The organism is Streptomyces sp. PL-25, from assembly GCF_058344915.1.
Genome location: NZ_CP136997.1, coordinates 3,929,128 through 4,042,338, shown reverse-complemented (window position 1 = coordinate 4,042,338; position 113,211 = coordinate 3,929,128). Strand labels below are relative to the sequence as shown.

Here is a 113,211-nt window from a genome sequence, read left to right as displayed (position 1 = left end):
CGCGGTGGCGGGCGCCGCGGTCGGTCAGCTCCTTCAGGATCGCCACGTAGTCGACGAAGGCGAACGCGGTGAAGTCCGGGTGCAGTCCCGGGTTCTGCGGCAGGTAGCCGAGCAGGCGGCGCAGAGCCAGACGGCCGGCCGTGGTGCCCGGGTCGTGGCCGAGCACGGTGAACGCGCCCCGGTCGGCGGGCACGGCCGTGGCCAGCACCCGCAACAGGGTCGTCTTCCCGGCGCCGTTGGGCCCGAGCAGCCCGGTGATGCCCTCCTCCAGCCGCAGCGACACGTCGTCGAGCGCGGCGACGCCGCCGTAGCGGAGGGTGAGCCCGGAGGCGGAGACGGTGACGGTCACGAGGCACTCCCGTGCAGAGGATCGAAGCGGGTCGCGGTCATGGGGGCGGGGCCGGGGCCGGGGGCGGGATCCGGGGTGGCGACGGCGCCCGGGGTGGCGGGGGTCAGAGCTTGCGGCGCGGGCGTCACGGCCGGTGGTTCCCGTACGGCAGGTCCCCGTGCGGGGGGCGGGCCGTGGCCATGTCGAAGCGGTCGCGCAGCCGGTAGAGGAGGGCGGCGGCGAGGGCGGCGACCGCGGCGGCCGTGCCCTGGCCGGCGGCCGTGAACGGCGGCAGGGGCGCGTCCCCGTGCCGGGTCGCCTCCGCCGCCAGCAGGAGGGCGGTCCAGGCGCCGCCGGTCAGGGCGGGGGCGAGGACCGGGCCGAGGCGGGGGGTGAGGGCGAGGCCGGTCGAGGTGAGGGCGAGCGCGGGCAGCAGCCAGGCCAGGGCGCGCGGCCCGTAGCCGGGCAGGGCGAGGGTGGCGAGGCCGTTGACGCCGAGCGCGGCGACCAGCACCGCGACCGCGCGCGTCAGCACCAGCCGGAACCCGTGCATCGGGGCGACCACGGCCATCTCGTACGCCGGGTCGAACGCGGGCCCGTAGGCGAGGGCGACGCCCGCCAGCGGGAGGAGCGGGGCGAGCGCGAGGAACAGGGTGGGCGAGTCCGGGCCGCGCAGGGTGTCGGAGACCGCCGCCGTCATCACCAGGACCGCGGTGACCGCGATCAGCCACGACCGGCGCAGCACCGGCGTGGCGGCCAGCAGCCGCGCGGTGTGGCCGGCGACGCCGCAGCGCACCAGCAGCGCCTCCAGCGGGCCGGGGCGGGGCGCGTCCAGTTCGGCGTCCAGCCGGGCCCAGCCCTCGTCCAGCGCGGCCTGGTCGGCGAGCGCGGCGAGCCGGGCCCGGCACCCGGCGCAGCCGGCGAGGTGGGTGTCGGCGGACCACAGCAGGGGTGCGGTGAGTTCGCCGCGGTCGTAGGCGCGCAGGTCCTCGTCGGCGAGGTGCCAGGTCTTCCGGGGTGTCGTTCCGCCGCTCATGCCAGCGCCTCCCGCAGTTGCTTGCGGGCGCGCAGGGCCCGCGTCTTGACCGTGCCGGGCGGGATGCCGAGCAGGACGGCCGCCTCCCGGGTGGTGAGTCCGTCGACGACCGTGGCCTGGAGTACGGCCCGCAGTTCCGGCGAGAGCCGGGTGAGGGCGCCCGCGAGGTCCCCGTGCTCGACGCCCGCGAGGACGCGTTCCTCGGCGGACGCCTCGTCGCGGTGGCGCAGCCGGGTCAGGGCCTGGCGCAGCCTGCCGCGCGCGCCGTCGCCGCGCAGGGCGTCGATCAGCCGGCGCGAGCCGATCCGCCACAGCCAGCCGGCCGCGTCCTGGGCGGCGGCCTCCTCCCGGTAGCGCGCCGTGCCGCGCCACACCGCGAGGAAGGTCTCCTGGACGACGTCGTCGACCATCGCCGGGTCGGCGCAGCGTCCGCGCAGCCGGGCGGCCAGCCACGGCGCGTACCGCCGGTACAGCTCCTCGAAGGCGCGCCGGTCGCGGTCCGCCGCGATGGCCCGCAGCAGTTCCCCGTCGCTTCTCGTTCCGCTCACATCTCCTCTTCGGACGGACCCCGCGTACCGGTTCACGGCACACGCGACCCGAATCCGGGCCGGCCGGGAGGCCCGCCGGTCACCCGGTGGGCTTCTGGCCGGCCGGGGACGGTCCCTGCCAGGTTCCCCCACGGCCGGGACCGGCCCCCGGTGGGCCCCCGGCCGGGGACCCACCGGCAGATCCCACGAGGCTTCGGGCAGCCCGGGACGGCCCCAGGCCCCTGGCCGTCCGGCACACCGACCGCCACCGCCGCCACCCCGACCCGGCACACCGACCGCCACCGCCGCCACCCCGACCCGGCACACCGACCACGACCGCCCCCCGCCCCGGCAAAAGCACCGTCCCACCCCCGGAGGGCCCCGCCCCCGCAGGCCGCCCCCCGATATCCCGCACGTCATGTCTCCGTAACCGTTGATTCAGACGGGCTTGCGACGCTCGGCCAATGAGACCCGCCGTGCCTGAGCCTGCGCCGCCCCCGGAGGGGACCGCAGCCGTGCTCCCGCCCGCGCCTTCCGACGCGCCTGTCCCCCTCCCCGCGCGGAAGAATGGATTTATGAGCCAGCCAGACGCCCAGGCAGCAGCGCAGCAGGTCCCGCACCCCCAGCCCTCCGTGGGCGCCCTCGCGGCCCACCGCCCGCACACCGTGGCCGCGGCCGTCTCCGATCTGGAACCCGACATCGACGCCGATCTGGACGTCTACGAGGAGCCCGGGGAGGGCGGGGACGGCGAGGAGCGGCTGCCGCAGGGCCGCTTCCTCGACCGGGAGCGCAGCTGGCTCGCCTTCAACGAACGCGTGCTGGAGCTGGCCGAGGACCCGGACACCCCGCTGCTGGAGCGGGCCAACTTCCTCGCGATCTTCGCCAGCAACCTGGACGAGTTCTTCATGGTCCGGGTGGCCGGCCTCAAGCGCCGTATCGCCACCGGGGTGGCCACCCGCTCCGCCTCCGGGCTCCAGCCGCGCGAGGTGCTGGAGATGATCTGGGCCCGCTCGCGCGAACTCATGGCCCGGCACGCCGCCTGCTACCACGAGGACGTCGCCCCGGCGCTCGCCGAGGAGGGCATCCACCTGGTCCGCTGGGGCGAGCTGGCCGAGAAGGAGCAGGCCCGCCTGTTCACGCTGTTCCGGCAGCGCATCTTCCCGGTGCTGACCCCGCTGGCCGTGGACCCCGCGCACCCCTTCCCGTACATCTCCGGCCTCTCCCTGAACCTGGCCGTCGTGGTGCGCAACCCGGTCACCGGGCACCGCCACTTCGCCCGCGTCAAGGTGCCGCCGCTGCTCAACCGCTTCCTGGAGAGCTCACCGGGCCGCTACGTCCCCCTGGAGGACGTGATCGCCGCCCATCTGGAGGAGCTGTTCCCGGGCATGGAGGTCCTGGAGCACCACACCTTCCGCCTCACCCGCAACGAGGACCTGGAGGTGGAGGAGGACGACACCGAGAACCTGCTCCAGGCCCTGGAGAAGGAGCTGATGCGGCGCCGCTTCGGGCCGCCGGTGCGCCTGGAGGTGGAGGAGTCCATCGACCGGGAGGTGCTCGACCTGCTGGTGCGCGAGCTGAAGATCAGCGAGGCCGAGGTCTACCCGCTGCCCGGCCCGCTCGACCTCACCGGCCTGTTCCGCATCCACAGCCTGGACCGGCCCGAGCTGAAGTACCCCAAGTTCGTCGCCGGGACCCACCGTGACCTCGCCGAGGTCGAGTCGTCGACCCCGCCGGACATCTTCGCCGCGCTGCGCAGCCGCGACGTGCTGCTGCACCACCCCTACGACTCGTTCTCCACGTCCGTGCAGGCGTTCCTGGAGCAGGCCGCCGCCGACCCGGACGTGCTGGCCATCAAGCAGACCCTGTACCGGACCTCGGGCGACTCCCCCATAGTCGACGCGCTCATCGACGCCGCCGAGTCCGGCAAGCAGGTCCTCGTGCTGGTCGAGATCAAGGCCCGCTTCGACGAGCACGCCAACATCAAGTGGGCGCGCAAGCTGGAGGAGGCCGGCTGCCATGTCGTCTACGGGCTCGTCGGCCTGAAGACGCACTGCAAGCTGTCCCTGGTGGTCCGCCAGGAGGGCGACGACACGCTGCGCCGCTACAGCCACGTCGGCACCGGCAACTACCACCCCAAGACCGCCCGCCTGTACGAGGACCTCGGGCTGCTCACCGCCGACCCGCAGGTCGGCGCGGACCTCTCCGACCTGTTCAACCGGCTCTCCGGCTACTCCCGCCGCGAGACCTACCGCCGGCTGCTGGTCGCCCCCAAGTCCCTGCGCGACGGCCTGATCTCCCGCATCAACAAGGAGATACAGCACCACCGGGCGGGCCGCCCCGCCTTCATCCGTATCAAGGTCAACTCGATGGTCGACGAGGCCGTCGTGGACGCGCTGTACGGCGCCTCCCAGGCGGGCGTGCCCGTCGACGTGTGGGTGCGCGGCATCTGCGCCCTGCGCCCCGGCGTGCCGGGCCTGTCGGAGAACATCCGCGTCCGCTCGATCCTCGGCCGCTTCCTGGAGCACTCCCGGGTCTTCGCGTTCGGCGGGGGCGGCGAGCCGGAGGTGTGGATCGGCAGCGCCGACATGATGCACCGCAACCTCGACCGCCGTATCGAGGCGCTGGTCCGGGTCACCGACCCGGGTCACCGGGCGGCCCTGAACCGGCTGCTGGAGACCGGCATGGCCGACACCACGTCCTCCTGGCACCTCGGCCCGGACGGCGACTGGACCCGGCACGCGAGTGACGCGGACGGCCAGCCCCTGCGCAACATCCAGGAGACGCTCATAGACGCCCGGAGGCGCCGGCGTGGCACAGCAACACCTTGACCCGACGGAGAACCCCACCGCCGCCGGGCCGCCGGGCGGGCCCGCCGAGCCGGGCGGCGGCACGGGCGCGGACGCCCTGGCGGCCTATCTGCGGGCCCAGGCCACGGAGTTCCTGAGGGCGCTGCGCCTGCACCGCGAGGCGGGGCCCGCGGCGGGCGCCGGCGAGGAGGCCGCCGAAGCGGCGCGCGCCCTGCGCCGCTCGGCCCGCCGCATCAGCGGCAGCCTGCACACCTTCCGCGGCGCCCTGGACGAGACCTGGGCGGAGGAGCTGCGTCCCGAACTGGCCTGGCTGTCGGGCACCCTGGCCCGCGAGCACGCCTGCCAGGCCCGGCTGGACCGGCTGCTGGCCGCGCTGCACCGGCTCTCCGGTCCGGCCGGACCAGCCGGACCGGCTGGCTTCCCCGGCGCCGCGGCCGCGGGCGGCGGCCGCGCCGACCTGGCCGCAGCCAGCCGGAGCGCCGCCGTGCCGGGCGGCCGCACCGCCCCGGCGGCCGGCGGCGCCGTGGGGCTCCGGGCGCCGGCGCCCGCGGCGGACCGCGGCAGCCTCACCGTGGGCGCCGCCAAGGCGGGCGCGCTGCTGGACCGCCAGCTCACCCTGGCCCGCACCCGCGCCCACTCCACCGCGCTCCAGGCGCTGGGCTCCAGCCGCTTCCACGCCGTCGCCGACAAGGTCGCCGTCCTCGCCAGCGACGTGCCCCTCACCCCCGCCGCGCACACCACGGACCTGCGCGCCCTGGCCGCGGCCGCCGAGGAGCGCCTGGCCGACGCGGTCGCCGCCCTGCCGCTGGTCACCGCGGGCAGCCCCTACAACGCGGAGGCGCTGATCCACGGCCTGTCCCCGGACCCGGCCCCGCACCCGCAGGACGCCCCCTGGCACCAGGTCCGGCTGCTGCTGCGGCTGCACCGCTACGCCCAGGAGGCCCTGCGCGGCGGGCCCCCGGCCGGCGGGACGGCCGGCCCGGACAGCCCAGGCAGCCCGGACGGCCCGCACACGGGCGCGGACGGGGCCGGTGCGCGGCTGCCCGCCGCCGGCCGCGCCCTGGACCGGCACCGCGACGCCTCGGAGGCCGCCGCGGCGGCGGCCTCGGCGGCCCGCACCCCGCGCATCGCCCCGGCGACGGCGTACGCGCTCGGGGTGCTCCACGCCGACCAGCGGCACGAGGTGGAGGCGGCCCGGTTCGTCTTCCAGCAGTCCTGGCCGGTCCGGGCCGTGGGCGCGGGCTGAGGGGCGGAGGACCGGGTGGCATCCGCGAAGGACACCGTGGTGGCGGCGGCCGGCTGTGTGCTGTGGCGCCGCTCGCCGGTGGACGGCACGCTCGAACTCTGCGTGATCCACCGGCCGAAGTACGACGACTGGTCCTGGCCCAAGGGCAAGCTGAAGCGCGGCGAGGACCCGCTCGCGGGGGCGCTGCGCGAGGTCCTGGAGGAGACCGGGCACCCCGCCGTGCCCGGCCCGGAGCTGAGCACCGTGGCCTATCTGGCCGACGGGCGCCCCAAGCGGGTGCGCTACTGGGCCGCCGAGGCCGGGCCCGGCCGCTTCGTGCCGGGCCGGGAGGTGGACCGGCTGCGCTGGCTCGCTCCGGCCGCCGCCCGCGACCGGCTCACCCGGGCCCGCGACCGCGAGTTGGTCGGCGAACTGCTGCGCGCGCTGGAGGGGAGCGTCCCGCGGCCGCCCACCACGTGACCCTCAGCCACCCGCCACTCGCCACTCGCCATCCACCGCCCGCCGCCCGCCGCCCGCCGCCCGCCGCCCGAGCCTCAGCCGCCCGCCGCGTGCGCCTCCGCGTCCGCGCGGGCCAGGCTGCGCGCCCTGCGGGCGGGCCCGCGCCAGCCGCAGTCGCACCGGGCCAGACAGAAACGGCCCTGTTCGACGGTGGTCGTGCGGTGTTCCCGCTGCCGTGCTTCCTCCTGCGCCACGGCGTCCACGCTACCCATCCCGGGTGAACGCCCGGTGCCGCCTTGCCGCCGTCCGCCCCCGCGCGTGACGGGGCTCCCTACCCGTCGTTAACCGGACGACAGGGGCCCGGTACGGACGCGGCAGCTGGGGGTAGGCAGGCGATGACCAAGCGGCGGCAGGCGAGCGGGGCGGTGGTGCTCGCGGCGGGGCTGCTGCTCTGCGCGGGCGCCTCGGGATGCTCCGGCAGGGGCATGGCGGCCGAGGACGCGCGGGCCGCCGACGATCCGGTGCACACCCTGCGCCAGGCCCCCGACGCGCTGCTGCGGGCGGGCAGCTCCCAGGCGCGTACGTCGATGGAGATGGCCGCCGGCGGCACCCGGGTGACGATCCGCGGCGAGGGCGCCTACGACTTCCGCACCCAGCACGGGCAGCTGACGGTGATCCTGCCGCAGGACCCGGCCGGGGCCACCGGGCACCCGCCGATCGTCGAACTGCTCGCGCCGGGCGCGCTGTACATGAAGAACCGGGGCGCGGGCGTGCCCGCCGACAAGTGGGTGCGGGTGGCGACGGCCACGCTCTCCGACGGCAATCTGGTCACCGGCGGCGCCACCGACCCGTTCGCCGCCGCCGAGGTGCTGCGCGGGACGCGGACGGCGCGGTACGTGGGCCGGACCCAGGTCGCGGGGGTGGCGGTACGGCACTTCCGGGGCACCGCCGATCTCGCCCTGGCGGCGGACGGCGCCTCGGCGGCCGGCCGGGGCGCGCTGCGGGCGGCGGCGAAAGGGTTCGCCACGGCCGAGGTGCCGTTCGACGCCTATCTCGACGACCAGGGCCGCGTGCGCAAGCTCCGGCAGAGCTACGCATTTGTGAACGCCCGGCGGAAGGGCACGGTGGAGGTGTTCTCCACCACACTGCTGTACGCCTTCGGGACCAAGGTGACCGTGACCCTGCCGCGCGAGAAGGACATCTTCACCGGTCGGGTGGCCGAGGAGTGACCCGGTGCGCCGGGGGCGCACCCGGCGCGGGGCCGGAATCGACCGGTGGACTAGCCCTTCCGTGCCATGCGCGGGGTGTGCGCCGCTCCCTACTCTGGGTCTGCGGTCGCCGCGCCCGGTGACGCAGGGAAGAGGTGATGCGCGTGGCCCCGGTCGGCGGTACGGCGGTGCAGGACCACGTGGCCCTCGCCGAGATCGAGCTGTGCGGCGAGCTGATCATCGCCGCCTCGGCCGCCCGGGAGCGGCTGAGCCTGGAGTACATCGACGAGGTGCTACGGGTGACGGAGGAGCGCCGCGGTCCCGGCCGGTGATCCGCGCCGGGGCGTGCGCCCCCGCGTGCGGCCGGGCGCCCGCCGGCCGGTGCGCGCGGCGGCCGGGGCTCAGGTGCGCAGCAGCCGGCCGATGGCCTTGGTGGCCTCCTCGACCTTGGCGTCGATCTCCGCGCCGCCCTTGACGGCCGCGTCGGCGACGCAGTGCCGCAGGTGCTCCTCCAGCAGTTGCAGGGCGAAGGACTGGAGGGCCTTGGTGGAGGCGGACACCTGGGTGAGTATGTCGATGCAGTACGTGTCCTCGTCGACCATCCGCTGGAGCCCGCGGATCTGGCCCTCGATCCGGCGCAGCCGTTTGAGATGTTCGTCCTTCTGTTTGTGGTAGCCGTACGTGGCGTGTTCGTGGCCCTCGGCCTCGCACGGCGCGGTGTGCTCCGCTCCGGTGGCCCCCAGGGGCGCCGTGGCACCCGCCTCGGTGGTCGTCATCGCGTCCTCCCGCTCGGAACGGAAAACAAACGGAAACTCAAGGAGCACACCCCGGGCACACCGCGGGCCCACTCCGGGCATACCCCTACCGGGTATATTCTAACGAATTTTTCCGGGTAAAGGGCCCTTCGCCCGCCCCCGTGCCGACCACTGTGCCTGATGGGCGACACTGGGGGACGGCCCCTTAGCCGTGGCCGGATGATGCGCTTAGCATCACCCTGACCGAAACCGAAGCACCCCGAGGACCCCACGTGCGCTTTCGTCTGACCCCCAGGGAGACGAGCTTCTACGACATGTTCGCCGCGTCCGCGGACAACATCGTCACGGGCTCCAAGCTCCTGATGGAACTGCTCGGGGCGGACGCGTCCGCCCGAGCCGAGATCGCAGAGCGTATGCGGGCCGCCGAACACGCCGGTGACGACGCCACGCACGCGATCTTCCACCAGCTGAACTCCTCGTTCATCACGCCCTTCGACCGCGAGGACATCTACTCCCTCGCGTCGTCCCTGGACGACATCATGGACTTCATGGAGGAGGCCGTCGACCTGGTCGTCCTCTACAACGTCGAGGAACTGCCCAAGGGCGTCGAGCAGCAGATCGAGGTCCTGGCGCGGGCCGCGGAGCTGACCGCCGAGGCCATGCCGCACCTGCGGACCATGGACAACCTCACCGAGTACTGGATCGAGGTGAACCGCCTGGAGAACCAGGCGGACCAGATCCACCGCAAGCTGCTCGCCCACCTGTTCAACGGCAAGTACGACGCGATCGAGGTGCTGAAGCTCAAGCAGATCGTGGACGTGCTGGAAGAGGCGGCCGACGCCTTCGAGCACGTGGCGAACACGGTGGAGACCATCGCGGTCAAGGAGTCCTGAGGCGTCCATGGACACCTTCGCTCTGGTTCTGACCATCCTGGTCGCGCTCGGTTTCGCGTACACCAACGGCTTCCACGACTCCGCCAACGCCATCGCCACCTCCGTCTCCACCCGCGCGCTCACCCCGCGCGCCGCGCTGGCGATGGCCGCGGTGATGAACCTCGCCGGTGCCTTCCTCGGCAGCGGCATCGCCAAGACGGTCAGCGAGGGGCTGATCGACACGCCCACCGGCGGCAAGGGGATGGGGATCCTCTTCTCGGCCCTGCTGGGCGCCATCGTCTGGAACCTGACCACCTGGTACTTCGGCCTGCCCTCGTCCTCCTCGCACGCGCTGTTCGGCGGCCTGGTCGGCGCCGCGCTCGCGGGCGGTACGACCGTGTACTGGTCCGGGGTGGTGGACAAGGTCGTCACCCCGATGTTCCTGTCCCCGGTGGTCGGTCTGATCGTCGGCTATCTGGTCATGACGGCCATCATGTGGATCTTCCGCCGGACCAACCCGCACAAGGCCAAGCGGGGCTTCCGCATAGCGCAGACGGTGTCGGCGGCCGGCATGGCGCTCGGCCACGGCCTCCAGGACGCGCAGAAGACCATGGGCGTCGTCGTGATGGCGCTGGTCATCGGCGGAGTCGAGACCTACGGCGACCCGATCCCGGTGTGGGTGAAGCTGGTCTCCGCGCTGATGCTGTCGCTGGGCACCTACGCGGGCGGCTGGCGCATCATGCGCACCCTGGGCCGCAAGATCATCGAGCTGGACCCGCCGCAGGGCTTCGCCGCCGAGGCGACCGGCGCCTCGATCATGTTCGGCACGGCCTTCCTCTTCAAGGCCCCGATCTCCACCACCCATGTGATCACCTCGGCGATCATGGGCGTGGGCGCCACCAAGCGGGTCAACGCGGTCCGCTGGGGCGTGGCCAAGAACATCGTCCTCGGCTGGTTCATCACCATGCCGGCCGCGGCCGTCGTCTCGGCCGTCGCGTTCTGGCTGATCGACCTCGCGTTCCTGTAGGAACCGCGCCACCGCGCCGTACACACGCACAGGGCCCGCCCCCGGAGACCGGGGGCGGGCCCTTCCGCGTCCTCGCGGTGGCACCGCCATGCAGCACCGCGAGGGGCCTGGGGGATCAGCCGAAGCGGCCGGAGATGTAGTCCTCCGTGGCCTGCACCGACGGGTTGGAGAAGATCCGCTCGGTGTCGTCGATCTCGATCAGCCGGCCCGGCTGGCCCACGCCCGCCAGGTTGAAGAACGCCGTACGGTCCGAGACACGGGCCGCCTGCTGCATGTTGTGCGTCACGATGACGATCGTGAAGCGCTCCTTCAGCTCGCCGATCAGATCCTCGATGGCGAGGGTGGAGATCGGGTCGAGCGCCGAGCAGGGCTCGTCCATCAGCAGCACCTTCGGCTCGACCGCGATGGCGCGGGCGATGCACAGCCGCTGCTGCTGACCGCCGGACAGCCCCGAGCCCGGCTTGTTCAGACGGTCCTTGACCTCGTTCCAGAGGTTGGCGCCCTTGAGCGACTTCTCGACGATGTCGCCCAGCTCGCTCTTCTTGTGGCCGCCGTTCAGCCGCAGCCCGGCCGCCACGTTGTCGAAGATCGACATGGTGGGGAACGGGTTCGGCCGCTGGAAGACCATGCCGACCTCGCGGCGGACCGAGACCGGGTCTATCCCGGTGCCGTACAGGTCCTCGGAGTCCAGCATCACCTTGCCCTCGACCCGGCCGCCGGGGGTGACCTCGTGCATCCGGTTGAGGGTCCGCAGGAACGTCGACTTGCCGCAGCCGGACGGCCCGATGAACGCCGTCACCGAACGCGGCTCGACCGTCATCGAGATGTCCTCGATCGCCTTGTGGGAGCCGTAGTACGCGGTGAGCCCGCTCACGTCGATTCGCTTGGCCATGACTACTTCTTCACTTCCGTCTCAGTCGCCGAGGGGGTCGCTTGGCGACCGGCCACGCGGCGGTAGCCGCACAGGGTTAACGAGGGGCCTTCCAGCGGGCGATGCCGCGGGCCACCAGGTTGAGGATCATCACCGCGGCGATCAGGGTGAGCGAGGCCGCCCACGCCCGGTCGTACGCCGCGCCGGAGCCCGCGCTGTTCGCGTACTGCTGGTAGATGTACAGCGGCAGCGAGGCCTGCGCCCCTTCGAAGGGATCGGTGTTGATGAAGGGGTTGCCGAACACCAGCAGCAGCACGGGTGCGGTCTCGCCGGCGATACGGGCGATGGCCAGCACGATGCCGGTGGTGATGCCGCCGATCGAGGTCGGCAGGACCACCTTGAGAATCGTCCGCCACTTGGGCACGCCCAGGGCGAGCGAGGCCTCGCGCAGCTCGTTCGGTACGAGCTTGAGCATCTCCTCGGTGGAGCGGACCACGACCGGCATCATCAGGATGGCCAGGGCCAGCGAACCGGCGAAGCCGAACGGCTCCATGTCGAAGATCAGCATCAGGCTGAGGATGAACAGGCCCGCGACGATGGACGGGATGCCCGTCATGACGTCGACGAAGAAGGTCACCGCGCGGGCGAGGTTGCCCCGCCCGTACTCGACCAGGTAGATCGCGGTGAGCACACCGATCGGGGCACCGATCGCGGTGGCGAGGCCGACCTGTTCGAGGCTGCCGATGATCGCGTGGTAGATGCCGCCGCCCGGCTCGGTGTCGGCGACGACGCCCATGGAGTGCGACAGGAAGTAGAAGTCCAGGACCTTCACCCCGCGCCGCACCGTCGTCCACACCAGGGAGATCAGCGGCACCAGGGCGATCAGGAAGGAGACCCAGACCAGGCTGGTGACGACCCGGTCCTTGGCCTGGCGGCGGCCCTCGACCCGGGCGGTGACACCGTAGGTGCCCAGGATGAACAGCAGGGCGGCGATCAGCCCCCACTGGACGCGGCTGTGCAGGTCGCCGACGACGCCGATGACGACGGCCACGACGACGGATCCGGCGGCGGTCGCCCACGGGGTCCACTTGGGCAGGCGGGCGCCGCGCAGGCTGCTCGGACGCCGGTCGGCGATGGTCGCGGTGCTCATGCGTTGGCCCCCGAGTACTCCTTGCGGCGGGCGATGATCAGCCGGGCCGCGCCGTTGACCAGCAGGGTGATGACGAACAGGACCAGACCGGAGGCGATCAGCGCGTCCCGGCCGAACTCGGTCGCCTCGCTGAACTTGCTGGCGATGTTCTGGGCGAAGGTGCCGCCGCCCGGGTCGAGCAGGCTGGCCTTGATGTCGAAGGTCGGGGAGAGCACGGTGGCGACGGCGATCGTCTCGCCGAGCGCGCGGCCGAGGCCGAGCATCGAGGCGGAGATCACGCCCGAGCGGCCGAAGGGCAGCACCGCCATGCGGATGACCTCCCAGCGGGTGGCACCGAGGGCCAGCGCGGCCTCCTCGTGCATCCGCGGCGCCTGCCGGAACACCTCACGGCTGACGTTGGTCACGATCGGCAGGATCATGATGGAGAGCAGGATGCCCACGGTGAGCATCGACCGGGGGGCGCCGCCCTCCCAGGAGAAGATGCCGGTCCAGCCGAGGTAGTCGTTCAGCCAGCTGAAGAGGCCGTCCAGGTGCGGCACCAGGACCAGGGCGCCCCACAGGCCGTACACGATGGACGGCACGGCGGCGAGCAGGTCGATCACGTACGAGATCGGACCGCTCAGCCGGCGCGGGGCGTAGTGGGTGAGGAAGAGCGCGATGGCGACCGCGATCGGGACCGCGACGACCATGGCGACCACCGAGGACACCACGGTGCCGAAGGCCAGCACGGCGATGCCGAAGACCGGCGGCTGCACACCGGTGTTCCATTCGAAGGTGGTCAGGAAGTTGCCGTCGTCCTTGCTGATGGCCAGGCACGCGCGGTAGGTCAGGAAGGCCGCGATGGCGGCCATGATCACGAGCAGCAGGATGCCCGAGCCGCGGGAGAGACCGAGGAAGATCCGGTCTCCGGGGCGGGTGACGCCGCGGCCGGTGCGCTGGTCGGCCGGGCCGGGGCTGGGCGGGAGCGGGGGTGCGTCGGCGTCTGTCTTCTGTGTCGATATGTCCATCGGGTTCTCCGGTCTGCGGAGCCGTGCGCGGGGCGCGGCTCCTGGCGGCGGTGCACCGGACGGTGCGGTCCGGCCCCGGTACCGGGGCCGGACCGCACGCGGATCAGCTCAGGCCCTCGATGGTGGTGCGGACCTTGCCGATGATGGCGTCGGGGATCGGCGCGTAGTCGTTGGCGGTGAGGATCTTCTGGCCGTCCTCACTGGCGATGTAGCGCAGGAACGCCTTGGTGGCGGGCAGGGTGTCGGACTTGTTGCCCTTGTCGCAGACGATCTCGTAGGTGACCAGGACCATCGGGTACGCGCCCTCGGCCTTGGTGTTGTAGTTCAGCTTGAGCGCCAGGTCGCTGCCGGTGCCGACGACCTGGGCGTCCGCGATGGCCTTGCTGGCGTTCTCGACGGTGGCCTTGACCGGGGCGGCGGCACCGGTGCTGATGGCGACCGTGCTCAGGCCCTTGGCGTAGGAGAGCTCGAAGTAGCCGATCGCGCCGTCGGTCTGCTTGACCTGCTGCGCCACGCCGGAGGACTGCGGGGCGGCCTGGCCGTCCTTCGCCTGCCAGGCCTTGCCCCCCGAGTACTTCCAGTCGTTCGGCGCGGCGGCCTTGAGGTACTTGGTGAAGTTGTCCGTGGTGCCGGACTCGTCCGAGCGGTGGAACGCCTGGATCTTGAGGCTGGGCAGCTTCGCCTTCGGGTTCAGCTGCTTGATCTCCGGGGCGTCCCAGGTCTTGATCTTGCCGTCGAAGATCTTGGCCAGGGTCGGCGCGTCCAGGACCAGGTCGTCGACGCCGGAGACGTTGTAACCGACGGCGATCGGGCCGCCCACCATCGGCAGGTCGATGCCCTGACCGCCGGTGCAGACCTTCTTCGAGGCCTCGATCTCCTCGGGCTTCAGCGCGGAGTCGGAGCCCGCGAAGGCGACCTGGCCCTGGCTGAACGCGGTGACACCGGCGCCGGAGCCGCCGCCCTTGTAGTTGATCTGCGTGCCACAGGCCTGGCTGAACTGCTTGACCCAGGCGTCGATCGCGTTCTTCTGCGCGGAAGAGCCGTCAGCCCGCAGCTGCCCCTTCGCGCCGTCGCACTTGACGGAGCTGTTCGAGGCGGCGGTGCTGCCGCTGCCGGAGGCGTCGCTCTTACCGCCGGTGTCGTCCGAACCGCACGCCGTGAGGGCCAGGGCGCCGGAGACGGCGAGGACGCCGAGAGCGAGTGCCCGCCGGTTCTTGCGCTGAAGCTTCACTTGAGGGAGTTCCTTCCAGGAGCCGCCGTCCTGATCGGCGGCGTGCGAAGAGTGACTGACACCGATGCGACGAGATGCGCATCAGCACCGGGTAAGGCCGAAATTAGGCAGAACAGATGAAGCGGCCGATGGCCGGAAGTGAACGCGGGGTGAACCCCTGCCGTCGGTGCGGTGAGGTCACGGAACGCTCACGGGGAGAACACGCGTAGATCCCGATGGGGTCCCTCCGGGGGCGCGGGCTGCCTCCGATGAGGCCCCTCCGGGAGTGCGGAGGGACGCGGGGGCGGGGAGGCGAAGGGCGGGGAGGCAAGGGGGCGGGGAGGCGGGGAGGCGGGGAGATGTGCGAGTGGAGGGCGGCAGACGGCGGACGACGGAGCGGCGCGGCGGCGCGGCGGCGGCAGGCGATGGGCCACAAGGGCATCCGCCCGAGAGGCGCCCGAGCGTCCGCGTCCCCGCCACGCTCGCCGACAGGCGTTCACCGGCGGGCGATGGCCTGCGCGCGGTGGCCGACGCGCGGCGGGGCAGGGCCGCCGGTCCGCACGCCGGCCCGCACCGAGCCCACGGGCCAGCGGGGCAGCCGGGCGGCCGGACAGCAGGGCAGCAGGACGGCCGGGCAGCCGCCCGTGAGACCGCCGGAGCGTGGCCGACGGCCCGGCGGTCGGCAGGTCGCGGGCCGCGGGCCGCGAGCCGGGACCCACCACCACCGGCCGCGGTGGTGGTGGCGGCGACGGTCCGGCCGGTGACGGACCGTCCCCCACCGGCCACCGGCTGAACACGCCCCCGCGCCCCCGCGCCCCCACAGGCTCCTGTGCACGCCCCCGCGAGGGAACCCTCCGGCCCCTCGCGCTCGTCTCGGTTCCGGGGGGCTGACGAGAGGCGCGGAGCATGGAACGACGTGGGTTCATGGCGGGCGGCGCGGCGGTGGTCGCGGCCTTCGCCACGGCCTCGTGCAGCGGCGGCGGTGGCGACGGAGCGGCGCCCCGGGCGCCCGGCGGCACCGGCACCGGCACCGGCACCGGGCGGGGCACGGCGGCCCCGGCCCCCGCGACCGGCACCCGGACGACCGGCACCCCCGCCCCCGCCGACTGGTCCGCGCTCGCCCGGTCCCTCGACGGCACCCTGGTCCGCCCCGGCGACACCGGCTGGACCACGGCCCACCGGCTCTACAACACCCGCTTCGACAGCCTGCGGCCCGCCGCCGTCGCCTACGTGGCACACCCCGACGACATCCGTACGGCCCTCTCCTACGCCCGCGCCCACCGGCTGCGCGTGGCGATCCGCAACGGCGGCCACTCCTACGCGGGCTGGTCCTCCGGCGACGGCCGCCTGATCGTCGACGTGTCGCAGCTCGCCGCGGTCCGGGCGAGCGGCACCTCGGCGGTGGTCGGCGCCGGCGCCAAGCTCATCGACGTCTACCGGGCACTCGCCGCGAAGGGCGTGACCATACCGGCCGGCTCCTGCCCGACCGTGGGCGTCTCCGGCCTCGTCCTGGGCGGCGGCCACGGCGTCGTCTCCCGCGCCTACGGCCTGACCTGCGACAGCCTGACCCAGGCCACCCTGGTCACGGCCGACGGCCGGCAGCTCACCGCGGACGCCGCCGAGAACCCGGACCTGTTCTGGGCGCTGCGCGGCGCGGGCAACGGCAACTTCGGCGTCGTCACCGAGCTGCGCTTCCGCACCCACCCCGCGCCCCAGGCGGTCTCCGCGTATCTGAGCTGGCCGTGGGCGCGGGCGGCCGGCGTGGTGCGGGCCTGGCAGGAGTGGGGTCCGGACCAGCCGGACGAGATCTGGTCCTCGCTGCATCTGGAGAACACCCCGGGCGGCGCCCCGAAGGTGTCCGTGGCCGCCTTCTCGCTGGGCACCTACGGCGAGCTGCAGAACGCGGTGGACCGCCTGGCCGACCGCTGCGGCGCGGCGTCGGGCGTCTCGCTCAACCGCCACTCCTACGAGGGCGCCATGGAGTCCTACGCGGGCTGCTCGTCCTTCGCCGCCGAACCCCAGTGCCATCTGCCCGGCGCCGCCCCGGGCCGCTCCCCGCAGGGCGCACTCGGCCGGGAGACCTACGCGGCCCGCTCGGACTTCTTCGACCGCTCGCTCTCCCCGGCCGCCGTCCAGACCCTGCTGGCCCAGGTGGAGGCGGTCACCGGCGGCCCCGGCAGCGTCGCGTTCACCGCGCTCGGCGGCGCCGTCAACCGGGTCTCCCCCACCGCGACCGCCTTCGTGCACCGGCGTTCCCGCATGCTCGCCCAGTACATCGCGTCCTGGACCCCCGGGACCCCGGGCACGGCGGCCCGGTCATGGCTCACCGCCGCGCACGGCGCGATGCGCCCCCACGCCTCCGGAGCCGCGTACCAGAACTACACCGACCCGTCCCTGACGGACTGGCGCACGGCCTACTACGGCGACGCGGCGGACCGCCTGGTGAAGGTGAAGCAGCAGTACGACCCGGACCGCTTCTTCTCGTCCCCGCAGAGCCTGTAGCGGTGGCGACGGCCACCGGCCCGGCCGCAGCCGCGGCCGCGGCCGGACAGGTCCTACGCCGCGAGGTCCCGTTCCTGCGCCGAGGCGTGCTCCTCGCCGCGCGCCCCGGGCAGCACCGGGTTCACCCCGGTGTCCCGGCGCCCGCGCACCAGCCAGCCGCCCCAGCGCGTCCCCTCGACCGCCCGCAGCACCGGAGTGAGCAGCGCCGTCGCGACCGGGGACAGCAGCAGCGCGACCGCCGTACCGAGCGCGAACCCGCCGACCACGTCGGTCGGGTAGTGCACGCCCATGTACACCCGGCAGAACCCCTCCAGCAGCGCGAGCCCGATCCCGGCCAGACCGAACCGCCGGTCGGCCACGAACAGCGCGGCGCCCATCGCCATGGTGAGCGTCGCGTGGTCGCTCACGAAGGAGAAGTCGGTCTTGCCCGGCACGAGCACATCGAGGCCCTGGTGGTCCAGGAAGGGCCGGCGCCGCTCCACGAAGCCCCGGATCGGCACGTTCACCAGGACCGCGAGGCCGGCCGCGAGCGGCGCCCACACCAGCGCGGCCACGGTCGGTGCGGCGTCCGGCCCGCCCCGCCGCCGCACCGACCACCAGCACCAGACCACCAGCAGCACCATGGCCAGCAGCAGCCCGTACTCCCCGACGAACTCCATGGTCCGGTCGAACCAGTGCGGCGCGTCCTTGGCGAGGCCGTTGATGTCGTAGAGCAGGTCGACGTCGGGGTTCGACCCGGATTCGGCGAGTCCAGCCATCGTGCTGCGGCCCCTTCGTCGTGTCCCTCCGGCCGCACCCTGCGTGCGCCGCTCCTGCCACCCCCGTGGTCGTAGGTCCGCCTCCGCCGCCGGCACGCGTGCGTGACGCGTGCTCCGTCAGACATCCGCCGGGCTACGTCAACAGGAACGCACGACCTCGATTCATACGTTCCACACTCCACCGAAAGATCACGCAGACGTTACCGAAGAGAGACTCATCACCGCAGCTCAGGGGGCAGGTTCACGCTGGGTTCACGCCGTGACGGGGAGTGCTTTCGCGCCATCTTCGGTGACCCGGGTGGCGCCGAAGTAGTCGGGGGTGTCGATCGGGTCGAAGCGGATCACGGCGCCGGTCCGCGGCGCGTCGATCATGTAGCCGCCGCCGACGTAGATGCCCACGTGCCGGATGGCCCGCGAGTTGGTCAGATCGTCGGAGAAGAAGACCAGATCGCCCGGGAGCAGTTCCTCCCGCGTCGGGTGCGGCCCGGCGTTGTACTGGTCGTTGGCGACGCGCGGCAGCGTGATCCCCACGCTGTGGTACGCGGCCTGCGTCAGCCCCGAGCAGTCGAACCGCCCGCCCTGCGCCGCGGTCCCCTCGCCGCCCCACAGATACGGCGTGCCCAGCTTGCTCTGCGCGTAGGAGATGGCTCCCGCCGCCTGCTCGGAGGGATCGATTCGCGCCACCGGCGCCGCGAAGCTCTGCGCCAGCGTCGTGATCGTCTTCACATAGTTCCGCGTCTCGGAGTACGGCGGTACGCCCCCGTACCTGATGACCGCGTCCGCGCCCGCGTTGTAGGCGGCGAGCATGTTGTGCGTGGCGTCACCGGGCACGCTCTTCACGTAACCGGCGAGTTCGCAGTCGTAGGACGCGGCCGAGGGGATCGCGTCGTCCGGGTCCCAGACGTCCCGCTTGCCGTCGCCGTCGCCGTCCACGCCGTGGGTGGCCCAGGTGCCGGGGATGAACTGCGCTATGCCCTCGGCCGCCGCCGCGCTCCGGGCGTTCGGGTTGAAGCCGCTCTCCTGGTACAACTGGGCCGCCAGCAGCGCCGGGTTGATGGCGGGACAGAGGTTGCCCCACTTCTGCACGAGGCTGCTGTAGGCGGCCGGGACGGCGCCCTTGGCGAGCCCGACGGCCCCGCGGCCGATGCCGCCCGCCAGGTTCCCGGCGGTGAGGTACACCCCGACGACGAGTGCCAGCACGAAGGCGAGCACGGAACTGACGGCGGCGATCCCCACGACCCATGCCCTACGCACCGTCAACCACCCCTCGCCGCCCAGGAGTCCGCTGGGGACATATTAGAGGCGCGGCGCCCGTTTCCGGGGTGATCACACACGCCGAAAACAGGCCGAAAACCGCCTGTACCCCACTCCCGCCCCGGCTTCCCCGGCTGCCCCCCTCAGCTGCCCCGGACGACTCCGGCCCGCTCCCGCCGGGCATCTGCTCCGGTCCGCTCCCGCCGGGCGTCTACCTGGGCCGGCCCAGCGGCCAGGGGCCGCGGCGCGTCCTTCAGGGATCGCCCGCGGCGTCCCGGTAGAGTTCGGCGGCCTCGGTGCCGAAGGCGACGCTGTAGGACGTGTCCGCCGTGGACCCGCCCATCTCATGACCGCCGAGCACCCCGACGACCTCACGGCGCCGGTTGACCCACGGGCTGCCGCTGGTGCCGCTGGTGAACTCGGGGCAGTCGATGCGCTGCTGGGTACTGCTGTGCTCGCTGGGCCGGTTGAGGCAGCTGATGGGCTCCTCGGCGGAGTCGGGGTAGCCGGTGACGGTCACGGCGGTGGCACCGGTCGCCGTACCGGCGGCGAAACGATTGCCCCCGACCCGGTCCTCGATCTCCTGCCCGTCCAGCGGGGCCAGTACGGCGAAGGCCAGGTCGCTGTCCTCGTCCTCGCCCTTGGTCCAGCCGCCGGGCAGGAAGCGCTTCTCGACCTTCCACTTCCCGTAGGGCGCCTCCCCGTCCCGGTAGCCGGGCACGAAGACGAGGTCGGTGTCGTCGGCCAGGCAGTGGGCGGCGGTGAGGATGAGGTCGCGGTCCGGGCTGTGCACCACCGAGGCGGTGCAGAAGTGCCGGCCGCGCAGCGCGCCCGCGTCACCGGCGTCGAACAGCGCGCCGACGCGCGCGCTCAACGGGGTCACCGAGGCGACGGCGGTCACCCCCAACGGCCCCTGGCCGTCGTCCGCCGCCGCCACGGAGGCGGACGTCACGGCGATCAGCATCAGGCCCACGAACAGCGCCTGGTTGCGGGCGCGGGCACGCGGGCGTCCGTGATGTACGGGGCTCGGGATACCTGAGGTGCGCTTCATCGGTCACCACTGTGTCTCAAGAAGGTGAGAAAGGGATCCCGACTTCGCTGAGATTTTCCTGTGAAACCCCCGTTCACCGCACACTCTGCCCCGCATCGCCCGGCTTGTCCCACCGCCCGCTCTTACCGCGCACACGTACGCCCGCGCAGCGCGCACGCGGGAGTACCGCACCCCGGCCGGCCCGGACCGTGAGACCATCGGAACGTCCGCTTCACCCGACCGGCCGTCAGAAACCGTGCCGGGACGCAAAAGTGACGAAAAGTGACAACGACGGAACCACACCACAGGTTCCGGTACGACCTCATTGCCCGGCGTTACCTGCCGTGATACACAGAGTGACCATACGTACGAAACTCGCCAGCCGATGGCGCCAAGTCGACATCCGCGGGCGGCATTGTCAGGGACAATGAGGCCTGACCTCTGCGTGCCCGCAGAGGCCGTGGAACTACCCACCAGGGGCGGTGACTTACATGCTCTTTGCGGCCGACAAGGGAGACATCAACACCATCATCGGCGGGATCGCTCCGGACTGGGGGCCCTTCGGCAGCCTGGGCAACGAGGCGAAGGTGATGATCGAGGTCGTGATGGCGGTGGCCATCCTGCTCTGCCTCGGCATCGCCGTCTGGGGCGCCGCCAAGCAGCGGATCGGCGCGACCGCCCTGCGCGACACCTTCAGCGCGGAGCAGGGCAAGGGCCTGATCATCGCCGGTCTCACCGGGGTCTTCATCATCGGTTCCCTCGGCACCCTGTTCACCATCGTGTACGGCATGGCGGTGTAGACCGTGCGACCCATCTGACGGCGCACACCCGCGCACACCGCGCACGGTGCGCCGTTCCAGCCGCCGGCCGTCCCGTCCGGGCGCGTCCGGTGCCCCCGTTGCCCCCACCCACCCACCGTGCCGACCGGCCGAGGTTGCGTTTCCCTGATGTCGAGTCACCACACCGCGCCTGCGCGGGAACCAGCGCGACTACCGTCGTACTTCCACGCGTTCCGCCACGAGGCCGAGGTCAAGGACGAGGGGGCGTACCGGGCATGAGTCTCGGAGACGAGCACGGACACGGCGACTCCGCACGCGCCGACAGCGACCCGTACGGCGGCGGCCAGACCCGCACCAGACTCCCCGACCGGGCGGGCGACCCCTACGGCGGCGCCCGCCGCGGCGCCCGCTCCTCCTCGCGCGGAGTGGTCACGGTGGTCGCCGTGGTCGTCCTCCTCATCGCCGCGATCGCCTTCGCGAACCGCGGCAGCGGATCCTCCGGCAGCGCCTCCCGCGGCGGCTCCGGCGCCCACGCCGAGGCCGCGGCCACCGCCCCCACCGGCACCCGCCCCGTCACCACCAGAACCGCCGGCCTCCCCTCCGGCTTCGCCCACGACCAGCAGGGGGCACAGAGCGCGGCGGCCAACTACGCGGTGGCCCTGGGCTCGGCGGAGATGTTCGACACCACGGCACGGCACCGGATCGTGAACTCGGTCTACGCCCCCGACGCCGCCGCCCGCCGCCAGGCCGACCTGGACAGCGCGTACGCGAACGAGAAGTTCCTCAGCAGCATCGGCCTCGGCAAGAACGGCTCCGCACCCGCCGGGCAGACCTTCGTCTCCCGCGTGGTCCCGGTCGGCACCAAGGTCACCTCGCTGAACGGCACCGGCGCCACCGTCGAGGTCTGGTACACCTCGCTCTTCGGCCTGTCCGGACAGGCGTCGACCAACCCCGTGACCGAGAGCTGGTACACCACCACCTACCAGCTGACCTGGGTCGACAACGACTGGAAGGTCACCGACTTCCAGCAGAAGGACGGCCCCGTGCCCGTCGGGCGCGACCAGAGGGCCTCCACCGCCGACGACATGACGAAGGCCGTCGAGGAGTTCGGAGGCTTCACCTATGCGCGCTGACCACCGCTTCCTGAAGGTGACGGCGGCCGCCGCCGCCGTCCAGACCGGCCTGGTCCTGCTGGCCACGAGGGCGTTCGCCGAGCCACCGTCACCGAGCGCACCCGCGTCGCCGTCGTCGTCTCCGTCGCCCTCGGGCAAGGGCATCTGCGACCTCATCGGCGAGGGCGCCGCCAAGGAGCACTGCCTCCAGGGCAACGGCTCTGCCAAGTCCAACGGGATCTCCACCGACCCCACCTCCACCCTCGACCCCCTCTCCTCCCTCGCCAAAGGCTGCGCCGACGCCGCCTCCTGGACCGTCAAGCAGCTCAGCAAGGCGGTGCAGGAGACCGCCGCGGTCGACTTCACCAACCAGAAGTTCCTCCAGCAGTACGCCATCGTCTTCGCCGCCTCGGCCATCCTCACGCTCCTGCTGTGGCTGCTGGCCGTCGCCAAGCGGGCCGTGCGCGGCGTACCGCTGTCCACCGCGCTCTCGGAAGCCGTCGGCTTCCTCTGGCTGACGGTGCTCGCCTCCGCCTTCACCCCGCTGATCCTCTACACGGTCGTCTCCGCGACCGACAGCGTCAGCGACGTCCTCGCCAAGGCCACGGGCGACCAGACCGGCACGTTCTTCGGCACGTTCGCCGGCGCCCTGGACAAGGGCACCGACATCGGCGGCGGCCCGATCATGCTGATCCTGGTCTCGATCATCTCGATCCTGGCCGCGGGCGTGCTCTACCTGGAGCTGTTCCTGCGGGCGATCCTGCTCTACGTCGGCGCCCTGCTCGGCGTCGTCGTCTACTCCGGGCTCGTCGACAAGAACCTGTGGGGCCACGTCCGCCGCTGGGCGGGCATCATGATCTCCGTCATCCTGGTCAAGCCGGTGATCGTCATCGTGCTCGGCCTCGCCAGCGCGCTCTCCACCGACGACGGCCCCGACGCGCTCGCCGCCGTCGTCTCCGGCCTCGCCATCATCCTGCTCGCCATCTTCGCCAGCGCCATGATCTACCGCTTCGTGCCCGGCTTCGGTGACGAGATCGCCGCCGGCCGCAACAACCGCATCATGCAGGGCGCCGAAGGCAAGGCCGCGGCCGTCATCAGCTCCCCGGCGAGCCTCGTCGCCCAGGGCATCAAGACCCACAGCACCCGGGCCGACAGCGGCGGCGCGGCCGGTGGCGGCGCCTCGGCGCCCCGCCCCGCCAACCAGACCGCCGGCGGCTTCGCCGCGCACGGCTCGCGCGCCGGCGACAGCGGCGGCTCCGTCCCCTCCGCCGCCCCCGCTCCCCGCGCCCCCAGCCCGGTGAACACCCCCCACGCCAGCAGCACCCGCAACAGCAACACCCATCGCACGGGAGGTGAAGGGCGTTGACGACCGAGTCCCACGTGTCCCCAGCGGTCACGCCCCGCCGTACATATCTGATCGGCCGCGCCCGGCCGAACGCCATCGTCGGACGCAACCGCGAGACCGGCGAGATCTCACTGATCATCGCCGGCGCCGCCCTCGGCATGCTCTGCGGACTCCTCGTCCCCGTGCTGTCCCTGCGCATCGTCCTGCTGGCCGGCTTCCCGCTGCTGGCCCTGGCCGCCGTCTACGTGCCCTACAAACACCGGACCTTCTACAAGTGGTTCGAGATCAACCGCAGCTTCAAGCGCACCGTCAAGCGCGGCGCCGTCTACCGCTCCGGTGTGATGGAGGCCGGCACCCGCAGCGACGGCCGGGAGATCGAGATCGGCCCGCCGCCCGGCATCGGCCGGATCACCTGGCTCGCCGCGCCGTTCGGCCCGGACGAGATCGCCGTCCTGCTGCACGCCGACCGCAAGACGGTCACCGCCGCCATCGAGATCGAGGGCCCCGGCGTCGGACTGCGCGACTCCGAGGACCAGGAGGCCCTCGTCGACCGGTTCGGCACCCTGCTCAAGCACGTGGCCAACGGCGACGGCTTCGTCACCCGCCTCCAGATGCTCGCCCGCACCCTGCCCGCCGACCCCGACGCGCACGCCAAGGACGTCTCCCAGCGCGGCGACGAACGCGCCCCGCAGTGGCTCCAGGGATCGTACGAGCAGCTCCAGTCCATGGTGTCCACCAGCAGCGAGCAGCACCGCGCCTACCTCGTCGCCTGCATGCACTTCAGCCGCGAACTGGCCGCCGAGGCGCACGCGATGGCCCGCGCCGCCCGCCCCGGCTCGGGCCGCAGGCTCGACCGCGACGCCGGGCTCGCCGTCGTCATGGCCCGCGAGCTGACCGACATCTGCTCCCGCCTCCAGGAGGCCGACATCCGGGTGCGCCAGCCGCTCGGCCAGGGCCGCCTCGCCTCGCTGATCCACTCCATGTACGACCCGGACCACCCGATCGACCACATCCAGGCGATGACCCAGCGCAACGCCTGGCCGGCCGAGCTGGACGCCATGGAGCCGACGTTCCTCCAGGCCAAGACCCGCGAGTCCGCGACCCGCGAGCCCTGGTGCCACGCCACCGCATGGGTCAAGGAGTGGCCGATGACCCCGGTCGGCGTCAACTTCCTGGCGCCGCTGCTGGTCCACACCCCGGACGTGATCCGCACGGTCGCCGTCACCATGGACCTGGAACCCACCGAGGTCGCCATCGAGCGCATGCTGACCGAGAAGACCAACGACGTCGCCGAGGCCAGCCGCGCCGCCAAGATGAACCGCACCGTGGACCCCCGCGACGTCCAGGCCCACCACCGCCTCGACCAGCGCGGCGACGACCTCGCCAGCGGCGCGGCCGGCGTCAACCTCGTCGGCTACATCACCGTCTCCTCCCGCACCCCCGAGGCCCTGGCCCGCGACAAGCGGACCATCCGCGCCTCCGCCGGAAAGTCGTACCTGAAGCTGGAGTGGTGCGACCGCGAGCACCACCGCGCCTTCGTGAACACGCTCCCGTTCGCCACCGGAATCCGACGGTAGGGGCTGATGCTCTGATGCGGGACCCGCTGACCGCACTCACGGACGCCTTCACGTCCTTCCTGTTCGGGAAGGTCGAGACGACCCGGCTGCCGGTGCGCACCTCCACGGGCCAGGCCCAGGCGGTCTACCTGCCCACGGCCGCGCCCGGCCTCGGCGACTCGGGCGTCATCATCGGCCGCGAGGTGTACTCCGGGAAGGGCTACATCTACGACCCCTTCCAGCTGTACGGCCAGCAGCTCCCCGCCCCGCACTGGCTGGTCCTCGGCGAGTCCGGCAACGGCAAGTCGGCCCTGGAGAAGACGTACGTCCTGCGCCAGCTGCGCTTCCGCGACCGCCAGGTCGTCGTCCTGGACGCCCAGGGCGAGGACGGCGTCGGCGAGTGGAACCTCATCGCCGAGGAGCTGGGCATAACTCCCATCCGCCTCGACCCGACCGCCGCCCTCAACCACGGCATCCGCCTCAACCCGCTCGACCCGTCGATCACCACCACCGGGCAGCTCGCCCTGCTGCGGACGATCGTCGAGGTCGCGATGGGCCATGGCCTGGACGAGCGCTCCGGCTTCGCCCTCAAGGTCGCGCACGCCTACGTCAACGAGACGATCGTGCAGCGCCAGCCGGTCCTGTCCGACATCGTCGAGCAACTGCGCCACCCCGAACCGGAGTCGGCGGAGGCGATGAACGTCGCCACAGACGACGTCCGGGCCTGGGGCCTGGACGTCGCCCTGGTCCTGGACCGCCTGGTCGACGGCGACCTGCGCGGCATGTTCGACGGCCCGACCACGGTCGGCATCGACCTGGACGCGCCGCTGATCGTGTTCGACCTGTCCCACATCGACCGCAACTCCATCGCCATGCCCATTCTCATGGCGATCGTCGGCGTGTGGCTGGAGCACACCTGGATCCGCCCCGACCGCAAGAAGCGCATCTTCCTGGTCGAAGAGGCCTGGCACATCATCAACAGCCCGTTCGTGGCGCAGCTGTTCCAGCGGCTGCTGAAGTTCGGACGCCGGCTCGGCCTGTCCTTCGTCGCCGTCGTCCACCATCTGTCCGACGTGGTCGACGGCGCCGCGGCGAAGGAGGCCGCCGCCATCCTGAAGATGGCCTCCACCAGGACGATCTACGCCCAGAAGGCCGACGAGGCGAGAGCCACCGGCCGGGTCCTCGGCCTGCCCCGGTGGGCGGTGGAGATCATCCCCACCCTCACCCCGGGCATCGCCGTGTGGGACGTCAACGGCAACGTCCAGGTCGTCAAACACCTGATCACCGAGACCGAACGGCCGCTGGTCTTCACCGACCGCGCCATGACCGAGTCCTCGCACGACCGCCTCGCCTCCGACGACGCCCTGCGCGCCGCCGAGCTGGAGGCCGAGCAGCGGGCGGCGGCCTTCGTGGAACAGCACGTCCCCGACCTGGGCGGCTCCTCCGAGTCGACGGTGGCATAGGGGACGGTGGCACAGGAGAGGCAGGCAGGTGAGACCCGACGACCGCGCCCCGGGCAGGGGCCGGAGCCAGGGCGGCATCCCGGACGGCCTGCTGGTCGGCCTGCTCGCCTTCCTGCTCGGCATGACCGTGCTGGTGTGGACGGCGACGGGTCTGGCCGGGCTGTTCACGCACGGCTCCTGGCCGTCCGGCGTCAGCTTCCCCCGTACGCCCCTGGCCATGCGCCACCTCGCCACCGACCCGCACGACATCCCCGGCGCCTGGCCCGACACCCCGCCCGGCAGCCTCTCGGGATACGGGCTGTTCTGGGGCCTGCTCATCGGCCAGCTGATGGTGCTGTTCGTGCTGACCGTCTTCGCCATCGGCACGACCGCGCGCTGGCGCGCGGGCCGGGCCCGGCGGCGCGCCGAGGCCGGGGCCGCCCGCACCCGCCCGGCGACGGCTCCCGCCCCGTCCGGGACGGCCGCTCCCTGGCAGGAAGCCGCACCCGCGCCGGCATCCCACGAGGTCCCCGGCGCACCGGTCCCGCCGCAGCACCACCCCGCGCCGCCGGACGCCGTGCGACCGCCCGCACCGGCCCAGACCGCGTCTGCGCCGGCCACGGCGGCATCCCGCCCGGCACCGGTACCGGTACCGGCAGCCTCCGAGCCAGCGCCGCAGCCGACCGTAGAGACCGCCGTAGAAGCCGCCGTGGAGACCGTCGCACGGCCCACGCTCGTCGTGGCGCCGAAGGAGAGCCGCCGGGCGACGGCCGCGCAGGCGGTCCTCGACGCCGCCGGACCCGCCCTGGTCGTCACGTCCGACCCCGCGCTGTGGCAGGACACCAAGGACGCCAGGGCCAAACTGGGCCCGGTCCTCCTCTACGATCCCGCCCACCTGTGCGACACCCCGGCCAGGCTGCACTGGTCGCCCCTGTCGGGCTGCGCGGACAAGGACACGGCGGTGGCACGCTCCGGCGCCCTGCTCGCCCCGGTCCACTCCACCGCGAAGATCGACCAGACGCTGAACGACACCGCCCGCACACTCCTGCGCTGCTATCTGCACGCCGCCGCCGTCGACGGCCGTACGGTCCGTCATGTGCACCGCTGGTCGCAGGGCACCCAACTCCAGGAAGCCGTACGGATCCTGCGGACCAACCCGAAGGCCGCGACCGGCTCGGCGGGCGAACTGGAGGCCGCGCTCACCGCGCACCCCGACCGCCGCGACCAGGCCCAGGAGCTGACCGGCCGCGCCCTCGCCGCCCTCTCCACGGTGAACATCCGCGAGGCGTGCACACCGCACCGAAATGATGCGGTCGCCTTGGATTCCTTCGTCAATGAAGGGGGAACGCTTTACGTGGTGGGGGAATCCATCGAGGATCCCCGTACCAACCCGGGTGCCATGCCCCTCCTCACGGCACTCGCCGCAAGCGTGGTCGAGCGCGGCCGGCGCATGGCCGAACGGTCATCCTCCGGTCGGCTCGACCCACCACTCACGCTCGTCCTCGACGACGTGGCGGCCGTCGCCCCGCTGCCCCAGCTCCCCGAGCTGCTGGCCCACGGCGCCGACCGCGGCCTGCCGACGCTGGCCCTCATCCGCTCCCGCGAACAGGCCCGCGCCCGCTGGCCGCACGACGAACTCTCGGCCTGACCTCACGGCCGTTCAGGGGCGTTCGAGGACGTACTCCAGCTCGTTCGCGTCGGGGGCGGAGGCCAGCGGGACCGTCCGGCCGGTCGGCAGGAAGCCGACCCTGCGGTAGAAGCGCTGGGCCCGGCCGTTCTCCTCGTGGACGATCAGCCGCACCCGCTCCGCACCGATCTCCCAGGCCCAGCGCAGCGCCTCGTCGAACAGCACCTCCGTGAGCCCGCACCCCCGGTGCTCGGGCCGTACGTACACGCCCACGAGATGTCCCTGGCGCCGCTCGATCGGGAACCCGGCCCAGTCGGTCGTACCGGCCTCCTCCATGAGCAGGGTGACCGATCCGACCCAGGTCCCGTCCGGTGCCTCGGCGATGAACTGCCGTACCTCGGTGGACCCTTCGGCGGCCCCGGCCGCCCGCTCCCGCCAGAACGAGTCGGGCCGCTCCACGGCCTCCTCGTACGTCTCCAGGAAGGCGAGGTGCGCCACCGGGTCCTGGAGCGCCTCCAGCCGCAGTGCCTTCACGGCCGGCCACTCGTCGGCGCGTATGGCGCGGACCAGGTACTTCTCGTCGTGCTTGTCGACCCTGTCGGAGGTGCTCATGGGGCCTACGGTAATGCAGACAAAAGAAAAGGCCCACACCGTGAGGTGTGGGCCTTTTCTGAATGATTGTTCGGCGGTGTCCTACTCTCCCACAGGGTCCCCCCTGCAGTACCATCGGCGCTGTAAGGCTTAGCTTCCGGGTTCGGAATGTAACCGGGCGTTTCCCTCACGCTATGACCACCGAAACACTATGAAACAATCAACCGCACCACGCCGTGACCTGGCATGGGGTTGTTCGTGGTTTCAGAACCAACACAGTGGACGCGAGCAACTGAGGACAAGCCCTCGGCCTATTAGTACCGGTCACCTCCACACGTTACCGTGCTTCCAGATCCGGCCTATCAACCCAGTCGTCTACTGGGAGCCTTACCCCATCAAGTGGGTGGGAGCCCTCATCTCGAAGCAGGCTTCCCGCTTAGATGCTTTCAGCGGTTATCCCTCCCGAACGTAGCCAACCAGCCATGCCCTTGGCAGAACAACTGGCACACCAGAGGTTCGTCCGTCCCGGTCCTCTCGTACTAGGGACAGCCCTTCTCAAGACTCCTACGCGCACAGCGGATAGGGACCGAACTGTCTCACGACGTTCTAAACCCAGCTCGCGTACCGCTTTAATGGGCGAACAGCCCAACCCTTGGGACCGACTCCAGCCCCAGGATGCGACGAGCCGACATCGAGGTGCCAAACCATCCCGTCGATATGGACTCTTGGGGAAGATCAGCCTGTTATCCCCGGGGTACCTTTTATCCGTTGAGCGACGGCGCTTCCACAAGCCACCGCCGGATCACTAGTCCCGACTTTCGTCCCTGCTCGACCCGTCGGTCTCACAGTCAAGCTCCCTTGTGCACTTACACTCAACACCTGATTACCAACCAGGCTGAGGGAACCTTTGGGCGCCTCCGTTACCCTTTAGGAGGCAACCGCCCCAGTTAAACTACCCATCAGACACTGTCCCTGATCCGGATCACGGACCCAGGTTAGACATCCAGCACGACCAGACTGGTATTTCAACGACGACTCCACACACACTGGCGTGCACGCTTCAAAGTCTCCCAGCTATCCTACACAAGCCGAACCGAACACCAATATCAAACTGTAGTAAAGGTCCCGGGGTCTTTCCGTCCTGCTGCGCGAAACGAGCATCTTTACTCGTAGTGCAATTTCACCGGGCCTATGGTTGAGACAGTCGAGAAGTCGTTACGCCATTCGTGCAGGTCGGAACTTACCCGACAAGGAATTTCGCTACCTTAGGATGGTTATAGTTACCACCGCCGTTTACTGGCGCTTAAGTTCTCAGCTTCGCCCCACCGAAATGGAGCTAACCGGTCCCCTTAACGTTCCAGCACCGGGCAGGCGTCAGTCCGTATACATCGCCTTACGGCTTCGCACGGACCTGTGTTTTTAGTAAACAGTCGCTTCTCGCTGGTCTCTGCGGCCACACCCAGCTCACGGAGAAAATCCGATCACCAGACATGGCCCCCCTTCTCCCGAAGTTACGGGGGCATTTTGCCGAGTTCCTTAACCATAGTTCACCCGAACGCCTCGGTATTCTCTACCTGACCACCTGAGTCGGTTTAGGGTACGGGCCGCCATGAAACTCGCTAGAGGCTTTTCTCGACAGCATAGGATCATCCACTTCACCACAATCGGCTCGGCATCAGGTCTCAGACACATGGCATGCGGATTTACCTACACACCGTCCTACACCCTTACCCCGGGACAACCACCGCCCGGGATGGACTACCTTCCTGCGTCACCCCATCACTCACCTACTAACCGCTCGGTTCAGCGGCTCCACCACTCCCCTCAACTCCGAAGAGATCAGGGCGGCTTCACGGCCTTAGCATCACGATGCTCGATGTTTGACGCTTCACAGCGGGTACCGGAATATCAACCGGTTATCCATCGACTACGCCTGTCGGCCTCGCCTTAGGTCCCGACTTACCCTGGGCAGATCAGCTTGACCCAGGAACCCTTAGTCAATCGGCGCACACGTTTCTCACGTGTGAATCGCTACTCATGCCTGCATTCTCACTCGTCAACCGTCCACGACTACCTTCCAGTGCCGCTTCACCCGGCAGACGACGCTCCCCTACCCATCACAGCCGCCGTTGGGCGTACATGCTGCAATGACACGACTTCGGCGGTACGCTTGAGCCCCGCTACATTGTCGGCGCGGAATCACTAGACCAGTGAGCTATTACGCACTCTTTCAAGGGTGGCTGCTTCTAAGCCAACCTCCTGGTTGTCTCTGCGACTCCACATCCTTTCCCACTTAGCGTACGCTTAGGGGCCTTAGTCGATGCTCTGGGCTGTTTCCCTCTCGACCATGGAGCTTATCCCCCACAGTCTCACTGCCGCGCTCTCACTTACCGGCATTCGGAGTTTGGCTAAGGTCAGTAACCCGGTAGGGCCCATCGCCTATCCAGTGCTCTACCTCCGGCAAGAAACACACGACGCTGCACCTAAATGCATTTCGGGGAGAACCAGCTATCACGGAGTTTGATTGGCCTTTCACCCCTAACCACAGGTCATCCCCCAGGTTTTCAACCCTGGTGGGTTCGGTCCTCCACGAAGTCTTACCTCCGCTTCAACCTGCCCATGGCTAGATCACTCCGCTTCGGGTCTTGAGCGTGCTACTCCACCGCCCTGTTCGGACTCGCTTTCGCTACGGCTACCCCACAACGGGTTAACCTCGCAACACACCGCAAACTCGCAGGCTCATTCTTCAAAAGGCACGCAGTCACGAGATACAGCAAGCTGCATCCGACGCTCCCACGGCTTGTAGGCACACGGTTTCAGGTACTATTTCACTCCCCTCCCGGGGTACTTTTCACCATTCCCTCACGGTACTATCCGCTATCGGTCACCAGGGAATATTTAGGCTTAGCGGGTGGTCCCGCCAGATTCACACGGGATTTCTCGGGCCCCGTGCTACTTGGGTGTCTCTCAAACGAGCCGCTAATGTTTCGACTACGGGGGTCTTACCCTCTACGCCGGACCTTTCGCATGTCCTTCGCCTACATCAACGGTTTCTCACTCGTCCCACGGCCGGCAGACCGTAGAAGAGAGATCCCACAACCCCGCATACGCAACCCCTGCCGGGTCTCACACGCATACGGTTTGGCCTCATCCGGTTTCGCTCGCCACTACTCCCGGAATCACGGTTGTTTTCTCTTCCTGCGGGTACTGAGATGTTTCACTTCCCCGCGTTCCCTCCACACTGCCTATGTGTTCAGCAGCGGGTGACAGCCCATGACGACTGCCGGGTTTCCCCATTCGGAAACCCCCGGATCAAAGCCTGGTTGACGACTCCCCGGGGACTATCGTGGCCTCCCACGTCCTTCATCGGTTCCTGGTGCCAAGGCATCCACCGTGCGCCCTTAAAAACTTGGCCACAGATGCTCGCGTCCACTGTGCAGTTCTCAAACAACGACCAACCACCCATCACCCCGGGACAACATCCCGAGTGCACTGGGGCCGGCAACCCGAAGGACGAGCACGCTCGCACCCTCAGACACCCAACAGCGTGCCCGACACAGACTCACCCTCGAACCCACGTTCCACGCCGAAGCAGTACTAGTGATCCTCAGAACCATCCGTGCCGAGTAGTCAACGTTCCACCCATGAGCAACCAGCATCGGACATTCGCCGATGTACTGGCCTCTGACCAGCCGAAACCGGTGAGAAGTGCTCCTTAGAAAGGAGGTGATCCAGCCGCACCTTCCGGTACGGCTACCTTGTTACGACTTCGTCCCAATCGCCAGTCCCACCTTCGACAGCTCCCTCCCACAAGGGGTTGGGCCACCGGCTTCGGGTGTTACCGACTTTCGTGACGTGACGGGCGGTGTGTACAAGGCCCGGGAACGTATTCACCGCAGCAATGCTGATCTGCGATTACTAGCGACTCCGACTTCATGGGGTCGAGTTGCAGACCCCAATCCGAACTGAGACCGGCTTTTTGAGATTCGCTCCACCTCACGGTATCGCAGCTCATTGTACCGGCCATTGTAGCACGTGTGCAGCCCAAGACATAAGGGGCATGATGACTTGACGTCGTCCCCACCTTCCTCCGAGTTGACCCCGGCGGTCTCCCGTGAGTCCCCAGCACCACAAGGGCCTGCTGGCAACACGGGACAAGGGTTGCGCTCGTTGCGGGACTTAACCCAACATCTCACGACACGAGCTGACGACAGCCATGCACCACCTGTACACCGACCACAAGGGGGACCCTGTCTCCAGAGTTTTCCGGTGTATGTCAAGCCTTGGTAAGGTTCTTCGCGTTGCGTCGAATTAAGCCACATGCTCCGCCGCTTGTGCGGGCCCCCGTCAATTCCTTTGAGTTTTAGCCTTGCGGCCGTACTCCCCAGGCGGGGCACTTAATGCGTTAGCTGCGGCACGGACGACGTGGAATGTCGCCCACACCTAGTGCCCACCGTTTACGGCGTGGACTACCAGGGTATCTAATCCTGTTCGCTCCCCACGCTTTCGCTCCTCAGCGTCAGTATCGGCCCAGAGATCCGCCTTCGCCACCGGTGTTCCTCCTGATATCTGCGCATTTCACCGCTACACCAGGAATTCCGATCTCCCCTACCGAACTCTAGCCTGCCCGTATCGACTGCAGACCCGGGGTTAAGCCCCGGGCTTTCACAACCGACGTGACAAGCCGCCTACGAGCTCTTTACGCCCAATAATTCCGGACAACGCTTGCGCCCTACGTATTACCGCGGCTGCTGGCACGTAGTTAGCCGGCGCTTCTTCTGCAGGTACCGTCACTCTCGCTTCTTCCCTGCTGAAAGAGGTTTACAACCCGAAGGCCGTCATCCCTCACGCGGCGTCGCTGCATCAGGCTTTCGCCCATTGTGCAATATTCCCCACTGCTGCCTCCCGTAGGAGTCTGGGCCGTGTCTCAGTCCCAGTGTGGCCGGTCGCCCTCTCAGGCCGGCTACCCGTCGTCGCCTTGGTGAGCCACTACCTCACCAACAAGCTGATAGGCCGCGGGCTCATCCTGCACCGCCGGAGCTTTACAGTCTCCAAGATGCCTTGGAGACTCGTATCCGGTATTAGACCCCGTTTCCAGGGCTTGTCCCAGAGTGCAGGGCAGATTGCCCACGTGTTACTCACCCGTTCGCCACTAATCCCCACCGAAGTGGTTCATCGTTCGACTTGCATGTGTTAAGCACGCCGCCAGCGTTCGTCCTGAGCCAGGATCAAACTCTCCGTGAATGCTTCCCCGTAATCGGGGCGACACCACGAGAGCGGAACCAAGGGGAAGGAATGTTCCCCCGGTTCACAGCGTCCTCGCTGTGTTTTCTTCAAAGGAACCTCGTCCCGGCCATGACGGCCGGAGACGGGGTATCAACATATCTGGCGTTGACTTTTGGCACGCTGTTGAGTTCTCAAGGAACGGACGCTTCCTTTGTACTCACCCTCTCGGGCTTTCCTCCGGGCGCTTCCCTTCGGTCTTGCGTTTCCGACTCTATCAGATCCTTTTCCGATCCGATTTCCTCGGTGCTTTCCAGGTTCCCGCTTCCGCGTTTCCCTTTCCGGCGGTTCCGACTCTATCAGATCTTTTCTCGACCTGACCCCCAGTCAGCGGGGTCCGTCTTCCCGGCCGTTGGGCCGTTCCGACGTCCCAAACCTTAGCCGATCCGCTCGCTGATTCCCAATCGGGCCCTTGGCGGATCCGTTCGGCATCGACGAGTTCCATTCGAATTGAATTCGGGCACGCCGAAATCAACCCGGCTGGGAGATCGTGCTGATGGTGTGGGTGCCGCAGTGCGGCGGGAGGTGTTGTCGAGGAACCGTTACGGCTCCGCGGCAACCCGAAGAACTCTACGGATCGGGCAGAGGCGTGTCAAGGAGCCCCTGTCAAGATCTTTTAGTCGAGGTCGCTGAGGCGTCCGCCGGCGTCCGGCTGGGCGTGCTCCACCCGGCGCAGGAGCCGGGTCAGCACCTCGCCGAGCACGGCGCGCTCCGCCGGGGAGAGGTCCTGGAGGAGGTCGCCCTCGAAGACCGTGGCGAGGCGCATGGCCTCCATCCACTTCTCCCGGCCCTCCGGGGTCAGCTCGACGATGACGCGGACGCGGTTGTTCTCGTCGCGCTCGCGGGTGACCAGGCCCTCGCCGACCAGGCGGTCGATGCGGTGGGTCATCGCGGCCGGGGTGAGGCCGAGGCGCTTGGCGAGGTCGCTCGGGCCGAGGCGGTAGGGCGCCCCGGAGAGGACGAGCGCCTTGAGCACTTCCCACTCGGCGTTGCTGATGCCCAGCTCGGAGGTCTGGCGGCCGTAGGCGACGTTCATCCGGCGGTTCAGGCGGGACAGCGCCGAGACGATCTTCTCGACCTGGGGGTCGAGGTCCTGGAACTCGCGCTGGTAGGCGGCGATCTGCTCTTCGAGTGTCGGCTCGCTGCCGAGACCGGGGGTGTCACCCATGTCCGCAGTATGGCACGGACCGGCTTGGCGTTGAAGTCCTTCCAGGTGTACTCTTTAGCTTCGAACTTTAGTCTTGAAGTCTTCAGGGTTAACTCCTGATCACTTCAATGACCGACGACCGTACGACCAGAGCTTCGGCTTGAGAGATGAGAGAGGTGAACGTGACCAGGGCGATGGGCGCAGCGATGCGCCGGATCCACGTGGGCAACGCACTCAGCGCGTTCGGGCTCGGCTTCACCGTCCCCTACCTGTACGTCTATGTGGCGCAGGTGCGGGGACTGGGGGCCATGACGGCGGGGCTCGTGCTCGCCGTCTTCGCCGTGGCCGCGCTGATAGTGCTGCCGTTCGCCGGCCGGGCGATCGTGCGCCGCGGCCCGCTGCCGGTCCTGCTCGCCGCCCTGGTCACCGCCGCGCTGGGAGCGCTGAGCCTGGGGCTCGCGGGCGGGGCGACGGCCGTCCTGCTGTCGGCGGCGGCCCTGGGCGCCGGGCAGGCCGTGATGCAGCCCGCGCTGGCCACGATGATCGTGGACTGCTCGGAGTCGGAGACCCGCTCGCGGGCGTTCGCGATGCAGTTCTTCCTGCAGAACCTGGGTCTCGGTGTCGGCGGCCTCATCGGCGGGCACCTCGTGGACACCTCCCGGGTCTCCTCCTTCACCCTGCTGTTCGCGATCGAGGCGGCGGTGTTCCTGCTGCTGGTCGCGGTGATGGCGACGGTGCGCGTGCCGCGCGCGCCGCGCGTCGAGGCGGCCGCGGACGCCGGACCGGGTGCGGGCCGCACCGGCTGGCGCGCGCTGCTGGGGAACCGGGCCATGGTGCAGCTGTGCGTGCTGGGCTTCGTGCTGTTCTTCGCCTGCTACGGGCAGTTCGAGTCGGGTCTGAGCGCGTACGGCGTGGAGGCCGCGGGGATCTCGACGTCGGCGCTGGGCACCGCGCTGGCGGCGAACACGCTGATGATCGTGGTGGCGCAGTTCGCCGTGCTGAGGTTCGTGGAGCGGCGGCGGCGCTCGCGGGTGATCGCCGCGGTCGGCGTGATCTGGGCGGTGGCCTGGGCCACGGCGGCGTACGCGGGTCTGGGGCACGGCAGCCAGACGATGGCGACGGCCGCCTTCGTGTCGACGTACGCGCTGTTCGGGCTGGGTGAGGCGATGCTGTCGCCGACGCTCGCCCCGCTGGTGGCGGACCTTGCCCCGGAGGGTCTGGCCGGTCAGTACAACTCGGCGTTCGCCCTGGTGAAGCAGCTCGCGCTGGCCGTCGGTCCGGCGGTGGGCGGTCCGCTGGCGGCGTCGCTGCCGGGGCCGTACGTGGTGACCTTCCTGCTGTTCTCGCTGGGGATCAGTGCGCTGGCGCTACGGCTGGGCCGGGGGCTGAGCTCCGTGCAGGATCATCCGTGGGCCGCGCGGACCCGGGTGGTGGCGCGCGGTGGGGCCGCGGCGGAGCCGGTGGCCGCGGAGGTCTGAGCGTGAGCGCGGGCAAGGCGGCCGTCGTCCTCGGGCGACGGCCGCCTTGCCGTGTCCCCGGCCGGGTGCGGGCGGCTGACCTCGCCGCGGGGATCAGGGCCGTCGGCCCGGCAGGGTGAACTCGCACCAGACGGCCTTTCCGCCGCCCGGGGTGCGGCGGGCGCCCCAGTGGTCGGCGATGGTGGCGACGATGGCGATGCCCCGGCCGGACTCGTCCGCGGGTTCGGCGCGGCGGCGCCGGGGCAGGTGGTCGTCGCCGTCGGTGACCTCGACGATCAGTCGGCGGTCGGTGCGGCGCAGCCGCAGCCGCATGGGCGGTGTGCCGTGCTGGAGGGAGTTGGCGACGAGTTCGCTGGCCGCGAGGACGCCCGCGTCGCGGAGTTCCGGCGGGAAGCGCCAGCTGGCCAGGACGCCGGAGGCGAAGGCACGCGCGCGGGGCGCGGCTTCCACTCCGCCGAGGAGTTCCAGCGCGGCGTTGCGGAAGAGCTCGCGGTCCGGGCCGGTGCGGGCGGGATGCTGGAGGACGAGGACGGCGACGTCGTCGTCGTGGTCGGCCTGGACCCCGGCGGAGCGGACCAGGCGGTCGCAGACGACCTGGGGGGTGCCGGTGGCGCCGGCCAGGGCGCGTTCCAGGGCGGCGATGCCCTCGTCGAGGTCCGCGTCGCGGCGTTCCACCAGGCCGTCGGTGTAGAGCACGGCCGTGGAGCCGGGGGCGAGCGGGACCGAGCCGGAGGCGTGCATCCAGCCGCCGGTGCCCAGGGGCGGGCCGGTGGGTTCGTCGGCGCGTACGACGGTGCCGGTCTCGTCGCGGACGAGGATCGGCAGGTGCCCCGCGGAGGAGTAGACCAGCCGGCCCTCGTTGGGGTCGTGGACGGCGTAGACGCAGGTGGCGATCTGGTTGGCGTCGATCTCGGCGGCGAGGCCGTCCAGGAGCTGGAGGATCTCGTGCGGCGGGAGGTCCATGCGGGCGTAGGCGCGCACGGCGGTGCGCAGCTGGCCCATGACCGCGGCGGCGCGCACCCCGCGGCCCATGACGTCGCCGATGACGAGGGCGGTGCGTCCGCCGCCGAGGGTGATGACGTCGTACCAGTCGCCGCCGACGGCGGCTTCGGTGCCGCCGGGGTGGTAGGTGGCGGCGACGCGCAGGTCGTCGGGCTGTTCCAGCACCTGGGGCAGCAGGGAGCGCTGGAGGGTGACGGCGGTCTCGCGCTGGCGGCGTTCGCTGGCGCGCAGGCGGTCGGCGGCCTCGGCGTGGTCGGTGACGTCGGTGGCGAAGACGAGCACGCCCGCGCCGCCCTGGGCGGTGGCGCGCTCGCCGGGTCCGGGGCCGCGGACCGGGGTGCAGGTGAAGGTGTAGGAGCGGCCGTCGGGTGCTCTGCGGGACTTGAGGGTGCGGGGTCTGCCGCTGCGCAGGACCTGGTCGAGGAGCGGGAGCAGGCCCAGTTCGCGCAGTTCGGGCAGGGCGTCGCGGGCGGGTTCGCCGAGCGGGCGCGCGCCGAAGGCCGTGGTGTACGCGTCGTTGAGGTAGGCGAGGCGGTGGTCGGCGCCGTGGACGAGGGCGACGAGGGCGGGGACGCGGTCGAGGACCTCACGGGCGGGGAGCCCGTCGACGCCGGGCGGGGGCGGGCTCCCGTCGGACTGCCGCTCGCCGCGGGCGGCGGGCACGGAGCCGTCGGAGCGCCGGTCCGGGTCGGGCGCGGAGCCGTCGGAGCGCCGGTCCGGTGCGAGACCGGTCCGCGCCGCGGCACGGCGCTGTGTTCCGGGGATCGGGGGGAGCCGGGCGCTCCAGCGCGTGAAGTTCACGAATCCTTGCCTCGTGTCGGTGGTGTCGGTCCGGCTCCGGGCCCGGCCGGGGTGCGGGGCCGCGCGGGGCGGCCGGCCTTCTCCGGCCCCGGGTGCGGCACGGTGTCCGTGCGGATACGGCGGCCGGGACGGGCGGCTTCCGCCTCCGGTCGTGGACCAGTCTGGCAGTGCGGGCGCCGCGCGACGGCATCCGTGGGACGCCGTGGCGCCCGGCGGAGTTCCGCGGTCCGGTCAGGACGACCCTTTCGGGTCGGTGTCCGGGTCGAGGGGGTGTTTTCCCCCGGCCGCGAGTTCGAATTCGGCGCGGGGGTGTTCCAGGGACCCGAGGGAGACGATCTCCCGTTTGAAGAGGCCGGCGAGCAGCCATTCGGCGAGGACGCGGGCCTTGCGGTTGACGGTGGGGACCCGGCTGAGGTGGTAGGCGCGGTGCATGAACCAGGCCGGGTAGCCCTTCAGCCTGCGGCCGTAGACCTGGGCGACGCCCTGGTGCAGTCCGAGGGAGGCGACCGAGCCGACGTAGCGGTGCGCGTACGTCTCCAGGGGTTCGCCGCGCAGCGCGTGGGCGATGTTGTCGCCGAGGACCTTCGCCTGGCGGACCGCGTGCTGGGCGTTGGGCGCGGTCTCCTTGCCGGGTTCGGCGGCGGTGACGTCGGGGACGGCGGCGGCGTCGCCCGCGGCCCAGGCGTGCTCGGTGCCCTGGACGGTCAGCTCGGCGGTGCACCGGACGCGGCCCCGGGCGTCGAGCGGCAGGTCGGTGGCGGCCAGCAGGGGGTGCGGCTTGACCCCGGCGGTCCATACGACGGTGCGGGTGGGGAAGCGCTGCCCGTCGCTGAGCACGGCGACACGGTCGGCGCACGACTCCAGGCGGGTCCGCAGGAGCACCTGGATGTTGCGGCGGCGCAGTTCGGTGACCGTGTAGCGGCCCATCTCCTCACCGACCTCGGGCAGGATGCGGTCCGAGGCCTCGACGAGGATCCATTTCATGTCCTCGGGCCGGATGTTGTGGTAGTAGCGGGCGGCGTAGCGGGCCATGTCCTCCAGTTCGCCGAGCGCTTCCACGCCCGCGTAGCCGCCGCCGACGAAGACGAAGGTGAGGGCGGCGTCGCGGATGGCGGGGTCGCGGGTGGAGGAGGCGATGTCCATCTGCTCGATGACGTGGTTGCGCAGGCCGATGGCCTCCTCGACGGTCTTGAAGCCGATGCCGTGGTCGGCGAGACCGGGGACGGGCAGGGTGCGCGCGACGGAGCCGGGGGCGAGCACGAGTTCGTCGTACGCCAGGTGCTCGGTGCCGCCCTTCTCCTCGGTGGCGAGGGTGGCGAGGACGGCGGTGCGGTGCGCGTGGTCGACGGACTTCACCTCGCCCGCGACGACCCGGCAGCCGCCGAGGACGCGGCGCAGCGGTACGACGACGTGCCGCGGCGAGATCGCGCCGGCCGCCGCCTCGGGCAGGAACGGCTGATACGTCATATAGGGGTCGGGCGTGACGACGGTGATCTCGGCATCGCCCCGCAGCAGCTCCCGTTTCAGCCGCCGCTGGAGGCGCAGAGCCGTGTACATCCCGACGTAGCCGCCGCCGACAACGAGAATGCGCGCACGTTCCTTCACCATCCCATGACGCACCCGTGACTCTCGTTTGTCCACAGCCCCGGCGATTTGTGTGACCGCCGGGCGGCCGGGCGCAGGATTGGCCTGATCACCGGGGGCCGGGCCAGGTGCGCAGGTCAGCGCGGGTGGGTGGGGGTGCGGAGCGGGTCGTGGGGCGCGCCGGGGCGGCTCGTACTCCGATCGGGGGGCGGTCCGTGCGGAACTGCCCCTTCTGAATTGACTCCCACTCAACTATGTTCGTGTGTCGTCGGGGTGTGGGGGAAGTGACCGGACGAGTCGGCGGGTCCCGCCTGGTCTCGCGGAACGGCTCGGTCGTGCGCGGTCCCCGTTCAGCGCATCCCGGAATTCAGTGGCGGGGAGAGTCTCCGGGGGGAGACGTCATTACCGGGGGATCGGCTATGCACATTCAGGACACTCATTGGTCCACCGCGTCCGCTGTCGCGGCCGGTGGCGGGGCGATGGGCGCGGCGGTGGGCGGACGCGGGGAGGATCCCCGGTCGGTGCGGACCACTCCGCTGCGCGTGGACGCACAGCGCAACCTCGAACACGTGCTGCGGGCGGCGCGCGAGGTCTTCGGCGAGCTGGGGTACGGCGCGCCGATGGAGGACGTGGCCCGGCGCGCCCGGGTCGGCGTGGGCACGGTGTACCGGCGCTTTCCCAGCAAGGACGTCCTGGTGCGGCGGATAGCCGAGGAGGAGACCTCCCGGCTGACCGACCAGGCACGGGCCGCGCTCGGCCAGGAGGACGAGCCGTGGTCGGCGCTCTCCCGGTTCCTGCGCACCTCGGTGGCGTCCGGCGCCGGGCGGCTGCTGCCGCCGCAGGTGCTGCGCGTCGGGGTCGCGGAGGAGCGGGCCGGCGAGACGGACGGCGCGGACGGCGCGGACGGCGCGCGGGTGCCGCAGCAGCGGTCCGAGCCGGGCGCGGGCGAGCTGCGGCTGGTGTCCGACCGGGACGCCGCGCTCGCACCGGAGGCGGTGGACGACACGGGAGCCGCGGAGCTGCTGGAGGTCGTGGGCCGGCTGGTGGAGCGGGCCCGCGCGGCGGGTGAGCTGCGGACCGATGTCTCGGTGTCGGACGTGCTGCTCGTGATCGCCACGGCGGCGCCCTCGCTGCCGGACGCCGCCCAGCAGGCGGCGGCCTCGGCACGGCTGCTGGACATTCTGCTGGAGGGGCTGCGGTCCCGGCCGGTGTGAGCGCGCGGGGCGGGTTCTCCCGGTGACGGCGACGGGACGCCCGTATGGGATGCCTGTATGGGATGCCTGTATGGGATGCCTGTATGGGATGCCCGTACGGGAGGCCGTACGGGAGGGCCGTACGGGAGGGCCGTACGGGACTCGGGTGGGGCGCGGACGGGGCGTCGCGCCCGGGGGCGTGCGCGCCGGCGCGGGTTCCGCCGCATTCCGGGGAGCATGCCCCGTACGGGTGATGTCGATTCCGGGGGGCGGTGAGTCCCCCACAGACGGGTGGAGGATCCTTCCTGCCGAGTCCTGACAAGAGCCGCTGTGGCAGTCTGGCCCGGTGATCGGGTCGGCTGGGCTGGCGGCGGGGGCTATCGGCGATGGGCGTTGACGGACGTGGTGAGTCGGTCGGTGACGGCGGGGCGGGCACCGGCGGGCCGCGCCCGCCCCAGGTGCCGAGCCAGGGCGGTCCGGCCGGTGTCCCGCGCGACGACGCGCCGCCCAGGCAGCCCGCGCACCGGGCGGAAGCGGCGGACCGGCCGGACGTCCCGCACCGGGCGGACCCGCAGGACTTCTCGGACCGGGACGCCTCGGACCGGGACACCCCGGGCCAGGACGGCTGGGGGCCGGTGGCCGAGGGCGGGGTGCCGGCGCAGCGCGAGTGGCGCGAGGACAGCGTGCTGCCGCCGCCGCGCGAGGTGCCGCCGTCCGATGCCGAGCTGGTCGACCGGATGCGGTCCGGGGACGACACGGCGTACGAGGACCTGTACCGCCGCCACGCCGACGCGGTGCGCCGGTACGCCCGTAGCTGCTGCCGGGACGCCCACACCGCCGACGACCTCACGGCCGAGGTCTTCGCCGCGATGCTCCAGGCCGTGCGGGGCGGCGCGGGCCCCCGGCACGCCGTCCGCGCCTATCTGCTGACCAGCGTCCGGCGGGTGGCCGCGCACTGGACGAAGACCGCGCGGCGTGAGCAACTGGTCGACGACTTCGCCGTGTTCGCCGCGCAGGCGGTCCGGAGCTCCGAGGTGTCCGACGACGACACGCTCGACCTGGGCGCGGACGTGCGGGCGATGCACGAGGCCGAGCAGTCGATGGCGATGCGGGCGTTCCGCTCGCTGCCCGAGCGGTGGCAGGCCGTGCTGTGGCACACCGAGGTCGAGGACGAGTCGCCCAGCGAGGTCGCCACCCTGTTCGGGCTGGACGCCAACGGCACCCGGGTGCTGGCCAGCCGGGCCCGCGAGGGCCTCAAGCAGGCCTATCTCCAGGCCCATGTGAGCACGTCCCTGACCGGCGACGCGGAGTGCGCCCGGTACGCCGACCAACTCGGTGGCTACGCCCGGCGCAAGCTGCGCACCCGCGCCGAACGGGGCCTGCGCAAGCACCTGGAGGAGTGCGCCAGGTGCCGGGTGGCGGCGCTCCAGATCGAGGAGGTCGCGGGCGGCATCCCGGCCGTCGTGCCGGTCGCCGTCCTCGGCTGGTTCGGCGCCGCCGGGTACGCCAAGGCGTTCGGGCTGCTCGCGGGTGGCGCGGGGGCGGCCGGTGCGGCCGGTGCGGCGGGCGCTGCGGGCGCGGCCGCGGGCGGGTCCTCCGGTGGTACGGGTGCCGGGGGCGCGGCGGCCTCCGAGGGGCTCGGCGCGCCGGTCAAGGCCGGGATCGCGGCCGGAGTCGTCGCCGTGGCCGCGGCGGGGCTCGCCTTCGCCCTGGTCGGCCACGACACCCCCGCCGACAAGCCCCGGGCGGCGCCGCCCCCCGCCCCGGTCGTCGAACCGCGGCCGCCGTCGAGCGCCCCGCCCCGCCCCGCACCCCGCCCCCGGCCCAGCCGGAAACCGCCGGAGCCCGTCGTCGCGCCCCGGCCCGCGCCCGAGCCGACCCCCACACCCACCCCGACGCCCAAGCCCACCCCGAAGCCCGCACCGCCCCCTCCGTCGCCCACGCCCACCCCGTCCCCGACACCGACGCCGACCCCGAGCCCGACACCCACTCCCCCGGCCGTCTACCGGTGGAGCGAGCTGAGCTACGACGTCACCGGCGACGGCACCGGACCGGAGATGCGGCTCGGCGGCAGCAACTGGGTGTGGCAGCGCGACGGTGTGGAGATCGCCGGGAAGCGGTATCCGCACGGGGTGAGCGTGCACGGCGAGTCCTCGGTCACCATCGACCTCAACCGCGCCTGCTCCGCCTACGACGCGGTGGCCGGTGTCGACGACCTGGCGGCCGGGCTGGGCGAGGTCGCCTTCTCGGTGTACGCCGACGGTGTGCGGCTGTGGGAGTCCGCCACCGTCACCGGCGGCCAGGCCGCCGTCCCGGTCCATGTGAGCCTCGTCGGCCGCCGGACCGTGCAACTGGTCGTCACCCCGCGCAGCGCCTTCGACGCGGTGACCCTCGCGGACTGGGCGGAGTCGCGGTTCACCTGCGCGTAGCGCCGAAGGACGGCCGCGGGACCGGGCTCACGCGCGGGCAGCGGGCGGATGGCGGCGCACGGCCTCGGCGACCTCGGCGAGGACGCCGTCCACGGTGAGGGCCGCGCCCCGGGCGAGTTCGGCGGCGCAGCGCTCGGCGCCGAGGACGGCGCGCGCGGCGGCCTCGGCGCGCTCCGCGCACGTCCGCTCGGGCTGCGGGCGGGGACGGCCGTCGCGCCGGCTGTCGGCGGCGGCGAGCAGCCGGAGCGCGCGGGCGTGCTCGCCGAGCCGGGACAGCACCTCGGCCGCCATGTCCACGAGCGCGGCCGTCACCACCTCGGAGCAGTGCTGCTCGGTGGCGATGTCCAACGCCTCGCCGAGCAGCGGCAGTCCGTACCGCGGGCCGCGCTCGGCGGCGGTGACGAGGGCGTCGACCCCGCGCAGCACCGCCTCGAACTGCGGGGGCGGGGTCCCGCGTCCGCTCTCCGCACGGGCCGCGTCGCAGTGGGTGCGCGCTCCGGCCACATCGCCGTCGTCCAGGGCCAGCTGGGCGCGCAGCAGCAGCACGAACGCACGGGAGTCCACCACCCGGTGCCGCTCGGCCGCCTCGCTCGCCTCGTCCAGGGTCGCGAGGGCGCCGGTCCGGTCGCCGGAGCGATAGGAGATCTCGGCGAGGCGGGCCAGCAGGAACGGCGTCTCGGCGTGGGCGCCCACCTCGTGGGCCAGCCGCAGCGCCTCCTCGTACTCGGCGCGCGCCTCGGCCGGCCGGCTGCGTGCCATGGCCGCCTCCCCGGCCGCGCTGCACACCTGCGCGCGCATCCAGCGGTCGCCCACCCGGTGGCTGAGCCGCCGCAGTTCGGCGAGGTCCTCGTCGACGCCGTTCAGGTTGCCGGGGGAGTCGACGACCATGTGCGTACGGAACATGAGGAGGACGCCGACCTCCCAGTCGCCGCCGTACGCACGGCAGTTGGCGATGGCGCCGTCCAGGATGCGGCGCATGTCGTCCGGGGTGTTCGTCAGATAGGAGCTGAGCGGCCACAGCAGTCCTGGCATCCGGGCGGCGTGCGGGCCGCCGTCCGCGAAGGCGGCCCGCACGCGGGCCATGTAGCGCAGGACCCGTTCGTCGCGGACCACTTCGGCCGCCTCGGTCTCCGTCGACAGGAACCCGTGCAGCATGCGCAGGTCCATGCGCAGGGCGTGCAGCGGGTGGCCGCGCTCGCCGTCCGGTGCGTTCAGGAGGGCGTCCACCAGGTCGACGGTGCCGGGGGCGGTCGCGGGCGTGAGCCCGGACGAGAACGGGCGCACGGGCGCGGGCGGGGTGCCGGTGTCCAGGGCGACACCCAGGCACAGCACCCGGTGGACCCACTCCATGGCCTCCCAGCGGTAGGCCCGCAGCCACCAGAACCAGCCCATGCCGAGGGCGAGTTCGGCGGACGCCCGCTCGTTCCCGGCGGCCAGGGCCCGGTCGAGGGCCGCCCGGATGTTGTCCAGCTCGGCCTCCAGCCGGGCGATCCACGTCAGTTGCCCGGCGGACCGCAGCTGCGGATCGGCCTCCGTGACGAGCGCGTGCACCCAGGCCCGGTGCCGCTCCTCGGCGGCGGCGCGCAGCCCCGGGACCTCGGCGGCGCGCTCGGTGGCGTACTCGTGGATGGTCTCCAGCATGCGGTAGCGCATGCCGCCGCCCCCGCCGCCCTCCGCAGCGGCCGGAGTGGCGATGACCAGGGACTTGTCGACGAGCGCCCCGACGAGGCCGGCGGCGGGGCCGGTGCACACGGCCTCGGCGGCGGCGAGGTCCCAGCCGCCCGCGAAGACGGACGCCTCGCGCAGCATGGTCCGCTCCTGCTCGTCGAGCAGGTCCCAGGACCAGTCGACGACGGCGCGCAGGGTCTGCTGGCGGGGCAGGACCGTGCGGCTGCCCGCGGTGAGCAGGCGGAAGCGGTCGTCGAGCCGGTCGGCGATCTGCCGCGGGGTGAGCATGCGCAGCCGGGCGGCGGCCAGCTCGATGGCGAGCGGCAGGCCGTCCAGGCGGCGGCAGATCTCCGCCACGGCCTCCTTGTCGTCGAGGACGCCTGCGCCGTCGGGGCGGACGGCGGCGGCGCGCTCGGCGAAGAGGCGGTGGGCCTGGTCGGGCGCGAGCGGTTCGACCGGGCGCACCAGTTCGCCGGGGACGCCGAGGGGTTCGCGGCTGGTGGCGAGGACGGTGAGGCCGGGGCAGCGGGTGAGCAGCGTCTCGGCGAGGGCCGCTGCGGCGCCGATGACGTGTTCGCAGTTGTCGAGGACCAGCAGGGTGGCGCGCGGGGCGCAGTACTCGACGAGCAGCGTCAGCGGGTCGTCCTGCGGGGTCACCAGGTCGTTGGTCTTCAGTACGGTCTCGCGCAGCCCCAGCGCGCTGACCACGGCGCCGGGCACCGCCTCCGGCCGGTCCAGCGGCGCCAGCTCGACGAGCCACGCCTGCGGGAGCCCGGCGACGGCCTCCTCCGCGAGCCGCGTCTTGCCGGAACCGCCCGGTCCGGTGAGGGTGACGAGCCGGGCCCCGCGCAGGTCGGAGCGGAGGGCGGCGAGTTCGGGCTCCCGGCCGACGAAGGAGGTGAGGCGGGGGCGGATGTTGCCGGCGCGGGCCGGATCCGGGATAGCCGGGGCGGCCGGGACGGCTGGGGCGGCCGGGACGACTGGGACGACTGGGGTGAGGGGAACGGCCGGGGTGAGGGGAACGGGGTGCGCGGGGTGCGGCGGTTCCGTGGCGGACGAGGGGTGCGTGGTGGGCGCGGCGTGCGGGGCGGGCACCGGGCCGGACGGGGCGGGCGGGGCGGACGAGAGCGGGGCGGGGGCGAGGAGACCGGCGTGCAGGGCGCGGAGTCCCGGTCCCGGGTCGGTGCCGAGGCCGTCGGCCAGGGCTCGGCGGGCCCGTTCGTAGGCGGCGAGGGCGTCGGCGCCGCGGCCGGTGTCGCGCAGGGCGCGGATGAGCAGCGCGTGCAGCGACTCGTCGTACGGGTGTACGACGGTCAGTTCCGTCAGCTCCGGTACGACCTCGGCGGCGCGGCCCAGCCGCAGTCGTGCGTCGGCACGGGAACGGACCGCCTCCAGACGCAGCGTGTCGACGCGCGCGGCGGCGGTGCGGTCGGGCAGGTCGGCCAGGGCGGGACCGCGCCACAGGGCGAGCGCCTCGTCGAGGCAGCGGGCCGCGGCGGACGCGTCGCCCCGCCCGAGGGCGGCGGTGCCCCGGCGTACGAGGCCCTCGAAGGCGAAGAGGTCGACGCCGTCCTCGGCCACCGCGAGCCGGTACCCGCCCGTCTCGGAACGGATCGCGTCCCTGCCGAGGGTGCGGCGCAGCCGGCCCACCAGCGCCTGGAGCGCCGCCGGGGCGTCCTGGGGCGGGTCCTCGCCCCACACCTCGTCGATCAGGGCGCCCGGTGCGGTGACCCGTCCGGGCCGCAGGGCGAGCGCGGTGAGCAGGGCCCGCAGGCGCGGACCGCCCACGGGTACGGCAGCGCCCCGGTCGTCCTCCGCCTGGGTGACGCCCAGGATTCTGTACTGCACCGGGACATTGTCGCCGGGCGGCGGAAGCGGGGCACGGGGTTTGTCGCCGAGCCGGGGGCGGGGGCTGGGGTGAGGGCGCGCGGACGGCGGCAGCGTGGGGTTGAACGGGACGTCCGCGGGCCGGCGCGGGAGGGGCGGGGGCAGGGAAGCAGCTGCGCCGGAACGCCGGAACGCCGGGACGCCGGGACGCCGGGACGCAATCGTGGGGAACGTAGGCACGCGACCACGGCGCGGCGCGCAGGACCGGGGCGAAGCGTCCGTGAGCCGGGCGGCGGGAGGGCGGGATGAGGAGCGCCACCCCGAGCCGCCGGTGCGGGACGCGGCGCCGGGGCGGCCGAGCCGCTGACGCGGTGACGCCGGGGACACCCCGGACGGCCGTGGCGAGCGTGAGCGGCGCGGCGCGCGGGCGGCGCGCAGGACCGGGGCGAAGCATCCGTGAGCCGGGCGGCGGGAGGGCGGGATGAGGAGCGCCACCCCGAGATGCCGGGACGGTACGCACCAGGGGGCACCGGCCGTCGGAACGCCGGGGGAACACCGCCGAGCGGCCATGGCGAGGGCGTGCGGGCGGAGCGCGGGCCCGGGGCGGGGCGAGGCGGGGAAGCCGCTGCGGCGGCGGGAGCGCGAGGGCGGCCGAGGCGGGCCGCACCGGACCGCCGAAGCGCCGGACCGGGGACGGGCCGCGCTGTCGGACCGCGGGCCCGCCGGTCCACCGGACCGGCGAACCGGCGAACCGGCGACAGGCCACGCTGCCGGACCGCCGCAGCGGAAGTCCGTACACCCGGACGCGCCACCGGGCGACTGGGACGGAGGCCCGTGCCCCGGCACCGGAGAGCCCGCCCTTGGCGCTGCCGACCGGAGCGCAGGCGCGGGGCCCGCGCACAGCCGGGACGCCGATGCCGACGTTTGCCCCAGGGCTCCGCCGTGGCTCCCGCGTCCCCGACGCATCGCGGCGCTCACCGGGAGCCGCCCGGTCGCGGACGTACGTCCGTACAGCCCTGACGTCCCCACAGCGCAGCCGCCCCCGCAGCGCAGCCGCCCCGGGCGCCCCTCCCGCAGGAAGCCGGCCGCCCCCTCACGCCCCGGAGGCCAGTGCCCCCCGCTGGGGAGCGATGCCGCCCGGGACCGCGCGGGCGCGGGCCGGGGTGCCGGTCCAGCAGGTGCCGCGGCGGGCCAGCAGGCGGCGCAGCCAGACCTCCAGGGAGACCAGGTCGGCCAGGCCGTCCAGGGGCAGGGGTTCGCCCTGGGCCGCCGCGCGCAGCGCCTTGCGGACCACCCGGGCCTCGACCAGGCCCGCCTCGGCGAGCAGCGGGGTGGCGAACAGGGCCATCAGGCCGTCCGCGGCCAGGCGCAGGCCCGCGCGCTCGGCGGACACGCCCGGGGCCTGCGAGGGCGCGCCCCAGCCGGGCGGCAGGCCGCCCACGCCTGCGCCCTCCAGGACGGTGCGCAGGATCGCCGCGCGGGCTCCCGGCCGGACCCGCAGGGCCTCGGGGAGCGCGCGGCAGGCCCGTACGACCTGGTTGTCGAGAAAGGGGGCGTGCAGCCGCTGGGAGCGGATCTCCGCGGCCTGCTCCAGGACGCGGAGGTCGGCGGCGTGCCGGGCCAGGGCGGCACGCGCGCGGTGGTCGCCCGGCCGCTGTCCCGGGCCGGTCGTCGAGCGGTTGGTCGCGGCCTGGAGGCGAACCGATACTTCAGCCAGCGCCTCACCGGTCAGCCAGCGGGCGGCGGGCCCGGCCCCGGCCCAGGTGAGCGCGGCCAGGGAGGCGCCGACCGCGCCCCTGGGCTCGTCGAAGCGGCGCTGGAGCAGCCGTCCCGCGAGGTCTTCGAGACCGGCGCGGTAGGGGGTGCGGGCGAGCTTGCGCGCCGCGCCGTACACGCGCGCGGGGACCATCACCGAGCCGTCGGCCCTGGCGAGCGCGGCCACCGGCCGGACCAGGTGGCGCCGTCTGCGGTCCATGAGCAGGTCGGCCAGGCGCGCGGGGTGGGCGTCGAGGACCTGGCGGGCGCCGTGGCCGGTGAAGTGGTCGGCGCTGCCCGACGCGAGGCGGGCCCGGTGGCGGGCCGCGGTCACCAGGGAGGGGCCGGGTTCGTCGGTGAGCGGGCCCTCCAGGTCGGCGTAGGGCAGGACGTCCTCGCCGCCCGCCACCACGACGTGGTGCAGGCGCGGGTTGGCGGCGAGCGCACCGGCCCGCTCCAGTTCGGCCTCGCGGCCGCCGACGGCGAGGTCGTTGAAGGTGACGGCGAGCAGGCGTTCGCCGGCGCCGGTGCCGTGGCCCAGCAGGGTGCCGGGGTTGCCCGGCAGGCCTGCGGCCAGCAGGGCGAGGGTGCCGGAGGCCGGCCCGCCGGACAGGTCGGCGCCGATGCCGGGCACCGGCATGCCGCGGGCGGCGCGGCGCTCGGCCGGTCCCATGCCGGGCACCGGGCCGGGGTCGATGTCGGGGACGTGCCGGGGCGCGGAGAGCCGGGCCCGGACGGCTTCGACCAGGGCGTCCCGGACGGCGCCGACCGCGCTGTCGGGGTCGGCGGGGGGCGCGGCCACGGCGAGGGAGGCGACCTGCTCGTACCCGGCGACCTCGCGCGCTCCGGCGCGCAGGATCAGCGCGTGCCCCGGCGGGATGCGCCGTACGCCCTCGTACGGGGTGGAGTCGTCCAGCGCGGCCGGTACGGCGGGGGCGGCGAGCAGCGCGGCGAGGTGTCCGAAGTCGAGGTTGGCCTCGACGAGGTCGGCCAGCGGGAGCGCGGCCGTCGCGTACGCCGTGCCGCGCGCCCAGGGGGTGTGGAACACCGGCCGGGCGCCCGCGAGATCGCCGCAGACGGTGATGCGGCGGCCGACCTGCACGACGGCGGTGTAGCTGCCGGGCCAGGCGGTCAGGTGGCGCAGCGCGCCGCCGCGCGCGGCCAGCAGGCCGACGCGCAGCTGCTCGTCGGAGGCGCCGCAGACACCGAGCACCGCGATCCTGGTCTGCGCGTCGGCCCGCACCAGCCGGATCTCGTCCGGCCGCCAGTCACCGACCGCCCACAGCGGGTCGGGGTCGCCCCACAGCAGTTGGGAGCCGACCGGCTGCACGGTCTCGCCGTCGTACCCGGTGGCGCCCGCGGAGCCGGTCCCGGCGGTGCCCGCGGCGGCGCTGCTCCATCCCACCAACCACCGCATCGACGCCTCCACGGACCGGGATTCACCAGTGCACCGCACGAACCGGGTCCATGCTGCCACGAAGCAGGCGTGGCGGAGCGGAGGCGGAGCCGCCTTCGGTCCGTGCCGCGCGCCCCCGCGCGCCGGGCGGCGAGGTGGCCAACGGCCGTGCCGGGCAAGGCCGTTTCGACCTGAATGCGCCCCCTGATGCGCTCCCCGTAGCACCCCGTGCGCCGTCAACTCCCGTGGTGGGAACGGGAAATACCCGGCAGGAAGCAGAGATGATTTTCAGCCAAATTGGCGCGGCGGGAGCGGATGTGCGCACGCTCCGTACACGCTCCGCGCCGTGCGCGGCCAACGCGCAGTCCGGGAGGCGCGGTTGGCCTCCCGGACCGTTCCGCCGCCCGCGGGGATGAAGGCGGCGGTGTCCCCCAGCCCACTGGATCCAGTACAGCGGGCCGACCCACGCAGGACCATGGAACCGTCGCGCCGATGGCCGGAGAAGAGCGCACGGGCGGGCGCACGGCCACACATCGGGAGCACGTGGCAACCGTGCGTGCAGGGCCCGTACTCCCGTGCGGACCACAATCCCGCCAACCGGAAGAATGCCCCTTAACGCTTGGGATGCGGCGAACTACGCTGGGTTTACGAATGCCGCGTGGTTATGCCAGCGCGGCAGCCGTCTGTGTCGAGGGGTGGCGCATGTCCAGGGAGCAACGCGGGCCGAACGAAAAACTCGGCGCCGTTCTCGCCCTCGCGGGAATCAGCAACGCCGGACTCGCACGACGCGTCAACGACCTCGGCGCCCAGCGCGGGTTGACGCTTCGCTACGACAAGACGTCGGTGGCCCGCTGGGTCTCGAAAGGGATGGTGCCGCAGGGAGCGGCGCCGCACCTCATCGCGGCCGCCATCGGCCAGAAACTCGGCCGCCCGGTGCCGCTCCACGAGATCGGCCTCGCGGACGCGGACCCCGCGCCCGAGGTCGGCCTCGCCTTCCCCCGCGACGTCAACCAGGCGGTGAAGTCGGCCACGGAGCTGTACCGGCTCGACCTGGCGGGACGCCGGGCCGGATCCGGCGGCATCTGGCAGTCGCTCGCCGGTTCGTTCGCCGTCACCGCGTACGCCACCCCCGCCTCCCGCTGGCTGATAACCCCGGCCGACAGCTCGGTGGCGCGCGAGGCCGGCGGGACCGAGGGCTCGGCCGCACCGCTCAAAGTCGGCCACAGCGATGTGCGCAAGCTGCGGGAGGCCGCCGAGGACGCCAGGCGCTGGGACTCCAAGTACGGGGGCGGCGACTGGCGTTCGTCCATGGTGCCCGAGTGCTTACGGGTGGAGGCCGCGCCGCTGCTGCTGGGCTGCTACTCCGACGAGGTCGGCCGCGCGCTGTTCGGCGCCTCCGCCGAACTGACCCGGCTGGCGGGCTGGATGGCCTTCGACACCGGCCAGCAGGAGGCCGCCCAGCGGTACTACATCCAGGCGCTGCGCCTGGCCCGCGCCGCGGCCGACGTGCCCCTGGGGGGATACGTCCTGGCGTCGATGTCCCTCCAGGCGACCTACCGCGGCTTCGGCGACGAGGGCGTCGACCTCGCCCAGGCCGCGCTGGAGCGCAACCGCGGCCTGGCCACCGCGCGCACCATGAGCTTCTTCCGGCTGGTGGAGGCACGCGCCCACGCGCGCGCGGGTGACGCCCAGGCGGCCGGCGCCGCGCTCAAGGCGGCCGAGGGCTGGCTGGAGCGGTCCCGGGAGGGCGACAACGACCCGACCTGGCTCGGCTTCTACGGCTACGACCGGTTCGCCGCCGACGCCGCCGAGTGCTACCGCGACCTGAAGGCACCCCGCCAGGTCCGCCGCTTCACCGAACAGGCGCTGTCCAAACCGACGGAGGAGTTCGTGCGCTCGCACGGCCTCAGACTCGTCGTCTCGGCGGTCGCCGAACTGGAGTCGGGCAACCTGGACGCGGCCTGCGAGCAGGGCGTGCGGGCGGTGGAGGTCGCCGGACGCATCTCCTCCGCGCGCACCACCGAGTACGTCAGGGACCTCCTGCACCGGCTGGAGCCCTACGGCGACGAGCCGCGCGTGGCGGAGCTGCGCGAGCGGGCCAGACCGCTGCTGATGACGACGGCCTGAGCGGGACGGGACGGGACGGCAGGCGGCGCCCCGCTCCGTCCCCGGTCCGTTCCCGGTCCGTCCCCGCCGCGGGGTTCCGCCGCGGGGTTCCGCCGCGGGCCCGAGGGGCCCGGCTCGGTGCTCCCCGCGGACTCCGTGACCGAGGTGATGCCGGTGATCTTGCCGTCTCCCGGTTTGAAGGCATTGTCAGTGGCGCAGTGCACTATCGGGAGCGGGAGGTGGAGCAGGTGCGGAAGAGCGCTCACGACTGCGATGCGCTGGTGATCGGGGGCGGCATCGTCGGCCTGTCGACGGCGTACGCGATCACCCGGGCCGCGCCGGGCACCCGGGTGACGGTGCTGGAGAAGGAGCCGGGCCCGGCCCGGCACCAGACCGGGCGCAACAGCGGGGTGATCCACAGCGGGATCTACTACCGCCCCGGCTCGCTCAAGGCGCGGTACGCGGTGCGGGGCGCCGCCGAGATGATCAAGTTCTGCGCGGAGTACGGCATCGCGCACGCCGTCACCGGCAAGCTGATCGTCGCCACCGGCCGCGACGAGCTGCCCCGCCTGCACGCCCTGGTCCAGCGCGGCCGGGAGAACGGCATACCGGTGCGCGAGCTGGGCGCCGCCCAGATCGAGGAGTACGAACCGGAGGTGCGCGGCCTGGCCGCGATCCACGTGGGCACCACGGGCATCTGCGACTATACCGCCGTGGCCCGCCACCTCGCGGACGCCTCGGGCGCCGACATCCGCTACGGCGCCGAGGTGGTCCGCGTGGACCGGCGGCCCGAGCGGGGCGTCGCCGTCCTGACGTCCGGCGGCGACATCGTCCGCGCCCGCGTGCTGGTCAACTGCGCCGGGCTGCACTGCGACGAGGTGGCGCGGCAGACCGGGGACGACCCGCAGGTGCGGATCGTGCCGTTCCGCGGGGAGTACTACGAGCTGGCGCGCCCGGAGCTGGTGCGGGGACTGGTGTATCCGGTGCCGGACCCGGCGTTCCCCTTCCTCGGCGTGCACCTCACCCGGGGCATCGACGGCGGGGTGCACGTCGGCCCGAACGCGGTGCCGGCGCTGGCCCGCGAGGGGTACGGCTGGGGAGTCGTACGGCCCCGTGAGCTGGCGGGCACGCTGAGCTGGCCCGGCTCCTGGCGGATCGCCCGCCGGCACTGGCGGTACGGGGCGGGGGAGCTGCGCCGGTCGGTGTCGAAGGCGGCGTTCGCCGAGGCGGTGCGCCGGCTGCTGCCCGCCGTGGAGGAGCGGGACCTGGTGCCCGCGCCCGCCGGGGTCCGGGCCCAGGCCGTCCTGCGGGACGGGACGCTGGTGGACGACTTCCTGATCCGCGAGGGCCCGCGGACCGTGCACGTGCTGAACGCGCCGTCCCCGGCGGCCACGGCCTCCCTGCCCATCGGCCGCGAGGTGGCCCGCCGGGCCCTGGCCGCACTGGCGGCCACGGAGTGAGCGACGCAACCCGCACCGCGGCGAGGCCGACAGCGAGGCCCACCGGGGCCACGACGACGGCAGCCACCACGCGAGGGCACCGAGCCGAACCGACCCGCCGGCCGGCCGGCCAGGACAACGACGGCCGGGGACGCCGCACGAGCGCACCGAGCGGTCCCGGCCCACGGACCGACCAGGACCACGACGACGGCAGGCACCCCGCGAAAGCAGCGAGCCGAACCGGCCCACGAGCCGACCGGCGCCGCGACGACGGCAGTCACCGCGCGGGGACACCGAGCGGCCTCAGCCCCCGACGCGGCCGATGCCACGGCGGCGGGGGACGCCGTGTGAGCGCACCGCGCCGCCTCGCCCCACAGGCCGTCCAGGGCCACGACGGCGGTCGGGGACGCCCGCGAGAGAGCCGAGCGGTCTCGTCGTCCTGTGTGCCGTCCGCGTTCGCCGGGCGGCCCGGCCGGCGCCGTCCGGACCGTAAAATGGGGCGCACTGTGTCTGACTCCGTGAACACCCCCGCCTCCGCCGCCCCCACTCCCCCGCACACTGCCGGTGAGCCCGTCCGGCACAGCCGGGCCAAGGGCGAGCCGCGGTTCCCGGACGGTCCCCAGGCGGACCCGGCCGGATCGCACTTCGAGCGGCGGATCCGCAGCTTCCAGCCGCGGCGCAGCCGGGTGACCGCCGGACAGGCGGACGCGTTGCAGCGGCTGTGGCCCCAGTGGGGGCTGGACATCGACGGACAGCGGGTGCTCGACCTGGCCGAGCTGTTCGGCAACGGCCGGCCGGTCGTCCTGGAGATCGGGTTCGGCATGGGCGAGGCCACCGCGCGGATGGCCGCCGCCGACCCGGACACCAACATCCTCGCGGTCGACGTGCACACCCCCGGCCAGGGCAACCTGCTGGCCCTCGCCGACCGGGGCGGTCTCACCAACGTCCGGGTCGCCAACGGCGACGCGATCATCCTGCTGCGCGAGATGCTCACCCCCGACTCCCTCGACGGGCTGCGCGTCTACTTCCCCGACCCCTGGCCCAAGAAGCGGCACCACAAGCGGCGGCTGATCCAGCCGGAGTTCCTGACCCTGGCCGCCGCCCGGCTCAGGCCCGGCGCGCTCGTGCACTGCGCCACCGACTGGGAGCCGTACGCCGAGCAGATGCTCGACGTGCTGAGCGCGCACCCCGCTTTCGAGAACACCCGGCCCGGCGGCGGTTACGCGCCCCGCCCCGCCTTCCGCCCGCTGACCCGGTTCGAGGGTCAGGGCCTGGACAAGGGGCACGTCGTGAACGACCTGCTCTTCCGGCGCGTACCGCACGGGTCCGGGCAGTCCGTCCAGGACCCCGCCCCGCATCCCGGCCGCGGCTGACGAGACACCGTCGCGACCGGCACCTTCCCTCGTTAGGGTCAATGACGTGGCCACCTGTCCCCCGTACCCGACGTATCCCAGCGGTCCCCCGCCGATAGCCGACGGCCGGCCGCGGCACGCGCACTGGTGGCACAGGCGGTGGGTGCGCTACGGCGCGCTCGCGGCGCTGCTCGCGCTGTCGGGGCTGGTCATCCTCGCCCTGGTCCGCCGGCAGACCGGCACCGAGGGCTTCCTGGTGGGCCTCGGCCTGGCCGTGCTGCCGGTGCCGCTGCTGACGGCCGCCTTCCGCTGGCTGGACCGGGTCGACCCCGGCCCCTGGCGGAACATGGTCTTCGCCTTCGCCTGGGGCGCCTGCGCGGCGGCGCTCATCGCGATCGTCGCCAACAGCTTCGCCACCAAGTGGATCGCGACCGCGACCGCCGATCCGGCCGGCGCGGACACCCTGGGCGCGACGGTGATAGCCCCGATCGTGGAGGAGTCCGCGAAGGCCGCCGCCATCCTGCTGATCTTCCTCTTCCGCAGACGGGACTTCACCGGCGTCGTCGACGGCGTGGTCATCGCCGGAACCACCGCCACCGGCTTCGCCTTCACCGAGAACATCCTGTATCTGGGGACCGCCTTCGGCACCGACCAGACCACCGGCTACCAGGGCATCGCCTCCGTCACCGCGGCGACCTTCTTCGTGCGCGTGATCATGTCCCCGTTCGCGCACCCGCTGTTCACCGTCTGCACCGGCATCGGGTTCGGCGTCGCCGCGCTGGCCGGGGAGCGCCAGCGCGCGCGGCGGCTCCTGGTGCCGCCCGCCGGACTGCTGCTCGCCATGGGCATGCACGCCTTCTGGAACGGCTCGTCCACCTTCGGCGAGTACGGCTTCTTCGCGGTCTACGGCGGCTTCATGGTGCCCGCGTTCGGGCTGCTCACCTGGCTGGTCGTGTGGACCCGGCAGCGCGAGCTGCGCACCGTCCGCGAGGAGCTGCCCGCCTACGCGGCCGCCGGGTGGCTGACGCCCGCGGAACCGTTCGCCCTCGGCTCCCTGCGCGCCCGGCGGCTGGCCCGCGAGTACGCGGCCCGGCACCTGGGCAAGCCCGCCGCCCGCACCGTCGCCCAGTACGAGGCGTACGCGACCTCGCTGGCGTTCCTGCGCCGCCGGGGACGCCTGGGCCGGGCGGGCGCCGACTTCACCCTGCGCGAGCGGGAGCTGCTGCACGAGCTGTGGCGGCGGCGCGAGACCGCCCAGCCCGCCCTGGACCACGCGGCCCGCATGACCGCACCGCCGGTCCGCGCCCTCCCGGCCCCCTGGCCCGCGTACGGCCTGTACGGCTACGGACCCGGGCCGGGGTACGGGCAAGGGCAGGGGTACGGGCAGGGACAGGGCCAGGTACCGGCGCAGATGCCGGCGTACGGCCACGGCTACGGCTACGGCTACGGCTACGGCGGGTACGGCGTCGCCGCCGGACAGCCCGCGCACGGACAGCCCGCGTACGGGCAGCCCCCTCACGGACAGCCCCCGTACCGCGCCCAGCCGTGAGGCCGGGTCAGGCCGAGGCGCGGGTCAGCTTCGCGGTCTCCTCGTCGGTCAGTCGCAGCTCCGCCACGCCCAGCAGGGCCGGGAGCTGCTCCACGGTGCGCGCCGAGGCGATCGGGGCGACGACCGTGGGCTGCGCAGCGAGCCAGGCGAGGGCGACCGTGGCCGTCTCGGCACCGCGGGCGCGGGCGACCTCGTCGAGCGCGGCCAGGACCTTCTGCCCGCGCTCGGTCTCCAGGTGCTTGGCCGCGCCCTGCGCGCGCGGGCTGTCGACCGTCGTGCCGGGCCGGTACTTGCCGGTCAGGAAGCCGGCCGCCAGCGCGTAGTACGGCACGGCCGCCAGACCCGCCCGCTCGGCGAGGTCCCGCAGAGCGCCCTCGTAGGTGTCCCGGGAGACCAGGTTGTAGTGCGGCTGGAGCGCGACGTAGCGGGCCAGGCCCTCGCGTTCGGAGAAGTCCAGGGACTCCTTCAGGCGCTCGGCGGAGATGTTGGAGGCGGCGATGTACCGGACCTTGCCCGCCCGCACCAGTTCGTCCAGAGCGCCGATGATCTCCTCGACGGGCACCTCGGGCCGGTCGAAGTGCGTGTAGTACAGGTCGATGTGGTCGGTGCCCAGCCGCTTGAGGGAGGCGTCGGCCGCGGCCTTGACATTGGCGGCGGACAGGCCCTGGAAGTCGGGGTGCTGGCTGACCTTGGTCGCGATGACGACGTCGGAGCGGTTGCCGCGCTCCTTGAGCCTCCCCCAAGCTCTTCGAGCAGGGGGTACCCCCAGCCGATGATCGTCTCGGACTCGCCGCCCCGGTGGCCCTCCACCCAGGCCGAGTAGGAGTCGGCGGTGTCCAGGAAGTTGCCGCCGGCCGCCGTGTAGGCGTCCAGGACGGCGAAGGACCGCTCCTGGTCGGCGGTCCAGCCGAAGACGTTGCCGCCGAGGGCGAGCGGGAAGACCTCGAGGCCGGACGAGCCCAGTTTGTGCAGAGAAGTCATGTGACCCATCAACGCCCCCGGCACAGCGGCCCCTTCCGCGCCCCGCCGGTCCCGGGCGCAAAGCTTGCGCAAACCACCCGTACGGCTGGCGGCGCGCCCGCGGCGGTGACCCCGGGATCAGGGAATCAGGGATCAGGGAATCAGGCGGATGAGCAGGGCATCAGGGGTTGAGGCCCTTGGCCCGCAGCCAGGCCATCGGGTCGATGCCGGACGCCTCGCCGCCCGGGTGGACCTCCAGGTGCAGATGCGGCCCGGTGACGTTGCCGGTGGCGCCGACGCGGCCGATGACCTCGCCGGTGGCGACCTTCTGGCCGGCGCTGACACTGATCGACGACTGGTGGCAGAACCACAGCTCGGTGCCGTCGTCCAGGGTGAGGATCGTGCGGTAGCCGTAGGCGCCCGCCCAGCCGGCCTCGGTGACGGTGCCGCTGTGGACCGCCTTGATCAGGGTGCCGGTGGGCGCGGCGAAGTCGAGGCCGGTGTGGTGCCCGGAGGACCACATGGAGCCGGCCTGGCCGAAGGTGGAGGTGATCGTGTACGAGGAGGTCGGCAGCGTGTACTGCTTGGCCAGCTCCGCCAGCCGCGCCGCCTCGGCCTTCTTGCGGGCCTCCTCCTCCGCCTTCTGCTTCTCGGCGGCGGCCTTGGCCTCGGCCTCCTGCTTCGCCTTGGCGGCGGCCTCGTCCGCCTGCCGGGCGGCGCGCTGGACGGCGGCCTGCTCGGTGGCGGCCTCGGCCCTGGCCGCGACCTGGGCCTGCTGCTGCTCGGCCTGGGCCATGATCCGGTTGCGCAGCGCCTCGCCCGCGCCGGACGCGGCGCTGGGAGCGGCCGGCGTCCCGGCCGGTGCGGCGGTGACGTCGCTGAGCGCGGTGGCGGAGCCCTCGTGGTGCTCCTTGGCGGAGCCGCCGTCGAAGAGGGAGCCCACGGAGGCGGGCAGCGCGTGCAGGTCCGGCACGTCGGGCAGCGAGATCGCGACCGGCGGCTTGCCGGTGTTGGCGCTGGCCATGCCGCCCGCGCCGACGGCCGCTATGACGCCCACGCCGAGCACGGTGGAGCTGCGGGCGAGTCCGCCGCCGCGCTGCTTGGCGACGCGGTGCCGGCCGCGCACGGGGCGGAGGGAGTCCTCGGTGGGGTTCCACTCCTCCATGGGGCCCTCGTCGGGGGTCCGGCCGCCGTAGCCGAAGGAATCGGTGCGCTGGCTCGGCACGAACGGGGCTTCTGGGGCAGGCCGGTTGGACGCCACGCGGGCGTGCTCCTTTCCTTCCGTCTCGCCTACCGGGTTAGCTGACGGGTTCGGAGCGGGAAGGTCTCCTACGCGCGTCAACCGGCCGTACGCGTACGGCGGATGATGCCCGATTCACCCCAAGTTGGTGGTTCCCCGGTTCCCTTGCGGGATTCGGCGCGCGCGCACGGAGCCGCCTCTGATGACGGCTGGGACGACCGCGCTGCGTTATCGAACGTTAATAGACCCGGGCCTCCGATTCCAAGCCGCCCGGCTTGATCATTAAACCTTTTTGGCCAAGACGTACACCTCAGGGGCGACGAAACCGGGGCGAGTTGACTGAACTTCAGGCCATTTCCGGGGCGGGGCGGAGCCGCAGGCGCCCGCGAAAGAAGTGATGGTGTGTCAGTTGTTATGCGGACGGACACAGGCCGGTCACGCGAGGTGACATCGATCAAGGAGCGACCGGGAGCCGGAAGAGCGCCAGAAGACCGCAGCAGAGAACCAACGGAAGACCGCGGGAGGCCCGGAAAACACTCAGGGCCGGAATCCGTTTCCGGATTCCGGCCCTGAGTCTTCAGTAGCGGGGACAGGATTTGAACCTGCGACCTCTGGGTTATGAGCCCAGCGAGCTACCGAGCTGCTCCACCCCGCGTCGTTGAGATAACTGTACATCACCCGCGGGGTGGATTGCACACGCGTTACGGCAGGTGCCGGTTCGGCTCCTTGGCCAGGGCCTCGAACTCCGGCAGCACCACGACGTCCGCGCCCTCGGCCGCGAGTACCCCGGAGCCGTCGGCGGACTCCACGAAGGTGTCCGGCTCCCGCCACGCCGTGACCACCCGCCGCACCCCCGCGTCCAGAATCAGCCGGGCGCACGGCCGCGGCCGGGAGGCGCGTCGGGCGCACGGTTCCAGGCTGCTGTACACCGTGGCCCCGGGCAGCCGCGGGTCCGCCGGGTCGATCTCGGCGAGCGCGGCCTCTTCCGCGTGCACCACCGGGTCACCGGCCTCCCGCGAGTGGCCCCGGGCCAGCTCGGTGCCGTCCGCCGCGACCACCACCGCGCCCACGCTGAACGCCGTGCGCGAGGGCGGGCACTGCGCGGCCAGCTCGCAGGCGATCCGCAGCCAGTGCCGGTCGGCGGGCACGGCGCCGGTCCCGGTGCCGGGGGCCGTGGGCTCGTAGCGCATGAGGACGACGTCCCCGAGGGCCCGGGTCTCCAGCAGCCGCAGCCGTCCCGCCTGGTACGCGCCCGGCCCGAACAGGCGCGGCGCCGCCGGGTCCCCCACGATCAGCGGCGCGACCACGAGCTGGAGCTCGTCGGCGAGCTGCCGCCTCAGCAGCTGGGTGTGCACCGTGCCGCCGCCCTCGACCATGAGCCGGCGCACCCCGCGCACGTCGTGCAGATGCTCCAGCAGGCGCCGCCAGTCGAGCGCCGCGCCCAGCGGGACGACGGAGACGGAGGCGGCACCGGTGGCGGGGGCGGTTGCAGTGGCGGGGACGGGGGACGCGGCATCGGGATCCTCGGATCCGGGGGCCGTCCCGACGCCCGCGCGGCGCAGCCGTTCGGCGCCCTCGTCGGTCGTGTAGACGGCCTTCTCGCCGCCCGTGTGCCAGAAGCGCGCCCGCGGGTCCAGCTCGCCGGTGGCGGTGACCGTGACCTTCAGCGGATGCTCCGGCCGGCCGGCGGCGACCCGGGCCGCGCGGCGCTCGGGCGCGTTGACCAGCAGGCGGGGGTTGTCGGCGCGCAGGGTGCCGGCGCCGACGAGGATGGCGTCGGAGGCGGCCCGCACCGCGTCGACCCGGTCGAAGTCGGCGGCGCCGGACAGCAGCAGGCGGTCGGGGCCGGTGTCGTCCAGGCAGCCGTCCAGGGAAACGGCGGCGGACAGCAGGACATGGGGCAGGGGCATCGGGGCGCACTCTCTCTCGGAGGCGGACGGACTCGGAGGCGTGGGGGCGCTCGGTTTCTACCCGTCCATCCTCGCGGCCCCGTCCGGAACCTCGCCGTCCGCCCCTGGGTCCGGGCGTGTGCGTCCCCCGGCGGCGCGCCGGCCCGGTGGCGTCACCCGGTCCAGTGTCCCGAGGTGAACGTCACCGCGAGCACCGCCGTCAGCGGCGCGACCACCCCGACGTAGGCGTCCTTCACCCAGCGCCGCCGCAGGCTCCAGTGGGCCAGGCCGGTCCACAGCGGCCACCAGATCAGGGTGGCGCGGGGCACGGAGAGGTACCAGTAGGACGTGCCCAGGGCCCACAGGTTGAGGGCGATGAACACGGCCTCCGGCCAGCGGCGGCGGACCAGCAGCACGGCGAGCAGCAGCACCCCGACCGCCATGGCCGCCAGCTCCAGCTGGAACTCGACGGCGTACCCGGTGCTCTGGAGGTGCCCGAAGGCGTTGTGCCAGGTGTTGCGGAGGGACTCGGCGGGGGTGTGGAAGTCCCGGTACCAGCCGCGTTCCTCGGCGTGCTTCCAGGCCATCCAGTCACCGGTGTGCGCCCGCAGGTAGCCGGCGTAGACGGCGGCGGGCACGGCGGGCAGCAGGCACCAGCCGAGCGGGAGCAGCCGACGGGCGAGCGGCGGGCCGTCCGAGCCGTCCGAGCCGTCCGAGCCGTCCGAGCCGTCCGAGCCGTCCGAGCCGTCCGAGCCGTCCGAGCCGTCCGCCCGAGTTTGCGCGCGTACGGCGATCAGGAGTTCGACGGCGAGCGCGGCGGCCAGGAACAGACCGCTGACCCGGACGGTGGTGGCCGCCGCGCCGAGCAGCCCGGCGAGCGGCCAGTTGCCGCGCTTGGCCGCGAGCCAGGCCGGGAGCGCCAAGGCGAGGAACAGCGACTCGGTGTAGCCGGCGGCCAGGAACACCGCGGCGGGCGAGAACAGCAGGAAGGTCGCGGCCCGCGGGCCCGCCTCGCCGCCGTCCGGGCGGCCGAGAGCGGCGATCCGGCCCAGCGCCACCACGGCCACCGCCCCGCTCACCAGGGAGATCAGCAGCCCGGCCGCGGTCCAGTCGGGGACGACGGTGTGGACGGCGCGCAGCACGAGCGGGAAGCCGGGGAAGAACGCCACCCGGTTGTCGTGCGGGACGTCGATGCCCGGGAACGCGTCGAAGTAGCCGTACTCGGCGATCCGCCGGTAGTGGACCCAGTCCCACTGCTCCCAGCGGGAGAGCCAGGTGGCGGGGGTCCGGTCGGCGGTGCCGTCGGGGGCCAGCCAGGCGCTGGCGTAGGCGACGAGGCCGAGGCCGAGGCGGGTGAAGAGGTAGAGGCGCAGGACGCGGAGGTCGGCCGGGGTGAGGCGGCCGGACATCCAGTCCGGTGTGCGGTCGGGTATCCGGCCGCGTATCCGCTCCGGTATTCGGCCGCGTATGCGCTTCCCCACCCGGCCGGGCGACCGCCGCCGCCCGTGCGGCCGGCCGCCGGGGCCGGCTTCGGCTTCGGCGGCGGGGGCGGAGCCCGGTCCGCGGGGGCCGCCGCCCGGCCCGGGGGCGCCCGGGGTCTCGGTCGTGGGCAGGGTGGTGGTCATCGGGCGTCCGTTCCTGAGAGGGGCCGGGCGGGCGGGCGGTACGGGCGGCGGCTGCGGCCGGCGCTGCGGCTGGGCCTGGGACACGCGCGTAGGCTACCCGTGCCCGGCGGTGCCACCGGCGCCGCCGGACGGGGGCGTGGTCCGGGACGCCGGGGCGTACGAGGGCGAGGAGGAGCCCCCGGCCGTGGCCGGGGGGTGGGTCGTGGCGGCCCGGGAAGGAGGGCCCGAGGAGGCCCCCGAAGGCGGATCGCTCGGGGAGAGGCCGGGCGCCGGTGCCCGGTCCGGGTGCGCCTTCGGGGAGAACGGCGAGGACAGGGGGCTCACCGCGGGGCGCGGCGGGGCCGTGCCGGGTTCCACGCCGACGCGGGTGCCGGGCAGGAGGAACAGTCCGAGGCCCGCTCCGGCGACCGCCAGCAGCGAGCCGACGGCCCGTTGCGCCGCCCGCGCCCGGCGGCGCGCCCGTACGCCTTCCCACAGGCGTGCGCGGTGCCGGGGCTCGAAGGGTGTGTGCTCCTGCGGCGCGCGCATCAGTCGCGTCAGCCGCCGTTCGAAGTCGTCGTCCATGGTCCTCTCCTTCACCCCACCGACTCGCTGACGTCGTCCAGGAGCTCCCTCAGGCGCGCCACTCCGCGCGCGGCGTGCGAGCGGGCCGTGCCCAGCGGGCAGCCCAGCGCGTCCGCCACCTGACTCTCGGAGAGGTCCTGGCAGTAGCGCAGCACCACCACGGCCCGCTGCCGCGCCGGCAGGCGGGCGAGCGCCGCCTCCAGCCGCGAGCGCTCGGCCACGGTCGCGGACACATCGCCCGCCACCGCCGTCTCGGGCACCTGGTCGACGGGGCGCTCGCCCCACCAGCGCCGCCGCGCGGAGCGGGCCGCCGCCCGGACCATCACCTTGCGTACGTACGCCTCCGGCGCCTCGTGGGCCACTTTCGGCCACACGAACCAGAGTTTGACGAAGGCGTCCTGCACCAGGTCCTCCGCACGGTGCCGGTCACCGCCGGTGAGCAGCCGGGCGAGGTGGAGCAACGCCGACCAGCGGGCCGCCACGAACTCGTCGAACTCACCGGCCAGAGCCTGCCGCATCCCCACCGTCCCCGTTCCCGCCAGTCGCCTACACCTGGGAACAAGACAGTGGCAGGTCCGGTTCTATGCACCCGCCCGCTGTGATCCGGGTCACCGGGAGTGCGGAGCGTGTCCTCCCGGACCGGTCAGGGCCTGCCGAGCGCGGCCACCGCCCGCCGCGCCTCCTCGACGAAGGCCGACTTCGCGCGGTGCAGTTCGTCCAGCGAGTCGTGCCGCCGCAACCCCTCCAGCAGCCCGTTCGCGGCGGCCGCCGCCTCCGGGGGCCCTTCGAGCACGACACCGGCGTACGCCCGCTGGAGCGACAGATCGTGATCGCCGCCACCACCGCCACCGCGGCCGGACCGCTCGGTCAGGAGCCTGGCCTCCGCGGCGCCCAGGAACTCCGCGTAGACCTGTCTGCGGAGCGCGACGGCGCGCTGGCCGTCCGCGCCCCGCAGCGTCATCCTCACCGACTCCAGCAGCGCCTCCGCCTGCCGGTCGCCCGCGTGCCGGGCCGCCTCGGCCTGCCGCACCCCGGCGCTCCTGCTGTACCAGCCCGTGACCACACTGCCCACGATCGCCGAGCCCGCGGCGATCAGCGCGATACCCCATTCACCCATGCCGCCATCCTCTCGGTCGCGCCCGGCCGCGGGCCCCGCTCCGGCCACAGGTGCGGCACGGATCACTCGACGCCCCGGGGCGTCGTGCCCGGTACGATCGGACCATGTCTGTCGAGGACACCGAAAAACCGGCGCCGACCTGCGCAAACAGCTCATCCGGCCGCCCGTCCTCGGATAAGATTGACCATTGGGGCGACGGGCGACGGGCGACGGGCGACGGGCGACGGGCGACGGGCGACGGGCGACGGGCGACGGGCGACGGGCGACGGGCGACGGGCGACGGTACTGCTCGCCGCGCGTTCGACGGTGGCGCTCCACCGGCTGCTGGACACGGTCCCCGCGCTGTCGGGCGATGACCGGATCACCCGGCTGTTCACCCTGGTCCCCGGCTCGGACTTCGGCGTCGACGTGCTCGCCGCCGTCGAGGCGGTGGGCGGGCGGCTGGTGCCGTGGAGCGAGGCGTGCGCCCGCTCCTACGATCTGATCCTCACCGCGAGCCCCAAGGGCGACCTGCGGCTGCTGCACGGCCGCCACGTACTGCTGCCGCACGGCGCCGGCTACAACAAGTCGATCCCCGGCGAGGGTTCGGACCCGGACTCCGCGTCCGGACTCGACCCCGCCTTCCTGCTGCGCGCGGACGACGGCACCGGCGCCGCGCCCGCCCCCGTGGCCCTGCACGCGGTCGCCCACCCCGACCAGGTGGCGCGGATCGCCGCGGCCGACCGGCGGGCCGCCGACCGGGCCAAGGTCGTCGGCGACCCCACCCTCGACCGCCTGCTCGCCTCCCGCCCGCTGCGCGAGCGCTACCGCGCCGCGCTCGGCACCGGCGCCCGCAGACTGCTCGTACTGGTCTCCACCTGGGGCCCGGAGTCGCTGCTGCGCCGCTTCCCGGAGCTGCCGGCCCGGCTGGCCGCCCACCTCCCGCAGGACGAGTACCAACTGGCCCTGGTGGTGCACCCCAACGAGCACAGCCTGCTGGGCACCTACGACCTGACCGAGCGCCTCGCGCCCGCCCTCGACGCGGGCCTGGTCCTGGCGGGCCCGCACGAGGAGTGGGCGTCCGTGCTGATCGCCGCCGACGCGCTGGTCACGGACCACGGCTCCACCGCGCTGTACTACTGCGCCACCGAGGACCGGCCCGTCGTCGGCGTCCACCAGGACGGCGCCGAACTGATACCGGGCAGCCCCATGCACACGCTCCTGGACCGCATACCGCGCCTCGGCGCGCCGGACGCCGCCCCCGCGGCCGTGGAAGAGGCCCTGCGCGCCTACCGCCCCGGGACCGGCCGGGAGGCCGCCCGGACCGCCTTCGCCCAGCAGGGACGGGCCCTGCGGCTGCTGCGGACCGAGCTGTACGCCCTCCTCGGCCTGACCCCGCCCGCCCGGACCGCTCCGCCCCGGCTGCTGCCCGAGCCCCGGCCCGCGGAGCGCGTCCCCGCGGCGTTCGACGTGGACACCGCGGTGGAGACCCGCACCGGCACCCGCGCGGATGGCGTCGCCGCCCGCGTCCGCGTCGCCCGGCGCCCGGTCGGACTCGGTGCCCCCGGCGACCACCTCGCCGCCGAGGACGGATCCGCGAGCGAGGCCCTGGTCCGCTCGGCGGGAGTGCTCTACCGGCGCCCGCTGCCCGCCGCCGACGCCTCGTCAGGATCGGCCTGGACGGCGGACGGCTGGATGCGCCACGCGCTGTCCGCGTACCCGGGCTGCCGTACGGCCGCGGCGGTCCTGACGCCGGACCTGTTCCTGCTGCGCACCCGCACCCGCGCCTCCACCGGCACGGCGGAGGCGTCCGGGGCGTACGCCGTCCAGGTCGCCCCGCTGGCCGAGGACGGGCGGGTGACGCGCGCCGACCCGGCCGCCGCGGTGTCGGCCGTGCACGCCTGGCTGCTGCGCGACTCCCCGTCTCCTGCCCCGGACCCGGTTTCCCTCGCCCTCGCGCCGCTCCGGCTGAGCTGTGTCATCGGCGACCGCGCCTTCGCCCTCGTGCTGCGCCCGGCCACGGACGCCGAGGCGGCGGCGCCCTTCTGACCGCGCCGCCGTGCCGCCGCGCCCCGCGCGTGCCGGATGTCCTACGCGTCCAGGCCGTTGTGCCGCCGGATGTCACGGGCGGCCGTGCGGTGCTCGGCGGCCTCGGCGCTGCGGCCCTCGTTCTGGGCCAGCTCGGCCAGCGCGTCGTGGACCCGGGCCTCGTCGAATCCGGAGCGCCGCCGGACGGCGGCCCGCAGCGAGTCCTCGTACAGCGGACGGGCCTCGGCCGTGCGGCCGAGCCGGTGGAGCACACCGGCGAGCGCGAAGCCGGTGCGGCGGGTCATCCGCTCGCGCTTGCCCTCGACCGCCATGCCGTGCGCCTCGGCGAGCAGTTCCCGTGCCTCCTCCAGCTCACCGAGCTTCGCGCGGGCCTCGCCCAGCCGGTACGTCTGGAGCATGGCCCCGTAGGGGTTGGGGATCGCCAGGTGCATCGCGCGGGACCGGGCGAACTCGGCCGCGGCGCGCGCCCAGTCGCCGCCGGCTCCGTGGAGCATGCCGCGGAACTCGACCAGCGACGCCCCGAGCTTGCGGTCGCGCTCGCCGCCGCCGAGCCCGGCGAGGGCCGCCTCGGCGTGGTCGAGCTGCTCGGCCGCCTCGCTCAGCAGCCCCGCCTCCCACAGGTGCCGGGCGAGCTGGCACCGCGTGCGCACCAGCCAGACCGGCCGGCCGCCGTCGCGGACCGCGCAGGCGACGGCGAGCCGCAGCGCCCCGATGACGTCCGACTGGTGCGGGTGGTCCAGCGCGTACGTCCACACCGCCTCGGACAGCGCCACCGCCTCGGCGTCCAGACCGCGCTCATGGGCGAGGCGTACGGCGGCGAACAGCGTATGGCGCTCCTCGTAGAGCCAGGCCGAGGCGCGGTCGGAGCGCGCCGCGCGCTCCTCGGGGCCGTCCGCCTCCGCCGGGTCGGCCAGCGGGGCGTCCGGCGCCCCGGCCAGGGCGGGGAACGCGTCCCCGACGAGGAGCCGGGACCCGGCGGCGAACCGGTCGGCCCGCTGGAACTGCCGTACCAGCCAGCGCAGCAGCCTGGTCAGCGCCTCCGCCGCCTCGCCGCCCCGGGCGTCCCGGCGCGAGCGGCGCCGGGCGTGGGCGCGCAGCGGGCCGGGCAGCCGCATCCGGCCGTCCGCCGCGGACAGCACCTCGCTCAGGTCCAGCAGTCCGGCCCGGTCGAGCTCTTCGAGCGCGTCCTCGCACGCCTCGGGCCCGCGGCCCAGCAGCGCGGTCGCCGAATCCGCGGTGAAGGTCAGCGCGGGGTGGTGCGGCAGCAGCCGGTAGAGCAGGGCCGCGGTGGGGGACAGTCCGTCGTACACGGTGTCCCAGAACCGCTCCACGCCGGGGACGCCGCTCTCCTCCCACGCGCTGTGCAGCTGCGGGACCAGCCGGGACAGGGGCCGCAGCCGGTGCCCGCGCACCCAGCCGCCCGCGACATGGAGGGCTGCCGGCAGCCCTTCGCACAGCCGCACCAGCGCCCGTACGGAGTCGGGATCGGCCGCCAGCCGGGGGTCCTGTACGACCAGTTCCAGCAGTTCGGTGGCGGCCCGCTCCTCCAGCGGGGGCAGCGCGATCCCGAGGGCGGCCCCGTCCTCCAGGTCGCGCAGCGGGCTGTGGCTGGTGACGATCACCAGGCTGCCGCCCGACGTCGGCAGCAGCGGGACGATCTCCGAGGCGTAGCGCGCGTTGTCCACGATGAGGATCAGGCGCGCGCCGGCGGTCTTGCTCCAGTACTGGTTGCAGCGCGCCTTGAACTGCGGCGCGAGGAAGGCCGGCTCCACGTCCAGGGATTCCAGTAACTGGGCGAGCACGTCCGCGGGGTCGGCGGCGCCGCCCATCCGGAAGTCGTCCAGGTCGACGGAGAGCACCCCGTCGGGGAACTCGTCGCGCAGCACCCGCGCGAGCAGCCGGGCCAGCTCGGTCTTGCCCACGCCCTGCGGCCCGCTGAGCGTCACGAGCAGGGGCCGCCCCCCGCCGTCCGCCCGCTCCCGCACCGCACGGAGCACCCGCTCCCGCGGCTCCTCACGGTCGACGAAGCACGCCGGTTCAGGGGGAAGCTGCACTCTCACGGATCCGTCCCAGCCCTTCGCGTCCTCGGTCGCCTAACGCCCCACTCTAGAGGTGTAGTTGCCGCCGCACACCGTGTCACAGCGGCACGCCGGACCGCACGGCTAATCCTCGGACCGCCCCCGCGGGCGAGCACGGAGCCCCCGGCACGCCGAAGCGCCCCGACCGGTCGAAACCGATCGGGACGCTTCCCGCGGGCCGGAGGGGTACTCCCCTCCCCCGCACCTGTAGGCCCTGTGGGACTCGAACCCACAACCAATGGATTAAAAGTCTGCTGAGCCCCCAAGGCGCCCTGTACCGCCTCGTACCGGCACGCGCCTCGTCGGGCCTTACTCTCCAGGTCAGAGGCGTTCAGCGAACGTATATCGCGCCCTCTTCACCTTGCCTAGTACCGCCGCGTACCGTGCTCTTACGCGGCCTTCGGGCCAGCACCGGGCCAGCAGGAAGGGCCCCCGACCCGCAGGTCAAAGGCCCTTTCTCGTACACCCGATTCTACTCCGAGGCCTACCCGATGTCAGTGCCGGCCCGTACCGTGTGCCTCGTCAGATTCCGCGTCTGCTGGCTGCGACGCGCTCGGCCCCTGCTTCGGTACAGCGCCCGAAGCAGGGGCCGCTCCACTTCCTCGCCGAGCCCGCGGCACGGCTGCCGCAGCACGCTCCGTCAGGTCCTGCTCGTACTCCTGGAACAGGCTCATGTACGTGTCAGAGGTCAGGACGATGGTGGAGTGCCGCAGCTTCTTGCTCGCGTCGTCGATGTCGCCGCCGCCGGCCTTCACCAGGGCGGCCGCTCCGTGCCGGAGGTCTCGCAGATTGATGGGCGGGAGGGCGGCCGCCTCCACGATCCGCTTGAACTCCTTGCTGACGACGTCGGGGTGCAGCCAACTGCCGTCCTCGTCCGTGAAGACCTTGCCGGTCTCGGACCACTTCTTTCCCGCCTTCAGCCGGGCCGCGTGCTCAGCGTCCTGACGGGCGCGGTGCTCGCGCAGTACGGAAACCGTTTCTCCGTCGAGGATCACGGCAGACATGGACGAGTCCGTCTTCGGGACGGTCTCGATGGGCGTCCAGCCGTCCACCACGATCTCGGTCAGGACGTCGATCCGCGGGGGGCTGATGTCCAGGTGGACGTTCGCCCAGTCGGCGCCCACACCTTCGCCGCGGCGCAGGCCGTGGTGGGCGACCAGGTGGAAGAAGGCGTACAGGCGGCTGTCCTCGGCCGCGTCGAGGAACGCGCCCAGCTGCTCGGGCGTCCAGACCATCACTGGGGACGGCTTGGCGCCGGTCTCCTTCCAGCGGGCTACCCGCTCGGCGGTCCACAGCAGGCCCTTGGGACGTGCGCCTGAGCCCAGCTCCACGTGCTTCGCCGCGTTGAAGGTGATGAGCTGCGTGCCGATCGCCTTGTTGAGGGCCGAGCGCAGGGTGCGACGGATCGCGTGGCGGGTGGAGACGCCGTTGGCCTTTCGGTACGGCTTCATCTCGGCCAGCTTGGCCCGCTCGGCGGCCAGGCGCTCACGTTCCTTGGCCGGCGGTCGTCCCGGCTTCGTCCACTTCGCCCGCGCTTCCTGCTCGCGGCGCGCGGCGTTCTCCGCACGGATCAGGTCGGACTCGTCGGCGATGGCATCGAACATCTCTTGGATGTGTCCGACGCTGAGACGGTCCAGCCGGTAGTGCCCGATGCGGGGCTTCAGGTGCACGCGGATGTGCGAGTGGTAGCCAGCGTTCGTTGTCGGGCGCGTCTTCTTGGTGGCCATCCACCGGTCGAGCCACTCGGCCACCGTCATCTTGCCGTCGAGCGGCACGCCTACGCCCAGGCGGCGCTGGACCTCGGCGGCCTGGGGGATGTCTGCGCGGCGTGCGGAGATGTCCGCTAGGAGGTCGCCCACGCGCTGCTGTTCGGTTGGATCGTCACCGGGGAGGGCGAGGATGGCCTGCAGGCGGGAGAGGTCGCCCTGGGCCGGTGTCACGCCGTCGTACCCGGTGCGCCGGAAAGTTCGGCGGTTTCCCTCGGCGTCCGGCGGCAGCTCCTGGCGGAGGCCGATGGACCCGTGGTTCTTCTTCTTCAGCTGTGGACATGAGTTGCCCAACAACTTGCCGTCACCCCCGCGGCACTCGCATCGGCGGTAGATGCTTCCGGCCCGGCGTGCTGACGGCATCAGTCCTACTCCTTCCGCTCGGGCGGCTTCTCATTGTCGCTGATCTGGACGATGCCGACACCGATCAAGTGCTGTGCGACCGAGTTCAAACCGGCCAGCATCGCAGTTGTCATCTCGCCCGGCCGCACCGCGAGCGCCAGGTCTCCAGACTTCGTCCGAATCGGCACTATCACCTGGTCATCCGGCACGTCCTCGCTCTCTACGAACCACGCCTTCGGGGCCCGCTCTCGTGACTCCATGCAACCTCCCCCATCGCCAGCACGCTATTCGTGCACACGTTCGAATATGCGGTTGGACCAGTGCATGTATCGGCCAACTGCGTCCGGACATGATCGCACCGCAGGCCGCAAATCTCTACGGCCTGCTCGTATTGATCACGCAGGGTGAGGCAAAGGGGAATGGACCCCTCACCGTTCGGCGTCATCATCTGGCGGGACCAGCGTGTCGATCAACCGCAGGAGGCGGTCTCGCTGATCGACCGGGAGCTGGTCGAGCTTCCGCACGTAGGCCTTGGCCTCAGATGAGCCGCTGACTAGCGGGTCTACCCCATGGAACTGCTGGCCGGCCGCGTCCTGGAGTTGCTCCAGCGGGAGTTCGCACGCGGCCGCGAGGGCCCGTAGCTCTTGCACCTCTGGCGGCGTCACAGGCTCCCCAGACTCCAGGCGATAGATCCAGCCACGCGTGACTCGTTTGCCCGACAAAGGGTCGACGGCTTTCGCCGCAAAGGTCGCCAGAGACTCGTTCAACTCTGAACGACGCCTTCGTACCAAGTCCGCGAACTGGGTACGCCGTTCAGGGCCGCCGATGCCTTCTCTCGCCTGGTCTTCGTGTGCCGCCATGGGGCTCATCCTGTCACTCCTGTGAACTGTTGTGCGCTCTTGTCGTTCAGGCGTGCTCTTGGAGCGCTGGTGACGTACGCGCAGGTCAGTTGGGGCGATCATTCCACTCACTGGACGGATTGTTCAGCACGCGAACCGATCTCGCCAGTCCGCCTGGACCCAATGTCCGATTCTTGACGCAACCCCCACAGTCATTCAGCTCACTAGACATTCCGTTCAGCTCGTGTGATGCTCTCCTTCATCGCCGTTCAGCGCGATGAACGTTCCGTCCCACGAGGTGAACGACGCATGTCCGGAACCCCAGCACTCACCATGTACGCGGTCGCCAGCGGCGACCGACTCAAGCTCCTGATGGAGCGCACCGGCACTGGTGACAGCGTCACCAGCCGCGAACTTGCCGAGGCAACCGGCGTCGCCCACGGCACGATCGGGGCGCTCATGTCCGGCGCACAGCGCACCGTCCCGGAGGAAAAGGCCAAGGCCATCGCGGCCCGGCTCGGCGTGGACCTTCTCGTGCTCTTCATACCGATGGAGCGCGCCGGCCGGACCCTCATCCCCGCGCAGCAGGTGAGCGTATGACGACTGCCGCCCCGCTTACCCCGGCTCAGGTCGCCGAGCTGCCCGCGATGCTGCCGGTGCTCCAGGCGTTCGCCGCTCTCAACATCGGCGAAACGCTCGGCTACGACCTGATCAGCTCGGGCCAGTTCCCCATTGAGGTCATCAAGCTCGGCCGCGCCTTCCGCGTCCGCAAGGCCGACCTGCTCACCTTCCTCGGCCTCGCCGAGTTCGTCGCCGCCGAGGTCCAGTCGGCAGCGGCCACCACTGACGACGGCGCCCCCGGGGTCCAGCCGCAGGCGCCGTCCGAGCAGCCCAGCCCCACCCACGCCAGCAAGTAGAACGGAGCAGCTCCATGCAGCAGCTTCCCACGCCGGAGCCCGCCTCCGACTGCGCAGTCCCCCGCGCCCTCGCCTCCCTGGCCTCCGCCCGACTCGGCGCCGACCAGGACGTGGCCGAGTGCCTCGACCTCATCGCCGAGCTGGTGAAGCGAACCGGTGACCCGGTCAACGTCTTCGCGTGGATCCGCAGGCTCTTCGCGCACGAGGACCTCCACCTGCTGGCCGCTCAGCACAACATCACGTTGCACGAGACCCGTGCCGATGAGCAGCCCACCGCCACGCACGTCATCTGGGCGGCCGAAGGCCGCGGGTTGGCGATCGTGCCGCAGTGCCAGCACCCGGCCGACACGGTCCGCCAGCTGCGCGACGCCCTCACCCAGCGCGAGGAACAGAAGCGGAGCAGCGCCGCCTTCCAGGCCTCCGTCGCCGCCGGCCACGTCGAGGACGTCGAGGTGTGGTTCACCCGGACTCACAGGGCGGCCCGTTGACCACGCCCGCCGCGCGCGCCCGGACCACCCCGGGCGTCGCGGCCCCCTCTCAGCACATCGACGGCTCCTTGTTCGTGGACATGGACAACGCCCGCGCTCGCTACGAGTGCTACCGCCCCGGGTGCCTGAAGCCCCGCGAAGAGCCAGTCCGGCCGTCCGCCGTCACGCCGTTCATCGACGGGATCAAGGCCCGGCACTTGAGCCAGTACCACGGGAGCACCCCTTGACCGAACCACAGACCACCGATCTCCGGGCCGCCGCCCGCGAGTTGCACGACGCTGGCCTGTGCGTCCTGCCCATCAAGGCCGACGGTACGAAGAAGCCCGCCGTGTCCTGGATGGACTACAAGATCGAGCGCACCACGCCCGAGCAGCACGACGGTTGGTTCGGCGGTGACCGGCCCCGCGGCATCGCCGTGGTCTACGGCCAGGTGAGCGGCGGCGTCGAGCTGATCGAGTTCGAGGGCCTCGCCATCCGCGAGGGCCTGCTGGACGAGGCCACCGAGATCATGGACGCTGCCGGACCCCATATCGCCGAGGCCTGGCACACGCTCCTGAACGGCTGGGTGACCGAGTCACCGTCCGGCGGCCGGCACTACCGCGTCCGCGTCGAGGGCGGCGACGTCCCCGGGAACACCAAGCTGGCCAGCAGGCTCGCCCGAGAGGACGAGTACACCGAGGCGGACCGCCAGCGGCTGCGCGAGCGGCCCACCGCGCGCATCGTCCGGGTGCTCGTCGAGACCCGAGGCGAGGGCGGTTACGGCCTGGTCGAGCCGTCTGGCGGCACCGTCCACGCCACCGGGCGCCCGTACGTCCGGCTGGCGGGCGGGCCAGGCACGATCCCCGTCCTCGACGCGGACACCATGGCCGCGATCCGTGACCACTGCCGGATGCTGGACCAGCTGCCGCAGCCGGAGGCCCCGCGGACCGCGCCGCGCCCGGCTCCGCCCCGGGCCGACGGGAGCCTGCGCCCTGGCGACGACTTCGAAGCGCGCGCCGACTGGGCCGACATCCTCGGCGGCGTCTTCCGCCCGCTCACCACCCGCGGGAGCGAGACCTACTGGGGGTGGGCCGACGGCGTCGGCGGCGTGAAGGCCACGACTGGGCGCGACGAGCACGACCGGCTGTTCGTCTTCGCCACCGGCAGCGAGTTCCAGAGCGAGGTGCCCTACAGCAAGTTCGGCGCCTACGCCCTGCTGAACCACGGCGGCGACCACAAGGCCGCCGCGCGGGAGCTGACCCGCCAGGGCTACGGCAGCCGCCGCCTCGCTGCGGTCGGCGCCCCGGGCCCCGCGCCAGCGCCTGCCACTGAGCAGCCGGACGCCGACGAGACGCCCGTCGACAAGGACCAGGAGGAGCAGAAAGACGAGGGCGGACGCGAGGGGTTCGACTATGCCGCCACGTTCGACCTGCCCGCCACCGTCCGCACGCCGTACGACTACCGGATGACGGGCCGCGGGGTCGAGGTGCTCAGCACCAGCGGGGACAACTGGATTCGCGTCACGTTCGCGCCGCTGGTCATTGCCGCCACCTTCGAGGACCCCGAGGGCGACCAGTACGTGGAACTGTCGTGGATCGACCGCAGCCTGGCGGGGCGGCCCCGCCGGATCTCCCGCATCGTCAGCCGCGAGACCGCGAAGCGCGGACGAAAGCTCATCGAGACGTTGGGGTCGGCCGGCCTGCCCGCCGTCGAGGGCGACGCACGCGCCGTAGAGAAGTGGCTTGCCGAGTTCGAGGCCGCCAACGTCGGGCGCATCCCGTCCGAGCAGCTGGCCCGCTGGCTGGGCTGGCAGGACGACGGCACGTTCGTCTCCTCACCCGAGGACGGCATCAAGGTCGACACGCCGTTCGAGGAGCAGCGGGGCCCGGCGCGAGCCCACGCCAGGAAGGGGACACTGGACGGCTGGCGGGACACCATCGTCCAGCTGGAGGGCTTCCCGGTGCCGCGCGTCGCGGTGGCGGCCGCGCTCGCCGCTCCGCTGCTCAAGCCCCTCGGGCTGAACAGCTTCACCCTGGACATCTCCAGCCGCTCCACGAAGGGCAAGACCACTGCGCTCCAGGTCGCGCTCAGCGTGTGGGCCGACCCGTCCGAGCACGCGTCGGCGATGTCCAACTGGCGCACCACGCTGTACGCGATCGAGAAGCGGCTGAACCTGGTCCGCGGCCTCGTCACCGTCTTCGACGAGACGATGGCCGTCACGGACGACACCCTCATCGACGAGGTGCTGTACCAGCTCCCGATGAACCACGGGAAGGCCCGCAGCGGCGGCGCCTTCGGCAACATGCTGCCCTGGGAGACCATCCTCCTGTCCTCGGGCGAGCGGCCAGCGCTCAGCTTCACCACCAGCCAGGGCGCGGCCGCGCGCATCCTCGGCACCACGATCGCCCCGTTCGGCGACGGCGGCGGCACGGTCGCGGCGGCGGCCCGGGAAGGCGTGCTTGCCCACCACGGGCACGCAGGGCCGGAGTTCATCCAGTACATCCTCAGCGGCCTCGCGAAGCCGAACGGACGCGAGGGGCTCAAGGAGAAGCACCGCGCCCTGGTGGACGAGTTCCGCGGCGGCGGCGATATGACGAACCGGCGCGCGCCGATGGTGGCCGTCCTGGCCTTCGCAGAGGCGCTGGCGTGCCGCATCGGTCTCCTGCCGTACGAGCCGCTGCCGCATGACGTCTGGCGCGGGCTGTTCACCGCCCACAACCCCACCGACAACCGGCCGGACATGGCGCTGGACGTCCTGCGGGAGTACGTGGCGGGCCACGCGCACGAGCTGTTCACGGCCACGCGAAAGGTGATGAACGAGAAGCCGCCGTACGCCGGGTGGCTGGGCGTCCTGGGCACGGACAAGGAGACGGGGGCCGCCGAGGTGGCCCTACTGCCCGAGCGCGTCCGCAAGATCCTCGCCGAGGCCGACTACTCGCTGGACGCCGTCGTGGGCAGCTGGATCGACGCGGGCTACCTAAAGACCCTCAAGAGCCAGCGTCCGGCCCATCTCGTGCCCCGCCGCTTCGACGGCGCCCGCGCCAAGTGCCTCGCCTTCACCCCGGAGGGCATGCCCTTCGGCGACCAGGACGAGGCGGCATGACTGCCACCGCGCGGGTGGTACGCACCGAGTGCGTACCACCCGCCAGCCCTCATCCTCGCAGGTCAGCGGCGTCGAAGACGGTCTCTCGGGGGCGGTACGCACTCGCCCGGAAATGGCACCCCTCAGGCGTGGGCGCGTGTGCGCGCCTGCGTGCGCCTGTGCCCACGCATCGACCCCTGTCTGTTTCTGCGTACCTGCGTACCACTGCCCCTAGAGAGACACATAGCAGCAGGTCGACCCCGCTTTTTGCCCGGTACGCAGCCGGTACGCAGCCGGTACGCAGTGCGTACCGGCCCTCTCCCCTCTCCACCGAATCGAGGTGACCCATGTCCTTCACACCCCGCCCGTACCAGGTCGACGCCATCGAGGCGTTGCGCCAGGGCTGGTCCACCGGGAAGAACCGCCTGGCGGTCGTCCTGCCGACCGGCGGCGGCAAGACCGTGGTGTTCTCCCACCTGGCACACCGGATGCTCGATGACCTCGGAGGCAAGCGCGTCCTGGTGATCGCCCACCGGGAGGAGCTGATCGAGCAGGCCGCTTCCAAGCTGCTCGCCGTGGACCCGATGCTGCGGGTCGGCATCGTCAAGGCCCAGCGCGACGACCACGCGGACGCCGACGTGATCGTGGCCAGCGTCCAGACCCTGGCCGTAGCCCGCCGCCGCGAGGCCATCCGCGACATCGGCCTGGTCATCGTCGACGAATGCCACCACGCCGCCGCCCGGACGTACATGGAAGTGCTCCAGCACTTCGGTGCCTGGGGCGGCGTCCCGGTGGCCGGCTTCACCGCGACCATGCACCGCGAGGACGGCGGCCTCGCCGAGGTCTGGGAGGACGTCGTCTTCCGCCTCGACATCCTCGACATGATCAGCGACGGGTTCCTGTGCGACGTCCGCGGGAAGCGGATCACGGTCGACACCCTCGACCTCAACAAGGTGCGCACCCGGGGCGGCGACCTGGTCGATGGGCAGTTGGGCAAGGCCCTGGAAGACTCGGGCGCCCTGGACGCCATCGCCAAGGCCTACGTCGACCACGCGGCCGACCGGGCGGGCGTCGTCTTCACGCCGACCGTGGCGACCGCCCAGGCCGCCGCCGCCGCGCTGGAGGCCGTCGGCATCACGGCGGCCCCGGTGTGGGGTGATATGGGCCGCGACGAGCGGAAGGCCACGCTGGCCCGCTACTCGGCTGGGGACGTGCAGGTACTCACCAACTGCATGGTGCTCACCGAGGGGTTCGACGCTCCGCACACCAGCTGCGCGGTGATCGCCCGCCCGACGAAGAGCGCGAGCCTGTACGTGCAGATGGCCGGCCGCGCGCTGCGCCCGGCGCCAGGGAAGACCGACGCGCTGCTGCTGGACGTCATGGGCGCCTCCACCCGGCACAAGCTCGCGTCCATGGTCGACCTGACCGCGCGGGAGGTCGGGGAGGCCGAGGAGGGCAAGACCCTGCGGGAGGCCGCCGAGGAGCACGTCGCCTCCGTCCAGCGCCGCGCGCTGGCCGCCCGGGTCGAGGTCGAGGAGGCCAACCTCTTCGGGGAGTCGGCGATCCGCTGGCTGCGCACGGCTGACGGCACATGGTTCATCCGCCTGACCGGACCCATGTTCCTGTTCCTGCAGCGCGACCCCGGGACCCGCCTGTACCGGATGCGACGCTGGACGGAGGCGCACGGCGCGCACGCGCCGAAGGAGGACGTGGCCCGGCCGCTGCCGGAGGCCCTGGTGTGGCTGGAGCAGCAGGCCAAGATCCTCGCCCCGCACGCGTTCGTCGCCCGTCAGGCCCGTTGGCGGTCCGGGGCGCCGAGCCCGAAGCAGCTGGGGCTATGCCGTCGCCTCGGCATCGCCGTGCCGCGTGGCGCGTCGGCCGGGGACGTCGCCGACCTCATCGACCAGGACCGCGTCGGCCGCGTCCTCGGTCAGCTGATCCTTCCCGCCGCGTAGCGGTCCGGGCCTGCCGCTAACAGGCCCGGACCTCCGCCCATCACACCACGGAGGAACCGTGTCCCCCTTCTGCTACGACGGAGACCTCGACTTCACCGACCTGTTCTGCGGCCTCGGCGGCTCCACCCTCGGCCTCACCGAGGCGGGCATGCGCGCCCGACTCGTCATGAACCACGACGCCGTCCAGGTCGCAGCTCACCGCCTCAACCACCCCGAGTGCGAACACCTCGTCGAGGACATCAACGCCTTCGACAAGCGCAGCCTGCCTCGCACTCGCATCCTGTGGGGCTCCCCTATCTGCACCGAGATCAGTCCCGCCGGCGGCCGCAAGCGGACCCGCGGACAGATCGCCCTCCTTGGCCAAGACGGCCAGCCCATCGAGGGCGACGGGCAACCCGAGTTCCAGCGGACCCGCGCGACCGCGCTGGACATCATCGCGGCCACCGAGGTGCACCGCTACGACGCCGTGCTGTGCGAGAACGTCCCCGAGTTCTTCCTCGACTGGGAGCTGTTCGACTGGTGGATCGGCGGCTTCAAGATCCTCGGCTACAACCACCAGATCGTGTGCGCCAGCAGTGCACACCTCGGCGACGACGACAACGAGACGGCACCCCAGCACCGCAACCGCGGCTACGTCGTCTTCACCCGCGAAGGCATCCCGCTGCCCGACCTGGAGGTGCGGCCCGCCGCAGTGTGCCCGACGTGCGGGCCCGTCCAAGCCGTTCAGGTGTGGCGCAACCCGCGGCGCCGGAAGATGGGCAGCTGGGGCGTCCAGTACGACTACCGCTGCCCCACCAAGGTGTGCGGGCTGATCCTCGACCCGGCCGTCCGGCCCATCGGCGACGTCATCGACTGGTCGGCGCCCGGCCGTCGGATCGGCGACGGCCGCCCGGACCGGAAGAAGTTCACCCCCTACGCCGAATCGACCCGGACACGGGTCGCGGCCGGCCTGGCGAAGTTCGGGCACGAGCCGCACGTCACGATGCTGCGCCGCAACACCACCGCAGTCAGCGTCGACGGACCCGTGCCCGCCGTGTCGGCGCAGGGCAAGCACCACGCGCTGATCGTCCCGAACGGCCGTCGAGGCGCTGTTCGTACGACGGCCGAACCGCTCACCACGGTGGCGTGCAAGCCGCACCACAGCCTCGTGCGCCCGGCCCCGGCTGTCGACGACTGCACGCTGCGGATGCTGAGCCCGCGCGAGCTGGCCCGCGCGCAGCGGTTCCCGGCGGACTACATCCTCCCGGACTCCACCCAGGAGGCGCAGATCCTCGGCGTCGGCAACGCCGTGTCGGTGAACGCCGCGCGCTGGCTCGGCGAGCGCGTGAAGGCAGTGCTCGCCTGACGACTTCGGCCGCCCCCGCGACATTCGGGGGCGGCCTCCCACCCATCACACCGCGGAGAGCCCCATGGCACTGCACCTCACAGACCTCAGCGCCGAGGACGTCGCCGAACTCGTCGACTGCCTACTGCTCGGTGCCGACCAGACCGCCAACGCCCAGATCGCCGAACGCCGCCGCTACCTCGCCCACGGCATCGGCGATGCCCTCAACTCCCTGCCCACCCCCGAGCCCTCCGGAGGCACCCTGTGAAACCCAGCCGCATCCTGCGGTGGCACTACATCGCCGCCGCCGCCCTCGTCGGCCACTGCGCCGCCACCAGCCTCACCGCGGGCGCCTGGTGGTACGGCACCGGCCTGTTCATCGCCTCGCTGCTGTTCCTCGTCGCCCTGGCCCGGGACGTCGTCGCCGCCGACCGGGTGTGCAAGGCCGCCCTGGACGAGGCCGCCCGCATGGACCGGGCCGCCCGGATGCGGGCCTGGCAGGACCGACAGCGTGCCGAGATCGACGGCTGCTGTGAGCGCTGGTGGACGTCCGCCGGCGTCGAGCACGACACCACCCGCTGCGCCAGGAAGGACCGGGCCGCATGAGCCAGCGCCGCTACACCACGAGCGACATCACCGACGACCAGCTGGACGCGCTGTACGAGAACGCGAACGAGGGCTGGCGCCGCGGCGACCGATGGAAGGAGCGGGCTCTGGCCGCCGAGGCCGCCGTCGAGCGGCTCACCGCCTGGTGCAACGAGCTGGACGAACTCAGCCAGGTCGTCATGAAGGACGAGACGGCCAAGCACCCCGTAGCCGAGAACATCCGCCACCGACTGGCACAGCCCGAGGAGAACAGCACCCCGTGACCTGCGAACTGTGCGGCAACGCGGCCAGCGGCTACCTGTGCTCCCGGCACCGGGACCAGCTGGCCACGAGGCTGCATGAACTCCCTGCCCTGTACCGAGAGGTCGGTGAGTGCCTGGTGCCCCGCCGATCCGGCTGGGGCGACATCGTCGCTACCAAGAGCGCGGCCGGCCCCCGCTCTCCCGTTAACGAGGACGTCCTCGACACGGTGAACTGGGCCCGCGCGACCGAGGTGATCCACTCGTGGCGGACGGACGTCCGTCGGCTGCGCTGGCCGCACCGCGGGGCGCCCCCGCCCGCCCGCTTGGACGCCGACTGCCGGTGGCTGGCCCAGGAGCTGGACTGGATCGTCGCGCAGTACCCGGCGGCCGGCGACCTCGCCCGCGAGGTGGCCGAGCTGAACGGGCAGGTCCGTTCGATCGTCGGCGACCCGGAGCCGCGTCGGCAGAGGATCGGGTACTGCGTCGCGCTGGTCGGCGAGGGCGTGGTCTGTGGGGCCGTGATCTCCCGGCTGCCGGGTGAGACGCGGCTGAAGTGCCAGTGGTGCGGGACGGAGTACGGATCCGCCGACTACTTGATGTTGAAGCACTTCCAGCCTGCCGATGCGGCGTGACGCACGTCCGATACATTCAACGCACTGGACATTTTGTTCAGGCTATGGAACGGTAGAGAGCGAACGAAGGGCCGGGCAGCAGCTCGGGGGGTTGCAGCCCCCCGGCGCGCGCACCGCCCGGCCCTTCCACCGAACACCTGATCTGAGCAGGAGTCGGCATGACCGATCATTTCCCGCGCCCCAGTGCGCGCGCAACATCCCGGGCCTCGGCGGCCCGTGTCGCCGAGCTGCACGAGCTGTGCCGCCAGGACTACGCGAAGGGGGCGCGGCAGCGCCTGAGCGCGCAGTACCCGACCGCCTTCCTCGCGGTGCCCCCCGCCACCCCGGCCGCCGTGCCGAGCGACCTGGACGTCGCCATCAGCGTCGCCCAGCAGCTGCTCGACAGCGACCAGGTCCTCTCCCTCCGCGAGGCTCTGCGCCTCCTGCTCCGCGCTCTCGGCGCCGAGAGCGAGGTGCAGTCGTGAGGACCTCCAACCTGCCCAAGCCCGTCCGGGACCTGCTCGCCGCCGTGCTGGAGGCAATCGACCTCCCGCACCCGGCCACGACCGGCGGCACCGAGGTACACGACCGGCTGCTCGCTGACCGCGTCGTGCACGCCCGTATCGCCCTGCGCAGCGCCCTCGGCCTCGACGGCCCCGCCATGGACCCGGCGTGGGACGCCCAGTACCTCCGCGAGCGCCTCGCCCGGTACCCGGTCACCGGGTACGTCACCGCGGAGCAGGCCCACGCCGCGCTCGACGCGGGCAAGACCTGGACCGAGGCCGTCTCCCTCCCCGTCGAGGAGGGCCGATGAGCAGCCGCCACCTCACCGCGGGGCAGCAGGCCGTCCTCGGTGCAGCCGCTGTCGCCATGGCCGCCGTCGGCGGCTTCGGCGCCTGGGGCACGTACACCAACGTCCTCGCCCAGTTCCACCGCGGCGCGACCGCCGCCGGAGCCGTCGCCGCCGGCGAAGGCCTCGCGCTGATCCTCGCGCTGACGATGCTCGGGCTCACCATGCTCGGGCAGCCCGCGCCCGCCGCCGTCCGGGTCGGGCTGTGGCTCGCGCCGGCCGCCGCGTGCGGCACCGGCGTGTCCATCGCCCACACGATCACCGAGACCGTCGTCTACGGCGCCACCCCGCTCGCCATGAGCGGCGCCGCCGAGGGCCTCGGCCTGATCGCCCGCCGCGTCGTCGTCTACCGCACCGGCCGGGACGCCGAGACGCTGCGCCGCAACGCCGACACGGCCCGACAGCTCGCCTACCAGCGCGCCGTCGCCGACGGCCACCCCGGCGAGTGGCGGCGCAAGCTGGCCGTCCGCCGCTACTGGCGGCTCGCCCGGCACGTCGGCGTCGGCGACACCGAACTCGGCGACGGCCTGGTCAACGTCCAGCGGACCCGCATCCGCGACGGAGCCGACGCCACCCTCGCCGCCATGTACGGCGCCGCGGCCCTCGAGGAACCGGCCGCCCCGCGGCCCCGCCCGGCCACCGCGACCGAGGCGCTGCGCCGCCAGTTCGCCGACATGGAGCCGGTCGACGCGATCCGCCTCGCACACGATGCGCGACCTGACGCGCCCCCCGCCGAACTCGCCCACCTCCTCACCCACTACGGGCTGCCCGTCGACCCGATCGCCGTCGCCCTCGTCCTCGACCAGCGGCCCCCCAAGTACGACGTGCAGCGCGATGATGCGCCCGCGCATCAGCAGGTCAGCGCCCTGCCGCCCGTGAACCTCCAGGGCGCGGTCGAAGAGGCCGCATCCATCCTTGGCCCGGACCCGAAGCCGAAAGAGATCGTGGAGCACATCGCCCGCCACCGGCGCCTGGTCGTCGACGAGGCCTACGTGCGCACCGCCCTGTCCCGGGCCGCGAAGAAGCCCCAGACGCAGCAGCCACCGCTGCCCAGCGACGACCAGATCGGCAAGGGCGGCCAGGGTTACAACTGATGCCCGCCGCCGCGTTCTTCGCCGCGTTCTTCGCTGGCTCCGCGCTGGTCGCCCTCTATGGGCTGTGCGCTGTGGCGCTGCACGACGTGCCCCGCATCACCGGGACCGTCGCCTTCATCCTCACTCTCGCGGCGCTCGGCGTCGCCGTCCTCCGCTGAGGCAACCCATGTCTGACGAAGCTCCGATCACCCCGACGCGGGTGATCCCGGCCGGCGCCCCGCTGCCCGCGCCCGCCAGCCCGCCGCCTCCTCCGCCCCGGCCACCCGCGCCGCCGTCCGTCGCGGACCCCGGTCCGGACTGGTGGCACAACGGATCCGGGCCGTCCGGACCGCCACCCGTCCACGTCCACCACCATCACGTCTACGTCGACCTACCGCCCATCTACCTGCCCGGACACCCGGATCCGGAGCCCGTCCCGCGCTGGTGGCAGCGGATCCGCATCGCCTACAACGCCGGACTCGCGTTCCTGGCGGCACCGCTGTCCGGACCGTGGGCCTGGGTCCTCATCCACGTCCGCGACGACGGCTCCCTCACCGGGGCGTGGGTCATGGCCCTCATCCCGCTCGCCGTGCTCGGCCTGTGGGACAACGTCCGCCGCGCCGAGGCCGCGGGCGCGCACCCCGACCTGTGGCCGCCGAAACTCCGCGCCGGACTGGCCCGGCTCCTGCTGTGGGCCGCGGTCATCGGCACCGCCCTCGCCCTGCCCGTCACCACGCTCGTCTACCTGATCACCGGAGTGAACTCATGACCGCCCTCGCAGCAGGGGTGTCGCAGTACACCACCGGCACCGTCACGACCGCCGGATTCGCGCTCGGCCTGGCCCTGCTCGGCGCCGAGCACTGGCGCTGGCTGAAGGCCGGCGGTGCGGGCGGCGGGAAGAAAGGCGGCCCCCCGGCGGCGTCCGGCAGCGGGGGCCGCGACCCCAAGGCCATGGTCCCGTACTGGTTCGGGCTGGTCTGCGGCATCCTCATGGTCGCCTGCCCCGCCGGACTCCTCGGCACCGGCGCCGGCGTCCTGCGCTGGGGCGGCAACGGCCTCGGCGGCTGGATCATGTCCACGATGACCGGGCAGCACGCCACCGCCATGGCCTCCTCCTCCGCCCCCGGCCTCGACCAGTACGGCGCCGTCGTCGTCACCGCCCTCGTCATCGCCCTGTGGCTGCTGCGCAAGGGCATCGCCAAGGCGGTCAAGGGCAAGTGGAAGAAGGGCGTGCTCACCGGCGCGCTGCTGTGCATCAGCACCGGCACCGCCGCGCTGGTCGCCACGCAGATCGTCGGCGGCGCGAACGGGCTCGGCGCGATGGTGCTGCAGGGCGCGGCCACCTGGACGCCGGCGTGAGCGCCCCGACGACGAAGGAGTGGCTGCGCACGGCCGCGGACCGGCTGGCCGTCGGCAGCGGCCGCCTCGCCACCCGCTACGTGGGCCGCGCGCTGGCCACCAGCACAGCCTGGGTGGGGCGCTGGCCGGGCTGGCTGAAGGCCGGGGCCGGGCTCGTCGTCCTCGCCCGCGGGCCCCAGGTCCTCGCCCGGCTGGGGGACTGGGCACACGCACGCGCGGCGTCGGGAGCGTGGGCGCCCGGACTGTTCACAGCCGCCGGGCTGTGGGCCGTGGCCGCCTACCGGGCCGGCCGCGCCGACCGGCATCCTGCCGGGGAGAGCACGGCACCGGTCCGTGAGAGCGGCGAGACGCCGGCTGCGGCCGAGAGCCGCCCGGATGACGACACGGGCGAACATCCGGTCCCCGAACCGCTGCTTCCCGGCCTGCCGGACCTGCGCACGGCCCTGCTGCGGGTCGGCACACCGCACGCCCACCTCGCCGTCCTCGCCGCCGACATCGGCACCACCCCCGACCGGGTCCGGGAGGCCCTGGAGAAGTGGGAGATCCCCGTCGAGGCGGTGCGGATGCAGGGCCGGGGCACGTCGACCGGCGTGAAGGGCGGCCCCGCGGCCCACCCCGCTCTCGCCCCCCGCCCAGAGGACGTAGCTGATGTTGCCGCAGGTCAGCCCGGCAACAACAGCAACAACAACGCCCCGGCCGAGGAGGGGTTGCGGGTCGAGGCGATCGGCCTGTCCGGCTCCATCATCCGCGACCCGGCTGACACCGTCCGCCACCACACCGTGGCCAGTAAGTAGGACCGAAGGGACACGCCATGGGCTTCTTCCAGGACCGCGCTGCCGACATCAAGGACGCCGTCGACCAGGGGGCGCCTGAACACGCCGCCAGCCTCATCGTCCACTCGATGCTCGAAGGCCCCGGCTCGGCCGGCGACAACCTCGCCGGCCTGACCGACGCCGTGCAGGCCGACAAGAGCTGACATCACGAGACCCCGGGGCGGCCGTCTGCTGCCAGGCGATCCGGCCGCCCCGGCCCCCATCCCGATCACGAGACAGGAGACCGCCATCATGGCACTCGGATTCCCGAAGCCGATCAAGAAGGACGACCCCCGCCTGCAAGGCAACGAGACCACCTACCAGGGCAGCCGGGGCGGCTGGGTCAAGACGCCGAAGAAGCCCACCCCCGGCACCCCGTCGAAGGGATGATGGCGGCCATGACCAAGCACCTGCCGCCCGAGCTCCAGCGCATCGCCGACGCCCACGACGAGGCCAACCTGAACAGCGACCCGGTCACGTACGTCTACGAGTTCATGCACCAGGGCACCAGCGTCGCCCTCTTCGAGCCCGCCACGCCTCTGCCCATCCCCACCGAAGGCCAGATCATCGAGCTGCACAGCCACTTGGTCAAGGTGACCCGGGTGCGCGTCGCCTACGAGTCCGCCGGCCCCGGCGCTGAAGCCGCTGCCGCCGTAGCCGTGGAAGTCGAGCCGGCCGCCGAGCCGAGCGTCACACCGCTCACGGAAGAGCAGGTCGAGGACGCCGTCGCTCTGGCCGCCTTCCTCGACACCCGCTACGGCGAGGACATCGCCGGGCTTCCCGACGGGTCACCCGGCAGGCGCGCTGCGGTCGGGTACCGCGTGATGGTGACCCAGGCCCGTGTCGACCTGACCAACCAGGACCACCCGCCTCTGCTGCGGTGGCGGGCGGTCACCAACCTCCGGGACCTCGGGCGGCGCTGGGCGGGCAACTTGGACGGGACCGGCCGCGACCCCCGATACCGGGCCACGTGGCTTCCCGACGGATTCCCCAGCGCCCCGAAGGGAGGATGACGCCTCCATGCCTGAAGAAGCCCACGCCGTGCTCCTCGTCAGCCCCTACACCTCCGAGTGCAGCGGGTGCGGGAAGGGCGCGTCCGCGACGGACACCCACCACACGGAGATCGTCGGATACGCCTACGGCGCGGGTCCGCGACCGGCCGGGTGCGGGGCCCGGTTCGTGGCCATCGCCGCGAAGTGGTCGGTCGTCACCTCGGACGCACTCCGCCGCCTCCGGCCGGACCTGCCCATCTCGCCGACGGGGGAACCTCCCCACCCCGACACCTCGAAGAAGGGATGACCACCATGCGGATCGGGCCGTTCGAGATCATCGTCCGCCGTCGCCACAGCGGCCCTCCCTGCGGGGCCTGCCAGGGCCGGGGGCTGTTCCACACCAAGGGCAGCCCGGACAAGTACCCGGCTCCCAAGGGGTACGACGGGGTGACGCTGTGCGGATGCGGCACAGCTCATGACCGACTTGCTGACGCCGCACGCCAGCGCCGCCGCCAGCGGCGTGAGCGCCGCAGCGTTGCCCCGTTCTGACCCCGCTGTCACACCCTCGTAGCACACTGACCCCAGGGCCCCGCCGCGCAATCCCCCGACGCGGCGGGGCCCTGTCGCGCCACCCCCGCCACACCAGCGCCCCGTACCGCCACACCCGCGGCACGGGGCGCCGCCACGAGAGGACACACCCGTGATCGAGCCCGCATACCGAGTCCAGTGCGACGGCCCCGGACAGGAGTGGCTCCCCCCGACATCCGACCAGCCCGCCGGGATCGCCGGCGCCTGGCCCAGCGAGCGGGACGCGACGCGGGCGGCCGTCGCCGCCGGATGGCGCCACGCCCCCGACAGCGATTTCAGGACCCGGTTCTGCCCCGCCTGCCAGACGCTCCAGCGATGAAGTGACGCCCGCTGACCCGCGCCCCGCCCGGCACTCCCCAGGCAAGACGCTGGCGCGAGAGGATGAGCCAATGAGCGCACACCCCCTCCTGCGCTGGCCCCTATCGGCCTGGAACCACATCGCCCACGACTGGCGCCGCCCCGCCCGCGCAGCACAACGCCCGGACTACTTCAGGATCGCGCTGCTCGAACACGAGCTGCTCGGCATCGAACCGGCCCCCGGCACCGCTGCCGCCGCCGTCGTCAACCTCCAGCGCAACTTCGCGCCCCTGCAGGCCGGCGCCGCGCCGGACCACCGCGAGGAAATCCGTCCGTAGCCGCATCATGGAGGGCATGGAGAGCGAGATCATCCGTCCCGGCTACCTCACCGCCCATCAGACCGCCCGGATCCTCGGCATCACCCTCGGCGGTGTCCGACAGCTCGTCCGGCGCGGCCGACTGGCACGCGCCGGCGGCACGGACCGGCAGCCCTGGTACCGCGTCGCCGACGTCACCACGCTCGCCGCCGACCGGCGCATCACCAAGGCAGCTTGACCGCAGGTCAGAGACCTGTCACGATCTCGGTGTACAACTGTGCCCGCAGACCGGACAGCGCCCCAGGCTCTTCGCTACTTGAACGCCACGGTGAATGCCCCCGCGGCCTTCACTGCCACCCTCGCTGGCTCCAGATCAGCCACGCGCACCTGATACGAATCCTCGACCGGCTTCACGCCCGGGATACTCACCGCGAACCGGCACGTGATCGACTCGTTGCCAGCGTCGCGCGGCTGCCCCAGCCCGAGCTTTCCCTCGCCGAGGCGAGCCCCGTCAGGGCCGAACACCACGACCGGCGCGCCCTCGGCGACGTTCCTATAGATGCTGCCCTGGTAGCCAGTGCAGCTGGAGGCCCCCGCCTCGATACTTCCCCGCACCGGCAGCACCACCGACCCCGTCATCGTGAACACCCCCGGCGGCCCGCTGCTGGCCGCACCGCCACCGGCCTCATCCCCGTGCGACCCGCACCCAGCCGCACCCAGCACCACCCCCGCCATGCTGGCCACCACCAGCAGCCGCCACCTGCGCGCCCCCACAGTGGACACGGTCTCGGGCATCGACGCACGCGCAATCTCGTCAGACATGGGCCGCAGCATCCCAGCTCAGCCAACCCCGCACTCCCCACGTGCCCAGATCGTGACCGGCAGGAGGGGCCGTGGCTCGCAGCCGCTCGTACACCATCTGCACCGTCCCGGGCTGCCCCGAGTACACCCATGGCGGCCGGTGCCCCGACCACCGCCGTGAGGCCGAGCAGCGCCGCGGTACCGCGCGACAGCGTGGATACGGGCGCAGCCACGAGACACGGTTCCGCCGCAGTGTCCTCGCCCGCGACCCGCAGTGCACCTGCGGAGGATGCGGCAGTTGCAGCCAGGCAGACGAGCGCTGTGTCCGCGAGAGCAAGCACGCGGACCACTGGCCCAAGGACCGACGCGAGCTCGTCGCCGCAGGCCTGGACCCCGACGACCCGGCGCACGGGCGCGGGCTGTGCGGCCCGTGCCACAGCGCGCACACAGCTCGACACCAGCCAGGAGGATGGAACAGGTGAGCACACGCACGGTGCAGATCAGCAGCACGAGCGGCCGACACCGCGTGGTCGTGGACGGAGTCGACCTCGCCCCGCTCCTGCGCGGGCTCACCCTGGAGCTGCAGGCCGGTCAACTGCCCAAGGCCACCCTGGACCCTGTGCTCGTCTCTGGCGACTGCCAGCTGGAAGCGGCGGACGTGGTCGTCTCCGAGCAGGTGTCGACCGCCCTCGTCGCGCTCGGCTGGACACCCCCGACCGACACGGAGAGTGACACCACCCCAGGGGGGTGACCCCAATCCGGCCCGGTCTCCGGACCGCCGGGGAGGTCCATCGAAAGTCTGCCAGGTTCAGAACTCCGGGCACCGGAACGTCTGTCACAGACAGTAATCACAGGTCGGGCGCAACGCTCGGCCGTTCTCGTCCCGCGCAACGCGGTGGAGGAGACCGACATGCCGAAGGGTGGAGCACGCAGCAGGTCCGGCCCGGCCCCTGACCCGACCGCGCTCCGGCGGGAACGAGACGCCGGCGAGTGGACGATCCTGCCCGCCGAGGGCCGCCAGGGCGCAACGCCCGACTGGCCACTGACCGAGCAGAACGACCGAGAAACCCAGATATGGGAGCGACTCTGGGGGATGCCGCAGGCCCTCATGTGGGAGCGCTACGGCCAGGAGGTGGAAGTCGCCCTGTACGTGCGCCGCCTGGTGGAGGCCGAGGCACCCGAGTCCTCCGTGGCCCTGTCCACCCTGGTTCGGCAACTCGCCGACTCGCTCGGGCTGTCCACCCCGGGTATGCGCGCCAACCGGTGGCGTATCGACCGTCCGTCCGAAGAGGACGAGGCGCCGACTGGCCCTTCCGGCCCGACGATCGCGCCGTCCTCGGCGCGCGCCAGGCTGAGGGCGGTGCCCGGTGTCGGCGGCTGACGATGGGACCTGGCCCCTCGACTTCCCTACGCTGTTCGTCGTCCCCGACTGGATCGCCCAGCACTGCCGCCTGCAGTCGGTGGGCGGCCTGGACAACACCCCGCAGCCGTTCGAGATGTACGACTGGCAGCTGCGGATCACGGCGAACTTCTACCGGGTGAAGCCGTCCGCCACATTGGGGCAGCTGTCGACCGCGTTCCACTACCGCCGCGCGCAGGGCGTTGCGCCGCAGAAGTCCGGCAAAGGCCCGTGGGCGGCGTCCATCGTGGCGGCCGAGGCGGTCGGCCCGGTGCTGTTCAACGGCTGGGCACGGGGCGGCGAGCGGTACCGCTGCTCGGACCAGCGCTGCGGATGCGGCTGGGTGTACGAGTACGAGCCGGGCGAGCCGATGGGCCGGCCGTGGAACCAGCCGCTGATCCAGATCACGGCGACGTCCGAGGACCAGACCGACAACACCTACCGGCCGCTTCAGGCGATGATCCGCACCGGGTCGCTCGGCGAAGTGATGCGGGTCGGCGAGCAGTTCATCCGGCTGCCGAACGACGGCCGTATCGATGTTGTCACCTCGTCCGCCCAGAGCCGCCTCGGCAACCCGATCACGTTCGCGGTGCAGGACGAGACGGGCATCTGGACCGACGCGAACGGCATGACCAAGGTGGCCACGACCCAGCGTCGTGGCCTGGCGGGCATGTCCGGGCGGTCGCTGGAGACGACGAACGCGTGGGACCCCACCGAGAACTCGGTGGCGCAGAAGACCGCGGAGACCAAGGTCAAGGACGTGTACCGGTTCCACCGGCTACCGCCCAAGGGCCTGGACTACGCCACGAAGACGGAGCGACAGAAGATCCACGCTGCCGTCTACGCCGGCAGCTCGCACATCGACCTCGACTCCATCGAGGGCGAGGCCTTCGAGCTGATGGAGAAGGAGCCAGCCGAGGCGGAACGCTTCTACGGCAACCGCATCGTCGCCGGTATGGGCGCCTGGCTCCAGCGGGACCGCTGGGACGCCCGCGCGGCCAGGGAAGAGGTCCGGGACGGTACACGCCTGGTCCTCGGGTTCGACGGCTCGGAGGTTGACGACTGGACCGGGATCCGAGCTGAGACGCTGGACGGCTACCAGTTCACGCCGACCTACGGGCCCGACGCGCGGCCGTGCATCTGGGACCCGGAGGAGTGGGACGGACAGGTGCCGCGGCTGGAGGTCGACGCGGCCGTGGACGAACTGATGGGCCGCTTCGACGTGGTCCGCATGTACGGAGACCCGCCGTACTGGACCAGCGAGATGGCGGCCTGGCAGGCCCGCTACGGCGAGAAGCGTGTCACGGAGTGGCAGACGTACCGTGCGGCGCAGATGCACGCCGCGTGCGAGCAGCTGCTCACCGACGTCGTGAAGAAGGACAGCACCTTCCGGCACGACGGCTGCGAGACCACGTCGATCCACGTCCGCAACGCCCGCAAGGCCGCGCGGCCGGCCAAACGCTACGTACTGCGGAAGGCGACCCACCACCAGAAGATCGACCTGGCCGTCGTCTCAGTCCTCGCGCACGAGGCGGCCCAAGACGCCATCGCCGCAGGGCTGAACAAGCCCAAGAAGAAGGCCGCCATGGTCGTGATGTGAGAGGAGGCGGCCGGTGAACATGGACGAGCTGTCCGAAGAGGACTGGGCGACCTACCTTTCCCGCACCCACGACTTGGAGCTGGGCGAGCTTCAGCGGCTGAATGCCCACTACGAGGGTGAGCAGGAACTCTCGTACATGCACCCCGAGCTGCTGAAGGAGATCGGCGACCAGATCCGCCAGGTCGTCATCAACTGGCCTCAGCTCATCGTGGACGCCATCGAGGAGCGCCTGGACGTTGAAGGGTTCCGGTACGCGCGCTCCGACTCGGCCGATGACGAGCTGTGGCGGATCTGGCAGGCCAACGGGATGGACACGAAGTCCCAGCAGGCCCACACTGACGCGCTCGCGATGAAGCGGTCGTTCCTCGTGGTCGGCACGAACGCGAAGTCGCCGGACACCCCGCTGGTGACGGCCGAGAGCCCGTTGCAGATGTACGCCGACTTCGACCCGGCGACCCGCGAGATTCGGGCGGCGCTGAAGCGGTACAACGAGATCGACCCGCTCACCGCGGCCGTCCGGGACCGGTACGCCACCCTGTACCGGCCCGACGCGACCGTGCACTTCAAGTCCGCTGGCCCCGGCACGTGGACGGTCATCGACCGTGACGATCACGGGGTGGGCGAGCCGATGGTGGCGGTGCTGCCGAACCGCGGTCGGCTGCTGATGCCGGGCGGGCAGACGGAACTGAAAGCCGTGCTGCCGCTCTCGGACGCGGCGTGCAAGATCGCGACGGACATGATGGTGGGCGCCGAGTTCCACGCTCTGCCGCGCAGGGCCGCGTTCGGCTTCGACGAGGACGACTTCGTCGACGTCAACGGTCGGCCGACGTCGGTGTGGTCGCGGCTCACCGGGCGGATCTGGTCGACATCGAAGACCCGCAAGGAAGACGGCGCGGACGTCCTACAGTTCCCGGCCGCTGACCTGAAGAACTTCCACGAGACGATCGAACTGCTGGCGCGCGTCGCGTCCGCGCTGGCCGCACTGCCGCCCAACTACATGGGCCTAGTGGCCGACGACGCTGCCTCGGCCGATGCGATCCGCTCCCGCGAGACGCGGCTGGTCAAGCGGTGCGAGCGGCGGCAGAAGCCGTTCAGCGGCGGCTACGAGCGGATGAACCGGCTCGTGATGCGGCTGCTGGAGGGCTCGTGGGATCCCCGGCTGATGCAGCTGGAGACGCTGTGGCGGGACCCGGCCACACCGACGTTCGCGCAGAAGGCGGACGCCACGGTGAAGCTGGTGACGGGGAACGTGATCCCAGTCGAGCAAGGCCGCGAGGACCTCGGATACACCGCCGGCCAGCTGGAGCGGATGCGGCAGATGGACGAGGCCGCACTCACCCGGGCCGCCGCGGTCGACTTGCACGCACTCACCACCGCCCCGCCCGAAGTGCCCGTGAAGCCTGCGCCCGAGCCGGTCCGGTGAGCGCCCCGCCGATTCCCGAGCAGGAGCACGCCCGCCTGGTCGCCGCCTACGGCGCGGCCCAGCGGCGCGCCGTTCTGGCGGCAGAGCGGCAGGCGGCCCGCTGGTGGGCGGCTCTGGACACCGGTGACCTGTCTGGGTCGTGGCTGCGCCAGGTCGGGCCAGCGCTGGTACGGCTGCTGGTTGCCGCGCAGTTGCTCGCCGCAGCCCCGGCGCAGTCCTATGTGGACGCCATGGTCCGCTCCGACGGCCTGGAGCCGGACTACGTCTCAGACGCGTCCCGAGTCACGTCCCGCGCGTTGGCGGGGGTGGCCGCCGATGGGCGCCCGCTCGACAGCCTGCTGTACACGCCGGTGATCCGCACGAAGACGCTGCTGGGTGCAGGGGTGACGCTGCCGGAGGCGATGCTCGCCGGGCAGATGAGTCTGCGGCGCATCGTCGCATCGGAGGTCGCCGACGCTGGCAGCGGCGCGTTCGGCGTGGCGGTCGCCGCGAACCGGACGGTGACCGGTTACGTCAGGGTGGTGCGGGCCGGGGCGTGCTCGCGGTGCGCGATCCTCGCCGGCCGCTGGTACCGATGGAACGCGAGCTTCCTGCGGCACAAGCGGTGCCAGTGCTACGGAGTCCCGGCCACCACGGCGCGGCGCGGCCGGACCACGGACCCGATGTCGTTCTTCCGCAGCCTGTCCCACGCCGAGCAGAACCGGCGCTTCACGGCCGGCGGCGCGCGGGCGATCCGGGACGGCGCCGACATCTACCAGGTGGTGAACGCTTCACGGTCGGTGACGACGCTGGATGCCTACGGTCGGCAAGTGGCCGCCACGCTGGAGGGCACCTCGCGCCGCGGCTCGTTCTACCAGCAGATACGGCGCGAGACGGAGCAGCGCACCGGGCAGAGGTTCGCACGCGGCTCCGCCGATGTGGAGAGCGGCCTGCCTCGCTTTCACCTGCGCACGCCCCGGCTGATGCCGGGCGACATCTACCGCATGGCCGAGAGCCGGGACGACGTGATCCGTCTCCTGCGCCGCTTCGGCTACCTGACCTGACCCCGGCGCAACGCCGGCGGCCCCGACTCTCGCAACGGGAGCAGAAGATGAGCACATCCCCTGAGCCGACCACCCCGACGACGGGCAACCCGCCGCCCGGGACGGGGCCCGCCAATCCGCCGGTCCCGCCAGTGTCCCCGGCGCCCCCGGCGCCCACCGACCCTCCGCAGCCCCCGACGGGCGGCACGCCCGACGATCCCCCGCTCGGCCCGGCTGGGGAAAAGGCCCTGGCGGAGTGGAAGAAGCGGGCCAAGGCCGCCGAGGACCAGGCCAAGGACCAGGCCGCGCGGCTGAAGGAGTTCGAGGACCGCGACAAGACCGCGGCGGAGAAGCAGGCCGACGCCCTCAAGGCCGCCCAGGAGCGCGCGGCCAGCGCCACCCAACTGGCCGTGTCCGCGAAGGTCGAGGCGCTCGCCGTCGGCCGGTTTCAGGACCCACTGGACGCGGTCGAGGCACTCCAGGGCGGCACGTATCTCACCGAGGCCGGGACGGTCGACCAGGACGCCATCAAGGCCGCCCTGGACGACCTGCTGACCCGCAAGCCGCACTGGGCGACCGGTCCGCGCTCCCCGAAGCCGGACCCCTCGCAGGGTCCCCGGCCGGGCGGCACGCCCGGCGGCGTCGACGAGCAGATCGCAGCGGCCAAGGCCAAGGGCGACTGGCGCACCGTCCTGTCGCTGGAGAACAGCAAGCTCGCCAACGCCAAGAACTGATCACCCGGGCAGGCACCCGCCGCGCCCCGCACCGTAAGGAGAGCCCCCATGGCTGGGAGCATCACCGCCCTGGGCACGACGTACAACCTGCCCAACTACACCGGCGTCCTTCACCAGCTCACCCCGGACGACACCCCGTTCTTCTCCGCGATCGGCGGCCTGACCGGCGGCGGCCAGACCACCGCGAAGGAGTTCGAATGGCAGACCTTCGACCTGCGCTCGGCCGGGCAGAACACGGCCCTTGAGGGCCAGGACGCGCCCACCGAGCAGGAGCGGGTGCGCGGCTCGGTCGACAACATCACGCAGATCCACCACGAGACCGTCGGCGTCTCGTACACCAAGCTCGCCGCAGTCGGCGCGCACTCCGGCCTGAACATCGAGGCCACCAACCCGGTCCGCAACGAGCTGGACTGGCAGGTCGAGCAGATGCTCAAGCAGATGGTCCGCGACGTCGAGTGGTCCTTCATCAACGGCGTCTACCAGAAGCCGATCGACAACACGACGGCCCGCCGCACTCGCGGCATGGTCCAGGCCGTCACCACCAACGTCGCCAGCGCCGGAACCGCGCTGGGGCAGGCGGCGGGCGCCGTCAGCACGGACGCCTTCACCCTCAGCGCCCACGGCCTCGCCGCGAACGACCAGGTCACCCTGGACAGCATCAGCGACCTAACCGGCGTCAGCGCGGACACCGTCTATTACGTCAGCGGCCCGACGACCAACACCTTCAAGCTGGCCGCCACCAAGGGCGGACCGGCGATCGACCTGACCGGCGCCGACGGCACCGCGAACGTCACCAAGCTCGCCGCCGTCTCCAAGGCGGCCATCGACGGCCTGCTCCAGACCGTCTTCGACAACGGCGGGATCATGGAGTCGGAGACCGCGACCCTGGTCGTCGGGTCCACCTCCAAGCGCGGCATCACCGACGCCTACGCCAACGCCTACGGCAAGTACACCGAGACGTCCCGCACCGTCGGCGGCGTCAACCTCCAGACGATCCAGACCGACTTCGGCGTCCTCAACATCATGCTCGACCGGCACATGCCGAAGCACAAGGTCATGGTGACCTCCCTGGAGGAGTGCATGCCGGTCTACCTGGAAACCCCCGGCAAGGGCCACTTCTTCGCTGAGCCGCTGGCCAAGACCGGAGCCAAGGAGCGCACCCAGCTCTACGGCGAGGTCGGCCTGAAGTACGGCAACGAGCGCAAGCACGGCCTGCTGACCGGCCTGGTCGCCAGCCTGTAACGAGGGGAGGCGGCGGTGGCACTGGCAACCCTGGACGACCTCGCCGACCGGCTCGGCCGGGACCTTACCGAGGAGGAACAGCGCAGGGCCACCGCGTGGCTGGAGGACGCGACCGCGCTGATCCTCAGCCGCTTCCCGCAGTACGAGGCGGCGCCGACGGCCGTGTCCAAGAAGGTGGCCTGCGCGATAGTGCTGCGGGTGCTGAACAACCCCGACGGCAAGCGCCAGGAGAGCATCGACGACTACTCGTACACGATCGACTCCTCCCGTTCCCGCGGCGAGGTCTACCTCTCCGACGACGAGGAAGAAGAGCTGAGGCCCCCCAGAACGAGAGCCTTCAGCATCGTCCCCGGCGCCCCGTGCGCGAGGCGGTGGCCATGAGCGCCGACGGCGCCCGTACCGCAGGCCGTGCGACCGCCACGGCCCTCATGCGCGACCACTGCGTGATCGAGGATCCGGGCGTGGTCACGACCAGCGAGGACGGACAGGACACCACCAGCCTCGTCGTCATCTACGACGGGAAGTGCCGGGTCAAGCCGGCGTCCACCGCGGTGGTGACGCCGTCGGTGAACGCATCGGCGCAGACCTGGCAGTACAAGGTCAGCATCCCCGTCGGGGCGGAGCCGCTGCGCGCCGGGCTGCGCGTCACCGTCACCGCGTCGGAGGATCCGAGTCTGGTCGGCGTGCGACTGGCGGTGCGGAACTTCGACCGGGGCACGGATGTGACGGCCCGCCGCATGTGGTGCACGGAGGTGAGCCGATGACCGTCATCGTGACCGGCGCGCAGGAGTCAGCCGCCGCGCTGCTGCGCGCCATCGTGCAGACGGAGCGGAACGCGACCACCGCCGTGGCGGTGACGGCCGGGAAGGTCAAGCGAAGCGCCGCGCAGCGGATCTCGGGCCGCCCGCACCTGCCCGCCTACCCGTCGGCGATCACGTACACGGTCTCCCGGGGGGCGGCGGGCCCGGAGGCGGAGATCGGCCCGGACAAGGGGCGCTCGCAGGGCCCGCTAGGCAACTTGATCGAGTACGGGTCCGTCCACAACGCGCCGATCCCGCATCTGGGGCCGGCGCTCGACGAGAACGCCGACGACCTGGTCCGCGGCATCGAGGTCGCCGTCGTGCAGGCGTTCCGGTGAACGTCACGGACCGGCTGATCGCCGCGCTGGAGGATGCGGGGCTCGCGGTCGGCGACGGGCAGCCCCGCAACGCTGCCGGGCCGCTTACCGGCCGGTACGTCGTCGTGAGGCCGCGGCAGGTGATGCGCGGCGAGGGCAGCATCGGCGCCCCGAACAGCGACCGGCAGCCAGAGTTGCAGATCACCTCGGTCGGCCCGTCCCGTCGCGCTGCCGACCAGGTCGCCGAGATCGCCGACCGGGTGGCGCTCGGGCCGATGCCTGCTCCGGACGGGTGCGCCTGGCAGCAGACGGCCGTGTACGTCACCGGGACGGCGACGACGACCGAGCCCACCACCGACCCGACCGCCCCCGAGGCCACCACCTGGTTCCGGGTCGATGTCTACCGCTACTACCTGACCCCCGCGTAGGAGGATCCCGTGGCCGACGAGCCCACCCTGTGGCTGGAGATGAGCCACCCGAAGTTTCCCGACGTGCCGCCCGCGGCGGTCTCCCGTACCGCGTTCGAGCTGGTGTGGGAGCCGCGCGGCTGGCAGGTGGCCGACGAGGGCGCCGACGCGGCGCCCGCCCCCGACACCGTGGCAGCCCCGGAGGCCGCCACGTCCACCCCCGACGCGGCACCCCGCCGCAAGACCGCGGCCCCCGCCGCATCGGAGGACTGACCCATGGCCCGTTACGGCACCACGGGACGCGTCGCGATCGTGTTCGCGCCGACTGTCGCCGACCCGGCCGCGCCGACCATCGCGGAGATCGCGGCCGGCGTGAACCTGTCCGACCACGTCACCCGCGACGGTCTGAAGACCCCGTCGAGCGGCAACACGATCGACGCCTCGGACATCGGCAGCCGGTTCAACAAGACCGCGCCGGGGACCTACGGCGGCGACGCGGCGGAGATCACCGCGCACCGCGACTCCAAGGCCGCCACCGACCTGGCGTGGACGACGCTAGAGAAGGACGCGACCGGCTTCCTGGTCGTCGCCCGCGCGGGTTTCGACCAGCAGTCGGCGACGGGCCTGGGCACGAAGGACGGCGTCGCCAAGACGGGGGACCGGTGCCAGGTCTACCCGGTCACGGTGATCTCCCGGGCGTCCAACGACACCGGCGACAACGAGACCGACAAGTTCACGGCGAGCCTGGCGATCACGGGCGAGCCGGAGCAGGACGCCGTCGTGGCGGCAGGGAGCTGACGTTGACGACCGTGCCTGAGACGTTCCAGCCCGGCCAGGCCCCCGCCCCGGCGGCGGGGGCCCTGAGCCTGGCGGACGTGACCGCCCGCATCCAGCGCCCGCGCGAGCGCGTCCCGCTCTACCTGGACGCCGAGACCGCCTCGCAGATCGCGGACACCGAGGAGGCACTCAAGCGGGCCCGGGAGTACGACGAGCTCCACAACGAGCCCGACACCGCCCCGGCCATCGCCCGGCACCTGCGCGAGCTGGAGGAGCGCGCCGAGTCCTCGAAGGTGGTGTTCGTGCTCCAGGCGGTCACGCACCGCGCCTACCAGCGGCTGCGCGCGAAGTGTCCGCCGACCGAGGCGCAGATCGAGCGGGCCGCGAAGCTGGCCGAGGCGCGCGGCGAGTCACCCGGCGAGCCGGCGTTCGATCCGGACGCGTTCGCGCCGCTCCTCGTCCGCCACCAGATGCTCGAACCCGTCGTCAGCAGCGACGAGGAGTTCATGGTGTTCTGGGAGCAGCTGAACGACGGCCAGCTCAACCAGCTCTGGTCGACGGCGCTCACGGTGCAGCTCGGGGTGACCGACCCCGGCCCAAAATCCGAGCTCGCATCCGAGACTCTTCAGAGCTTCGGGCTCAGCTGAGCTACTGCGCGCCCCGAGGGATCCCGTACTCGGTGTTCATGGGCCGGGTGCGGGCGCCGGGCGAGCCGGAATGGACGCAGGAGGACACCCTCCTGGCGATCGAGTGGCAGCGGCTCAAGGACGAGACGTGCAGCTGCGGGCATCTGCTGTCGGAGTCGCTGGACGAGGCCAACGAGTACGAGACCAAGCGGATCACGTGCTTCGCCTGCCAGGCCAAGGAGCGCGCGGAGAAGGCGGCCGGGGAACGTGAGGGCGCGGACCTGTCCGGCCACAAGATGACCGTCGTCCACGTCGGGAAACGCCCGCTCCTGGGGGACTGACCAGCACAACAACTCAACAGGGGGTGGTCCATCGTGGCGGAGCGCACCGTGCGCGTCAGGGTGGTCGCGGATCTGGCCGGGTTCGGCGCGCTGCGGACGGCGGCCGGGCAGGTGTCCGGCTTCGGGCGGCAGGCTGCCCTGGCCGGCGCCGGGGTCCGCGGGCTGACGACCGCATCCGCCGGAGCCCGGCGGGGGCTGGCCACGGTCGGGACCGGTGCGCGGGGCGGCGCGTCCGGGCTGCGGGACACCACCACGGCGGCTGGGGCGGCACGGCGGGGGCTGACCGGCGTCACCACCACGGCGTCGGGGCTGCCGGGCGTGTTCGGCCGGATCGGGTCCGCAGCCCGCTCCGGCCTCTCCTCGGCCGCCTCGGCGACCTCGGCGCTGCTGGCGCCGGTGCGGAGCCTGGGCGTAATGCTCGCAGGCGGCGCCATCATCTACGGCCTGGCGGACATCGTCCACGAGGGCAACGAGTACAGCTCCGCCCTGTTCAAGTTCGGCGAGGTCACAAGGGCCAGCGGCGCCGAGATGCGGGCGGCCGGCCGGGAGGCACAGGCCCTCGGCACGGACATCCGGCTCCCGGCCGTGACATCGGCCGAGGCCGCCGAGGCGATGACCGAGCTGGCCAAGGCCGGCCTGTCCGCGTCGGACTCGATGAAGGCGGCGCGCGGCACCCTGCAGCTCGCCGCCGCAGCGCGGACCGAGGTGTCCATGGCCGCCCGCATCGAGGGCGACATCATGGACCAGTTCGCCATGAAGGGGTCCCAGGCCACGATCGTGGCGGACACCCTGGCGAACACGGTCAACAACTCCAGCGGTGAGTTGATCGACCTGTACTACGCCATGAAGTACGTCGGGCCGACGGCTCACAGCATGGGCGTCTCCATCCAGGAGACCGCCACCGCCGTCGGCCTGCTCGGCAAAAGCGGCATCATCGGCGAGACCGCGGGCACCACCCTGCGCGGAATGCTCGCCCGGATGGCCGCGCCGACGAAGCAGGCCAAGGCCGGGCTGAAGACGCTCGGCATCGAGGCGTTCGACACCAGCGGCAAGTTCAAGGGGATGGCCTACGTCGTCGACCGCCTGGCCGACGCCCACCACCACCTCTCCCAGAAGGAATTCACGTCGGCCGCGGCACTCGCGTTCGGCAAGCCCGCGCTCTCCGGAGCGACCGCGCTCGCGCACCAGGGCGCGAAGGCCTACGAACTGCTCTACAACCAGATCAGCCGCGCGGGCGGCGCCGCCGACATCGCGGCCGCCGAGTCCAAGGGCCTGGGCGGCGCCATGCGCACCATGGGCGCCCAGCTCAAGGGCTTCTTCCTCCAGGCGTACATGGGCGTCTCCCCAGTCCTGGAGCGGATCACCCGGGGCATGGCCAACTCCGTCGCGGCTGGGATCCCCTACGTGCAGCGCGGCGTGCAGGTCGCCGGGGCGCTGTGGGCCGTCTACGGTCCCACCGTCGAGGCCAAGCTCGCCGACGCGGGCAGCCGGGTCCGCCGCCAGGCCGGGAAGATGGTCGACCCGCTGCTCACCGTGCTGAAGACGGGGCTGGCTGCGGCCGGGCCCGCGCTGGCCGGCGCCCTGTACGGGGTGTGGACCGTCCTCCAGAACATCGGCCACGCTGTCGGCCCGCTCGTCGACGGCCTGGCCGCGTTCGTCTCCTCCGTCGACTCCGGCACGGGTGCGCTTGGTCTGCTCGGCGGCGTCCTCGGCACCACCATCGGTGCTGTCTCGCACGTCACCGATGTCCTGGGCCCGCTGGCTTCGCTCGTCGGCGGCATCGGCAAGGCGTTCGGGAGCCTGCCCGGCCCGGTGCAGCTCGCGCTGCTGTCCATGCTGGCCATGCGCGCCGCCCGCGGTCCGCTCGACGGCCTGCGCACCAGCGTGACCGCCTACGGCCGCGCCGGGATCAACGCGTTCCGTGGCGTCGGCGACGCGGTCATGTACCAGCGGGTCCTCGCCGCGGGCGCCGGCCGGGACCTGGGCCGATTCGGTGGTCTGATGGCCGAGATGGAGCGCCGGTCCCCGGCCATCGCCCGCATGGGCACCGCCTTCCGCAGCACGGCGGGCGGGATCCAGGCGGCGGGCGGCCGGGCGGTGGCGTTCCGGTCGGTGCTCGGCGGGCTCGGCGCGGCGGCCGGGTCCGGCGCCCTGTCCGGGATGCGGAGCCTGGTCGGGTTCCTCGGCGGCCCGTGGGGCGTCGCGATGGCCGGGGCGATGATCGGACTGGCGTGGCTGGCCAAGCGGCAGCAGCAGGCCGCCGCCGCGGCGGCGGCACACCAGCAGCGTGTCTCGGACCTCACCAAGGCGCTGAAGGACTCCAACGGCGCGGTCAACGGCAACGTGCGCGCGCTCGCGGCGCAGGCGTTGCAGGACGCCAAGCTGCGGGACGGCAAGACCAAGCTGGTTGACGTCATGCGGGAGGCCGGAGTCAGCCTCACCCAGCTCACCGACGCCTACACCAGCCAGTCTGGCGGCGTGGAGAAGCTGCGGCAGAAGCTGCTGGCGACCGCCGACGCGCACGTCAAGGCCGGGCGCGCTGGCACGTCGTATGTGCAGGGCTGGGACGAGGAGGGTCTGGCCGCAGCCCGAGCAGCTGACGCGATCGCCAACCTGTCGGGTGAAGTCCCGGATGCACTCCGCAACAGTAGAGAACTGGCGGCGGCCCAGAAGGGCAGCGGCGATGCGGCCATGGACGCCGTCAACCCCACCAGCCGACTGAAGGAGGCCATCGCGGCGTTGGCCGACTCAACGTCGGACGCGGACACGAAGGCCAGGGCACTGCACAACGCCTTGAATTTGTTGTCCGGCGGCGAGCTGGACGTTCAGGCGGCGGTCGCGGGCCTGAACGAGAAGATGGCCGCGCTCAAGGACACCTGGTCGGGCGGCGTTGACAAGTCGAAGGGGTTCGGCAAGGACATCAGCGACCTGAGCCGGTCACTGATCAGCGTGGACGGCACCCTCAACACCACCACCGACAACGGCAGGCTGCTGTTCAACCAGCTCCAGGACCTCAACTCGGGCGCGGCGTCCGCCGCCCAGGCCACCTACGACCTGGCCCGCGCCACCGGCGAGGCAGCCGGGCCCGCACTGGCCAAGGCCGAGCAGCACATGCAGTCGGCGTGGAAGGCAGCGGTCACCGCGGGCGAGAAGTTCGGGCTGACCAGCGAGCAGGCGCAGCAGCTGGCCAACACCATGGGGTTCATCCCCAGCAGCCTGGCGATCACGCTGGACACTCCGGGCCTGGACGAGACCCAGAAGGATCTGCTGTACGTGCAGGGCCTGGCAGGGCACATGCCGACGGGCTCGGAGATCCGGGTTTCGGCGCTGACCGACGAGGCGACCAAACAGCTCACCGACCTGGGATTCCAGATCGAGAAGCTTCCGGGCGGCCGGCAGGTGGAGATCACCGCGCCCACCGCCAAGGCAGCGGCCGACCTGGACGCCCTGATCGCGAAGAAGCTCCCGGCCAAGCAGGTCGCGGTGTCGGCCAAGACCCAGGCCGCCATCGCCGACCTGGAGGTGCTGCAGACCAAGGTGGCCCGCACCAAGGGCAAGTCGCTCACCATGACGGCGCTCACCGGCGGCGCCGAGCAGGCCCTGGCGGGGCTGGGTTTCAAGGTCACGCACATGAAGGACGGCACGGTCCGGGTCACGATCCCGACCGGGCCGCCGCTGAGCGCCATCGGCTACATCCAGGGCGCCATCAACAACATGAGCGGGAAGACGCTCGGTATCGGCGTCTACACCACCGAGCACTACAAGAAGGTGCAGGACGGGCCGTCCATCCCCGGCATCACGAAGAACGCCCAGGGCAACGTCCTCGACTTCTACGCCGGCGGCGGCCTGCGCGAGCAGCACGTCGCGCAGATCGCGCCCGCGGGGGCCATGCGGGTGTGGGCGGAGCGGGAGACCGGCGGCGAGGCGTATGTGCCGCTCGCACCGGCGAAGCGGGGCCGCTCCACCAAGATCCTGGAGGAGGTGGCGCGCCGGTTCGGGTACCGGCTGGAGAAGTACGCCGAGGGCGGGATCACCGCGTTCGCGTCCGGCGGGTTCACCTACGCGCCCGCCGAGGTGGCCACGACGTTCGGTGTCGGGACCGGCATGGACCGGTACGACGCGGCGGTCCAGAGGCTGAAGGACGCCTGGGAGAAGCTCACATCGGCACTGGAGGACCAGAAGAAGAAGACGCAGGCGGTCCGGGACGCCGAGGCGAATCTGTCCCGGGTCCGGTCGGGCAAGCACACGGCCAAGCAGCTCGCAGACGCGGAGAAGAAGCTGCGGGACGCCCGCGCCGCGTCCGCGAAGGCCAACACCGCCGCGTCGGCGGCGCGGAAGAGCGTCAACTCCGCTGATGCGGCGCTCGGCCTGAAGGCTGGCGCCAAGGCCCCGACGGGCTTTGACCTCGGCGCCTACGGCAAGCAGCTCGGGGTGGCGGCCAGGGCGAACGCCGCGTGGGAGAAGAACCTCCAGGCGATCAGCAAGCGGGCCGGGGCGGACGTCGCGGACACGCTGCGCGGGATGGGTGAGGACGGGGCGGCGCTGGTCGCCGCTCTCGCCAAGGCCAGCGGCAAGACGTTCACCGACATCGTGTCCAACCTGAAGCGGCTGGCGCCTACGGCCAAGGCGACGCTCGCGGACTACACGCAGCAGCTCGGCACCGCGGCCAAGGCGGGAGGTGACTTCCAGAAGAACCTCCTGAAGTTGGCGAGCATGGGCTTCGGCGACCTCGCGACGCAGCTCGCCGCGCAGGGCGACGATGCCGCGCAGACGGTCGCCGCGGCGGCGGTGCGCAGCCAGGCGTCGGCTGCGGCGGCGGACACGGCGGCGAAGGCGAACTCCGCGCTGCTGTCCTCCGAGGAGCTGGCGGACGCGATGACGCTGCTGGGGGTGCTGCGTTCGAAGCCGGGTGCGGGTATCGCGGACGTGATCGCGGCCGGTCTGGACTGGGCGACGATCCGTGCGCTCGCCCCGAAGATCGCGAGCGAGATCAAGGGCGTGTCCGGCTCCGGGCACTTCGTGGATCAGATGCGGGACCAGCACGTCGCGATGGCCCGGGGCGGGATCCTGCCGGACTCCTCGTACACGGTCGTGGCCGGGGAGCGCGGCACGGGCGGGGAGGCGTGGATCCCGCTCGGTGCCGGTAACCGGGCCCGCTCCACCGCACTGCTGTCGAGTGTGGCCGGGACCTTCGGCTACCACCTGACCCCGGTGCGCGGCGGCGGCGCGGGCACGGTCGTCCAGCACGTCACGAACAGCCGGTCGGTGACCTTGCACGGCGCCAAGCAGTCCAGTGCCGAGCAGGCCGCCGACGTCGTGCGGCAGATGGCCTTCATCACCTGACAGAGAGGAGGGCGCCGTGGCCGGTCTTGCGCCGGGCTACCGCTTCACCGAGCACCTCATCCAGCTCGGCGACATTATTTTCGGCCAGGTCGACGAGGCCGGAGTGCACTGGCATTGCGAGAAGGCGGAGGGCTGGGAGGGGCCGGAGACCCGCATGGACCTCGCGCAGCGCGAGGCCGATCACGGGGCCTGGCCCTCTCCGGCCTACCTGTCCGAGCGGGTCATCACCCTGTCGGGCAAGGTGTTCGCGCCCAGCCGGGCGGCCTGCGACGAGGCGTTCGAGCGGCTGCTGGCCGCGGCCGCGCTCACGGACACTGTGCTGGCGGTGTACGAGACGGTCCCCAAGCGGCTCGTCGTGCGCCGCTCGGGCAAGCCGCTTGTGCAGCGGCTGACCGGGACCGTGCTGGAGTACTCCCTCCTCGTCACCGCGGCCGACCCGCGCCGCTATGCCCTGGACGAGCAGTCGGGGACGACGCCGCTGCCGTCGACCACCGGCGGGCTGGTGTTCCCGCTGGTGTTCCCGGTGTCGTTCTCCGCGGTCACGGTCGCGGGCGAGATCCGCGCCGAGAACACGGGCAGCTTCGAGACGCGGCCCGTGCTCGTGATCGACGGGCCTGTCGTGGCCCCGACCGTGTTCGCGCAGTACGACGACGGCACCGTCCAGCGTCTCGCCTTCTCCCAGGCGCTGGCCGCCGGGGACCGGCTGGTCATCGACACCGACGCGCACAGCGTGATCCTCAACGGCAACGCGGGCCGGCGCCGGTTCCTGTCCGTGCCGTCCGGATGGCCGGTCATCCCCGCCCGTTCCGTGGTCCGGTTCCAGTTCCGCTCCGACACCTACAGCCCGACCGCACTGCTGACCGCCCGCTGGCGCTCGGCATGGATCTGAGGAGACCCCGATGCCCGTAGACGTCTGGGCCCTGGACGGGCTCACCCTGGACGGGGCGGAGACCCGCCGCGCCGACACCGCCATCGTCATGGCCGACGGCACCGCTGGCGGCGCCCGCTCCGGAGTACGGCCCGGCGACCCGGGGCTCACGGTGACGCTGGCCGGATCCACCATCAACGTGTCCGCCGGCCTCGCCCTGCTCGGCTACGCCGGTCAGGGCGTGTACCGGGCGGCGCTGCCTTCGTCGGTGTCGCCGGGCACCCTCCAGGCCGCGCACGCCACGCTGCCCCGGATCGACCTGGTCTATCTGCGGGTGTGGGACACCGCCGTCGACGGCTCCGGCCTGGCCAAGGCCGACGTCGTCTACCTGCCGGGCACCGCCTCGGCGACCCCGTCCGCGCCGGCCCCCACCGGGACGATGGTCTACCTGCCGCTGGCCACGATCAGCGTGCCCGCCTCCGGCGGCGGCTCCCCGTCGGTGTCCACCGCCGTCCGGCCGGTGACCGTCGCCCCCGGCGGCATCCTCCCCAGCAGCGCCGCCCCCGGCTACTACGCCGGCCAGTACCGCGACAACGGCAGCAGCCTGGAGCGCTACACCGGCACGGCGTGGGTACCGGCCGGGCCGGGCACCGGCACCGCCGACTGGGACCAGGACATCAAGCTCGCCGCCAGCCGCAAGGTCGTCATCGGCGGTGACAGTGTCCTGTACCGGTCGGCGGCGGACACGCTGAAGACCGACGACGACCTGATCATCAAGACGCACCGGGCCCTGTACGGGGAGACCGGGTCCAGGAACATCACCTTCACCAACCAGAGCAGCGCGACGGTCGCGATGACCTTCGCCACCCCCTTCGCTGCGACCCCGCGCGTCTTCACGAACATCAACAGCGGGTCCGGGACGACCGCCCGGTGGGTCGCGCGGGCCATCAACATCACCACCACCGGGTTCGACCTGTTCCTGTTCTCCGCCGACGGCACCGCCTCCACCTGGTCCAGCATCCAGGTCCTCTTCCAGGCTGTCGCCCCGTGATCCTGACCTGGTACGGGTGCGATCTGCGCACGGGCGGCATCATCGAGGAGCTGCCCTCCCTCACCCCGCAGGGCGCCCTCACCCGCAGGCTCGGGACCTCCACCAGCACCTCCGTTGCGCTGGCCATGGCCGGCGCCCCCACCGACTGGGAGGCCGCGACCGCTCCCGGCCGGTCCCTGCTCGTCGCGGTGGACACCGAGATCGACCGGCCGATCTGGGCGGGCATCCCGCTCCCCCGCGAGGGCGGCAGCAGCGCGGAGACGACGTTCAGCGCGGCCACCCCCGAGGCGTACCTGGACCGCCGCTACACCGGCACCCGCATCATGGTCCAGCAGGACCAGGCGACAGTCGTCACCGCGCTGATGACGGAGCCCCTGACCCAGGGGCCGCCGTTCGTCATGGACGCTCCACCGACCGGGGTCCTGATGGACTACCAGGTGCAGGACTCCGACGACCGCACGGTCCTGTCGGTGCTGGAGGAGATCAGCGGCGCCGAGGGCGGCCCGGAGTGGACGATCGACGTGGAATGGGCGGACGCCGCCCGCACCGGCTTCATCCTCCCGGTCCGGGTCCGGCCCACCATCGGCGTGCAGTCCGCGGCCCCCGAGGCGGTGTTCGACTTCCCCGGCTGCATCACCTCCTACAGCCTCGCCGAGTCGTATGAGGCCGGGAAGGGCGCCACCGTGGTTCTGGCCCGCGGCGACGGGGAGGGGGCCGCGCGCCTGTCCAGCGCCCCCGCGGTCGCTACCGCGCTGGAGGCCGCCGGCCAGCCCCGCTACGAGTACCGGTTCACCCCGGGCGCTGGCCTCACCGACCCCGACCAGTTGACCGCGCACGCCGCCAAGGCCCTCGCGCTGATGCAGACCGGCGCTGCCGTGTGGACGGTCCAGGCCGCCGTCCCGGCCGCGCCCCGCCTCGGCCGGGACTGGTCGCTCGGCGACACCGTGCAAGTCTCCGTCACCCGGTCCCCCCGCCACCCGGCCGGCGCCGAGGTCGTGGCCCGCGCCTGGTCGTGGGAGCTGGAGCCCGGCACCGACGTGCTGCGCCCGATCCTCGTCGAGGAGGACTGATGCCCACAGCAGGCGACCAGGTACCCGGCGGGCCCTCCGACATCGGGCGCCGCCTGGCCGCGCTGGAGCGGGAGGTACGCGAACTCCGCGCAGCCAGGCGGCTGGAGAACGCGTCGATCGGGGCTGGCGGACTGCGCATCGACGGCGGCCGGTTCGCCATGGACACCCCCGCCGGGGCTCGGATGGTCGACATCGGCCCCATCGACAACCCCGTGTTCGACCACGGGGACGGCAGCCAGCAGCAGGCCATCTGGCTGCGCCGCGACGACGGCAGCCTGTTCTTCGCCTGCTACGCCTACCCGCCCGCGGGCAACGGCGAGACGCAGGCGTGGGCGTACTACGACCGAAGCGGGAACGCGGTCCTGGCCGAGGACACCGCCTCGGGAGCCGGGCTGGCCCGCCCGTGGCTGCCGCTGAACCCTCCGGTCTCCTCCGACGCCTCGACCTGGCCACGGGGCACCTCGGGTGCTTTCGCCACGATCGCGTCGTGCTGGAACACCAAGTGGCAGCCGAAGCTCCGTGTGTACGGGGTGACGGCCGCCGTGGGCACCGCCACCGGCGAGGTGCGGCTGACGGTCGACGGCACCCCCTGGGGCCCGACCGTCACCGCAGGCGGCGTCATCGACTTCACCAGCACCGTGGACGCCGCGACCGGCGGTCTGTTCCAGCTCGAAGTGCAGGCCCGGCGCCTGACCGGCACCGGCAGCATCGCCTGCCAGATCACCCTCGTCCACGGCTACCAGACCTAGAAGGGACAACCCCCATGGCAGTACCCGAGGGAGCTCACCGGATCGAGTACCGGATCTCCCAGTACGCGGCGGGCATCAGCCCGGAGATCGAGATGAGCGTCGAGTTCCAGGTCACACCGGAGAACGCGGACGCCGTCGACGTGGCGGCCGAGGCCGCGATGCGGGCCCTGATCGCCTCGCTGGAGACCCGCTACCCGGGTGTCCCTGTCGGCACCGAGCGAATGTACGAGTCCCGCCGCATCGACACGGACTGGAGCACCACCCCGCCGGCCGACGACCCCGTCTGACCGCCCCCGCCCTGGCCGCCCCGCGCCTGCTGGCCGGGGCTTCTCCATGCCCTGGAGGCAGCATGCCCGAGCCCACCCCAACTCCGATCCTGCGGTACTTCGAGTTCGATCATCTGCCCGACCACCTGAAGGCCGTGTCCGCGCCCTTCGCTGACCTCGCGCACCAGCTCGACCACGCCCTGCCGCCGGGGCCCGAGAGGACCGTGGCGCTCCGCAAGTTGCTGGAGTCCAAGGACGCCGCCGTGCGCGCCGCCCTCGACCTGACCCCGAAGGACTGACATGGCCACACCCCTGACAGCCGACCAGATGCTGGCCGCACTCCGCGCTGAGGGCCTGCACGTGGTCGAACACCCCGGCTGGCGCACCCACAACCGGGCCGGACACGGCGCCTGGGGCCCGGCCAACGGCGTGATGATCCACCACACCGGCGGCACCCCGCCCTCCGACGGCGAGATCGTCTGGTCCGGCCGCGCCGACCTCCCCGGCCCCTGCGCGCACGCCTACCTCGCCAAGGACGGCACCCTCACCCTCACCGGCAACGGCCGCGCCAACCACGCCGGAGGCGGCGACGGAGCCGTTCTCGACGCGGTCACGAACGAGACCTTCACCGCTGCCCCGCCCGCCCCGCACAAGCACGAGGGCAGCGCGGGCGCCGTCGACGGCAACGCCCACTTCTACGGCCTGGAGTGCTCCAACCCGGGCAACAGCACCTGGCCGACCGCCCAGTACGACGCCGCTGTCCGCTGGGCCGCGGCGATCTGCCGGGCGCACGGCTGGACCGCGAAGTCCGTGATCGGCCACAAGGAGTGGTCCGACTGGAAGCCGGACCCGGCCTTCTCCATGCCCGACTTCCGGGCGGCCGTCGCCGCCCGACTCGCCCGCCCGGCATCCTCCACGCCGAGCACCCCGACCACCAGCACCCCCGCCGAGGAGATCGACATGCAGCTCAGCGACCGCGTCAACCTCACCGAGAAGGTCAACGGCAAACAGCACCTGCTGTGGGCGGGCCAGCTCATCCAGGGCCGCACGGACATCAGCGTCGAGTACGCCCTCGGCTGCGCCGCGGCCGCCTTGTTCGTGGCCAACAGCACGAAGGGCCTCGTCGAGGACCTGGTCAAGAAGGTCGACGCCCTCTCCAAGAGGCTCGACGCGCAGACCACGAAGGGAGCCTGAGCATGAACGAGATCCAACTCCCCGCCGCCGAGACCGTCGTGCAGACCGGCGCCACCTACGGCCGCGACCTCGCCGAGCGCACCGTGGCCACGTTCGTCGGCGCGGCCTGCGCGGTCGGCGTCGCCGCTGGCCCGGCCGACATGTTCCACGCCACCTTCTGGGAGACCATGGGCGCGGCCGGACTCGCCGCCGTGTTCTCCCTCCTGAAGGGCATCGCCGCGCGGGCCGTCGGCCAGAAGAACTCCGCCAGCTCCGCGCCGGGCGTCTGATGTGGAGCGCGACGGCGCGGCGCCCGGTATCGCGCCGCCGCGCCTTCCTCGCCGTCGTCGGCACCGGATGGGCCGGATACGGCGGCCTCGGCATCCTCCGCGACCCCCGCTACGGCACCGCCCGCGGACTCGCCAGCATCACCGAACGGATCCCGCTCACCGCGCTCGGCTGGATGTGGGTCGCCTGCGGCACCCTCGCGCTGCTGGCCGGGCTGCTCGTGCACTGTCCGCGCGTGCAGGCGGCCGGGTTCGCGGCGCTCGCCGTCCCGGCCGGGTTGTGGGCGGGCGCGTTCTCGGTGGCCGCGGCGACGACGTATCCGACGGCCGTGGGCAGCGCGTGCGGGTGGGGGGCGTTCACGATCGGCGTCGTGCTGGTGTCCGGGATGGACGACCCGCCCCCGCCGTACCTGCGAAAGGACCGACGCTGATGGATGTGGGGGCACTGGTCGGCGGCGCGGTCGCCCTGTTGGTGGGCCTGCTGTCGTGGACCCAGAGCCGGGCAACGAACCGACGCTCGGACTTCATGGCGATCACCGAGCGCCTCGACCGGGAGGTGAAGGAGGAACGCACCCAGCGGAAGTTGTTGACGCGCGCCTATCTGGATCTGCACCGGTGGGCGCGCCGCGTGGGCCCGGACACCCCGGCCGGGCCGGCGCCCGAGCCCCCGGTCGAACTGGACCTGACTCCCTGGCAGTCGTGACCCGTATCAGCGGCCCTCGTCCTCCTTCGGGAGGGCGGGGGCCGCTTCTTCATGCCCGCTTGCGCGCAATCCAGGGCTGTCGCCCGCACCGCGCAATCCGCTGCAATCCTGCCCCGGCCCCGCGCGGCCACGGGCATCCTGGATCTCCACCCAGCAGCGACGGAGGGCGATATGACGCTCAGGTACCTCGGCACGACCAGCGATGACGGCGACTGTCCCACCCTGTACGAGATCCCCGAGACCGACGAGATCCTCGTCCAGGGCGACCGCGAGACCGACCCCGCCCACCTCGTGCAGCTCCGCGACGTGAAGCCGTCCGAGACGTTCGTCCGCGTACCGCGTGCCCTCCTCACCCGGTACGCACCCCGCACGGCCGCGCCCGAGCTGCGCCCGTTCTCCTCGATCGCCGACCTGTTCACGGAGTTCCGGCACACCGCCTGGCGGCTGGAGACCCGCGGCGGGTACGCCTCCGACCGGCGCAGCGAGAAGTGGCAGCGCTGGCGGACCGGCCACGACATGGCGGACGAGCCCGTAAACGCCTGGCGGAAGAACGTCACCGCGCAGACCGCGGCCGGGAAGCGGTTCGAGCGGGTGCGGATCGTGGACGAGCCTGCCACCGAAGGGCAGCACTTCCTGATGGCCAGCGCCCCCACCAACGTCGCCGCCGGGGAGGACATCCGCATCCTCACCCGCAGCGAGGCGGAGCGGCTACGGCTGCCCGACTACGACTTCTGGCTGTTCGACTCCCGGCTGCTGGCCCGGTTCGCGTTCGACGAGGACGACACCACCCTCGGCGTCTACCTCACCGAGGACCCCGCCGAAGTCCTCGCCGCCTGCCAGGCCCGCGATGCCGCCTGGCACCACGCTGTGCCTGCGGCCGACGCCGCGGAACGGGTAGCTTCCACCGTGTGACCGACTTCCAGACCGCCCGCGAGGCCCTCGGCGCGCGCCTGCGCGAGTTGCGTGCCGAGGCCGCGCTGGAAGGCAAAACGCTCGCCGGGGCCCTGGGCTGGCAGACGTCGAAGGTGAGCCGCCTCCAGACCGGGAAGCAGACCCCGAGCCGCGACGACCTCACCGCCTGGGCGCGTGCTGTCGGCCGCCCGGACGTCGAGGCCGAGCTGCACGGGCTGCTCGCCGCGCTGGACATGAAGCAGCGGCACCGCACCTGGCGCCGCTCCCTGGCCGGCGGGCACCGCGGGCGGCAGGAGATCGCGGTCCGGCAGACCGAGGCGACCAAGCTGATCCGCGGCCTGGAAGTCGCCCGGATCCCGGGCCTGTTCCAGACACCGGAGTACGCCCGCGCGGTGTTCGACGCGCTCGCCGAGTTCCGGCAGATCCCGCCCACGACGGACGCCGCGGTCGAGAAGCGGATGCGCCGACAGGAGTCCCTGTACAACCCGGCCAAGAGCTTCAGGTTCGTCCTCTGTGAGGCCGCCCTGTACCACCGGCCGTGCCCGGTCGACGTGATGGCCGAGCAGCTCGACCGCCTCTACGGGCTCGCCGGGCAGCGCCGGATCGAGCTGGGCGTCATCCCGTTCAGCGCTCAGCTGCGCCGCAGCCCGGCGCACGGTTTCTGGATCTACGACCGCCGCCTCGTCATTGTCGAGACGATCAGCGAGGAGCTGTGGCTGACCGGCGACGAGGATGTCCAGCTGTACGAGCGGGCCTTCGACTGGCTCGCCGAGTCCGCCGAGTACGGGGCGCCGGCCCGCCGCCTCATCGGCCGCGCGCGGGCATCCCTCGACCTCACCTGAGCAACCCCGGCAACCGGGGCCGCCCGCCGGGCAATCCGGCGCAATCGCAGCGCGCCCATGCAATTGCACGGCCTACCGTGCAGGTCATGCCCCTACCCGCAACGCTCGCCGCCCGGCACGCGGCCGGGAACGCGTGGCTCGCCGACTGCACCGAGCGTCCAGACCTCGTCCACCGCTGCTGGGCGACCGGCGCCCTGGCCCCGGTCGCTACGGGGCGCCGCTGGCTCGTCGCCGAGTCCCGGCTCTCCACTGGCTGGCCGGCCGCCAGCCGCATCCGGGAGGAGCAGCGCGGTCCCGTGCTCGCCGACCCGGACGGGGACCGGCTGTGGTGGCTGGTCCCGGTCGACGCCGAGGTCGAGCTGGAGGACGTACGGCAGTTGACCGTGCACCCGCCGGGCTGGGTCCTGCGCTGCCCACCCGCGGGCGGGCAGCAGGGGGCCCGGTTCTGGGTGTGCGCGCCGGACGGCACCGGCCGAATCGGCGATCCCGTGGTGATAGCTGCCGCGTTCGGGCCGGGCGGGTACCGACTCTGCCAGGAGGCCACAGCATGACGACCACCGAAGTCACCCCCGACACCTCACTCGGCACCCTCCTCTTGCGGTCGGCAACGACCCCGCACCGCATCGCGGCGACACAGGCCCTCGTCGACGAGGAGACCCTGCTGGGCCTTCCTCAGGTCTCGGCCGCCCTCGTGATCGAGGAGGACGGTGTCCCAACCTGCCGGTGGGAGGGGCTCGCGGGCAAGCTGTACACCCTCGGACTCACCTCTCAGCAGCGAGACTTCCTCGGCCTGGTCCTGAGCATGGTCGGCATCGGGACGTGCACTCTCGCGACTGCTGGGGACCTGGACGAGCGCCACCTGGCAATCCTCATGCGGGCGATTCCCCGATTGGCGGGAAACGATCGGCTCGCCGTCGGCACGCGCCTCTGAGCCCCCGGCCCCGGCAGGACGGCCGGCCGGGTCCGGGCGAGAGCGGCCCGCCCCTGTCATCCCCCGTCGGGGGCGGGCCGCCTGACAAGTTCCTCCAGCTGTACGCCCATCGCGTCGGCGATCCGAATCAGGGTGTCGAGGACGGGGGAGGCGTGGCCGTTCTCGATCCGGCTGTACGAGGCGACGTCGACGCCCGAGCGACCACACACGTCCTGCTGGCTCAGGTTCAGATGCTCACGGACGCGCCGGATCTGCTCCCCGACCTGGCGACGGCGGGCGATGACCCGCTCGTCAGGCGGGGTGGGACGTGGCACCCGTCCACCCCACCGGCCCCATGATCAAATGTGATTAGGGTCGACCCTAAATTGTTTGATCTTGCAAGAGGGAGGGCACCTCAACTGGACCACCCCCCTCCGCATACCTGCCGACGGCGTTGCGGCTGCCCGGGAGGGCACCCCAGGAGAGGACGCTGGAGGCAGGGAAGGGCGGTCACCCCTCGGGTGGCCGCCCCTTCTTCGTCTCGGCGCCGCTCACGCATGCTCACGCAATTCCCCGACTCTCGGGCCAGCTACGGGCCAGCAAGCGATCACGACGCCGGGTCAAAACGGACAGGACTCCAGCTCATTGACGCTCTGAGCTGGGGTCCGGCCGGTAGGCCCTGTGGGACTCGAACCCACAACCAATGGATTAAAAGTCCACTGCTCTGCCAATTGAGCTAAGGGCCCTGGCGATGGTGCCTCCCCGAGCATAGCCGTAGGAGGCCGTGGCGCCGATCGGGTATCGGACAGCGGGGCCGGAAGTGCACCGTACGGGGGTGTGCCGGGGGCGTCGGCGGGGTCAGTGGGGGTCCCGGGCCGGAGCGGGGGCGGGGCGGCGGGTGCGGGTGGGGTCGAGGAACCAGTGGCGGGCCGAGGCGAGCCACCAGACGGCGGCGAAGCCGAGGACGACCAGGACGGCGACGGGGGCGTAGTTGAAGGTCTGCCAGGTGACCGGGGAGACCTGGGGCAGCATGAAGAGGACCGTGATGACGCCGACCCAGGCCACCGCGACGACGCCGATCGGCCGGGACCAGCGGCCCAGGTGCCAGGGGCCGCGCTCGA

General features: G+C 72.4%; 107 protein-coding genes, 2 tRNA genes, 3 rRNA genes, 1 pseudogene and 1 riboswitch (2 of these 114 cut by a window edge). Of the genes and pseudogenes, 76 read left to right on the top strand and 37 right to left on the bottom strand.

Annotated features, from left to right (window positions below):
* The 3 genes from R4Z62_RS18230 to R4Z62_RS18220 form a co-directional block, all read right to left on the bottom strand.
* Positions 1-349, bottom strand: the beginning of a protein-coding gene (locus R4Z62_RS18230) for an ATP-binding cassette domain-containing protein (protein WP_355479469.1). It extends 512 nt beyond the left edge of the window; only the first 349 of its 861 coding nucleotides appear in the window; it begins with the start codon at positions 347-349; the stop codon falls past the left edge of the window.
* 124 nt (positions 350-473) lie between these two features.
* Entirely contained in the window at positions 474-1,364 is an 891-nt protein-coding gene (locus tag R4Z62_RS18225; protein ID WP_491520354.1) for a zf-HC2 domain-containing protein, read from the bottom strand.
* Complete coding sequence (locus R4Z62_RS18220; RefSeq protein WP_064533878.1) at positions 1,361-1,912, bottom strand: RNA polymerase sigma factor; 552 nt, start codon at positions 1,910-1,912, stop codon at positions 1,361-1,363. The genes R4Z62_RS18225 and R4Z62_RS18220 overlap by 4 nt, the downstream gene beginning before the upstream one ends.
* Before the next feature lie 443 nt (positions 1,913-2,355).
* Between R4Z62_RS18220 and R4Z62_RS18215 the strand changes: the two genes are divergently transcribed.
* Genes R4Z62_RS18215 through R4Z62_RS18205 form a run of 3 tightly spaced genes read left to right on the top strand, consistent with a single transcriptional unit; the run spans position 2,356 to position 6,403 of the window.
* Positions 2,356-4,719: an RNA degradosome polyphosphate kinase gene (locus R4Z62_RS18215; RefSeq protein WP_382847096.1), complete on the top strand. Its 2,364-nt coding sequence runs from the start codon at positions 2,356-2,358 to the stop codon at positions 4,717-4,719.
* Positions 4,700-5,944, top strand: a complete 1,245-nt coding sequence (locus tag R4Z62_RS18210) for a CHAD domain-containing protein (protein ID WP_491520353.1) — start codon at positions 4,700-4,702, stop codon at positions 5,942-5,944. The genes R4Z62_RS18215 and R4Z62_RS18210 overlap by 20 nt, the downstream gene beginning before the upstream one ends.
* A gap of 15 nt (positions 5,945-5,959) precedes the next feature.
* A complete protein-coding gene (locus R4Z62_RS18205) occupies positions 5,960-6,403 on the top strand; it encodes an NUDIX hydrolase (protein ID WP_064533881.1) in 444 nt (147 codons plus the stop codon).
* Between the two features lie 74 nt (positions 6,404-6,477).
* Here R4Z62_RS18205 and R4Z62_RS18200 read toward each other — a convergent pair whose 3' ends face one another.
* The gene (locus R4Z62_RS18200) at positions 6,478-6,636 is read right to left on the bottom strand and encodes a hypothetical protein (protein ID WP_173860783.1); all 159 of its coding nucleotides are present in this window, start codon (positions 6,634-6,636) and stop codon (positions 6,478-6,480) included.
* A 141-nt stretch (positions 6,637-6,777) separates the two neighbouring features.
* Here R4Z62_RS18200 and R4Z62_RS18195 point away from each other — a divergent pair, with 141 nt between their 5' ends.
* On the top strand, positions 6,778-7,611 hold the full coding sequence (locus R4Z62_RS18195; RefSeq protein WP_064533882.1) for an SCO4651 family lipoprotein: 834 nt from the start codon (positions 6,778-6,780) through the stop codon (positions 7,609-7,611).
* Positions 7,612-7,748: 137 nt separating this feature from the next.
* A complete protein-coding gene (locus tag R4Z62_RS18190) occupies positions 7,749-7,922 on the top strand; it encodes a hypothetical protein (protein ID WP_173860848.1) in 174 nt (57 codons plus the stop codon).
* Between the two features lie 69 nt (positions 7,923-7,991).
* Here the strand turns inward: R4Z62_RS18190 and R4Z62_RS18185 are convergent, their stop codons facing one another.
* A complete protein-coding gene (locus R4Z62_RS18185; RefSeq protein ID WP_064533883.1) occupies positions 7,992-8,366 on the bottom strand; it encodes a metal-sensitive transcriptional regulator in 375 nt (124 codons plus the stop codon).
* A 251-nt stretch (positions 8,367-8,617) separates the two neighbouring features.
* Here R4Z62_RS18185 and R4Z62_RS18180 point away from each other — a divergent pair, with 251 nt between their 5' ends.
* Together R4Z62_RS18180 and R4Z62_RS18175 are read left to right on the top strand one after the other, a co-directional pair.
* Entirely contained in the window at positions 8,618-9,238 is a 621-nt protein-coding gene (locus R4Z62_RS18180; protein WP_026252685.1) for a DUF47 domain-containing protein, read from the top strand.
* Positions 9,239-9,245: 7 nt separating this feature from the next.
* Complete coding sequence (locus R4Z62_RS18175; RefSeq protein WP_491520352.1) at positions 9,246-10,244, top strand: inorganic phosphate transporter; 999 nt, start codon at positions 9,246-9,248, stop codon at positions 10,242-10,244.
* A 115-nt stretch (positions 10,245-10,359) separates the two neighbouring features.
* Here the strand turns inward: R4Z62_RS18175 and pstB are convergent, their stop codons facing one another.
* From pstB to pstS, 4 genes are all read right to left on the bottom strand, one after another.
* A complete protein-coding gene (pstB, locus tag R4Z62_RS18170) occupies positions 10,360-11,136 on the bottom strand; it encodes a phosphate ABC transporter ATP-binding protein PstB (protein WP_018568816.1) in 777 nt (258 codons plus the stop codon).
* A 76-nt stretch (positions 11,137-11,212) separates the two neighbouring features.
* Complete coding sequence (pstA, locus tag R4Z62_RS18165; RefSeq protein WP_491520351.1) at positions 11,213-12,265, bottom strand: phosphate ABC transporter permease PstA; 1,053 nt, start codon at positions 12,263-12,265, stop codon at positions 11,213-11,215.
* Entirely contained in the window at positions 12,262-13,272 is a 1,011-nt protein-coding gene (gene pstC, locus R4Z62_RS18160; protein WP_064533886.1) for a phosphate ABC transporter permease subunit PstC, read from the bottom strand. The genes pstA and pstC overlap by 4 nt, the downstream gene beginning before the upstream one ends.
* A 103-nt stretch (positions 13,273-13,375) precedes the next feature.
* Entirely contained in the window at positions 13,376-14,503 is a 1,128-nt protein-coding gene (pstS, locus tag R4Z62_RS18155) for a phosphate ABC transporter substrate-binding protein PstS (RefSeq protein ID WP_491520350.1), read from the bottom strand.
* 885 nt (positions 14,504-15,388) lie between these two features.
* Between pstS and R4Z62_RS18150 the strand changes: the two genes are divergently transcribed.
* Positions 15,389-16,984 (top strand): FAD-binding oxidoreductase, encoded by a 1,596-nt coding sequence (locus R4Z62_RS18150; protein WP_491520349.1) that lies wholly within the window; start codon positions 15,389-15,391, stop codon positions 16,982-16,984.
* Between the two features lie 53 nt (positions 16,985-17,037).
* Here the strand turns inward: R4Z62_RS18150 and R4Z62_RS18145 are convergent, their stop codons facing one another.
* The 3 genes from R4Z62_RS18145 to R4Z62_RS18135 form a co-directional block, all read right to left on the bottom strand.
* A complete protein-coding gene (locus tag R4Z62_RS18145) occupies positions 17,038-17,742 on the bottom strand; it encodes a phosphatase PAP2 family protein (RefSeq protein WP_064533890.1) in 705 nt (234 codons plus the stop codon).
* A 252-nt stretch (positions 17,743-17,994) separates the two neighbouring features.
* Positions 17,995-18,996, bottom strand: a complete 1,002-nt coding sequence (locus R4Z62_RS18140) for a C40 family peptidase (protein WP_491520348.1) — start codon at positions 18,994-18,996, stop codon at positions 17,995-17,997.
* Between the two features lie 253 nt (positions 18,997-19,249).
* The gene (locus tag R4Z62_RS18135; RefSeq protein WP_389602100.1) at positions 19,250-20,047 is read right to left on the bottom strand and encodes a trypsin-like serine peptidase; all 798 of its coding nucleotides are present in this window, start codon (positions 20,045-20,047) and stop codon (positions 19,250-19,252) included.
* A 470-nt stretch (positions 20,048-20,517) separates the two neighbouring features.
* Here R4Z62_RS18135 and R4Z62_RS18130 point away from each other — a divergent pair, with 470 nt between their 5' ends.
* The 6 genes from R4Z62_RS18130 to R4Z62_RS18105 all read left to right on the top strand — a co-directional run bounded on the left by R4Z62_RS18130 (position 20,518) and on the right by R4Z62_RS18105 (position 27,908).
* Positions 20,518-20,826, top strand: a complete 309-nt coding sequence (locus R4Z62_RS18130; protein ID WP_014673544.1) for a DUF8827 family protein — start codon at positions 20,518-20,520, stop codon at positions 20,824-20,826.
* 254 nt (positions 20,827-21,080) lie between these two features.
* Positions 21,081-21,938: a DUF8175 domain-containg protein gene (locus R4Z62_RS18125; RefSeq protein ID WP_491520347.1), complete on the top strand. Its 858-nt coding sequence runs from the start codon at positions 21,081-21,083 to the stop codon at positions 21,936-21,938.
* Positions 21,928-23,283 (top strand): hypothetical protein, encoded by a 1,356-nt coding sequence (locus tag R4Z62_RS18120; RefSeq protein WP_385499609.1) that lies wholly within the window; start codon positions 21,928-21,930, stop codon positions 23,281-23,283. Before R4Z62_RS18125 ends, R4Z62_RS18120 begins: the two co-directional genes overlap by 11 nt.
* Positions 23,280-24,839, top strand: a complete 1,560-nt coding sequence (locus tag R4Z62_RS18115) for an SCO6880 family protein (RefSeq protein WP_064533895.1) — start codon at positions 23,280-23,282, stop codon at positions 24,837-24,839. The genes R4Z62_RS18120 and R4Z62_RS18115 overlap by 4 nt, the downstream gene beginning before the upstream one ends.
* Positions 24,840-24,853: 14 nt before the next feature.
* Entirely contained in the window at positions 24,854-26,281 is a 1,428-nt protein-coding gene (locus R4Z62_RS18110) for an ATP-binding protein (protein ID WP_064533896.1), read from the top strand.
* A gap of 28 nt (positions 26,282-26,309) precedes the next feature.
* Positions 26,310-27,908 (top strand): TraM recognition domain-containing protein, encoded by a 1,599-nt coding sequence (locus R4Z62_RS18105; RefSeq protein ID WP_491520346.1) that lies wholly within the window; start codon positions 26,310-26,312, stop codon positions 27,906-27,908.
* 12 nt (positions 27,909-27,920) lie between these two features.
* Here R4Z62_RS18105 and R4Z62_RS18100 read toward each other — a convergent pair whose 3' ends face one another.
* The 5 genes from R4Z62_RS18100 to R4Z62_RS18080 form a co-directional block, all read right to left on the bottom strand.
* Positions 27,921-28,499: a GNAT family N-acetyltransferase gene (locus R4Z62_RS18100; protein WP_389463291.1), complete on the bottom strand. Its 579-nt coding sequence runs from the start codon at positions 28,497-28,499 to the stop codon at positions 27,921-27,923.
* 68 nt (positions 28,500-28,567) lie between these two features.
* Positions 28,568-28,684, bottom strand: a 5S ribosomal RNA gene (rrf, locus tag R4Z62_RS18095).
* A gap of 88 nt (positions 28,685-28,772) precedes the next feature.
* Positions 28,773-31,893 (bottom strand): 23S ribosomal RNA (locus R4Z62_RS18090).
* Positions 31,894-32,197: 304 nt separating this feature from the next.
* A 16S ribosomal RNA gene (locus tag R4Z62_RS18085) occupies positions 32,198-33,722 on the bottom strand.
* Together the 16S, 23S and 5S rRNA genes form the textbook arrangement of a ribosomal RNA operon.
* A 655-nt stretch (positions 33,723-34,377) precedes the next feature.
* The gene (locus R4Z62_RS18080) at positions 34,378-34,929 is read right to left on the bottom strand and encodes a MarR family winged helix-turn-helix transcriptional regulator (protein ID WP_355477659.1); all 552 of its coding nucleotides are present in this window, start codon (positions 34,927-34,929) and stop codon (positions 34,378-34,380) included.
* Between the two features lie 185 nt (positions 34,930-35,114).
* Here R4Z62_RS18080 and R4Z62_RS18075 point away from each other — a divergent pair, with 185 nt between their 5' ends.
* A complete protein-coding gene (locus R4Z62_RS18075) occupies positions 35,115-36,386 on the top strand; it encodes an MFS transporter (RefSeq protein WP_491521890.1) in 1,272 nt (423 codons plus the stop codon).
* Between the two features lie 93 nt (positions 36,387-36,479).
* Here R4Z62_RS18075 and R4Z62_RS18070 read toward each other — a convergent pair whose 3' ends face one another.
* Together R4Z62_RS18070 and R4Z62_RS18065 are read right to left on the bottom strand one after the other, a co-directional pair.
* Positions 36,480-38,189: an ATP-binding SpoIIE family protein phosphatase gene (locus tag R4Z62_RS18070; RefSeq protein WP_491520345.1), complete on the bottom strand. Its 1,710-nt coding sequence runs from the start codon at positions 38,187-38,189 to the stop codon at positions 36,480-36,482.
* Positions 38,190-38,420: 231 nt separating this feature from the next.
* On the bottom strand, positions 38,421-39,797 hold the full coding sequence (locus R4Z62_RS18065) for an NAD(P)/FAD-dependent oxidoreductase (RefSeq protein ID WP_491520344.1): 1,377 nt from the start codon (positions 39,795-39,797) through the stop codon (positions 38,421-38,423).
* A gap of 395 nt (positions 39,798-40,192) precedes the next feature.
* Here R4Z62_RS18065 and R4Z62_RS18060 point away from each other — a divergent pair, with 395 nt between their 5' ends.
* Together R4Z62_RS18060 and R4Z62_RS18055 are read left to right on the top strand one after the other, a co-directional pair.
* Positions 40,193-40,987 carry a TetR/AcrR family transcriptional regulator gene (locus R4Z62_RS18060; RefSeq protein WP_355477665.1) on the top strand — a complete coding sequence of 265 codons (795 nt, stop codon included), beginning with the start codon at positions 40,193-40,195 and terminating at the stop codon, positions 40,985-40,987.
* A gap of 365 nt (positions 40,988-41,352) precedes the next feature.
* Entirely contained in the window at positions 41,353-43,395 is a 2,043-nt protein-coding gene (locus tag R4Z62_RS18055; protein WP_491520343.1) for a sigma-70 family RNA polymerase sigma factor, read from the top strand.
* Between the two features lie 27 nt (positions 43,396-43,422).
* On the opposite strand, the gene R4Z62_RS18050 is transcribed toward R4Z62_RS18055, so the two are convergent.
* Together R4Z62_RS18050 and R4Z62_RS18045 are read right to left on the bottom strand one after the other, a co-directional pair.
* A complete protein-coding gene (locus tag R4Z62_RS18050; RefSeq protein WP_491520342.1) occupies positions 43,423-46,911 on the bottom strand; it encodes an AfsR/SARP family transcriptional regulator in 3,489 nt (1,162 codons plus the stop codon).
* Between the two features lie 1,072 nt (positions 46,912-47,983).
* On the bottom strand, positions 47,984-50,062 hold the full coding sequence (locus R4Z62_RS18045) for an asparagine synthase-related protein (protein WP_064533905.1): 2,079 nt from the start codon (positions 50,060-50,062) through the stop codon (positions 47,984-47,986).
* A 681-nt stretch (positions 50,063-50,743) separates the two neighbouring features.
* On the opposite strand from R4Z62_RS18045, the gene R4Z62_RS18040 reads away from it, so the two are divergent.
* The 4 genes from R4Z62_RS18040 to R4Z62_RS18025 all read left to right on the top strand — a co-directional run bounded on the left by R4Z62_RS18040 (position 50,744) and on the right by R4Z62_RS18025 (position 56,487).
* The gene (locus R4Z62_RS18040) at positions 50,744-52,168 is read left to right on the top strand and encodes an NsdA family TPR-like regulatory protein (protein WP_064533906.1); all 1,425 of its coding nucleotides are present in this window, start codon (positions 50,744-50,746) and stop codon (positions 52,166-52,168) included.
* Positions 52,169-52,386: 218 nt separating this feature from the next.
* Positions 52,387-53,607 (top strand): L-2-hydroxyglutarate oxidase, encoded by a 1,221-nt coding sequence (gene lhgO, locus R4Z62_RS18035; RefSeq protein WP_491520341.1) that lies wholly within the window; start codon positions 52,387-52,389, stop codon positions 53,605-53,607.
* A 485-nt stretch (positions 53,608-54,092) separates the two neighbouring features.
* On the top strand, positions 54,093-54,959 hold the full coding sequence (gene trmB, locus R4Z62_RS18030) for a tRNA (guanosine(46)-N7)-methyltransferase TrmB (protein WP_491520340.1): 867 nt from the start codon (positions 54,093-54,095) through the stop codon (positions 54,957-54,959).
* A 46-nt stretch (positions 54,960-55,005) separates the two neighbouring features.
* On the top strand, positions 55,006-56,487 hold the full coding sequence (locus tag R4Z62_RS18025) for a PrsW family intramembrane metalloprotease (protein ID WP_491520339.1): 1,482 nt from the start codon (positions 55,006-55,008) through the stop codon (positions 56,485-56,487).
* A gap of 7 nt (positions 56,488-56,494) precedes the next feature.
* Here R4Z62_RS18025 and R4Z62_RS18020 read toward each other — a convergent pair.
* The 8 genes and pseudogenes from R4Z62_RS18020 to R4Z62_RS17985 form a co-directional block, all read right to left on the bottom strand.
* A pseudogene (locus R4Z62_RS18020) lies at positions 56,495-57,468 on the bottom strand (aldo/keto reductase).
* Positions 57,469-57,628: 160 nt separating this feature from the next.
* A complete protein-coding gene (locus R4Z62_RS18015; RefSeq protein ID WP_064533910.1) occupies positions 57,629-58,708 on the bottom strand; it encodes a M23 family metallopeptidase in 1,080 nt (359 codons plus the stop codon).
* An 11-nt stretch (positions 58,709-58,719) separates the two neighbouring features.
* Positions 58,720-58,877, bottom strand: a riboswitch (cyclic di-AMP (ydaO/yuaA leader).
* A 391-nt stretch (positions 58,878-59,268) separates the two neighbouring features.
* Positions 59,269-59,342: transfer RNA gene (locus tag R4Z62_RS18010), tRNA-Met, on the bottom strand.
* Between the two features lie 46 nt (positions 59,343-59,388).
* The gene (locus tag R4Z62_RS18005; protein WP_491520338.1) at positions 59,389-60,597 is read right to left on the bottom strand and encodes a dihydrofolate reductase family protein; all 1,209 of its coding nucleotides are present in this window, start codon (positions 60,595-60,597) and stop codon (positions 59,389-59,391) included.
* Positions 60,598-60,749: 152 nt separating this feature from the next.
* Entirely contained in the window at positions 60,750-62,201 is a 1,452-nt protein-coding gene (locus R4Z62_RS18000; protein ID WP_491520337.1) for a mannosyltransferase family protein, read from the bottom strand.
* 93 nt (positions 62,202-62,294) lie between these two features.
* Positions 62,295-62,765: a cellulase gene (locus tag R4Z62_RS17995; RefSeq protein WP_491520336.1), complete on the bottom strand. Its 471-nt coding sequence runs from the start codon at positions 62,763-62,765 to the stop codon at positions 62,295-62,297.
* Between the two features lie 11 nt (positions 62,766-62,776).
* On the bottom strand, positions 62,777-63,283 hold the full coding sequence (locus R4Z62_RS17990; RefSeq protein ID WP_064533914.1) for a SigE family RNA polymerase sigma factor: 507 nt from the start codon (positions 63,281-63,283) through the stop codon (positions 62,777-62,779).
* Between the two features lie 125 nt (positions 63,284-63,408).
* Entirely contained in the window at positions 63,409-63,882 is a 474-nt protein-coding gene (locus R4Z62_RS17985; RefSeq protein WP_385501972.1) for a hypothetical protein, read from the bottom strand.
* Positions 63,883-64,188: 306 nt separating this feature from the next.
* On the opposite strand from R4Z62_RS17985, the gene R4Z62_RS17980 reads away from it, so the two are divergent.
* The gene (locus R4Z62_RS17980) at positions 64,189-65,910 is read left to right on the top strand and encodes a translation initiation factor 2 (protein ID WP_491520335.1); all 1,722 of its coding nucleotides are present in this window, start codon (positions 64,189-64,191) and stop codon (positions 65,908-65,910) included.
* Between the two features lie 41 nt (positions 65,911-65,951).
* Here R4Z62_RS17980 and R4Z62_RS17975 read toward each other — a convergent pair whose 3' ends face one another.
* The 4 genes from R4Z62_RS17975 to R4Z62_RS17960 all read right to left on the bottom strand — a co-directional run bounded on the left by R4Z62_RS17975 (position 65,952) and on the right by R4Z62_RS17960 (position 70,956).
* The gene (locus tag R4Z62_RS17975) at positions 65,952-67,964 is read right to left on the bottom strand and encodes a tetratricopeptide repeat protein (protein WP_491520334.1); all 2,013 of its coding nucleotides are present in this window, start codon (positions 67,962-67,964) and stop codon (positions 65,952-65,954) included.
* A gap of 518 nt (positions 67,965-68,482) precedes the next feature.
* Positions 68,483-70,117, bottom strand: a complete 1,635-nt coding sequence (locus tag R4Z62_RS17970; RefSeq protein WP_491520333.1) for a site-specific integrase — start codon at positions 70,115-70,117, stop codon at positions 68,483-68,485.
* Between the two features lie 5 nt (positions 70,118-70,122).
* Positions 70,123-70,356, bottom strand: a complete 234-nt coding sequence (locus tag R4Z62_RS17965) for a hypothetical protein (RefSeq protein WP_491520332.1) — start codon at positions 70,354-70,356, stop codon at positions 70,123-70,125.
* 168 nt (positions 70,357-70,524) lie between these two features.
* Entirely contained in the window at positions 70,525-70,956 is a 432-nt protein-coding gene (locus R4Z62_RS17960; RefSeq protein ID WP_491520331.1) for a hypothetical protein, read from the bottom strand.
* Positions 70,957-71,184: 228 nt separating this feature from the next.
* On the opposite strand from R4Z62_RS17960, the gene R4Z62_RS17955 reads away from it, so the two are divergent.
* The 24 genes from R4Z62_RS17955 to R4Z62_RS17840 all read left to right on the top strand — a co-directional run bounded on the left by R4Z62_RS17955 (position 71,185) and on the right by R4Z62_RS17840 (position 86,665).
* Positions 71,185-71,535 carry a helix-turn-helix domain-containing protein gene (locus tag R4Z62_RS17955; protein ID WP_491520330.1) on the top strand — a complete coding sequence of 117 codons (351 nt, stop codon included), beginning with the start codon at positions 71,185-71,187 and terminating at the stop codon, positions 71,533-71,535.
* Complete coding sequence (locus R4Z62_RS17950; protein ID WP_491520329.1) at positions 71,532-71,852, top strand: helix-turn-helix domain-containing protein; 321 nt, start codon at positions 71,532-71,534, stop codon at positions 71,850-71,852. The genes R4Z62_RS17955 and R4Z62_RS17950 overlap by 4 nt, the downstream gene beginning before the upstream one ends.
* A gap of 14 nt (positions 71,853-71,866) precedes the next feature.
* On the top strand, positions 71,867-72,340 hold the full coding sequence (locus tag R4Z62_RS17945; protein ID WP_491520328.1) for a hypothetical protein: 474 nt from the start codon (positions 71,867-71,869) through the stop codon (positions 72,338-72,340).
* Positions 72,341-72,563: 223 nt separating this feature from the next.
* Positions 72,564-75,422: a DUF927 domain-containing protein gene (locus R4Z62_RS17940; RefSeq protein WP_491520327.1), complete on the top strand. Its 2,859-nt coding sequence runs from the start codon at positions 72,564-72,566 to the stop codon at positions 75,420-75,422.
* A gap of 326 nt (positions 75,423-75,748) precedes the next feature.
* A complete protein-coding gene (locus tag R4Z62_RS17935) occupies positions 75,749-77,356 on the top strand; it encodes a DEAD/DEAH box helicase (protein WP_491520326.1) in 1,608 nt (535 codons plus the stop codon).
* A gap of 58 nt (positions 77,357-77,414) precedes the next feature.
* A complete protein-coding gene (locus R4Z62_RS17930; protein WP_491520325.1) occupies positions 77,415-78,701 on the top strand; it encodes a DNA cytosine methyltransferase in 1,287 nt (428 codons plus the stop codon).
* A 64-nt stretch (positions 78,702-78,765) separates the two neighbouring features.
* Positions 78,766-78,948 (top strand): hypothetical protein, encoded by a 183-nt coding sequence (locus R4Z62_RS17925; protein ID WP_491520324.1) that lies wholly within the window; start codon positions 78,766-78,768, stop codon positions 78,946-78,948.
* Positions 78,945-79,286, top strand: a complete 342-nt coding sequence (locus R4Z62_RS17920) for a hypothetical protein (RefSeq protein WP_491520323.1) — start codon at positions 78,945-78,947, stop codon at positions 79,284-79,286. Before R4Z62_RS17925 ends, R4Z62_RS17920 begins: the two co-directional genes overlap by 4 nt.
* Complete coding sequence (locus R4Z62_RS17915; RefSeq protein ID WP_491520322.1) at positions 79,283-79,549, top strand: hypothetical protein; 267 nt, start codon at positions 79,283-79,285, stop codon at positions 79,547-79,549. The genes R4Z62_RS17920 and R4Z62_RS17915 overlap by 4 nt, the downstream gene beginning before the upstream one ends.
* Positions 79,546-80,160 carry a hypothetical protein gene (locus tag R4Z62_RS17910; RefSeq protein WP_491520321.1) on the top strand — a complete coding sequence of 205 codons (615 nt, stop codon included), beginning with the start codon at positions 79,546-79,548 and terminating at the stop codon, positions 80,158-80,160. Before R4Z62_RS17915 ends, R4Z62_RS17910 begins: the two co-directional genes overlap by 4 nt.
* Positions 80,161-80,318: 158 nt before the next feature.
* Positions 80,319-80,624 (top strand): hypothetical protein, encoded by a 306-nt coding sequence (locus R4Z62_RS17905; protein WP_491520320.1) that lies wholly within the window; start codon positions 80,319-80,321, stop codon positions 80,622-80,624.
* Complete coding sequence (locus R4Z62_RS17900) at positions 80,621-80,953, top strand: hypothetical protein (protein ID WP_491520319.1); 333 nt, start codon at positions 80,621-80,623, stop codon at positions 80,951-80,953. Before R4Z62_RS17905 ends, R4Z62_RS17900 begins: the two co-directional genes overlap by 4 nt.
* Positions 80,950-82,083 carry a hypothetical protein gene (locus R4Z62_RS17895; protein ID WP_491520318.1) on the top strand — a complete coding sequence of 378 codons (1,134 nt, stop codon included), beginning with the start codon at positions 80,950-80,952 and terminating at the stop codon, positions 82,081-82,083. The genes R4Z62_RS17900 and R4Z62_RS17895 overlap by 4 nt, the downstream gene beginning before the upstream one ends.
* Positions 82,083-82,241: a hypothetical protein gene (locus tag R4Z62_RS17890; RefSeq protein ID WP_491520317.1), complete on the top strand. Its 159-nt coding sequence runs from the start codon at positions 82,083-82,085 to the stop codon at positions 82,239-82,241. Before R4Z62_RS17895 ends, R4Z62_RS17890 begins: the two co-directional genes overlap by 1 nt.
* An 8-nt stretch (positions 82,242-82,249) precedes the next feature.
* Positions 82,250-82,831, top strand: coding sequence for a hypothetical protein (locus tag R4Z62_RS17885; protein ID WP_491520316.1), 582 nt, complete (start codon positions 82,250-82,252; stop codon positions 82,829-82,831).
* On the top strand, positions 82,828-83,421 hold the full coding sequence (locus R4Z62_RS17880) for a hypothetical protein (protein ID WP_491520315.1): 594 nt from the start codon (positions 82,828-82,830) through the stop codon (positions 83,419-83,421). Before R4Z62_RS17885 ends, R4Z62_RS17880 begins: the two co-directional genes overlap by 4 nt.
* Positions 83,418-84,215 (top strand): hypothetical protein, encoded by a 798-nt coding sequence (locus R4Z62_RS17875; RefSeq protein WP_491520314.1) that lies wholly within the window; start codon positions 83,418-83,420, stop codon positions 84,213-84,215. Before R4Z62_RS17880 ends, R4Z62_RS17875 begins: the two co-directional genes overlap by 4 nt.
* A 17-nt stretch (positions 84,216-84,232) precedes the next feature.
* Positions 84,233-84,397 (top strand): hypothetical protein, encoded by a 165-nt coding sequence (locus tag R4Z62_RS17870; protein ID WP_491520313.1) that lies wholly within the window; start codon positions 84,233-84,235, stop codon positions 84,395-84,397.
* Between the two features lie 88 nt (positions 84,398-84,485).
* A complete protein-coding gene (locus R4Z62_RS17865) occupies positions 84,486-84,623 on the top strand; it encodes a hypothetical protein (protein ID WP_355475967.1) in 138 nt (45 codons plus the stop codon).
* Positions 84,624-84,631: 8 nt separating this feature from the next.
* The gene (locus R4Z62_RS17860) at positions 84,632-85,246 is read left to right on the top strand and encodes a hypothetical protein (protein ID WP_491520312.1); all 615 of its coding nucleotides are present in this window, start codon (positions 84,632-84,634) and stop codon (positions 85,244-85,246) included.
* Between the two features lie 7 nt (positions 85,247-85,253).
* Entirely contained in the window at positions 85,254-85,532 is a 279-nt protein-coding gene (locus R4Z62_RS17855; protein ID WP_491520176.1) for a hypothetical protein, read from the top strand.
* The gene (locus tag R4Z62_RS17850; protein ID WP_491520177.1) at positions 85,529-85,774 is read left to right on the top strand and encodes a hypothetical protein; all 246 of its coding nucleotides are present in this window, start codon (positions 85,529-85,531) and stop codon (positions 85,772-85,774) included. The genes R4Z62_RS17855 and R4Z62_RS17850 overlap by 4 nt, the downstream gene beginning before the upstream one ends.
* Positions 85,775-86,202: 428 nt before the next feature.
* Positions 86,203-86,448: a hypothetical protein gene (locus R4Z62_RS17845; RefSeq protein WP_491520311.1), complete on the top strand. Its 246-nt coding sequence runs from the start codon at positions 86,203-86,205 to the stop codon at positions 86,446-86,448.
* Between the two features lie 16 nt (positions 86,449-86,464).
* Positions 86,465-86,665, top strand: coding sequence for a hypothetical protein (locus R4Z62_RS17840; RefSeq protein ID WP_491520310.1), 201 nt, complete (start codon positions 86,465-86,467; stop codon positions 86,663-86,665).
* Positions 86,666-86,739: 74 nt separating this feature from the next.
* Here R4Z62_RS17840 and R4Z62_RS17835 read toward each other — a convergent pair whose 3' ends face one another.
* On the bottom strand, positions 86,740-87,249 hold the full coding sequence (locus tag R4Z62_RS17835) for a hypothetical protein (RefSeq protein WP_491520309.1): 510 nt from the start codon (positions 87,247-87,249) through the stop codon (positions 86,740-86,742).
* A gap of 457 nt (positions 87,250-87,706) precedes the next feature.
* On the opposite strand from R4Z62_RS17835, the gene R4Z62_RS17830 reads away from it, so the two are divergent.
* From R4Z62_RS17830 to R4Z62_RS17685, 30 genes are all read left to right on the top strand, one after another.
* Positions 87,707-87,979 carry a hypothetical protein gene (locus R4Z62_RS17830; RefSeq protein WP_491520308.1) on the top strand — a complete coding sequence of 91 codons (273 nt, stop codon included), beginning with the start codon at positions 87,707-87,709 and terminating at the stop codon, positions 87,977-87,979.
* A 159-nt stretch (positions 87,980-88,138) separates the two neighbouring features.
* Positions 88,139-88,609 carry a hypothetical protein gene (locus R4Z62_RS17825; protein WP_491520307.1) on the top strand — a complete coding sequence of 157 codons (471 nt, stop codon included), beginning with the start codon at positions 88,139-88,141 and terminating at the stop codon, positions 88,607-88,609.
* Positions 88,596-90,227 (top strand): hypothetical protein, encoded by a 1,632-nt coding sequence (locus R4Z62_RS17820; RefSeq protein WP_491520306.1) that lies wholly within the window; start codon positions 88,596-88,598, stop codon positions 90,225-90,227. The genes R4Z62_RS17825 and R4Z62_RS17820 overlap by 14 nt, the downstream gene beginning before the upstream one ends.
* A 19-nt stretch (positions 90,228-90,246) precedes the next feature.
* Positions 90,247-91,650 carry a phage portal protein gene (locus tag R4Z62_RS17815; RefSeq protein ID WP_491520305.1) on the top strand — a complete coding sequence of 468 codons (1,404 nt, stop codon included), beginning with the start codon at positions 90,247-90,249 and terminating at the stop codon, positions 91,648-91,650.
* The gene (locus tag R4Z62_RS17810) at positions 91,647-92,693 is read left to right on the top strand and encodes a VG15 protein (RefSeq protein ID WP_491520304.1); all 1,047 of its coding nucleotides are present in this window, start codon (positions 91,647-91,649) and stop codon (positions 92,691-92,693) included. The genes R4Z62_RS17815 and R4Z62_RS17810 overlap by 4 nt, the downstream gene beginning before the upstream one ends.
* Positions 92,694-92,740: 47 nt before the next feature.
* Entirely contained in the window at positions 92,741-93,406 is a 666-nt protein-coding gene (locus R4Z62_RS17805) for a hypothetical protein (protein WP_491520303.1), read from the top strand.
* 48 nt (positions 93,407-93,454) lie between these two features.
* Positions 93,455-94,648 (top strand): SU10 major capsid protein, encoded by a 1,194-nt coding sequence (locus tag R4Z62_RS17800; RefSeq protein ID WP_491520302.1) that lies wholly within the window; start codon positions 93,455-93,457, stop codon positions 94,646-94,648.
* A 15-nt stretch (positions 94,649-94,663) separates the two neighbouring features.
* Entirely contained in the window at positions 94,664-95,029 is a 366-nt protein-coding gene (locus tag R4Z62_RS17795; protein ID WP_491520301.1) for a Gp19/Gp15/Gp42 family protein, read from the top strand.
* Positions 95,026-95,412 carry a DUF6093 family protein gene (locus tag R4Z62_RS17790; RefSeq protein ID WP_491520300.1) on the top strand — a complete coding sequence of 129 codons (387 nt, stop codon included), beginning with the start codon at positions 95,026-95,028 and terminating at the stop codon, positions 95,410-95,412. The genes R4Z62_RS17795 and R4Z62_RS17790 overlap by 4 nt, the downstream gene beginning before the upstream one ends.
* Positions 95,409-95,786, top strand: coding sequence for a hypothetical protein (locus tag R4Z62_RS17785; protein WP_491520299.1), 378 nt, complete (start codon positions 95,409-95,411; stop codon positions 95,784-95,786). Before R4Z62_RS17790 ends, R4Z62_RS17785 begins: the two co-directional genes overlap by 4 nt.
* Positions 95,783-96,193 (top strand): hypothetical protein, encoded by a 411-nt coding sequence (locus R4Z62_RS17780; RefSeq protein WP_355476005.1) that lies wholly within the window; start codon positions 95,783-95,785, stop codon positions 96,191-96,193. Before R4Z62_RS17785 ends, R4Z62_RS17780 begins: the two co-directional genes overlap by 4 nt.
* A 9-nt stretch (positions 96,194-96,202) precedes the next feature.
* Positions 96,203-96,445: a hypothetical protein gene (locus R4Z62_RS17775; RefSeq protein ID WP_491520298.1), complete on the top strand. Its 243-nt coding sequence runs from the start codon at positions 96,203-96,205 to the stop codon at positions 96,443-96,445.
* A 3-nt stretch (positions 96,446-96,448) separates the two neighbouring features.
* On the top strand, positions 96,449-96,970 hold the full coding sequence (locus R4Z62_RS17770) for a phage tail tube protein (protein ID WP_355476009.1): 522 nt from the start codon (positions 96,449-96,451) through the stop codon (positions 96,968-96,970).
* Positions 96,971-96,972: 2 nt separating this feature from the next.
* Positions 96,973-97,596, top strand: coding sequence for a hypothetical protein (locus R4Z62_RS17765; RefSeq protein ID WP_491520297.1), 624 nt, complete (start codon positions 96,973-96,975; stop codon positions 97,594-97,596).
* A gap of 32 nt (positions 97,597-97,628) precedes the next feature.
* On the top strand, positions 97,629-97,916 hold the full coding sequence (locus tag R4Z62_RS17760) for a hypothetical protein (protein WP_491520296.1): 288 nt from the start codon (positions 97,629-97,631) through the stop codon (positions 97,914-97,916).
* A 33-nt stretch (positions 97,917-97,949) separates the two neighbouring features.
* Positions 97,950-103,259 carry a phage tail tape measure protein gene (locus R4Z62_RS17755; RefSeq protein ID WP_491520295.1) on the top strand — a complete coding sequence of 1,770 codons (5,310 nt, stop codon included), beginning with the start codon at positions 97,950-97,952 and terminating at the stop codon, positions 103,257-103,259.
* 16 nt (positions 103,260-103,275) lie between these two features.
* The gene (locus tag R4Z62_RS17750; protein ID WP_491520294.1) at positions 103,276-104,148 is read left to right on the top strand and encodes a phage tail family protein; all 873 of its coding nucleotides are present in this window, start codon (positions 103,276-103,278) and stop codon (positions 104,146-104,148) included.
* A 10-nt stretch (positions 104,149-104,158) separates the two neighbouring features.
* Positions 104,159-105,178, top strand: a complete 1,020-nt coding sequence (locus R4Z62_RS17745; protein ID WP_491520293.1) for an H-type lectin domain-containing protein — start codon at positions 104,159-104,161, stop codon at positions 105,176-105,178.
* Positions 105,175-106,248, top strand: a complete 1,074-nt coding sequence (locus R4Z62_RS17740) for a hypothetical protein (protein WP_491520292.1) — start codon at positions 105,175-105,177, stop codon at positions 106,246-106,248. Before R4Z62_RS17745 ends, R4Z62_RS17740 begins: the two co-directional genes overlap by 4 nt.
* Positions 106,248-106,997 carry a hypothetical protein gene (locus R4Z62_RS17735; RefSeq protein WP_491520291.1) on the top strand — a complete coding sequence of 250 codons (750 nt, stop codon included), beginning with the start codon at positions 106,248-106,250 and terminating at the stop codon, positions 106,995-106,997. The genes R4Z62_RS17740 and R4Z62_RS17735 overlap by 1 nt, the downstream gene beginning before the upstream one ends.
* 14 nt (positions 106,998-107,011) lie before the next feature.
* The gene (locus tag R4Z62_RS17730; protein WP_491520290.1) at positions 107,012-107,284 is read left to right on the top strand and encodes a hypothetical protein; all 273 of its coding nucleotides are present in this window, start codon (positions 107,012-107,014) and stop codon (positions 107,282-107,284) included.
* A gap of 62 nt (positions 107,285-107,346) precedes the next feature.
* The gene (locus R4Z62_RS17725) at positions 107,347-107,562 is read left to right on the top strand and encodes a hypothetical protein (protein WP_491520289.1); all 216 of its coding nucleotides are present in this window, start codon (positions 107,347-107,349) and stop codon (positions 107,560-107,562) included.
* A 1-nt stretch (position 107,563) separates the two neighbouring features.
* A complete protein-coding gene (locus tag R4Z62_RS17720; RefSeq protein ID WP_491520288.1) occupies positions 107,564-108,457 on the top strand; it encodes a peptidoglycan recognition protein family protein in 894 nt (297 codons plus the stop codon).
* Between the two features lie 2 nt (positions 108,458-108,459).
* Positions 108,460-108,726, top strand: coding sequence for a holin (locus tag R4Z62_RS17715; RefSeq protein WP_491520287.1), 267 nt, complete (start codon positions 108,460-108,462; stop codon positions 108,724-108,726).
* Positions 108,726-109,154 (top strand): hypothetical protein, encoded by a 429-nt coding sequence (locus tag R4Z62_RS17710; protein ID WP_491520286.1) that lies wholly within the window; start codon positions 108,726-108,728, stop codon positions 109,152-109,154. Before R4Z62_RS17715 ends, R4Z62_RS17710 begins: the two co-directional genes overlap by 1 nt.
* Entirely contained in the window at positions 109,154-109,426 is a 273-nt protein-coding gene (locus R4Z62_RS17705; RefSeq protein ID WP_355476035.1) for a hypothetical protein, read from the top strand. The genes R4Z62_RS17710 and R4Z62_RS17705 overlap by 1 nt, the downstream gene beginning before the upstream one ends.
* 171 nt (positions 109,427-109,597) lie before the next feature.
* Positions 109,598-110,338, top strand: coding sequence for a DUF6879 family protein (locus tag R4Z62_RS17700; protein ID WP_491520285.1), 741 nt, complete (start codon positions 109,598-109,600; stop codon positions 110,336-110,338).
* Positions 110,335-111,180, top strand: coding sequence for a helix-turn-helix domain-containing protein (locus R4Z62_RS17695; protein WP_491520284.1), 846 nt, complete (start codon positions 110,335-110,337; stop codon positions 111,178-111,180). Before R4Z62_RS17700 ends, R4Z62_RS17695 begins: the two co-directional genes overlap by 4 nt.
* An 86-nt stretch (positions 111,181-111,266) precedes the next feature.
* Positions 111,267-111,731, top strand: coding sequence for a hypothetical protein (locus tag R4Z62_RS17690; RefSeq protein ID WP_491520283.1), 465 nt, complete (start codon positions 111,267-111,269; stop codon positions 111,729-111,731).
* Positions 111,728-112,111: a hypothetical protein gene (locus tag R4Z62_RS17685; protein WP_491520282.1), complete on the top strand. Its 384-nt coding sequence runs from the start codon at positions 111,728-111,730 to the stop codon at positions 112,109-112,111. The genes R4Z62_RS17690 and R4Z62_RS17685 overlap by 4 nt, the downstream gene beginning before the upstream one ends.
* A gap of 56 nt (positions 112,112-112,167) precedes the next feature.
* Here the strand turns inward: R4Z62_RS17685 and R4Z62_RS17680 are convergent, their stop codons facing one another.
* From R4Z62_RS17680 to R4Z62_RS17670, 3 genes are all read right to left on the bottom strand, one after another.
* Positions 112,168-112,425 carry a helix-turn-helix domain-containing protein gene (locus R4Z62_RS17680; RefSeq protein ID WP_491520281.1) on the bottom strand — a complete coding sequence of 86 codons (258 nt, stop codon included), beginning with the start codon at positions 112,423-112,425 and terminating at the stop codon, positions 112,168-112,170.
* Between the two features lie 338 nt (positions 112,426-112,763).
* Positions 112,764-112,836, bottom strand: a tRNA-Lys gene (locus tag R4Z62_RS17675).
* A 112-nt stretch (positions 112,837-112,948) separates the two neighbouring features.
* Positions 112,949-113,211, bottom strand: the 3' portion of a protein-coding gene (locus R4Z62_RS17670; RefSeq protein ID WP_064533932.1) for an amino acid permease. 1,267 nt of this gene lie beyond the right edge of the window; 263 of the gene's 1,530 nt are visible here — the last part of the coding sequence; its start codon lies beyond the right edge, outside the window; its stop codon occupies positions 112,949-112,951.

What these genes read in the sequence shown, in the direction of transcription:
- R4Z62_RS18225 (WP_491520354.1), bottom strand. Translation starts at nt 1,364, where the DNA reads ATGAGCGGCGGAACGACACCCCGGAAGACCTGGCACCTCGCCGACGAG.
- R4Z62_RS18215 (WP_382847096.1), top strand. Translation starts at nt 2,356, where the DNA reads ATGAGACCCGCCGTGCCTGAGCCTGCGCCGCCCCCGGAGGGGACCGCA.
- R4Z62_RS18195 (WP_064533882.1), top strand. Translation starts at nt 6,778, where the DNA reads ATGACCAAGCGGCGGCAGGCGAGCGGGGCGGTGGTGCTCGCGGCGGGG.
- R4Z62_RS18190 (WP_173860848.1), top strand. Translation starts at nt 7,749, where the DNA reads ATGCGCGTGGCCCCGGTCGGCGGTACGGCGGTGCAGGACCACGTGGCC.
- R4Z62_RS18185 (WP_064533883.1), bottom strand. Translation starts at nt 8,366, where the DNA reads ATGACGACCACCGAGGCGGGTGCCACGGCGCCCCTGGGGGCCACCGGA.
- R4Z62_RS18175 (WP_491520352.1), top strand. Translation starts at nt 9,246, where the DNA reads ATGGACACCTTCGCTCTGGTTCTGACCATCCTGGTCGCGCTCGGTTTC.
- pstB (WP_018568816.1), bottom strand. Translation starts at nt 11,136, where the DNA reads ATGGCCAAGCGAATCGACGTGAGCGGGCTCACCGCGTACTACGGCTCC.
- pstA (WP_491520351.1), bottom strand. Translation starts at nt 12,265, where the DNA reads ATGAGCACCGCGACCATCGCCGACCGGCGTCCGAGCAGCCTGCGCGGC.
- pstC (WP_064533886.1), bottom strand. Translation starts at nt 13,272, where the DNA reads ATGGACATATCGACACAGAAGACAGACGCCGACGCACCCCCGCTCCCG.
- R4Z62_RS18150 (WP_491520349.1), top strand. Translation starts at nt 15,389, where the DNA reads ATGGAACGACGTGGGTTCATGGCGGGCGGCGCGGCGGTGGTCGCGGCC.
- R4Z62_RS18145 (WP_064533890.1), bottom strand. Translation starts at nt 17,742, where the DNA reads ATGGCTGGACTCGCCGAATCCGGGTCGAACCCCGACGTCGACCTGCTC.
- R4Z62_RS18135 (WP_389602100.1), bottom strand. Translation starts at nt 20,047, where the DNA reads ATGAAGCGCACCTCAGGTATCCCGAGCCCCGTACATCACGGACGCCCG.
- R4Z62_RS18130 (WP_014673544.1), top strand. Translation starts at nt 20,518, where the DNA reads ATGCTCTTTGCGGCCGACAAGGGAGACATCAACACCATCATCGGCGGG.
- R4Z62_RS18125 (WP_491520347.1), top strand. Translation starts at nt 21,081, where the DNA reads ATGAGTCTCGGAGACGAGCACGGACACGGCGACTCCGCACGCGCCGAC.
- R4Z62_RS18120 (WP_385499609.1), top strand. Translation starts at nt 21,928, where the DNA reads ATGCGCGCTGACCACCGCTTCCTGAAGGTGACGGCGGCCGCCGCCGCC.
- R4Z62_RS18110 (WP_064533896.1), top strand. Translation starts at nt 24,854, where the DNA reads ATGCGGGACCCGCTGACCGCACTCACGGACGCCTTCACGTCCTTCCTG.
- R4Z62_RS18100 (WP_389463291.1), bottom strand. Translation starts at nt 28,499, where the DNA reads ATGAGCACCTCCGACAGGGTCGACAAGCACGACGAGAAGTACCTGGTC.
- R4Z62_RS18080 (WP_355477659.1), bottom strand. Translation starts at nt 34,929, where the DNA reads ATGGGTGACACCCCCGGTCTCGGCAGCGAGCCGACACTCGAAGAGCAG.
- R4Z62_RS18075 (WP_491521890.1), top strand. Translation starts at nt 35,115, where the DNA reads ATGCGCCGGATCCACGTGGGCAACGCACTCAGCGCGTTCGGGCTCGGC.
- R4Z62_RS18065 (WP_491520344.1), bottom strand. Translation starts at nt 39,797, where the DNA reads ATGGTGAAGGAACGTGCGCGCATTCTCGTTGTCGGCGGCGGCTACGTC.
- R4Z62_RS18060 (WP_355477665.1), top strand. Translation starts at nt 40,193, where the DNA reads ATGCACATTCAGGACACTCATTGGTCCACCGCGTCCGCTGTCGCGGCC.
- R4Z62_RS18055 (WP_491520343.1), top strand. Translation starts at nt 41,353, where the DNA reads ATGGGCGTTGACGGACGTGGTGAGTCGGTCGGTGACGGCGGGGCGGGC.
- R4Z62_RS18045 (WP_064533905.1), bottom strand. Translation starts at nt 50,062, where the DNA reads ATGCGGTGGTTGGTGGGATGGAGCAGCGCCGCCGCGGGCACCGCCGGG.
- R4Z62_RS18040 (WP_064533906.1), top strand. Translation starts at nt 50,744, where the DNA reads ATGTCCAGGGAGCAACGCGGGCCGAACGAAAAACTCGGCGCCGTTCTC.
- R4Z62_RS18005 (WP_491520338.1), bottom strand. Translation starts at nt 60,597, where the DNA reads ATGCCCCTGCCCCATGTCCTGCTGTCCGCCGCCGTTTCCCTGGACGGC.
- R4Z62_RS18000 (WP_491520337.1), bottom strand. Translation starts at nt 62,201, where the DNA reads ATGACCACCACCCTGCCCACGACCGAGACCCCGGGCGCCCCCGGGCCG.
- R4Z62_RS17995 (WP_491520336.1), bottom strand. Translation starts at nt 62,765, where the DNA reads ATGGACGACGACTTCGAACGGCGGCTGACGCGACTGATGCGCGCGCCG.
- R4Z62_RS17990 (WP_064533914.1), bottom strand. Translation starts at nt 63,283, where the DNA reads ATGCGGCAGGCTCTGGCCGGTGAGTTCGACGAGTTCGTGGCGGCCCGC.
- R4Z62_RS17985 (WP_385501972.1), bottom strand. Translation starts at nt 63,882, where the DNA reads ATGGGTGAATGGGGTATCGCGCTGATCGCCGCGGGCTCGGCGATCGTG.
- R4Z62_RS17970 (WP_491520333.1), bottom strand. Translation starts at nt 70,117, where the DNA reads ATGCCGTCAGCACGCCGGGCCGGAAGCATCTACCGCCGATGCGAGTGC.
- R4Z62_RS17965 (WP_491520332.1), bottom strand. Translation starts at nt 70,356, where the DNA reads ATGGAGTCACGAGAGCGGGCCCCGAAGGCGTGGTTCGTAGAGAGCGAG.
- R4Z62_RS17960 (WP_491520331.1), bottom strand. Translation starts at nt 70,956, where the DNA reads ATGGCGGCACACGAAGACCAGGCGAGAGAAGGCATCGGCGGCCCTGAA.
- R4Z62_RS17955 (WP_491520330.1), top strand. Translation starts at nt 71,185, where the DNA reads ATGCTCTCCTTCATCGCCGTTCAGCGCGATGAACGTTCCGTCCCACGA.
- R4Z62_RS17950 (WP_491520329.1), top strand. Translation starts at nt 71,532, where the DNA reads ATGACGACTGCCGCCCCGCTTACCCCGGCTCAGGTCGCCGAGCTGCCC.
- R4Z62_RS17945 (WP_491520328.1), top strand. Translation starts at nt 71,867, where the DNA reads ATGCAGCAGCTTCCCACGCCGGAGCCCGCCTCCGACTGCGCAGTCCCC.
- R4Z62_RS17935 (WP_491520326.1), top strand. Translation starts at nt 75,749, where the DNA reads ATGTCCTTCACACCCCGCCCGTACCAGGTCGACGCCATCGAGGCGTTG.
- R4Z62_RS17925 (WP_491520324.1), top strand. Translation starts at nt 78,766, where the DNA reads ATGGCACTGCACCTCACAGACCTCAGCGCCGAGGACGTCGCCGAACTC.
- R4Z62_RS17915 (WP_491520322.1), top strand. Translation starts at nt 79,283, where the DNA reads ATGAGCCAGCGCCGCTACACCACGAGCGACATCACCGACGACCAGCTG.
- R4Z62_RS17905 (WP_491520320.1), top strand. Translation starts at nt 80,319, where the DNA reads ATGACCGATCATTTCCCGCGCCCCAGTGCGCGCGCAACATCCCGGGCC.
- R4Z62_RS17895 (WP_491520318.1), top strand. Translation starts at nt 80,950, where the DNA reads ATGAGCAGCCGCCACCTCACCGCGGGGCAGCAGGCCGTCCTCGGTGCA.
- R4Z62_RS17890 (WP_491520317.1), top strand. Translation starts at nt 82,083, where the DNA reads ATGCCCGCCGCCGCGTTCTTCGCCGCGTTCTTCGCTGGCTCCGCGCTG.
- R4Z62_RS17885 (WP_491520316.1), top strand. Translation starts at nt 82,250, where the DNA reads ATGTCTGACGAAGCTCCGATCACCCCGACGCGGGTGATCCCGGCCGGC.
- R4Z62_RS17880 (WP_491520315.1), top strand. Translation starts at nt 82,828, where the DNA reads ATGACCGCCCTCGCAGCAGGGGTGTCGCAGTACACCACCGGCACCGTC.
- R4Z62_RS17870 (WP_491520313.1), top strand. Translation starts at nt 84,233, where the DNA reads ATGGGCTTCTTCCAGGACCGCGCTGCCGACATCAAGGACGCCGTCGAC.
- R4Z62_RS17865 (WP_355475967.1), top strand. Translation starts at nt 84,486, where the DNA reads ATGGCACTCGGATTCCCGAAGCCGATCAAGAAGGACGACCCCCGCCTG.
- R4Z62_RS17860 (WP_491520312.1), top strand. Translation starts at nt 84,632, where the DNA reads ATGACCAAGCACCTGCCGCCCGAGCTCCAGCGCATCGCCGACGCCCAC.
- R4Z62_RS17855 (WP_491520176.1), top strand. Translation starts at nt 85,254, where the DNA reads ATGCCTGAAGAAGCCCACGCCGTGCTCCTCGTCAGCCCCTACACCTCC.
- R4Z62_RS17850 (WP_491520177.1), top strand. Translation starts at nt 85,529, where the DNA reads ATGACCACCATGCGGATCGGGCCGTTCGAGATCATCGTCCGCCGTCGC.
- R4Z62_RS17845 (WP_491520311.1), top strand. Translation starts at nt 86,203, where the DNA reads ATGAGCGCACACCCCCTCCTGCGCTGGCCCCTATCGGCCTGGAACCAC.
- R4Z62_RS17840 (WP_491520310.1), top strand. Translation starts at nt 86,465, where the DNA reads ATGGAGAGCGAGATCATCCGTCCCGGCTACCTCACCGCCCATCAGACC.
- R4Z62_RS17835 (WP_491520309.1), bottom strand. Translation starts at nt 87,249, where the DNA reads ATGTCTGACGAGATTGCGCGTGCGTCGATGCCCGAGACCGTGTCCACT.
- R4Z62_RS17825 (WP_491520307.1), top strand. Translation starts at nt 88,139, where the DNA reads ATGCCGAAGGGTGGAGCACGCAGCAGGTCCGGCCCGGCCCCTGACCCG.
- R4Z62_RS17815 (WP_491520305.1), top strand. Translation starts at nt 90,247, where the DNA reads ATGGACGAGCTGTCCGAAGAGGACTGGGCGACCTACCTTTCCCGCACC.
- R4Z62_RS17805 (WP_491520303.1), top strand. Translation starts at nt 92,741, where the DNA reads ATGAGCACATCCCCTGAGCCGACCACCCCGACGACGGGCAACCCGCCG.
- R4Z62_RS17800 (WP_491520302.1), top strand. Translation starts at nt 93,455, where the DNA reads ATGGCTGGGAGCATCACCGCCCTGGGCACGACGTACAACCTGCCCAAC.
- R4Z62_RS17790 (WP_491520300.1), top strand. Translation starts at nt 95,026, where the DNA reads ATGAGCGCCGACGGCGCCCGTACCGCAGGCCGTGCGACCGCCACGGCC.
- R4Z62_RS17785 (WP_491520299.1), top strand. Translation starts at nt 95,409, where the DNA reads ATGACCGTCATCGTGACCGGCGCGCAGGAGTCAGCCGCCGCGCTGCTG.
- R4Z62_RS17770 (WP_355476009.1), top strand. Translation starts at nt 96,449, where the DNA reads ATGGCCCGTTACGGCACCACGGGACGCGTCGCGATCGTGTTCGCGCCG.
- R4Z62_RS17745 (WP_491520293.1), top strand. Translation starts at nt 104,159, where the DNA reads ATGCCCGTAGACGTCTGGGCCCTGGACGGGCTCACCCTGGACGGGGCG.
- R4Z62_RS17735 (WP_491520291.1), top strand. Translation starts at nt 106,248, where the DNA reads ATGCCCACAGCAGGCGACCAGGTACCCGGCGGGCCCTCCGACATCGGG.
- R4Z62_RS17730 (WP_491520290.1), top strand. Translation starts at nt 107,012, where the DNA reads ATGGCAGTACCCGAGGGAGCTCACCGGATCGAGTACCGGATCTCCCAG.
- R4Z62_RS17725 (WP_491520289.1), top strand. Translation starts at nt 107,347, where the DNA reads ATGCCCGAGCCCACCCCAACTCCGATCCTGCGGTACTTCGAGTTCGAT.
- R4Z62_RS17720 (WP_491520288.1), top strand. Translation starts at nt 107,564, where the DNA reads ATGGCCACACCCCTGACAGCCGACCAGATGCTGGCCGCACTCCGCGCT.
- R4Z62_RS17715 (WP_491520287.1), top strand. Translation starts at nt 108,460, where the DNA reads ATGAACGAGATCCAACTCCCCGCCGCCGAGACCGTCGTGCAGACCGGC.
- R4Z62_RS17710 (WP_491520286.1), top strand. Translation starts at nt 108,726, where the DNA reads ATGTGGAGCGCGACGGCGCGGCGCCCGGTATCGCGCCGCCGCGCCTTC.
- R4Z62_RS17705 (WP_355476035.1), top strand. Translation starts at nt 109,154, where the DNA reads ATGGATGTGGGGGCACTGGTCGGCGGCGCGGTCGCCCTGTTGGTGGGC.
- R4Z62_RS17700 (WP_491520285.1), top strand. Translation starts at nt 109,598, where the DNA reads ATGACGCTCAGGTACCTCGGCACGACCAGCGATGACGGCGACTGTCCC.
- R4Z62_RS17690 (WP_491520283.1), top strand. Translation starts at nt 111,267, where the DNA reads ATGCCCCTACCCGCAACGCTCGCCGCCCGGCACGCGGCCGGGAACGCG.
- R4Z62_RS17685 (WP_491520282.1), top strand. Translation starts at nt 111,728, where the DNA reads ATGACGACCACCGAAGTCACCCCCGACACCTCACTCGGCACCCTCCTC.